The 114646-nt window shown below is 64.4% G+C and carries 105 protein-coding genes, 3 pseudogenes and 1 riboswitch (2 of these 109 cut by a window edge); of the genes and pseudogenes, 68 read left to right on the top strand and 40 right to left on the bottom strand.

Annotated elements, in window-relative coordinates; all coding sequences use genetic code 11:
• Positions 1-433, top strand: the 3' end of a protein-coding gene (ppx, locus tag EN874_RS06110; protein ID WP_127424444.1) for an exopolyphosphatase. It extends 1103 nt beyond the left edge of the window; 433 of the gene's 1536 nt are visible here — the last part of the coding sequence; its start codon lies beyond the left edge, outside the window; it ends in the stop codon at positions 431-433.
• Between the two features lie 4 nt (positions 434-437).
• On the opposite strand, the gene EN874_RS06105 is transcribed toward ppx, so the two are convergent.
• The 4 genes from EN874_RS06105 to EN874_RS06090 form a co-directional block, all read right to left on the bottom strand.
• Positions 438-860, bottom strand: a complete 423-nt coding sequence (locus tag EN874_RS06105) for a DoxX family protein (protein ID WP_127424443.1) — start codon at positions 858-860, stop codon at positions 438-440.
• Between the two features lie 181 nt (positions 861-1041).
• On the bottom strand, positions 1042-1464 hold the full coding sequence (locus tag EN874_RS06100) for a DoxX family protein (protein ID WP_127424442.1): 423 nt from the start codon (positions 1462-1464) through the stop codon (positions 1042-1044).
• Between the two features lie 205 nt (positions 1465-1669).
• Positions 1670-3067 carry a class II fumarate hydratase gene (gene fumC, locus EN874_RS06095; protein ID WP_127424441.1) on the bottom strand — a complete coding sequence of 466 codons (1398 nt, stop codon included), beginning with the start codon at positions 3065-3067 and terminating at the stop codon, positions 1670-1672.
• 309 nt (positions 3068-3376) lie between these two features.
• The gene (locus EN874_RS06090) at positions 3377-3859 is read right to left on the bottom strand and encodes a cupin domain-containing protein (RefSeq protein WP_127424440.1); all 483 of its coding nucleotides are present in this window, start codon (positions 3857-3859) and stop codon (positions 3377-3379) included.
• Between the two features lie 108 nt (positions 3860-3967).
• On the opposite strand from EN874_RS06090, the gene EN874_RS06085 reads away from it, so the two are divergent.
• Positions 3968-4933, top strand: coding sequence for a LysR family transcriptional regulator (locus EN874_RS06085; protein WP_127424439.1), 966 nt, complete (start codon positions 3968-3970; stop codon positions 4931-4933).
• An 8-nt stretch (positions 4934-4941) separates the two neighbouring features.
• On the opposite strand, the gene betI is transcribed toward EN874_RS06085, so the two are convergent.
• Complete coding sequence (gene betI, locus EN874_RS06080; RefSeq protein ID WP_127424438.1) at positions 4942-5592, bottom strand: transcriptional regulator BetI; 651 nt, start codon at positions 5590-5592, stop codon at positions 4942-4944.
• Positions 5593-5674: 82 nt separating this feature from the next.
• On the opposite strand from betI, the gene choX reads away from it, so the two are divergent.
• A complete protein-coding gene (gene choX, locus EN874_RS06075) occupies positions 5675-6613 on the top strand; it encodes a choline ABC transporter substrate-binding protein (protein ID WP_127424437.1) in 939 nt (312 codons plus the stop codon).
• Between the two features lie 11 nt (positions 6614-6624).
• Positions 6625-7452, top strand: coding sequence for an alpha/beta hydrolase (locus EN874_RS06070; protein ID WP_245513468.1), 828 nt, complete (start codon positions 6625-6627; stop codon positions 7450-7452).
• Here EN874_RS06070 and EN874_RS06065 read toward each other — a convergent pair whose 3' ends face one another.
• A complete protein-coding gene (locus EN874_RS06065; protein ID WP_127424435.1) occupies positions 7453-8196 on the bottom strand; it encodes an NIPSNAP family protein in 744 nt (247 codons plus the stop codon). It abuts the gene before it with no gap.
• A gap of 109 nt (positions 8197-8305) precedes the next feature.
• Between EN874_RS06065 and EN874_RS06060 the strand changes: the two genes are divergently transcribed.
• Positions 8306-8971: a TetR/AcrR family transcriptional regulator gene (locus tag EN874_RS06060; protein WP_127424434.1), complete on the top strand. Its 666-nt coding sequence runs from the start codon at positions 8306-8308 to the stop codon at positions 8969-8971.
• Positions 8972-9027: 56 nt separating this feature from the next.
• Here EN874_RS06060 and EN874_RS06055 read toward each other — a convergent pair whose 3' ends face one another.
• Together EN874_RS06055 and EN874_RS34265 are read right to left on the bottom strand one after the other, a co-directional pair.
• Complete coding sequence (locus EN874_RS06055) at positions 9028-9621, bottom strand: hypothetical protein (RefSeq protein ID WP_127424433.1); 594 nt, start codon at positions 9619-9621, stop codon at positions 9028-9030.
• Between the two features lie 76 nt (positions 9622-9697).
• Positions 9698-9931 (bottom strand): hypothetical protein, encoded by a 234-nt coding sequence (locus tag EN874_RS34265; protein WP_245513489.1) that lies wholly within the window; start codon positions 9929-9931, stop codon positions 9698-9700.
• On the opposite strand from EN874_RS34265, the gene EN874_RS06050 reads away from it, so the two are divergent.
• Positions 9815-10903, top strand: coding sequence for a metallophosphoesterase (locus tag EN874_RS06050; RefSeq protein ID WP_245513467.1), 1089 nt, complete (start codon positions 9815-9817; stop codon positions 10901-10903). The two genes, EN874_RS34265 and EN874_RS06050, sit on opposite strands and share 117 nt — an antisense overlap.
• 130 nt (positions 10904-11033) lie before the next feature.
• Here EN874_RS06050 and EN874_RS06045 read toward each other — a convergent pair whose 3' ends face one another.
• Positions 11034-11213: a CsbD family protein gene (locus tag EN874_RS06045; protein WP_126084513.1), complete on the bottom strand. Its 180-nt coding sequence runs from the start codon at positions 11211-11213 to the stop codon at positions 11034-11036.
• Positions 11214-11381: 168 nt separating this feature from the next.
• Here EN874_RS06045 and EN874_RS06040 point away from each other — a divergent pair, with 168 nt between their 5' ends.
• The 6 genes from EN874_RS06040 to EN874_RS06015 all read left to right on the top strand — a co-directional run bounded on the left by EN874_RS06040 (position 11382) and on the right by EN874_RS06015 (position 15354).
• Positions 11382-12041, top strand: a complete 660-nt coding sequence (locus EN874_RS06040; RefSeq protein WP_127424431.1) for a glutathione S-transferase family protein — start codon at positions 11382-11384, stop codon at positions 12039-12041.
• Positions 12042-12156: 115 nt separating this feature from the next.
• Positions 12157-12912, top strand: coding sequence for an SDR family NAD(P)-dependent oxidoreductase (locus EN874_RS06035; RefSeq protein WP_127424430.1), 756 nt, complete (start codon positions 12157-12159; stop codon positions 12910-12912).
• A gap of 87 nt (positions 12913-12999) precedes the next feature.
• A complete protein-coding gene (locus EN874_RS06030; protein ID WP_126084510.1) occupies positions 13000-13320 on the top strand; it encodes a metalloregulator ArsR/SmtB family transcription factor in 321 nt (106 codons plus the stop codon).
• Complete coding sequence (locus EN874_RS06025) at positions 13320-14099, top strand: SRPBCC domain-containing protein (protein WP_127424429.1); 780 nt, start codon at positions 13320-13322, stop codon at positions 14097-14099. Before EN874_RS06030 ends, EN874_RS06025 begins: the two co-directional genes overlap by 1 nt.
• Before the next feature lie 209 nt (positions 14100-14308).
• Positions 14309-14641, top strand: coding sequence for a YkgJ family cysteine cluster protein (locus EN874_RS06020; RefSeq protein WP_245513466.1), 333 nt, complete (start codon positions 14309-14311; stop codon positions 14639-14641).
• Between the two features lie 101 nt (positions 14642-14742).
• Positions 14743-15354, top strand: a complete 612-nt coding sequence (locus tag EN874_RS06015) for a LysE family translocator (RefSeq protein WP_127424428.1) — start codon at positions 14743-14745, stop codon at positions 15352-15354.
• Position 15355: 1 nt separating this feature from the next.
• Here EN874_RS06015 and EN874_RS06010 read toward each other — a convergent pair whose 3' ends face one another.
• Positions 15356-16375, bottom strand: a complete 1020-nt coding sequence (locus tag EN874_RS06010; RefSeq protein ID WP_168247373.1) for an AraC family transcriptional regulator — start codon at positions 16373-16375, stop codon at positions 15356-15358.
• 192 nt (positions 16376-16567) lie between these two features.
• On the opposite strand from EN874_RS06010, the gene EN874_RS06005 reads away from it, so the two are divergent.
• Together EN874_RS06005 and EN874_RS06000 are read left to right on the top strand one after the other, a co-directional pair.
• Positions 16568-16993 (top strand): GFA family protein, encoded by a 426-nt coding sequence (locus EN874_RS06005; protein ID WP_126084505.1) that lies wholly within the window; start codon positions 16568-16570, stop codon positions 16991-16993.
• Between the two features lie 57 nt (positions 16994-17050).
• Positions 17051-17564: pseudogene (locus EN874_RS06000) on the top strand (OsmC family protein).
• 390 nt (positions 17565-17954) lie between these two features.
• Here EN874_RS06000 and groL read toward each other — a convergent pair.
• The 3 genes from groL to EN874_RS05985 form a co-directional block, all read right to left on the bottom strand.
• Complete coding sequence (gene groL, locus EN874_RS05995) at positions 17955-19607, bottom strand: chaperonin GroEL (RefSeq protein ID WP_127424426.1); 1653 nt, start codon at positions 19605-19607, stop codon at positions 17955-17957.
• A gap of 65 nt (positions 19608-19672) precedes the next feature.
• Positions 19673-19969, bottom strand: a complete 297-nt coding sequence (groES, locus tag EN874_RS05990; RefSeq protein WP_040975262.1) for a co-chaperone GroES — start codon at positions 19967-19969, stop codon at positions 19673-19675.
• Between the two features lie 226 nt (positions 19970-20195).
• Positions 20196-20996: a class I SAM-dependent methyltransferase gene (locus tag EN874_RS05985; RefSeq protein WP_127424425.1), complete on the bottom strand. Its 801-nt coding sequence runs from the start codon at positions 20994-20996 to the stop codon at positions 20196-20198.
• 72 nt (positions 20997-21068) lie between these two features.
• Here EN874_RS05985 and EN874_RS05980 point away from each other — a divergent pair, with 72 nt between their 5' ends.
• The gene (locus tag EN874_RS05980) at positions 21069-21920 is read left to right on the top strand and encodes a hypothetical protein (protein WP_127424424.1); all 852 of its coding nucleotides are present in this window, start codon (positions 21069-21071) and stop codon (positions 21918-21920) included.
• Here EN874_RS05980 and EN874_RS05975 read toward each other — a convergent pair.
• Both EN874_RS05975 and EN874_RS05970 read right to left on the bottom strand, forming a co-directional pair.
• Positions 21917-22128 (bottom strand): annotated as a pseudogene (locus tag EN874_RS05975) (SDR family oxidoreductase); the annotation flags it as partial. The gene EN874_RS05980 and the pseudogene EN874_RS05975 sit on opposite strands and share 4 nt — an antisense overlap.
• A 143-nt stretch (positions 22129-22271) precedes the next feature.
• Positions 22272-22898 carry a TetR/AcrR family transcriptional regulator gene (locus EN874_RS05970; RefSeq protein WP_127424423.1) on the bottom strand — a complete coding sequence of 209 codons (627 nt, stop codon included), beginning with the start codon at positions 22896-22898 and terminating at the stop codon, positions 22272-22274.
• 122 nt (positions 22899-23020) lie between these two features.
• Here EN874_RS05970 and EN874_RS05965 point away from each other — a divergent pair, with 122 nt between their 5' ends.
• The 4 genes from EN874_RS05965 to EN874_RS05950 all read left to right on the top strand — a co-directional run bounded on the left by EN874_RS05965 (position 23021) and on the right by EN874_RS05950 (position 27898).
• Positions 23021-24205: an MFS transporter gene (locus EN874_RS05965; RefSeq protein WP_168247372.1), complete on the top strand. Its 1185-nt coding sequence runs from the start codon at positions 23021-23023 to the stop codon at positions 24203-24205.
• Positions 24206-24219: 14 nt separating this feature from the next.
• The gene (locus EN874_RS05960) at positions 24220-25521 is read left to right on the top strand and encodes a D-arabinono-1,4-lactone oxidase (RefSeq protein WP_127424421.1); all 1302 of its coding nucleotides are present in this window, start codon (positions 24220-24222) and stop codon (positions 25519-25521) included.
• A complete protein-coding gene (locus EN874_RS05955) occupies positions 25518-26651 on the top strand; it encodes an alanine racemase (protein WP_127424420.1) in 1134 nt (377 codons plus the stop codon). Before EN874_RS05960 ends, EN874_RS05955 begins: the two co-directional genes overlap by 4 nt.
• Positions 26652-26962: 311 nt before the next feature.
• Positions 26963-27898, top strand: coding sequence for a helix-turn-helix domain-containing GNAT family N-acetyltransferase (locus tag EN874_RS05950; protein WP_127424419.1), 936 nt, complete (start codon positions 26963-26965; stop codon positions 27896-27898).
• Here EN874_RS05950 and EN874_RS05945 read toward each other — a convergent pair.
• A complete protein-coding gene (locus EN874_RS05945; RefSeq protein WP_127424418.1) occupies positions 27895-28728 on the bottom strand; it encodes an AraC family transcriptional regulator in 834 nt (277 codons plus the stop codon). The two genes, EN874_RS05950 and EN874_RS05945, sit on opposite strands and share 4 nt — an antisense overlap.
• Before the next feature lie 152 nt (positions 28729-28880).
• On the opposite strand from EN874_RS05945, the gene EN874_RS05940 reads away from it, so the two are divergent.
• Positions 28881-30374 carry a winged helix-turn-helix domain-containing protein gene (locus tag EN874_RS05940; RefSeq protein WP_127424417.1) on the top strand — a complete coding sequence of 498 codons (1494 nt, stop codon included), beginning with the start codon at positions 28881-28883 and terminating at the stop codon, positions 30372-30374.
• A 122-nt stretch (positions 30375-30496) separates the two neighbouring features.
• On the opposite strand, the gene EN874_RS05935 is transcribed toward EN874_RS05940, so the two are convergent.
• From EN874_RS05935 to EN874_RS05915, 5 genes are all read right to left on the bottom strand, one after another.
• Positions 30497-30829 carry a hypothetical protein gene (locus EN874_RS05935; protein ID WP_127424416.1) on the bottom strand — a complete coding sequence of 111 codons (333 nt, stop codon included), beginning with the start codon at positions 30827-30829 and terminating at the stop codon, positions 30497-30499.
• A 28-nt stretch (positions 30830-30857) separates the two neighbouring features.
• Complete coding sequence (locus EN874_RS05930; protein ID WP_127424415.1) at positions 30858-31268, bottom strand: hypothetical protein; 411 nt, start codon at positions 31266-31268, stop codon at positions 30858-30860.
• Between the two features lie 78 nt (positions 31269-31346).
• Positions 31347-34448 carry an efflux RND transporter permease subunit gene (locus EN874_RS05925; protein ID WP_281061393.1) on the bottom strand — a complete coding sequence of 1034 codons (3102 nt, stop codon included), beginning with the start codon at positions 34446-34448 and terminating at the stop codon, positions 31347-31349.
• 116 nt (positions 34449-34564) lie between these two features.
• The gene (locus tag EN874_RS05920) at positions 34565-36133 is read right to left on the bottom strand and encodes an FAD-dependent monooxygenase (protein ID WP_127424414.1); all 1569 of its coding nucleotides are present in this window, start codon (positions 36131-36133) and stop codon (positions 34565-34567) included.
• Between the two features lie 2 nt (positions 36134-36135).
• Positions 36136-37275 carry an efflux RND transporter periplasmic adaptor subunit gene (locus tag EN874_RS05915; protein ID WP_127424413.1) on the bottom strand — a complete coding sequence of 380 codons (1140 nt, stop codon included), beginning with the start codon at positions 37273-37275 and terminating at the stop codon, positions 36136-36138.
• 309 nt (positions 37276-37584) lie between these two features.
• Positions 37585-37791, top strand: a riboswitch (cobalamin riboswitch).
• Between the two features lie 206 nt (positions 37792-37997).
• Between EN874_RS05915 and EN874_RS05910 the strand changes: the two genes are divergently transcribed.
• From EN874_RS05910 to EN874_RS05900, 3 genes are read left to right on the top strand one after another with little or no spacing between them, the layout of a single operon-like run.
• A complete protein-coding gene (locus EN874_RS05910; RefSeq protein WP_127424412.1) occupies positions 37998-38786 on the top strand; it encodes an ABC transporter ATP-binding protein in 789 nt (262 codons plus the stop codon).
• A gap of 40 nt (positions 38787-38826) precedes the next feature.
• Positions 38827-39774, top strand: coding sequence for an ABC transporter substrate-binding protein (locus tag EN874_RS05905; RefSeq protein ID WP_127424411.1), 948 nt, complete (start codon positions 38827-38829; stop codon positions 39772-39774).
• A 3-nt stretch (positions 39775-39777) separates the two neighbouring features.
• The gene (locus EN874_RS05900) at positions 39778-40791 is read left to right on the top strand and encodes an iron ABC transporter permease (RefSeq protein WP_168247371.1); all 1014 of its coding nucleotides are present in this window, start codon (positions 39778-39780) and stop codon (positions 40789-40791) included.
• A gap of 11 nt (positions 40792-40802) precedes the next feature.
• Here the strand turns inward: EN874_RS05900 and EN874_RS05895 are convergent, their stop codons facing one another.
• From EN874_RS05895 to EN874_RS05870, 6 genes are all read right to left on the bottom strand, one after another.
• Complete coding sequence (locus tag EN874_RS05895; protein WP_126084484.1) at positions 40803-41738, bottom strand: phosphatidate cytidylyltransferase; 936 nt, start codon at positions 41736-41738, stop codon at positions 40803-40805.
• The gene (locus EN874_RS05890) at positions 41738-42397 is read right to left on the bottom strand and encodes a lysophospholipid acyltransferase family protein (protein WP_127424410.1); all 660 of its coding nucleotides are present in this window, start codon (positions 42395-42397) and stop codon (positions 41738-41740) included. The genes EN874_RS05895 and EN874_RS05890 overlap by 1 nt, the downstream gene beginning before the upstream one ends.
• Positions 42394-42837, bottom strand: coding sequence for a hypothetical protein (locus EN874_RS05885; RefSeq protein ID WP_127424409.1), 444 nt, complete (start codon positions 42835-42837; stop codon positions 42394-42396). The genes EN874_RS05890 and EN874_RS05885 overlap by 4 nt, the downstream gene beginning before the upstream one ends.
• Positions 42834-44162, bottom strand: coding sequence for a phosphatase PAP2/dual specificity phosphatase family protein (locus tag EN874_RS05880; RefSeq protein WP_127424408.1), 1329 nt, complete (start codon positions 44160-44162; stop codon positions 42834-42836). The genes EN874_RS05885 and EN874_RS05880 overlap by 4 nt, the downstream gene beginning before the upstream one ends.
• A 122-nt stretch (positions 44163-44284) precedes the next feature.
• Positions 44285-46090: a bifunctional alpha/beta hydrolase/class I SAM-dependent methyltransferase gene (locus EN874_RS05875; protein ID WP_168247370.1), complete on the bottom strand. Its 1806-nt coding sequence runs from the start codon at positions 46088-46090 to the stop codon at positions 44285-44287.
• Between the two features lie 36 nt (positions 46091-46126).
• Entirely contained in the window at positions 46127-46735 is a 609-nt protein-coding gene (locus EN874_RS05870) for a CDP-alcohol phosphatidyltransferase family protein (RefSeq protein WP_127424406.1), read from the bottom strand.
• Positions 46736-47017: 282 nt separating this feature from the next.
• Here EN874_RS05870 and EN874_RS05865 point away from each other — a divergent pair, with 282 nt between their 5' ends.
• The 4 genes from EN874_RS05865 (at position 47018) to EN874_RS05850 (ending at position 53580) form a co-directional block, all read left to right on the top strand.
• Positions 47018-47494 carry a MarR family transcriptional regulator gene (locus tag EN874_RS05865; protein ID WP_126089466.1) on the top strand — a complete coding sequence of 159 codons (477 nt, stop codon included), beginning with the start codon at positions 47018-47020 and terminating at the stop codon, positions 47492-47494.
• A complete protein-coding gene (locus EN874_RS05860; RefSeq protein ID WP_127424405.1) occupies positions 47491-48687 on the top strand; it encodes an HlyD family secretion protein in 1197 nt (398 codons plus the stop codon). The genes EN874_RS05865 and EN874_RS05860 overlap by 4 nt, the downstream gene beginning before the upstream one ends.
• A gap of 406 nt (positions 48688-49093) precedes the next feature.
• Positions 49094-50626, top strand: coding sequence for a DHA2 family efflux MFS transporter permease subunit (locus tag EN874_RS05855; protein WP_127424404.1), 1533 nt, complete (start codon positions 49094-49096; stop codon positions 50624-50626).
• 179 nt (positions 50627-50805) lie between these two features.
• Positions 50806-53580 carry an EAL domain-containing protein gene (locus tag EN874_RS05850; protein ID WP_245513465.1) on the top strand — a complete coding sequence of 925 codons (2775 nt, stop codon included), beginning with the start codon at positions 50806-50808 and terminating at the stop codon, positions 53578-53580.
• 7 nt (positions 53581-53587) lie between these two features.
• Here the strand turns inward: EN874_RS05850 and EN874_RS05845 are convergent, their stop codons facing one another.
• Together EN874_RS05845 and EN874_RS05840 are read right to left on the bottom strand one after the other, a co-directional pair.
• Positions 53588-54103, bottom strand: a complete 516-nt coding sequence (locus EN874_RS05845; RefSeq protein ID WP_127424403.1) for a CAP domain-containing protein — start codon at positions 54101-54103, stop codon at positions 53588-53590.
• Positions 54104-54170: 67 nt separating this feature from the next.
• Positions 54171-54524, bottom strand: coding sequence for a helix-turn-helix domain-containing protein (locus EN874_RS05840; protein ID WP_127424402.1), 354 nt, complete (start codon positions 54522-54524; stop codon positions 54171-54173).
• Between the two features lie 112 nt (positions 54525-54636).
• Between EN874_RS05840 and EN874_RS05835 the strand changes: the two genes are divergently transcribed.
• Entirely contained in the window at positions 54637-55341 is a 705-nt protein-coding gene (locus EN874_RS05835) for a glutathione S-transferase family protein (RefSeq protein WP_127424401.1), read from the top strand.
• Between the two features lie 160 nt (positions 55342-55501).
• Complete coding sequence (locus EN874_RS05830) at positions 55502-56326, top strand: DUF2189 domain-containing protein (RefSeq protein WP_127424400.1); 825 nt, start codon at positions 55502-55504, stop codon at positions 56324-56326.
• A 23-nt stretch (positions 56327-56349) separates the two neighbouring features.
• Here EN874_RS05830 and EN874_RS05825 read toward each other — a convergent pair whose 3' ends face one another.
• Positions 56350-56982 carry a LysE family translocator gene (locus EN874_RS05825; protein WP_127424399.1) on the bottom strand — a complete coding sequence of 211 codons (633 nt, stop codon included), beginning with the start codon at positions 56980-56982 and terminating at the stop codon, positions 56350-56352.
• Positions 56983-57169: 187 nt separating this feature from the next.
• Here EN874_RS05825 and EN874_RS05820 point away from each other — a divergent pair, with 187 nt between their 5' ends.
• The 5 genes and pseudogenes from EN874_RS05820 (at position 57170) to EN874_RS05800 (ending at position 61542) form a co-directional block, all read left to right on the top strand.
• Positions 57170-57958 carry an SDR family oxidoreductase gene (locus EN874_RS05820; RefSeq protein ID WP_127424398.1) on the top strand — a complete coding sequence of 263 codons (789 nt, stop codon included), beginning with the start codon at positions 57170-57172 and terminating at the stop codon, positions 57956-57958.
• A 203-nt stretch (positions 57959-58161) separates the two neighbouring features.
• Positions 58162-58479: a transposase gene (locus EN874_RS05815; protein WP_128261462.1), complete on the top strand. Its 318-nt coding sequence runs from the start codon at positions 58162-58164 to the stop codon at positions 58477-58479.
• Between the two features lie 94 nt (positions 58480-58573).
• Positions 58574-58927, top strand: a complete 354-nt coding sequence (gene tnpB, locus EN874_RS05810; RefSeq protein WP_127424396.1) for an IS66 family insertion sequence element accessory protein TnpB — start codon at positions 58574-58576, stop codon at positions 58925-58927.
• A 76-nt stretch (positions 58928-59003) separates the two neighbouring features.
• Positions 59004-60504: pseudogene (locus tag EN874_RS05805) on the top strand (IS66 family transposase).
• A 234-nt stretch (positions 60505-60738) separates the two neighbouring features.
• The gene (locus EN874_RS05800; RefSeq protein WP_127424395.1) at positions 60739-61542 is read left to right on the top strand and encodes an NAD(P)-dependent oxidoreductase; all 804 of its coding nucleotides are present in this window, start codon (positions 60739-60741) and stop codon (positions 61540-61542) included.
• A 220-nt stretch (positions 61543-61762) separates the two neighbouring features.
• Here the strand turns inward: EN874_RS05800 and EN874_RS05795 are convergent, their stop codons facing one another.
• The 3 genes from EN874_RS05795 to EN874_RS05785 all read right to left on the bottom strand — a co-directional run bounded on the left by EN874_RS05795 (position 61763) and on the right by EN874_RS05785 (position 65479).
• Positions 61763-62191: a nuclear transport factor 2 family protein gene (locus EN874_RS05795; protein ID WP_127424394.1), complete on the bottom strand. Its 429-nt coding sequence runs from the start codon at positions 62189-62191 to the stop codon at positions 61763-61765.
• 101 nt (positions 62192-62292) lie between these two features.
• Entirely contained in the window at positions 62293-64266 is a 1974-nt protein-coding gene (locus EN874_RS05790; protein WP_168247369.1) for a pilus assembly protein, read from the bottom strand.
• A 25-nt stretch (positions 64267-64291) separates the two neighbouring features.
• Positions 64292-65479, bottom strand: coding sequence for a pilus assembly protein TadG-related protein (locus EN874_RS05785; RefSeq protein WP_348631715.1), 1188 nt, complete (start codon positions 65477-65479; stop codon positions 64292-64294).
• Between the two features lie 284 nt (positions 65480-65763).
• Between EN874_RS05785 and EN874_RS05780 the strand changes: the two genes are divergently transcribed.
• Both EN874_RS05780 and EN874_RS05775 read left to right on the top strand, forming a co-directional pair.
• A complete protein-coding gene (locus EN874_RS05780; RefSeq protein ID WP_127424393.1) occupies positions 65764-66624 on the top strand; it encodes a TIGR01459 family HAD-type hydrolase in 861 nt (286 codons plus the stop codon).
• A 34-nt stretch (positions 66625-66658) separates the two neighbouring features.
• Positions 66659-67642 carry a bifunctional riboflavin kinase/FAD synthetase gene (locus EN874_RS05775; RefSeq protein ID WP_127424392.1) on the top strand — a complete coding sequence of 328 codons (984 nt, stop codon included), beginning with the start codon at positions 66659-66661 and terminating at the stop codon, positions 67640-67642.
• Positions 67643-67649: 7 nt separating this feature from the next.
• Here the strand turns inward: EN874_RS05775 and EN874_RS05770 are convergent, their stop codons facing one another.
• Positions 67650-68204: an HdeD family acid-resistance protein gene (locus tag EN874_RS05770; RefSeq protein ID WP_126084466.1), complete on the bottom strand. Its 555-nt coding sequence runs from the start codon at positions 68202-68204 to the stop codon at positions 67650-67652.
• Between the two features lie 242 nt (positions 68205-68446).
• On the opposite strand from EN874_RS05770, the gene EN874_RS05765 reads away from it, so the two are divergent.
• The 3 genes from EN874_RS05765 to EN874_RS05755 all read left to right on the top strand — a co-directional run bounded on the left by EN874_RS05765 (position 68447) and on the right by EN874_RS05755 (position 72378).
• A complete protein-coding gene (locus tag EN874_RS05765; protein ID WP_127424542.1) occupies positions 68447-70372 on the top strand; it encodes an adenylate/guanylate cyclase domain-containing protein in 1926 nt (641 codons plus the stop codon).
• Between the two features lie 225 nt (positions 70373-70597).
• Complete coding sequence (locus EN874_RS05760; RefSeq protein ID WP_245513464.1) at positions 70598-72145, top strand: acid phosphatase; 1548 nt, start codon at positions 70598-70600, stop codon at positions 72143-72145.
• A gap of 8 nt (positions 72146-72153) precedes the next feature.
• Positions 72154-72378: a hypothetical protein gene (locus EN874_RS05755; RefSeq protein ID WP_245513463.1), complete on the top strand. Its 225-nt coding sequence runs from the start codon at positions 72154-72156 to the stop codon at positions 72376-72378.
• Positions 72379-72474: 96 nt separating this feature from the next.
• Here the strand turns inward: EN874_RS05755 and EN874_RS05750 are convergent, their stop codons facing one another.
• The gene (locus EN874_RS05750) at positions 72475-73956 is read right to left on the bottom strand and encodes an inorganic triphosphatase (protein WP_348631714.1); all 1482 of its coding nucleotides are present in this window, start codon (positions 73954-73956) and stop codon (positions 72475-72477) included.
• Between the two features lie 159 nt (positions 73957-74115).
• Here EN874_RS05750 and EN874_RS05745 point away from each other — a divergent pair, with 159 nt between their 5' ends.
• Complete coding sequence (locus tag EN874_RS05745) at positions 74116-74295, top strand: hypothetical protein (protein WP_127424390.1); 180 nt, start codon at positions 74116-74118, stop codon at positions 74293-74295.
• Positions 74296-74502: 207 nt separating this feature from the next.
• A complete protein-coding gene (locus EN874_RS05740; RefSeq protein ID WP_126084463.1) occupies positions 74503-74736 on the top strand; it encodes a hypothetical protein in 234 nt (77 codons plus the stop codon).
• Positions 74737-74928: 192 nt separating this feature from the next.
• Here the strand turns inward: EN874_RS05740 and EN874_RS05735 are convergent, their stop codons facing one another.
• A complete protein-coding gene (locus EN874_RS05735; protein ID WP_127424389.1) occupies positions 74929-75390 on the bottom strand; it encodes a phasin in 462 nt (153 codons plus the stop codon).
• A 322-nt stretch (positions 75391-75712) separates the two neighbouring features.
• Here EN874_RS05735 and EN874_RS05730 point away from each other — a divergent pair, with 322 nt between their 5' ends.
• From EN874_RS05730 to EN874_RS05720, 3 genes are all read left to right on the top strand, one after another.
• Positions 75713-76510, top strand: coding sequence for a MipA/OmpV family protein (locus tag EN874_RS05730; RefSeq protein ID WP_127424388.1), 798 nt, complete (start codon positions 75713-75715; stop codon positions 76508-76510).
• A 307-nt stretch (positions 76511-76817) separates the two neighbouring features.
• A complete protein-coding gene (gene ileS / locus EN874_RS05725; protein WP_127424387.1) occupies positions 76818-79808 on the top strand; it encodes an isoleucine--tRNA ligase in 2991 nt (996 codons plus the stop codon).
• Between the two features lie 206 nt (positions 79809-80014).
• Complete coding sequence (locus EN874_RS05720; protein ID WP_127424386.1) at positions 80015-80692, top strand: hypothetical protein; 678 nt, start codon at positions 80015-80017, stop codon at positions 80690-80692.
• Between the two features lie 86 nt (positions 80693-80778).
• Here EN874_RS05720 and EN874_RS05715 read toward each other — a convergent pair whose 3' ends face one another.
• Positions 80779-81240, bottom strand: coding sequence for a nucleoside deaminase (locus EN874_RS05715; RefSeq protein ID WP_127424385.1), 462 nt, complete (start codon positions 81238-81240; stop codon positions 80779-80781).
• A gap of 182 nt (positions 81241-81422) precedes the next feature.
• On the opposite strand from EN874_RS05715, the gene EN874_RS05710 reads away from it, so the two are divergent.
• The 8 genes from EN874_RS05710 (at position 81423) to EN874_RS05675 (ending at position 94464) form a co-directional block, all read left to right on the top strand.
• Positions 81423-83396, top strand: coding sequence for a pseudouridine synthase (locus tag EN874_RS05710; protein ID WP_127424384.1), 1974 nt, complete (start codon positions 81423-81425; stop codon positions 83394-83396).
• Positions 83377-83931 carry a 16S rRNA (guanine(966)-N(2))-methyltransferase RsmD gene (gene rsmD / locus EN874_RS05705; RefSeq protein WP_127424383.1) on the top strand — a complete coding sequence of 185 codons (555 nt, stop codon included), beginning with the start codon at positions 83377-83379 and terminating at the stop codon, positions 83929-83931. The genes EN874_RS05710 and rsmD overlap by 20 nt, the downstream gene beginning before the upstream one ends.
• 128 nt (positions 83932-84059) lie before the next feature.
• Positions 84060-85421, top strand: a complete 1362-nt coding sequence (locus tag EN874_RS05700; protein ID WP_127424382.1) for a pitrilysin family protein — start codon at positions 84060-84062, stop codon at positions 85419-85421.
• 140 nt (positions 85422-85561) lie between these two features.
• Entirely contained in the window at positions 85562-86839 is a 1278-nt protein-coding gene (locus EN874_RS05695; RefSeq protein WP_245513486.1) for a pitrilysin family protein, read from the top strand.
• Entirely contained in the window at positions 86836-87690 is an 855-nt protein-coding gene (locus EN874_RS05690; protein ID WP_127424381.1) for a patatin-like phospholipase family protein, read from the top strand. Before EN874_RS05695 ends, EN874_RS05690 begins: the two co-directional genes overlap by 4 nt.
• 497 nt (positions 87691-88187) lie before the next feature.
• A complete protein-coding gene (locus EN874_RS05685; protein ID WP_189396740.1) occupies positions 88188-91382 on the top strand; it encodes an immunoglobulin-like domain-containing protein in 3195 nt (1064 codons plus the stop codon).
• Complete coding sequence (locus EN874_RS05680) at positions 91373-93136, top strand: type I secretion system permease/ATPase (RefSeq protein WP_245513462.1); 1764 nt, start codon at positions 91373-91375, stop codon at positions 93134-93136. The genes EN874_RS05685 and EN874_RS05680 overlap by 10 nt, the downstream gene beginning before the upstream one ends.
• Entirely contained in the window at positions 93133-94464 is a 1332-nt protein-coding gene (locus EN874_RS05675; protein ID WP_127424380.1) for an HlyD family type I secretion periplasmic adaptor subunit, read from the top strand. The genes EN874_RS05680 and EN874_RS05675 overlap by 4 nt, the downstream gene beginning before the upstream one ends.
• Before the next feature lie 302 nt (positions 94465-94766).
• Here the strand turns inward: EN874_RS05675 and EN874_RS05670 are convergent, their stop codons facing one another.
• Complete coding sequence (locus EN874_RS05670; protein ID WP_127424379.1) at positions 94767-95306, bottom strand: dihydrofolate reductase family protein; 540 nt, start codon at positions 95304-95306, stop codon at positions 94767-94769.
• Positions 95307-95445: 139 nt separating this feature from the next.
• Here EN874_RS05670 and EN874_RS05665 point away from each other — a divergent pair, with 139 nt between their 5' ends.
• From EN874_RS05665 to EN874_RS05625, 9 genes are all read left to right on the top strand, one after another.
• Positions 95446-95877 (top strand): hypothetical protein, encoded by a 432-nt coding sequence (locus EN874_RS05665; RefSeq protein WP_127424378.1) that lies wholly within the window; start codon positions 95446-95448, stop codon positions 95875-95877.
• Positions 95878-95962: 85 nt separating this feature from the next.
• Complete coding sequence (locus tag EN874_RS33610) at positions 95963-96439, top strand: Lpg1974 family pore-forming outer membrane protein (protein WP_245513461.1); 477 nt, start codon at positions 95963-95965, stop codon at positions 96437-96439.
• A 1-nt stretch (position 96440) separates the two neighbouring features.
• Positions 96441-97298 (top strand): alpha/beta hydrolase, encoded by an 858-nt coding sequence (locus EN874_RS05655; protein ID WP_168247365.1) that lies wholly within the window; start codon positions 96441-96443, stop codon positions 97296-97298.
• A 237-nt stretch (positions 97299-97535) separates the two neighbouring features.
• Positions 97536-99974, top strand: coding sequence for an ATP-binding protein (locus tag EN874_RS05650; RefSeq protein WP_127424375.1), 2439 nt, complete (start codon positions 97536-97538; stop codon positions 99972-99974).
• Positions 99975-99979: 5 nt separating this feature from the next.
• The gene (locus EN874_RS05645; protein WP_127424374.1) at positions 99980-100366 is read left to right on the top strand and encodes a response regulator; all 387 of its coding nucleotides are present in this window, start codon (positions 99980-99982) and stop codon (positions 100364-100366) included.
• Positions 100367-100718: 352 nt separating this feature from the next.
• Positions 100719-101114, top strand: coding sequence for a response regulator (locus EN874_RS05640; protein ID WP_127424373.1), 396 nt, complete (start codon positions 100719-100721; stop codon positions 101112-101114).
• Entirely contained in the window at positions 101114-102862 is a 1749-nt protein-coding gene (locus EN874_RS05635; RefSeq protein WP_127424372.1) for a YaiO family outer membrane beta-barrel protein, read from the top strand. Before EN874_RS05640 ends, EN874_RS05635 begins: the two co-directional genes overlap by 1 nt.
• Positions 102863-102864: 2 nt before the next feature.
• Positions 102865-103902: a HEAT repeat domain-containing protein gene (locus EN874_RS05630; protein WP_127424371.1), complete on the top strand. Its 1038-nt coding sequence runs from the start codon at positions 102865-102867 to the stop codon at positions 103900-103902.
• Positions 103899-105326 carry a glycosyltransferase gene (locus tag EN874_RS05625; protein WP_168247363.1) on the top strand — a complete coding sequence of 476 codons (1428 nt, stop codon included), beginning with the start codon at positions 103899-103901 and terminating at the stop codon, positions 105324-105326. Before EN874_RS05630 ends, EN874_RS05625 begins: the two co-directional genes overlap by 4 nt.
• Before the next feature lie 147 nt (positions 105327-105473).
• On the opposite strand, the gene EN874_RS05620 is transcribed toward EN874_RS05625, so the two are convergent.
• Positions 105474-105731 carry an Hpt domain-containing protein gene (locus EN874_RS05620; protein WP_245513460.1) on the bottom strand — a complete coding sequence of 86 codons (258 nt, stop codon included), beginning with the start codon at positions 105729-105731 and terminating at the stop codon, positions 105474-105476.
• Between the two features lie 206 nt (positions 105732-105937).
• Here EN874_RS05620 and EN874_RS05615 point away from each other — a divergent pair, with 206 nt between their 5' ends.
• Positions 105938-106585 (top strand): class I SAM-dependent methyltransferase, encoded by a 648-nt coding sequence (locus EN874_RS05615; protein WP_127424369.1) that lies wholly within the window; start codon positions 105938-105940, stop codon positions 106583-106585.
• Positions 106586-106756: 171 nt separating this feature from the next.
• On the opposite strand, the gene EN874_RS05610 is transcribed toward EN874_RS05615, so the two are convergent.
• Positions 106757-107410 carry a DUF2971 domain-containing protein gene (locus EN874_RS05610; RefSeq protein ID WP_127424368.1) on the bottom strand — a complete coding sequence of 218 codons (654 nt, stop codon included), beginning with the start codon at positions 107408-107410 and terminating at the stop codon, positions 106757-106759.
• A gap of 386 nt (positions 107411-107796) precedes the next feature.
• On the opposite strand from EN874_RS05610, the gene EN874_RS05605 reads away from it, so the two are divergent.
• The 6 genes from EN874_RS05605 to EN874_RS05580 all read left to right on the top strand — a co-directional run.
• Positions 107797-108795 carry an ABC-three component system protein gene (locus EN874_RS05605; RefSeq protein WP_127424367.1) on the top strand — a complete coding sequence of 333 codons (999 nt, stop codon included), beginning with the start codon at positions 107797-107799 and terminating at the stop codon, positions 108793-108795.
• On the top strand, positions 108795-109295 hold the full coding sequence (locus tag EN874_RS05600) for an ABC-three component system middle component 2 (protein WP_127424366.1): 501 nt from the start codon (positions 108795-108797) through the stop codon (positions 109293-109295). Before EN874_RS05605 ends, EN874_RS05600 begins: the two co-directional genes overlap by 1 nt.
• A complete protein-coding gene (locus EN874_RS05595) occupies positions 109292-111178 on the top strand; it encodes a hypothetical protein (RefSeq protein WP_127424365.1) in 1887 nt (628 codons plus the stop codon). Before EN874_RS05600 ends, EN874_RS05595 begins: the two co-directional genes overlap by 4 nt.
• 253 nt (positions 111179-111431) lie before the next feature.
• On the top strand, positions 111432-112484 hold the full coding sequence (locus tag EN874_RS05590) for a LacI family DNA-binding transcriptional regulator (RefSeq protein ID WP_127424364.1): 1053 nt from the start codon (positions 111432-111434) through the stop codon (positions 112482-112484).
• A 72-nt stretch (positions 112485-112556) separates the two neighbouring features.
• A complete protein-coding gene (locus EN874_RS05585) occupies positions 112557-113804 on the top strand; it encodes a sugar ABC transporter substrate-binding protein (RefSeq protein WP_127424363.1) in 1248 nt (415 codons plus the stop codon).
• A gap of 527 nt (positions 113805-114331) precedes the next feature.
• Positions 114332-114646: the 5' end (the start) of a sugar ABC transporter permease gene (locus EN874_RS05580; RefSeq protein ID WP_127424362.1), read on the top strand. 612 nt of this gene lie beyond the right edge of the window; 315 of the gene's 927 nt are visible here — the first part of the coding sequence; the start codon lies at positions 114332-114334; its stop codon lies off the right edge, out of view.

Raw genomic sequence — 114646 nt, 5'->3', positions numbered from 1 at the left:
CGGCTGGCGCGCGCACCCCGAATATCGCGGCCGGCAGTCGCTCAACATCATCGCGCACGCCTCCTTCATCGGCGTCGATCATCCCGGCCGCGCCTATCTGGCTTTGGCCAGCGCCTACCGCCATGACGGCATCTTCAACGACGGCATCGCGCCCGAGATCAAGGCGCTGGCGCCGCCGCGCATCCTCGAGCGCGCTCGCGTGCTGGCTGCGATGATGCGCGTCGTCTACCTGATGACGGCGGCGATGCCCGGCGTGATGCCGAGGCTGAAATGGGAAAACCGCGGCAACGGCGCGCTGGCGCTGGTGCTGCCGGCTTCGCTTTCCGATCTCTATGGCGAGCGCCCGGCCGGCCGCCTGGCGCAACTGGCGCGCATCACCAACCGCCGCCTGGTGCTGGCGGTCGAGGGCGGGCCAAGCGTTTCGGTAAAATAGCGGATCACGTCACCTCGGCGCCGATTCCGAAGCTGCGGCCATCCGCCGACCAGGCGCCGGCGCCGGCCATCGCGAGCGCCAGGAAGCCGCCGGCAATGGCAATGTCCTTCATCAGCATCTGCTGGTGCATGAAAGCGAGCGTGGCGTCGTCGGCGCCTTGGCCGTAATGGCCGATGAAACCGGCGACGATGGAGAAGGCGGCAAGCAGAAGCGCTGCGATCCGCGTCTGGAAGCCGACCAGGATCAGCAGTCCGGCGATCAACTCGAACAGGCCGGTGCCCCAAGCGGCAAGTGTCGGCAGCGGCAGGCCGAGGCCGGCGAAATAGCTGGTCGTGCCGGCGATGTTGGCGAGCGCCTGAAAGCCCGAGGGCACGAACAGCGCGGCAAACAGCAGCCGCGAGATAAGAAGCAGTGCATTGCGAAACATTGCAGCCTCCCTTGCAGGCATTCCTTTCGGAATTGCGCCCGCCTTTGCAGTTTACGCCAGCCGTCGAGAAAACGAAAAAGCGGCGCGGAAAATTCCGCGCCGCTTTTCATTCAGGCCTGGGAGGAAAGGCCGGGAACAATTCCGGGAAACTATTTTCGCCGGGAATTGCGTCAAGCAAAGATCAGCCGCGCTTGGCGTCGATCGAGTAGGCGCCGGCGCCGGAGGAGGCGAGCAGGATGAAGCCGCCGGTGATGGCCAGGTTCTTCAGGAACTGGATCATCTGCATCTGATCGGCCCAGCCGGTGTGAGCAACCAGCCCGGTGGCGATCGTGAAGATGGCGAGCACCCAGGCGGCGATGCGCGTCTGGAAGCCGACGAGAATGGCGAGGCCGCCGAGCAGCTCAATCAGGCCGACGACAACGGCCGTCGCGGTCGGCGCGGGCAGGCCGAGGGCGCCGAAGTAGCCGGCGGTGCCGGAAATGGCGGTGAGCTTGCCGAACCCGGACAGCAGGAAGATGACCGCAAGCAGGATGCGGCCGAGCAGGATGGTGGTGGAATTGTTCGATGCGGCGCCGGCACCGGCGGCGGAAGTGTTGATGGACATGGCGAGTCTCCGAGTGGGTTGAATGTCCAGTCAGATAGACGATGAAGACTGTTCACCAAAGCTGTCTATGCGGCGACACATTGTTCACAGGTTCTATGTTCCTGTGATCGCCCGGTTGGCGCGAAATTGATGTCGCAATGTTCGATGGCGGGAGCAAATTGTCCCGCCGCCAAATGCTTCACAGCCCAAGGATACGAACCAGCGCTTACCCCGGATGCGTCATATCCTCGGGCCGCACCAGCCGGTCGTAGTCGGCTTCGCTGACCAGCCCGGTGGCCAAAGCTTCCTCGCGCAGCGTGGTGCCGTTCTTATGCGCGGTCTTGGCGATCTTGGCGGCGTTGTCGTAGCCGATGGTGGGGGCGAGCGCCGTCACCAGCATCAGCGAACGCTCTAGCGCCGCCTTGATGTTGTCCTCGCGCGCCTCGATGCCAACGACGCAATTGTCGGTGAAGGAGACGGAGGCGTCGGCGAGCAGCTGCACCGACTGCAGGAAGTTGTAGGCCATCAGCGGGTTGTAGACGTTGAGCTCGAAATGGCCCTGGCTGCCGGCGAAGGTGAGCGCGGCGTTGTTGCCGAACACCTGCACGCAGACCTGCGTCAGCGCCTCGCATTGGGTCGGGTTGACCTTGCCAGGCATGATAGAGGAGCCCGGCTCGTTTTCCGGCAGCGACAGCTCGCCAAGACCGGAGCGCGGGCCGGAGCCCAGCAGGCGGATGTCGTTGGCGACCTTGAACAGCGCAGCCGCCGCCGCGTTGATCGCGCCATGCGAGAACACCATGGAATCATGCGCCGCCAACGCCTCGAATTTGTTCGGCGCCGTCACGAAGGAAATGCCGGTGATGGCAGCGATGCGGTCCGCTACCTTTTCCGCAAAACCCACCGGCGCGTTGAGGCCGGTGCCGACCGCGGTGCCGCCCTGCGCCAGCTCCTGCAGGCCTGGCAGCGTCTGCTCGATGCGCTTGATCGAAGACGCGACCTGGGCGGCATAGCCGGAAAACTCCTGGCCGAGCGTCAGCGGGGTGGCGTCTTGCGTGTGGGTGCGGCCGATCTTGATGATGTGGTTGAAGGCGCGGGCCTTGGCGTCGAGCGCCTTGTGCAGGTGATGGAGCGCTGGGATCAGATGATGCGCGACCCGCTCGGCGCAGGCTATGTGCATGGCCGTCGGATAGGTGTCGTTCGACGACTGGCTCATATTGACGTGGTCGTTGGGATGCACCGGCTTCTTGGAGCCCATCACGCCGCCGAGCATCTCGATCGCCCGGTTCGAAATCACCTCGTTGGCGTTCATGTTGGACTGCGTGCCCGAGCCCGTCTGCCAGACGACCAGCGGGAAATGGTCGTTGAGCTTGCCGTCGATCACTTCCTGCGCGGCGTCCACGATCGCCTTGCCGATGGTGGGATCGAGCCGCTTCATCTCCATGTTCACTTCGGCCGCCGCGCGCTTGACGACACCCAGAGCGCGCACGATCGAGGCCGGCTGCTTTTCCCAACCGATCTTGAAATTGCCCAGCGAACGCTGCGCCTGCGCGCCCCAATAGCGGTCGGCCGCCACCTCTATGGGACCGAACGTATCGGTCTCGGTTCTGGTCTTTGCAGCGCTCACGGCAAGTCTCCGGTCTGTCGATTTGCGCAAGGGCGTATCGCGTTGCACAAATGGCATCAAGCGGAGATTGCGGGCGGGCAGGATGCAAATCGTTTGAAGGGCAGCTGATCTCCCCCCTTGTGAGGGAGATGCCCGGCAGGGCAGAGGGGGGCGCGAAGGATCGCGGCGTCTGGAAGGCGAGGTTACGGATCACGCCGGCTCGGGATTGCGCATCAACAATCCTTTCGGCTGCGTTCGAACAGGAGCGGAAGGCTGGCGGGACAGCGCCCCCCTCTGGCCTGCCGGCCATCTCCCCCACAAGGGGGGAGATCAGCCACCCATCGGCGCTCCAACGATATCGATGCCGTTCTCCGCGCACAGCCTTGTCAGCGTCTCAATCATCTCCGGCGTCGGCGCCGCCGCCGGTGGCAGGTCCGGCCGCTCGGCGGGCCGACTTGCCTTGCGCACCATCGTCTCGAAATCCGAACCGCGCGTGACGGTGAGCGTGCGCGCGCCTTCCGGGGATTCGACTTTGAATGTATGCGGCAGGCCTTTCGGCGCGATGACGGTCTCCCCGGCACCGACGATCCGCTCCTGGCCGTTGATCTGGAAACGCATTTGTCCCTCGAGGATGTGGAACACCTCGTCCTCGTTGCGGTGCACATGCAGCGGCGGGGAATCGCCATGGGGCAGGCGATGCTCGATGACGCAGATGCCGTCCTCGCCGTCAGCCGACGACATCTGGATGGCGACGAGCGTGTTGTTGAACCAAAGGAGTTCCTTGCCTGCGATTGCGGTGTTGATCATTGTCATCACTGCTCTTCCTTTGTTGGGTGCGCCGACGAAGCGGCTTCGACGGCGACTTAATCAAGGACGGGCGGGCGGTGGAAATCGAATGATCGTATGGGCTGAATTGATGCGATGAATTTGAAAGCGCTTGATCTCAATCTGGTGAGAGTCCTCGACTCGCTTTTGCGCGAGAAAAGCGTGACGCGCGCGGGCGAGCAGATCGGCCTCAGTCAGCCCGCCGTGAGTGCGGCGCTCAACCGGCTGCGCCATGCGCTCAACGACCAACTCTTCGTGCGCCGCGGCAATGACATGGTGCCGACGCCGCGCGCCGAAAGCCTGGCCGAGCCGGTGCGCGCGGCGCTGCGCGAGATCGAGCGCGCCTTCCAGCCGGCGACGGACTTCGATCCGGCCAGGCTGGAGCGAACCTTCACCTTCATGGGCGCCGATTTCTTCTCCATGCTCCTGATGCCGCCTTTGGCCGCGCGCATCGCGGCGGTTGCGCCTCGCATATCATTCCGCTTTCTGGACAGCGCTATCGGCGACGTCTCGAGGCTGCTGCAGGAGGATCAGATCGACGCGGCGCTGGAACGCCCGCTGGAGGTTGCCGACTGGGTTTCCAGCGTGCCGCTGTTCGGCTCGCCCTTTGCTATCATCGCGGCGAAAGACAACGCCGCGCTTCGCCAAGCGGGCATCGCACAGGGCAAGCAGGTGCCGCTCGACCTGTTCTGCGAATTGCCGCACGCGCTGCGCTCCATCGACGGCTCGATGTCGGGCTTCACCGACGACGCGCTGGGCAGGATGGGCCGGGTGCGTCGCGTCACGCTCGCCTTGCCGCACTTCCAGGCCGTCGCGCTGGCCGTGGCGGGCGGACCCTATTTGGCCGCCGTTCCAACGCAGTTCGCGGTTGCGGCGGCAAAATCCCTGCCGATCGGCATTTATCGGGCGCCGATCGCGATCCCGTCACCAGCGGTGAGGATGTACTGGCACGCTCGCCACGACGACGAGGCGCCGCATCGCTGGATCCGCGAGCAGATCCTCGCCGAGGTCGAGGCGCTCGGATTCAAGGACTGGGATAGCGCGGACGGTGCCGGCGTGTAGGACCGGGTTTATCCGGCCGAGGCCAGGTCGACAGGTGCCGGCTGGCGCAGGGCGAGGCGCCCCGCGACATAATCCTTCACCTGGCGGACCGCCTGTTCTCGCGTGACGCTGCCCGGCTGCAGGCCGAGCCTCAGCCACAGCCCGTCGATCAGCGCCGTGACGCCGAGCACGATCTCGTTGGCCGCCTCCGGCGATGCGAGCCCGCGCAGGCCGGACAATAGGTTCGAGCGCATGCGCGCGTGGATCACCCTCTGGATGCGCGCCAGCTTCTCGTCGCGCGGCACCTCGGCGCAGAGCGACAGCCAGGCATGGCAGAGCGGCGGCAGGAACAGATGCTCCTCGAAATTGCCCTCGATCACCGCGTCCAGCCGCTCCATCGGCGTCCGCGCCCGCTTGAGCCGTGCCACCACTGCGTTGCACAGCACCGCGTTTGCCTCGCGCATCGCGTGCTCGAACAATTCCTGCTTGTTGCGGAAATAGTGCAGCACGATGCCTTTCGAAGCGCCGGCCTGGGCCGCGACCTTTTCCAGTGTCGCGCCGGCAATGCCTTCGCGCTCCAGCACCGCGAAGGCCGCCTGCCGCAACTCCTTGCGGCGTATGTCGCTGAGACGCGTGAGTTTCACCGGATCGATCCATGCATCGGGAATCCATGTTGACATTTTCGTCCGCTCAGATCAATGATTGACCAATGGGACAATAAATAGACCTATAGGTCAAGACAGGTCGATGAGGAGAACCGGAATGTTGCGCATGCTTGCGAATGGCGTCTGTCTCGCTGCCTTGATGGTGGCCGCTCAAACGGCTTATGCGGCCGAGCCAGAGCAGTGCAGGGTGGTGCGCATGGCGGAGCCTGGCTGGAACGACCTCGCCTTCACCACAGGCGCGGCCAAGGTCTTGCTCCAGGCGCTCGGCTATGAGCCGCAAAGCGAGGTGCTCGGCATCAACGTCATCTACGAAGGCATGAAGAACAAAGACCTCGACCTGTTCCTCGGCTACTGGGATCCGGCCATGGTCACCTACTACGAACCCTACAAGAAGGACCGCTCGATCGAGAATGTGCGCGTCAATCTAGTCGGCGCCAAATACACCTTCGCCGTGCCGACCTATGTCTGGGAAGCCGGCGTCAAGGACCTGTCGGACCTGCACAAATTCGCCGATAAATTCGGGAAGAAGATGTACGGTATCGAGCCCGGCTCCAACCAGCTGATGATGGACGCCATCGCCGACCCTCAATTCCAGCTCGACGGTTGGCAGGTGGTCGAATCCAGCGAAGCCGGCATGCTCTCGGAGGTCGGCTACGAGATCAAGGAGAAGCAGTTCATCGTCTTCCAGGGCTGGGCGCCGCATCCGATGAATACGATGTACGAGTTCAAGTACCTGACCGGCGGTGACAAGTTCTTCGGCCCGAATTTCGGCGCCGCGACGGTGACGACACAGGTGCGCAAAGGTTTTCTGCAGGAGTGCCCGAACGTCGCGCAGTTCCTGAAGAACCTTACGTTCGACATCGATCTGGAGAATGTCGGCATGGGCTACCTCATCAATGACGGCATGAAGCCGGAGGAAGGGGCGCTGAAGTCGATCACCTTGAACAAGGATCGGCTCGATGCCTGGCTTGACGGAGTCACCACCTTCGACGGCAAGCCCGGCCTCGCCGCGGTGAAAGAAAAGCTTGGACTGTGAGGCCGACGGCATTGGATCTGCCGGAGCAGGAGGCAGAGCAGGGCGCCTGGGCCGGCCGCAAGCGGTTCGCCGATGTCGGTGGCCTCGATCTCGCCTATGTCGAGATCGCCGGTTCGGAGCCACCGTTCGTCCTGGTGCACGGCTTCACCGACACCAGCCGCAGCTTCTCGTTGCTGGCGCCGCATCTTTCCGGTCGGCGGCTGGTGATGCCGGACCTGCGCGGCCACGGCGCCTCGCAGGCGGGCAGGGGCTTTGGCATCGCTGACCTCGCCGACGATGTCGCCGGATTGATCCGGCGCCTGCGGCTCGAACGGCCGGTCGTCGTCGGCCATTCGCTGGGCGCCATGGTGTCGATCGCGCTAGCCGCGCAGCATCCGGAATTGATCGGCGGGCTGGTTGTCGTGGCTGGCACGCTCAAGCCCGATTTCCAGCCGGACCATCCGCTGGCGGCCGGTGTGGCGGCGCTACGCGATCCGATCTCGCCGGCCGATCCGTTCTATGACTGGTGGCATCAATGCGGGCCCGGCGTGCCGCGGGCCTTTCTTGCCGGCATGGCAAAGGACGCTTCGGCGATGCCTGCGGCCCGCTGGCGCGCCATCCTGGAAGAAATTCGCCGGACCGATCTGGGGGCCGCGGCGCGTGCCGTGCGGGCCCGGACGCTGATCATAGCGGGCGCCTGCGATCCGCTCTTCGGGCAGGCACACCAGCAGGTTTTGGCTGAGGCGCTCGCCGGCTCACGTGTGGTGTTGGCGGAGCATTGCGGCCACAACCCGCACTGGGAGGACCCGGCTTTTATCGCCGGTGCAATCGCCGGGATGTTTCGGAACGGGGAAGCGTGATTACCTCAACAGCGATCGAGCTGTCGGCGTCAGCCGCAACGTCTCGACCGGCCTTGTGCGATCGACCTGCGTGGTCTCGCGCGAAGCAGCGCTGCAACGGGCATGGGCGGTCTCGTCGTCGAAACCGGTAACGCAGATGAAGACATTTTCGCCGGCTCGCACAGGCAGCCGGGGAAAGGTGTTTTCGGCATGCTCGCTGACGAAGGCGCCGAGCAGGCGTGCGCCATTTGCCGTGAGTTGCGGAACCGCTTCCGCCCGAAAACGCTCGGCAAAGTCAGCTTCTATGCCCGGGCGCAAATGATGAACCTTTATCTCAACAATGCCGTCTAAATGGCCATCCTGGCTCCTGTTTCCGATTTCGCTGGCCGTCCGTTTCAGCCCCGACAGGTTGAACTCCGCGCCCTTCCATGCCGGCTTCAGCAGCAGCACATCGTCGGAATCGATCATCGTCGCATTGGCGGCGTCCCGGTGGTCGGCCCACACCGGTCCGCCATAGAAGGCGGTGAGCGCGTTCCTCCTTGCCTCCATATCCTCGAAGCCGCGCAGCCAGACGAACATGTCGGGGCGGTCGAGATCGCGGAATTGGCCGATGATGGTCATGCCGACCGCTTCCTGCGTTTCGACGAATTCCCGGTCGAATAGCGCGATCAGCGTTTCCCGCCTGCCGGGCTTCAATGTGTATTGCCTGAGTTCCACAACCGGCGATGCCAGACGGAGCGAGGTTTCGTTTCGAGCAAGGTTCATTGTCGGCTCCAAAACAGGATGGTTGTCCTGTTTGTAAAACAGACCGGTTGTCCTGTTTTGTCAATCTGATATCTTTTTCTTCGCTTCTTCCCCTGTGGAGAAGGAGGAGATGGCGATGGGCAAAAAGCGTACCAACGACCCCGAAGGCATGCGCCGCCGCGTGCTCGACGTGGCGGAGGACTCCTTCCAGGCGCGCGGCTATCACGCCTCCAGCCTCGGCGATCTGATGGCGGCGGCCGGCGTTACCGGCGGGGCGCTGCACCACCATTTCCCGACCAAGAAGGCGCTGGCGCTGGCGGTGATCGACGAGCGCGTGGCGGCAGCGGTTCAAGAGACCTGGGTCGAGCCGGTCCGGGCGGCGCCCTCGGCGCGCGAAGGGGTGCGCACAGTGTTTGAAGCGGTTGCGGCGCAGCTCGAGCGACAGGGCTATGTGCGCGGCTGCCCGCTCAACAACCTGGCACATGAGCTGTCGCTCGCTGATGCCGATTTTCGTATTGCGCTGGCCGACATCTTCGCCGGCTGGCGGCGGGCGATCGCCGACAAGGTGCGCACCGACCAAGAGGGCGGCGGGGAGGGCGGGACCGATCCGGGTCGCTTCGCGGCGCTCACCGTCGCCGCCTATTCGGGCGCCATGTCGATGGCCAAGACCGCGCAGGACGCCAGCGTGTTGCGGGATTGCTTGGACGGGCTGCGGCGGGCCGAGCCCCCGCCATCACGGAACGGTGCGGCGGCCAGGCGGCGCCGCAGGGTGTTGCGGCGGCAGACCATCCGCTGATGCCGGCGGGACGAGCCGGCTGTCAAGGATCGTCCCTCGATGCCGTAAAGTCGGCCTCACTCCTTCAGCGGCTGGATCCTCTCAAACCCCACTTCGCTCTGCGCGCTCGTGCCCTCGTCGTATCGCCGCGCCAGCACCGCTTGCAGGTCGGGCGAATAGAGCGCGGTGAAGCTGTCGATCACTGCGCCCGAATCGCCGGTCAGCGTCTCGTTCACCGTCAGCACGTTGTATTTGCAGTCGCCCAGCTTGTAGGTCTCCTTGCCCTTGACGGCTAAAGCCAGCGTTTCGGTGCCCTTCGGCGCCTTCTTTGACGAGAGCCGCACGAACTCGGTCTTGCTCTTGGCGCCCGCCTTCAGCGGGAACAGTTTCTTGAGGTCGCCGAGCGGAATCATCGACAGCCGGCCGGTGTCGCTGTCGCGGAACACCTCGATCAGCCCGCCGTAGAGATATTGCGTCTGCGGCGACTGCGACTGGTAGTTGTTGGCGACCGCGATCATGCCGCCCGACGTCGGCCGGAACTCGCTGCGGATGCCGGGCTTTTCCAACACGAAACCGGCCTTGGCGGATTTGGCGTCGACGCAGTCGGCAGCCTTGGCGGTGCCGGCGAGGGCAAGCATGGCGAGCGCCATGCCGGTCGTCATGGGTTTCATGCCTTCCTCCAGTGGGTGCGTTCTGCAAGGAATGACAGAGCCTCACCGTGCTGTCGACCCAAGCGCCCTTCACGATTCAACCAAGGCTTGAAAAAGTCCAGGGGGCGCCGATCTGGACGATCTGGCGCTGAGAATGTTCAATCGGGCGATGATGAATCGCCTGACCTCGGCATTCTTGTCCCGCCGCGGTTTCTTGGGCCAGGCGGCTGGCCTTGCCGCGACTTGCGTTTTGCCGGGCTGCGCCTTCGCTCAGACCGGCCGCCGCATCCAATCGATCGACGCCACCTTCCTGTTCATCGCCGATGTCCATGCCTGCCGCATGGCGAGCGGCCTGAGCCCGCATTGCGAGCAGGAGGGCAAGACCGACGCTGCTTTGCTGCGCAATGTCGCGGCGCTCAACGCAATCGACGACAAGGAGTGGCCTGCCGAGATCAACGGCGCGGCCACCGGCCTGCGCTCGGCCGGCCGGCGCATCGGCACGCCGCTCGGCCTCGTCACCGGCGGCGACATCACCGACGACGGCGGCGGCCAGATCACCCAGCCGAGCGAAGGCACGCAGCTTCTGCAGTTCAGCCAGCGCTACCAGCAAGGCATCGGCCCCGATCGCGTGCATATCCCGGTCTATGTCGGTCTCGGCAATCACGATCTCGACCAGAATGGACCGAAGCGCCATGTCGACTGGTACCGCCGCGAGATGCGCGATTATGTCGAGGTCAATCATCGCCCCGGGGTCTTCTTCAAGCCGCCGGTGCCGGCGACCAACTACGATGTCGACACCGACTGCTATTCCTGGGACTGGGGCGGCCTGCATCTCGTCCAGACGCATCGCTTCGCCGGCGATGCCGGTCATGGCGCGGTGAACAGCCTGCCCTGGCTGAAGCAGGATCTGGCGACCTATGCCGCCGACGGCCGCCCGGTGATCCTGTTCCAGCACTATGGCTGGGACACCTTCTCGATCGAACGCTGGGACCCGGTGATGCGTACCTATGACGACGACGGCGCCGGCCGGCCGCACTGGTGGGGCGAGGCCGACCGCCAGGCGCTCATCGCCGCGCTGAAGGGCTACAATGTGATCGCGATTTTCCACGGCCATCAGCACGCGTTGCCGATGATCTACCAGCGCGACGGGCTCGATCTCGTCAAGCCGAAAGCCGCCTATATGGGCGGGTTCGCGCTGGCGCGCGTGACCGATGGCCACATGGACGTGGTCCTAGGCGAGGCGGCTGGAGACCACGGCGAGGTCGTCTTCACCAATGCCTTCGCCAAAGGCTGGGCCACCTGAATTCTGGGGAAGGGTCGCGCCTCCAGGCGGTTGCTCGAGCTTACCGGTCCTCTTGGCGCAGTCGGCTGCTTGAAACGACGAAGAGGCCGGCGCACGGACCGCGCGCCGGCCTCGTCAGGGGTGGAACGGATCAGAGCATCTTGCGGGCCTTGTCCTTCACGTCGCCATAGGCCTTGCGCACTTTGCCGGCGATCTTTTCGGATACGCCTTCCACCTGCATCCGCCTGCTGCCGGTGGCCTTGCCGGCCGCCTGCTTGACCGAGCCCTTCACTTGCTTGGCAAGCCCGACGACTTGATCCCTGTTCACCATGTCCGCATCTCCTGGGTCTGGAACAAGAGACGGATGCGAGAACCGCATCCGTCTCTAAAACGGAACGATTGCCCTGCGGGTTCCGTGCGGCCTGCCACGTCGCGGCGGAGACTTTCGGCGGCGAGGCGAAGCGGGTAGCTTGGTGTCGTAGTCCGGATCGGGGTAACCATGGGCGAATTCACCCTCTACATCGGCAACAAATGTTTTTCTTCGTGGTCGCTCAGGCCCTGGGTGGCGATGCGGCACCTGGAAATACCCTTCGAGGAAGGTTTCGTGCGCCTGCGCACGCCCGAGACCGCCGCCAATCTCGCCAAGGTCTCGCCCACCGGGCTGGTGCCGGTGCTGAATCACAATGGCAGGATCGTCTGGGAAACCCTTGCGATCCTTGAATATCTGGCCGATCTCTTTCCGGAAAAGAAGCTCTGGCCGGACGATCTCGGCACCCGCGCACTGGCGCGCTCGGTGGCGACCGAGATGCATTCCGGCTTCCGCGAGGTGCGCTATGGCTGGCCGATGAACCTGCGCCGGCCGAAAGCGCATAAGCCGCTCGATGCCGAGGGCGAGATGCAGCGGGCCCGCATCGAGGCGATCTGGCGGCAGTGCCGCGAGCAGCATGGCCAGGGCGGCCCGTTCCTGTTCGGCCATTTCACCGCCGCCGACGCCATGTACGCGCCCATCGTCACCCGCTTCGACACCTATGGCGGCGAGCTTGCGCCCGTCACCCGCGCCTATGTCGATGCGGTATTGGCGACGCCGGCGATGCGGTATTGGTACGCGCAGGCGGCGAAGGAGCCCTGGCCGGAGCCGGGACCGCACGAGCAGGACTAGGGCAATTTCAGGGTGCGGCGGTTTGGTCGCGATTGCGTCAACTGCTCTGATGGCAGACTTCAAGAACGGGCTGCGTGGCCTATGTGGAGGGGAGGCGGGCACCTGGAGAGATCTCATGACATCCGCAAATTCCTCCCTCTCGGGTAAGGTCGCGCTCGTCACCGGTGCCTCATCCGGCATCGGCGAAGCGACGGCCGCCGCACTTGCAGCCGCCGGCGCCAAGGTGGCCGTGGCCGCCCGCCGCATCGATCGCCTCGCGACGCTGGTCAGCCGTATCGAGAAGGCCGGCGGCTCCGCGCTCGCCATCGAAGCCGACATCGCCAGGGACGGCGACATCACCGCCATGGTCGACAAGACCGTTTCCGAATGGGGCCGGCTCGACATCCTCGTCAACAATGCCGGCGTCATGCTGCTTGCGCCCGCGGCCGAAGCCGATCTCGATGACTGGCGCCGCATGATCGAGCTCAACCTGATCGGTCTGATGGGAACCACCAAGGCAGCGCTGCCCCACCTCAAAGCCTCAAAGGGCCATGTCGTCAACGTGTCGTCGGTGGCCGGCCGCGTCGCCAACCCCGGCGCCAGCGGCTATGCGGCGACCAAGTTCGGCGTCGTCGCCTTCTCGGAGTCGCTGCGACGCGAGGTCTATGCCGACAAGGTGCGCGTCACCGTCATCGAGCCCGGCCTGGTGCGCACCGAACTCGGCGACCACATCACCAACGAGGAGTTCAAGGCCGGGCTCGAGCACCGTCTCGCCACGATGGAAGCGCTGACCGCCGAGGATATCGCGAACGCCATCCTCTATGCCGTGAGCCAGCCGCCGCGCGTGAATGTCAACGAAATCCTGATCCGCCCGACCGATCAGGAGCGCTGAGCCGTCGATCAACGAATAGGGCGCCGTTCGAGGACGATTGACCGCCACCGCAATTCAGCATAATACGTAACCAAATGGATACGCATTATGCCGCAGGCTGAACAGGACCGTTCCGTCTTCCGCGCCATTGCCGATCCGACGCGGCGCGCCATACTCGACCGGCTGCGGCAGGGGCCGGCGCCGGTCAACGAACTGGCCTCCGCCTTCTCGCAGACCCGTCCGGCCATCTCCAAGCATCTGAGGATCCTGCGCGAGCTCAACGTCGTCTCCGAGCAACGGCGCGGCCGCGAGCGCGTCTACCGGCTGGAGCCGGCCGAATTGAAGGACGTCGCCGACTGGATCCTGCCCTACCGCGACTTCTGGCAGCAAAGCCTCGGCAATCTGAAATCCTATCTGGAGGACGAGTGATGGCGAGCAATGACAGGCCGCGCGCGATCGCGGACGTTTCGGCGGGCACAATCCTCGCCACGGTGACTGTAGCGGTTCCACCCGAGCGCGTCTTTCGCGCCATCACCGCCGAGGACCAGATCCCACTCTGGTGGGGCGCAGACGACATGTACCGGACGACGAAGCACACGGCCGATGTCCGGCCGGGCGGCGCCTGGCGCTCGGAGGGGAGGAGCGCCGACGGCCAGGATTTCCATGTCGGCGGCGAATATCTCGAGGTCGAGCCGCCGCGTCGCCTGGTGATGACTTGGATAGCGCCGTGGGACGGCGATCACGTCACCACCGTCACATACACGCTGGAAGCGGTCGAGAACGGCACGCGGCTGACGCTGCGCCATGACGGCTTCGGCGCGCGCCCAGACTCCTGCCGCGACCACGGTTCCGGCTGGGAGCGGGTGCTTGGCTGGCTCGGCGACTTCCTTGCCAAGGAGGCCGGTGCAAAACCGCCTTCGGTCTTTCATTGCCGGTTGATCCCGCCGCGGCCGGATTTCGCCTTCACCCTGACGGAAGAGGAAAGGGCGCTGATGAACGCGCATGCCGATTTTCTGCGCGACCAACTTCGCGCCGGCACGATGATGATCGCCGGCCCGGTCGCCGATCCGGCCGGGCCCTGGGGCCTGTTGATCCTGCGCGTCGGCAGCGTGGCCGAGGCGAGGGCCGTCACCGAGAGCGATCCGGTTGCGCGTTCAGGCCGCGGCTTCCGCTATGAAATCCTGCCGATGATGAGCACCATCATGTAGGCCCGATAGAAAACGCCTCTCGCGCTTTTTACGGCGCGGGAGGCGTCTTTTGCTGTCAACTCTTCCAGATTGCTCGTGAATCGCCGACAGCAGGGATAAAACCTGAAGCCGGCAAAAAGGTTCCCGGCAAAATCAAAAAAATCTTGTCCGGTCGAGACAGGCGGATTCCCCGTCTCTGTGCTAGAGGCACAGGCAGCACGAGGATCGCCTTGCCGTACGACCATTCCTTCCTGACCCTGACCGACGCATCGACCGCCTTCGACTGCCAGAGTTGCGGCGCCTGCTGCGCCTATTCGGCGGATTGGCCGCGCTTCTCGACTGAAGAGGACGCGGAACTCGACCGCATCCCGCAAGAGCTGGTTGCCGCCGATCAGTCCGGCATGCGCTGCGAAGGCGGCCGTTGCTCGGCGCTTCGCGGCGAGGTGGGCAAGGGGACCGCCTGCGCGATCTACGAAATCCGCCCGCATGTCTGCCGCGCCTGCATGCCGGGCGGCGGCGACTGCCTGATGGCAAGGGCGGCGCATGGGCTGGCGGTCAGCTAATTTCTCTCCCCCCATTTCATGGGGGCGAGGAACCGGCGCCCGCTTGCCGAGCTTCACACCTCCCGATACCTTGCCGCGCGGGCTGGACCGTGGAGGAAACCGTGAGCATCGAATTCCTGTTGACGTCGCTGATCATCGTCGCTTCGCCCGGCACCGGCGTTCTCTACACGCTGAGCGCCGGCCTCTCACGCGGCGCGCGCGCCTCGATCATCGCTGCCTTCGCCTGCACGCTGGGCATCATCCCGCACATGGCGGCGGCCGTCACCGGCCTCGCCGCTGTGCTGCACACCAGCGCCGTCGCCTTCGAGACGCTGAAGTATCTCGGCGTCGCCTACCTGCTCTACATGGCCTGGAACACGCTGAAGGAGCGGGGCGGCTTGAGCATCGACGAGAACGTCGCGCCGCGCTCGACCGGCAAGGTCATCACCTCCGGCGTCCTGGTCAACATCCTCAACCCGAAACTGTCGATCTTCTTCTTTGCCTTCCTGCCGCAATTTGTCAGCACCACCGAGCCGCACGCTTTTGCCAAGATGCTGGAGCTCTCCGGCGTCTTCATGCTGATGACGTTCGTCGTCTTCGCCGTCTACGGCGTGTTTGCCGCCTCGGTCCGCGGCCATATCGTGTCGCGGCCAAGGGTGCTGACCTGGATGCGCCGCAGTTTCGCCGCCGCCTTCGTCATGCTCGGCGCCAAGCTGGCGCTGGCGGATCGCTAGCTCAATCCGTGCCTTTGGTTTCGGAAGCCTCGCCGCTTCCGGAACCGGGCGCAGGCCGAACACCCAGACGCCAGGCCGAGGGCGGGACTCCGATCATCTTCTTGAAGGCACGGCTGAATGCCGCCTCGGATTCGTAGCCGATCTCGGCTGCGATGCTGGCGACATTGCTGTTGCCGGCGCTGAGCAATTCCGAGGCGATCTGCATGCGCCATTTGGCGAGATAGTGCATCGGCGGCATGCCGACGAGCCTGGTGAAGCGTTCGGCGAGCACCGTGCGCGACAGCGCGGCCTCCTTCGCCAGCGCCTCCACCGTCCAGTTGTGCGCCGGCCGGTCGTGGATCAGCGCCAGGGCCTTGCTCAGATGCGGATCGCGCAGGCCCGCCAGCCAGCCGGTTTGCTGCGGCGGCAGCGACGCCACATAGCGGCGCAGCACGTCGACGAACATCAGTTCGCTGAGCTTGGTGAGCACCGTCTCGCTGCCCGCGCGCTTTTCCGCGACCTCCGACACCGCCAGCTTGATGAACTGGCCGAGCCAGCCGCCATCGCCCTCTACGTCTCCGGCCTTGATGACCGGCGGCAGCGCTTCGAGCAGCGGATTGAAGGGCAGGGCATCGCAGGCGAGATAGCCGCAGACAAGCCGCGCCGACATCGCTCCGTCCTTGACGTAATTGATCGGGAACGGCGTCTGGCTGGCGGCGGCGATTTCGAGGACATCCGCCGTCGGCGGATCGGCCCCGAGGTCGGGCGTGCTCGACATGATATGCGGGTCGCTGTTGGTGAAGACCACGACCTCGCCGGCTTCCACCGGGATCGCCTCCTTGCCGATGATGCGGGCGAAGCAGCGGCCGGTCGTCAGCACGTGGTAGGAAATCAGATGGTCCGCCCCCGGCAGTATCCTCGGCAGTATCGAGGAAGGCGAGGGCGAGCAGACCGCCCATGGGTCCTGCGCCGCGATGTCGAAGAACGTCGCGCCGGTGAGGCGCACCGTTTTCAACAGGTCAGACAGAGCGTCCCCGGCCATCCCATCCCCGGCCATTCGTAAGTTGCGCGGCCACCCGGCGCGACATCCCATTCGAGTTCCGGACGCGCTGTCAAGTGAGGCGGACGCCGCGTCATTCCGTTCGTTGCCGGAAGCTTTAAACCCGCACTGGTGCTGAGTTGCGTCCTTGGTCGGGCGCTCGAGCGCAGTCGAACTCAAGGAAGGATGCAAGTCATGACGGTACATAAGGGCGGGTGTTTTTGCGGCGCCGTGGAAATCGAAGTTCACGGATCGGCCGAAGCCATGGGCTACTGCCATTGTAGTTCCTGTCGGTCGTGGTCGGCCTCTCCCGTAAACGCCTTCACGCTGTGGAAGCCGGAAAACGTCAAGGTCACCAGGGGCGCGGAATTCCTGTCCGGCTTCGAGAAGTCGGCGATGAGCGATCGCCGGTTCTGCACCAAATGCGGCGGCCATCTGATGACCGATCATCCGCCGCTCGGCCTGGTCGACGTCTACGCGGCCACGATACCGACGCTGGAATTCGCGCCGGGGGTCCACGTCAACTACGCCGAGACGGTCCTGCCGATGAAGGACGGATTGCCAAAGCTGAAGGATTTTCCTGCCGAGCTGGGCGGCTCCGGCGTGAGCGTGCCTGAGTAGTTCCAAGGCGATGACCCACGATTTCCAGGGATCACATTCAACGACAGGAGAACATGCATGGACATCGCGACATTTCGCGCCACGCAGGAGCCGATCAAGGATCTATATCGCAGGGATGCCCGGGCGGCGCTTCTTACGCTGAAGGCCAAGGGCAGCGCCGACGACTCACACGTGACCTGAGGTCGAGACCGGCCGCGGCCTTGCGCTGGCCGGCATCCATCCGAAGGCCGGCGGCAGCGGGCAGGAGCTTTGCTCCGGCGACATGCTGCTGGAGGCGCTGATCGCCTGCGCCGGCGTCTCGATGCGGGCGGCAGCCGCCGTGCTCGAGATTCCGATCAAGTCGGCCGAAATCTCAGCCGAGGGCGATGTCGATCTTCGCGGCACGCTCGGCGTCACCGAGGGCGTCCCGGTCGGCTTCGAGGAGATCCGCTTGCGCTTCGACATCGAGACGGACGCTCCGCAGAACCGGCTGACGCAATTGATGGAGCTCACCGACCGCTACTGCGTGATCTTCCAGACGATCCAGCGCAGCCCCAGGACCTTCGTGAAGCTCAACAGGGTCGCGCGCTAAAGCGACGCGGTAAGGCGAGTTGCCCGGAATCCAAACCTTGGCGGGGGGATGCCGGGCTGGGCCTGAGCGCGGTTCTTCGCGCCAGGCCCTATTCCTTCGCATAACTCGTGGCCTCGACGATGCGGGCGCGTGAGTCGACTGCGTGGCGAAGGTCATCGAGTGCAAAATCAAACGAGCCTAACGAAAAAGGGCGGCATTTCTGCCGCCCTTTCTTATTCGCGATGGGACAGGACTTCTTAGAAGTCCATGCCGCCACTCAAGCCCGCTTGCGGGCTTGAGCAATGTTAGTTGATGGGCGTGCTTTATGGACTTCTTAGAAGTCCATGCCGCCACTCAAGCCCGCTTGCGGGCTTGAGCAATGTTAGTTGATGGGCGTGCTTTATGGACTTCTTAGAAGTCCATGCCGCCCATGCCACCCATGCCGCCGCCAGGCATGCCGCCCGGCATACCGCCGGCGGCTTCCTTCTTCGGAGCCTCGGCGATCATGGCTTCGGTTGTGACGAGCAGGCCGGCGACCGAGGCCGCGTCCTGGAGAGCGGTGCGCACGACCTTGACCGGGTCGACGATGCCCATGGCGATCATGTCGCCATACTCGCCGGTCTGGGCGTTGAAGCCGTAGGTCGCAGCCTTGTTCTCGAGGATCTTGCCAGCGACGATCGAGGCTTCGGCACCTGCGTTGGCCGCGATCTGGCGGGCCGGAGCCTGCAGCGCGCGACGAACGATGTTGATGCCGGCGTCCTGGTCGGCATTGGCGCCGGTGGCCTTGACGTTGGCCGAAGCGCGCAGCAGCGCGACGCCGCCGCCGGCGACGATGCCTTCTTCCACGGCCGCGCGGGTCGCGTTCAGAGCGTCGTCAACGCGGTCCTTCTTTTCCTTGACCTCGACCTCGGTCGCGCCGCCGACGCGGATCACCGCGACGCCGCCCGCGAGCTTGGCCAGACGCTCCTGCAGCTTCTCCTTGTCGTAGTCCGAGGTGGTCTCCTCGATCTGCTGCTTGATCTGGGCGACGCGGCCCTGGATCTCGGCCTTCTTGCCGGCGCCGTCGACGATGGTGGTGTTCTCCTTGGAGATCGACACCTTCTTGGCGCGGCCGAGCATGTTGAGGCCGACATTCTCGAGCTTGATGCCGAGGTCCTCCGAGATGACCTGACCACCGGTGAGGATGGCGATGTCTTCCAGCATGGCCTTGCGGCGGTCACCGAAGCCCGGAGCCTTGACGGCGGCGATCTTCAGGCCGCCGCGCAGCTTGTTGACGACCAGCGTGGCCAGAGCCTCGCCTTCAACGTCTTCCGAGATGATGAGCAGCGGCTTCGAGGTCTGAACGACGGCTTCCAGGACCGGCAGCATGGCCTGCAGGTTGGAGAGCTTCTTCTCGTGCAGCAGGATGTAGGCGTCTTCCAGATCGGCGACCATCTTGTCGGCGTTGGTGACGAAGTAAGGCGACAGGTAGCCGCGGTCGAACTGCATGCCTTCGACGACTTCCAGCTCGGTGTCGGCGGTCTTGGCTTCCTCGACGGTGATGACGCCTTCGTTGCCGACCTTCTGCATCGCTTCCGCGATCATCTTGCCGACCGACTCGTCGCCATTGGCCGAGATCGTGCCGACCTGGGCGACTTCCTCGGAGGTCTTGATCTTCTTGGAGGCCTTGCCGAGGGCGGTGACGACTTCACCGACGGCGAGGTCGATGCCGCGCTTGAGGTCCATCGGGTTCATGCCGGCGGCAACCGCCTTGTTGCCTTCCTGGACGATCGCCTGGGCGAGAACGGTCGCGGTGGTCGTGCCGTCGCCGGCGATGTCGTTGGTCTTCGAGGCGACCTCGCGCACCATCTGCGCGCCCATGTTCTCGAACTTGTCCTCGAGCTCGATCTCCTTGGCGACGGTGACGCCGTCCTTGGTGATGCGCGGCGCGCCGAACGACTTGTCGATGACGACGTTGCGGCCCTTGGGGCCGAGGGTCACCTTCACCGCGTCGGCGAGGATGTTGACACCGCGCAGCATGCGCTCACGGGCGTCGCGGGAGAATTTTACGTCTTTTGCAGCCATGTTTTAGCTCCTGACAGGGGCTCGCGGAGAGCCCGAAAATTCAGTTGATGGAGAGAGGCCGAAATTCAGCCGATGATGCCCATGATGTCGGATTCCTTCATGATCAGAAGGTCCTCGCCATTGAGCTTGACTTCAGTGCCCGACCACTTGCCGAACAGGACGCGGTCGCCGGCCTTGACGTCCAGCGGAACGAGCTTGCCGCTTTCGTCGCGGGCGCCGGAACCGACGGCGATGATCTCGCCTTCCTGCGGCTTCTCCTTCGCCGTATCCGGGATGATGATCCCGCCGGCGGTCTTGGATTCGGATTCGACCCGGCGAACGACCACGCGGTCATGAAGCGGGCGGAACTTGGACTTTGCCATCTTGTCTTCCTCGAATGAGAACGGTGAGAACTGTTCCTCCATCCGGCAATGCCGGATATGAGTTAGCACTCACCTAAGGCGAGTGCTAACGTGGCGCTGAGATAGGCTGCTGGGTTGCGAGAGTCAAGGCGCGCGCGAGGGGGTGATGGCGCGAAATTTTTCTCGCGCGGAACCCCGCAGAGGAATGCGCCGGCTGTTGCGAGGCACGGACGCGCAATCTTGCCCGTCATTCCCGGCGTCTCGGCGACCGCAGCACCAGCAGCGGGCAGCGCTCGGCGAGCCCATATATGCCGGTCGAGGCAATGGCGACATCGCCGAAATACGCCTCGGCCTCCTCGGCAAGCGCGTTCACCGGCGCAAAGCTGTAGATGGCCGGGGAGTTCCGGTAGACATCGATCGTGCCGATGACAGGCAGCTCCCACCCTGTACGTGCCGAAAGCTCCGCGCGGTCGGGAAACAGTGCTTCGAATTGTTCGAGGATTCTGCTCACCGGTATGATGTGGTCGGGCGCGTCGCCGGTTGCGGTCATGGCCACGCGCCATTTGAGCTCGTGGAAGGTCGAGACGCCGCCGCTCAGCGTCAGGGCGCGGACATCCTTCGCGTCGTCCGGTGTTCCGGGAGAGGCGTAAAGCCTGATGCCGGCGCGGCCGTCGGCTTTGAGCACTCGCCCGACCGCCGAAAAAAGCGCTCGTCTCGCTTCGGTGCCGCCGATGACCGAGAGACATCCATCGCCGATCAGCGCATCGATGCTTGCCCCGGGAAACGGCAGCTCGAACCAGTCGCCGCGCACCGCCTGGCGGGTATCGGTGTCGCCCGGCCAGATGCCGGCAATCATGTCGGCGGACTCGTCGACCGCCGTCATTGTGGCGCCAAGCCCGGCGAGTTCCGGTGTCACCCCGAGCATAACGACTTGCGATTGCGAAAGCTCGAGCTCGCGTTCATAGGCCTCGACCACCTGAGCCGGCGGCCGCAGCGGCGAGCCGAGCAACTGCCAGTGTTTGCGAATTGCATTCCAGTGTTCTGTCATGCAAACCCTGGGCTGGTTAGCGCGTTGTATTCGATCGAATAATCGAGGACGCTCGAGAAGCCAAGGGGGCGCATGGCACGCATCGCCGTCATCACGCACGAATATGACCGCTTTCAGAGCCGGCGCGGGCTGCTGCTGCGCCGTGATAGCCCATATATGCTCTTCGACCTGCTGGAGGAGCTGAAGCGCCGCGGCCATTCGGTCCGGATCCTGCGCGGCACGTCAGCGAAGCCCGCCGCCGACATCGCGGTGCTGCATCTCGACGCCACCGTGACGCCGCCCGATTATGTCGACTATGCGCGCCGCTTTCCCTTCTGCCTCAACCTCGGCGCCGCCGACATTTCGAAACGCCGCATCAGTGGCGCCGCAATCGGCCGAAACGATCACTGGCACGGGCCGGTCATCGTCAAGAGCAGCCTCAACCATTGGGGAACGCCGGAACAGCAACTGAACAACCGCGCGCGGCGGGCCGGCAGGCCGGAGCCGTTTCCCGGCGTCGAACCTTTCGACAGCTACGAGATCCATGCCTCGCTCGCCGACGTTCCGATCGAGGTCTTCGGACGCCAGGATCTGGTCGTCGAGAAGTTCATTCCCGAGCCGGAGCCGGACGGCTTCGGTGCCCGCTTCTGGCTGTTCTGCGGCGAGCGCGAGCGCTGCACGCGCCATGTCTCGCCGCAGCCACTCGTCAAGGGCGACGACACAATCCGCCGCGAAGCGGTGTCGGTGCCGGACGAGCTTCGCGCGCTAAGGCGCGAGCTCGGCTTCGACTACGACAAGTTCGATTTCGTCATGCATGAGGGCAGGGCGGTGCTGCTAGATGCCAACAAGACGCCCGGCCGTGCCCGCAACCTGTCCGCCTTCATCGCCGCCGGCAATGCCAACCTCGCCGACGGCTTCGAAGGACTGATCCGTCAGGTCACCTAGATATTCATGCCGCCCGACACCTCGATGCGCTGCGCATTGACCCAGCGGTTGTCGTCGGACAGCAGCGAGGCGATCATCGGCCGATGTCGTCGGCGACGCCGGCGCGGCCGAGCGCCGTCATCCCGGCAACGACGCGGTTGATCTCGGCGTCGTCGCGCACATGGCAGCCGTTGAAGTCGGTGGCGATCGCGCCCGGCCCCACCGTGTTGGCGGTGATGTGGCGCTGGCTAAGCTACTTTGTGGGAGAGCGCCGTTGAAGCAGCCAATCTCCGCTCAAGTGGTGGAGATGTCTGGTAGGACCGAGGGGGGCGCGGAGGAACTCGACGTCTCCGATCGTCACAGATCCGCAAGCTACAAAAACAGCCTCAACTGCGCGTGGATGATCGACCGATAATCCTCGATCGTGCGCCGTCCCTCCGCCTCGTCTTGCGTCAGCGCCAGCCGCACGACGCCGCCGGCAAGCTGGAAGATCAGGAACACGACGCGCTCGAACGCCTCGCGATTCTCGGGCTCGATCAGCGGGCCGACATGGTCGCAGAACATCTTGGCCTGGTACCTGGTCTCGGCGATGTCGAGATGCTGCAGGGCCTTGTCGGCCTGGATCGCGTTCTGCAGATCCTGGATCGCCGGGTCTGCGGCGACGCGGGCATAATAGTCGTCGAGCAGACGGTCGGCGGCCGCGGTCACGTCGTCCAGCCCACGGATGTCGGCCATGATCGCGCCGAAGCGGGCACGGCTTTCCTCGGAAAAGCGCTCGTAGAGCATCGCCAGGATCGCCGACTTCGAGGGAAAGTAGTGATAGACGGTGGCGATCGGGCCGCCGGCCAGCGCGCCGACTTCCTTCATCGTCACCGCGTCGATGCCCTTTTCGCCGATCAGCCGCATGGTCGTGGCGAGAATCGCATCGATACGCTCGCGGCTGCGCTCCTGTTTCGGCCTGCGCCGCGGTTCCGTCGCTGTTCGCCTTGCTTCCGTCATGCGCCAAATCTTTCACACACGTGCGAATTTGCGGTTGACAAAAAACATGATCAAGTATCAGTTTCGTGAAAATGCTGACAACTTGTCAGTTTTTTGATCGGGCTGCAAGGGAGGAGCGTCTCGTGACTGTCACCGATGCCGGACGTGCGGAAGAGGGCGACTGGCTGGTCGGCAACCCGACCGGCCTGCAGCTTGCCTCGGCGCTGTGGATCGGATCGGTTGGCCTGCTCATCCTTGGCCTGCAGCCGGTGCTGCTCGGCGCGCTCTATACCGAGGGCCACGTCACTGGCGACCAGCTGGCGCTGGTCGCCACCGCCGAGATGATCGCGATCGCCATCGGTTCGGCCATCGTGGCGATACTCTTGCCGGCGCGCAACATGCGCTGGAAAAGCGCTGTGCTTTTGGTCGTGCTCGCGCTCGCCAATTTTTGGACGGCTTTTTCCGAAAGCCCCAATGCGCTGATCGGCGCGCGCATCCTCGCAGGCCTTGCCGAGGGCGGGCTTGTCGCCGTCGCCACCGAGCTGATTGCCCGCTCGCGCCGGGCCGAGCGCATCGGCGGCTATTTCGTCACGCTGCAAACCTTGGCGCAATGCGCGCTGGCGCTGCTGCTTGCGCTCTATGCCGTGCCTGTCGCCGGCTCCGCCGGCGGCTTCGTCTTGCTGGGCGTCGTCTGCCTCCTGTCGCTGGCCGTCGCCTGGACGGTGCCGGACGACTATGCCGATCTGCCGAAGGAGGAGCATTTTTCCAATGTGCTGACTGCGCCCGCGATCACCGCGCTGCTCTCGATCTTCTGCTACTCCATCTTCTTCGGCGCGGTCTGGGCGTTTCTCGAACCGCTCGGGGCGCAATTCGGCATCGACGGCAGCACCGTCGGCCTGATGGTATCGGCAAGCCTGGCCGCGCAGGTGGTGGGCGCAATGACCGCGACTGCCTTCGAGGCGCGCATCGACTATCGCCTCGCCATAACCGTCATCGGCACGATCGCGGTCTTGTGTTCGTTATTGCTTGCTTCCGGCCCTGGACTCTCGATCTTCTGGACGGTGGCGCTGGTGATGGGCTTCATCCTGCTCTTCATCGTACCCTACCAGATCCGGCTGGCGATAACCGCCGACGAGACGCGAAACGCGGTATTGCTGGTGCCGGCAGCCCAGCTCTTCGGTCTCGCCATCGGCCCGATCGCGGCCTCCCAGCTGATCGACGGCGAAAACTTCCGTCCGGTGCCGGAATTCGCCGCAGGGAGCGCGCTGGCCAGCGTGGCGCTGCTCGGCGTCTTCATGCTGGTCGCGCGGCGACGCGTAACATCCTGATGGAGGCGAGCGCGATGACGAACTCCTGGAGCAACTGGTCGGGCTTGGTGAAGGCCGCGCCGAAGCTCATCGCGACGCCCGCAGACGCCGGCGATCTGGCCGATCTGGTGCGCTCGGCGCCCGGTCCGCTGCGCGTCGCCGGCGCCGGCCATTCCTTCACGCCGCTGGTGCAGTCGGACGGCACCATCGTCTCGCTGGAGAAGATCGAAGGGCTGGTCTCGCACGACGCCGCAACCAATCGGGCAAAGGTGAGGGCAGGTACGCGGCTCGGCGCCCTGATGCACATCCTGGAAGGCATCGGCCAGGGCCTGCCCAACATGGGTGACATCGACCGCCAGGCGATCGGCGGGGCGCTGGGCACCGCCACGCATGGCTCCGGCCCGGCGCTCGGCGCCTATCACACGCAGCTCGAGACGGTTCAGTTCGTCGACGGGCAAGGAAAACTGCGCGAATATGACAGGGCGCGCGACCAGGACATGATCCGCGCCACCGGCGTTGCGCTCGGCGCATTCGGCGTGCTCACCGAAGTGACGATGAACAACATCGCGACCTATCGGCTGCGCCGTCGCAAATGGGTGCTGCCGATCGGCGACATGCTGCGCGACTTCGAGACGATGATGGCCGCGCACCGTTCGGCCGAGTTCTACTACATTCCGTTTTCCGGCTATGCGCAGTTCATCGCCAGCGACCTGAGCGATGCGCAGCCGACGCCGCGACCGACCGAGGACGACGAGGCGGGCCTGGCGACCTTGCGCAAGCTGCGCACAGCGTTGCGCCGACTGCCGTCGCTGCGCCGTGCGCTGATCAAGGGCGCGGTCAAGAAAGTGCCGGCGGAAGACTATGTGCAGGACTGGCTCAACGTCTATGTCAGCGATCGGCAGACCAGGTTCAACGAGATGGAATACCACCTGCCTTACGAGGAAGGTCCGAAGGCGCTGGCCGAGATCATCGCGCTGACCGAAAAGCACTTTCCGGAAGTCTATTTCCCGATGGAGGTGCGCTCCGTGGCGCCGGACGAGTTCTGGCTCTCGCCCTTCCACAAGAGGCTGACCTGCTCGATCGCCATCCACCACGACGCGGCGAGCGATCCGCTGCCTTTCATGCGCGCGGCCGAGCCGATCTTCCGCAAGTATGGCGGCCGGCCGCATTGGGGGAAGATGCACAGCCTGAAGGCGGCGGATTTCAAGAAGCTTTATCCGCGCTGGGACGATGCGATGGCCGTGCGCCGCGACATCGATCCCGAGAACCGCTTCGTGTCGCCCTACATGGCCGGCCTGTTCGGCATCGAGCCCGGTCCTTTTGGCATCCGCCAATGAGCGCCTATTTCGCCGAGTTGTCGAAGGCGCTGAAGGCGGCGGAGATCTTCCGGCCCTGCCTGGTGCTCGACCGCGACCGGCTGGATGGCAACATCGCGCTGGTGAGGGAAAGGCTGGCGCCCGGCCTTGCCGTGCGGCTGGTCGACAAGTCGCTGCCTTGCCTGCCGCTGCTTTCGCATATCGCGAAAACGCTCGGCGCCAACCGCTTCATGACCTTCCATCCGCCGGTGACGCAAGCCGTGCTCGACGCCTTCCCCAAGGGCGACTTGCTCTATGGAAAACCGATGCCGGCGGGCGCAGCCAAGGCCGCGCTTGCCGGGGGCGGCGCCGGCTGGTCCCGCGTCTGCTGGCTGATCGACACGGCCGAACGGCTGGCCGAATATAGCGCGCTCGCCGCCGAACTCGGCACCGAACTGCGCTTCGCCTTCGAGGTCGATGTCGGCCTGCATCGCGGCGGCTTCGCCAGTCCGGCCGAGATCAAGGCGCTGACGATACCGAAGCGCCTGCGCTGCGAAGGCATCATGGCCTATGAGGCGCATGCCCCGGAGATTCCCGGACTGTTCGGCGGCGCTGAAAAAGCGCTGAAGCAAGCCTCGGCCAAGGCCGCGGAATTCGTCGCTGTCCTTGGTGCGGACCAGCGGCGCATCCTCAACATCGGGGGCTCGAAGACGGCGCTGCTGCACGCAGGCGGGGCGGCGAACGAAATCTCGATCGGCTCGGCCTTCGTGCTGCCCAAGGATTTCGACACGCCTGGCCTCCATGGCTTCCAGCCAGCGGCCTTCATCGCGACGCTGATCCTGAAGGCGATCGATCCGGTGCTGCCTGGCCCGGCCGCGGTTTCCGGGACGCTGCAGGCGCTCGGCCTTTTTCCCCGCAAGGGTTGCTATCTCTATGGCGGCAAGTGGATGGCCGAGCCGGTGTTTCCCGAAGGCATGAAGCCGAACGGCCTGATTGGGCTGTCGTCCAACCAGCAGTTCATGGGCCTTCCTGCCGGAACGGAGGTGAAGCCCGGCGACTACGCCTTCCTGCGGCCGACGCAGAGCGAGGCGGTGCTACAGCATTTTGGCTCGATCGCGGTGTTCTCAGCGGGACGGATCATGGAGTTCTGGCCGGTACTGCCGATGGGGTGAGGACGGCTCCGCGCTAGCCGCTCGCGCATCCGCGACTTCGTCATTCTAGGGCGTAACGAAGCGAAGCGGAGTGCAGACCCTAGAATCCATGCCGTTGCGTCTGCGCAAGAACGATACGGTGCAGAAGAAGGCCCCCAAAGTCTGCACCGTTGCCGCGCGTGTAGGTCACGGCATGGATTCTAGGGTCTGCGCGCGTCGCTTCGCTCCTTGCTTCGCCCTAGAATGACGAAGTTGTGTACTACCCCGCCTCGTCGCCTTTATTGACTCAGTCAACTAAATGATTGATCCTGTCTGGGACAGGAGGAATTCCCATGACCGTCCACGATCACCCCGGCAAGGAGCGCATCGATGCGGTGCGCGCCTTCAACCGCTTCTACACCCGCCAGATCGGCGTGCTCGATGAAGGCTGGCTGAAAAGCACCTTTTCGCTGACCGAAGCGCGGGTGCTTTACGAGCTTGCCCATCGCGACGGGCTCGTCGCCAGCGACCTCGTCCGCGACCTCGGCCTTGACCCCGGCTATGTCAGCCGGCTGTTGAAGAAGTTCGAGGAGCGTGGCCTGGTCGAGCGCGCCGCTTCCGAGGCCGATGCACGGCGCTCGCCGATTGCGCTGACGCCGGCGGGCAGGGACGCCTTCGCCCCACTCAACCAGGATTCGCACGACCAGGTGCGCGCACTGCTCGATCGTCTGGCGCCGGCTGACCAGGAACGGCTGGTCAAGGCCATGCGCACCGTTCAGAATCTGCTCGGCGACAAACCCGAGCCCAAGGTGCCCTACATCCTGCGGCCGCTGCAGGTCGGCGACATCGGTTGGGTCACGCGGCGCCAGGGCATGCTCTATGCCGAGGAATATGGCTGGGACGAAACCTACGAGGCGCTGGTCGCCGAAATCCTCGGTGAGTTCGTCAAGAACTTCGTCCCGCAATGGGAGCGCAGCTGGATCGCCGAAAGGGAAGGCGAAGTGGTCGGCTCGGTCTTCGTCGTGCGCAAGTCGCCCAAGGTGGCGAAGCTGAGGCTGCTCTATGTCGAGCCCTCGGCGCGCGGCCTTGGCATTGGCAAGCGCTTGGTCGATGAGTGCATCGCCTTCGCCCGCGCCAAGGGCTATAAGACGCTGACGCTGTGGACCAACGACATACTGGGTTCGGCACGCCGCATCTACCAGGCCGCGGGCTTCAAACTGGTCGAGGAAGAGCGTCACCATTCCTTCGGCAAGGATCTGGTCGGCCAGACCTGGAATTTGGCGCTCTAACCCTTCACCGGTATCCAGATCTCCAGCCCGCCATTGCCGCTGTGCGGATCGAATTCGGGCCCGTAGCGCTCGAATTCCGGCGCATCGGCGATCACGTGGCCGGAGGCCGGCAGCCATTTGTTCCAGATCGTGTTGACCGTCCGGCGGATGGTCGAGATGTGCTCGCGGTGTGCAAACACGGCATATTTCTGCGCCGGCACGCGCACCCGGAAAAACTCCTTGGGCAGGTCGGAGAAATCCGACACTTCGACACCTGCGATGTAGTCGAAATTGCCGGCATCGTCGCCATTGACGCAGACGCCATAGGCGACGTCGCCGATCTGGCCGGGGATGTTGCCGAAATAGGGGCCGAAGCGCTGCCACTGCATCGGAATACCGGCGCTGGTCTCGCAGCTGTAACGCTCGCCGAGCCCGGCGATCAGGAAAGGCCGGCTGGTCTCGAAGCGCGGCGGCTCGAGCGTGGCGAGAAACGAATTGTCCATGAGGATGGGCTCCACGAGGTCGAGGTTCTGGGTCGAGCCTTGCGCGCGCACCAACTCAGGCGTCGTGCTGAACTGGTCGCGGAAGGCCCGCGTGAATGCCTCATGCGAGCCATAGCCGGCATCGAGCGCAACCGCCAGGATATCGCTCGCGCCGCCGGCAAGCTTGCGCGCCGCCTCGCTGAGCCGGCGCGCCCGCATGTAGCCCATCACCGACCGGCCTGTGGCGGCGCCGAAGGCGCGCGTCACATGGAAGCGCGACACGCCGCTGCTTTGCGCGACATCGTCGAGGGAGATAGCATCCGGCAGGTGGCTTTCGACGAACCACAGCGCCTTCTCGGTCGGGTTCATAGGCTCCTCGCATTTTGGCGGGGCCGAGACTAAGCACCGCACCGACAGCCAGTTTGATCGAAATTGCGCACTGGGCAATAATGACGATGCGCATGCCGGTTTCCGTGGGATCGACTTGGCGTTGCGCGCGATAGACGGGAAGGAGTGTCCTGATGACGACGGCGACGGCCGATCAGGTCTTCCGGTTTGGCGGGTTCACGCTCGACCTCGCCATGGGGACGCTCCGCGGCGTCAACGAGCCTCTGTTCCTGCGCCCGAAAGCCTATGCGCTGCTTTCGCATCTCGCCCGCAACATGGGGCGCGTCGTGCCGAAGTCGGAGCTGATGGATGTCGTCTGGCCGGGCGTCTACGTCACCGAAGATTCGCTCACCCAGTCGGTGCGCGAAATCCGCAAGGTGCTTGGCGAGGACATGGTGCGCACCGTCTCCAAGCGCGGCTATATGCTTGCCGCCGAAGCCGAAGCCGCGCCCGAGATCAGCAGCCAGCCTATAGTGGCGGTGGTGCGCTTCCGCAACGAGAGCGGCGATCCGGCCGACGAGGCGATGGTCGACGGCTTTGCCGAGGACCTTATCAACGGCGTGGCGCGGTTCGGCACGGTCACGGTGCTTGCGCGCAATTCGAGCTTTTCCTTCGCTTCCTTCGGCCGCGCCGAGTGGCCGCAGATCCGCGCCCGCATCGGTGCCGACTATCTGGTCGAGGGGTCGCTGCGCCGGCAAGGCGAGCATGTCGTGGTGGCCGTCAGCCTGGTCGACATCGCCACCGCAAGCCAGCTCTGGGGCGATCGCTACCAGTCGCACGGCGAGGGCCTGTTCGCTATCGAGCGCGAGATCGTCGAGCAGATCGTCAGCCGGCTGGTCACACGGGTCACCAATGCCGGGCTGGAGCATGCCGCGCGCAAGCCGGTGACCAGCCTTGCCGCCTACGAGCTTCTGCTGCGCGGCTTCGCGCTGTTGCGCGATCCGGCCCAGACCGACCAGCGCGGCGCCGAGGCCTTGTTCGAGGCGGCCATCGCCAAGGATCCGAATTACGGGCTGGCCTACACCTACCTCGCTCTGGCGCGGGCGTTGGATGGGGAATTCGGCCGCGCCAGCGATGCAGTGCTGCAAAATGCCCGCGACCTTGCCGACAAGGGCCTGGCATTGTCGCCGGACCAGCCGACCGGCCATCGCGTGCAGTCGCTGATCCGCCTCTATATGCGCGACCACGAGGCGGCCGAGCATCACATGCGCATCGCATTGCAGCTCAACCCTTACGACGCCGACAGCATCGAGCAGATGGGCATGCTGCTAACCATGCGCGGCCGGCCGCTCGACGCGCTGACCTGGCTGGCGCGCGGCATCCGTATCGATCCCCTGCACCCGCATTGGTACCAGTTCGATCGGGCGCTGGCGCTCTACATGATGGGGGAATACCGCCAGGCGGCGGAGGCGCTGGAGCTCGCTACGCGCCCCGCGCCCTGGATCCGGACAAGACTAGCCGCCTGCTATGCCCAGATGGGCGATATGGAGAAGGCGCGGCGGCAGATCGCCCTCATCGAGGACGGCGATCCCTTCTCGCCGCTCGACTATGCGCTGCGTGGGGTGCCGTTCGAGAACCGGGCCGATGCGGAGCATCTCGCCGAGGGCGTCAGACTTGCCCTCGGCTGATGCATGCCACCCAGAAGTGTGCAGCGGTGCTGGGATAAAGACATGCATCAAAGACAAAGAGTTAAGGCGCGTCGCCTGATTCCGTTTCAGCGCGACGCGCGGAAGGCTGCGCCCGAGCCGCCTCAATCGACGACGACCACGATGTAACGGCCCTGATAGGCCCGGTAGTAGGTGCCGCCGCAGCGCCAGACGTCGAAGCCGTTGACCTTGGTGCGGACGCAGCCTGCCGGCAGCGTGGCGACCCAGGCCGTGGTGTGCCTGAGCACCCGCCATGTCGCTGTGCGGCGAGCGACACCGGCGGCGCTGCGCGGCGTCCAGGGCGCGCCGATGCGGGCCTCGGCCGCGCTGACCAGCGACAGGGCCGGAACGGCGACGCCGACGATCTCGACAGCGGCGAGAGCGACTGCCAGCAGGGCCGCCGCCGAGCGCATTTTCCTGAAAGATTTCATAGGCATTTTCGTTTCTCCTGATATTGATCGAAGGTCAGTGGGAGGTCGCGGCTTGCCGGGCAGAACCCGCCAGCGCCGCTAGGTGAGCAACCACGAACACAAAGTGCGCCGCGGTTGTGACGTAGCCGACGACGAACACGTCGGCGGCGATGAAGAACTGCCAGAACAAAAGATTTGCCGTTCCGAGCAGCGCGTGCACGGCGGCCAGGACGCCGTGCCAGTTGCGGGAGTAGGCGATGCGCCAGAGCGTCCCCCCGATGATCAAAGCCAGTCCATGCGCCTCGATGAAGCCGATGCCGGTGCCCGGCGCGTCGCCGAGCAGGACGGCTTCCGCGCCGCGCCCGAAGAACGAGCCTGCGATGTCGGTGGCGAGGCCGCCGGCCGAGGCGAGGATCAGGAAGCCGGCGTTGACGCGAACGAGAAGATTTCCAAAGAAGGGTGTCATGATCGTTCCTTTCGGTTTTGCGTCTTGGAGCAGCCGGCACGGCGGACGCTCCGCCGTGGCGATTGGGGGATGCGCCGTTCAGGCAGCCAGTGGCTGGGGCTCGGCGGTGGGCACTGCCGGCTCGGTCGCCGGTGTGGCCTTGGCAGGTGCCTTGATGCCGAACCAGGCGACATAGAGCGTCGGCAGGAAGACCAGCGTCAGCACGGTCGCCACCAACAGGCCGCCCATCACCGCATAGGCCATCGGCCCCCAGAACACGGTCGGCGCGATCGGGATCATGCCGAGGATGGCGGCCGCCGCCGTCAGCAGGATCGGCCGCAGCCGGTGCGTTGTGGCGCTGATCACCGCGGCCCAGGGTTCCTCGCCTGCAGCGATGTGCTGGTCGATCTGCGCGATCAGGATCACCGAGTTGCGGATCACCATGCCGATCAGCGACATCACGCCGAGGATCGCGACGAACCCCATCGGTGCGCCGGAGATGAGCAGCGCGCCGGCGACGCCGATGATCGCAAGCGGAGCGGTGAGCAGCACCAGCACCAGGCGCTGGAAGCTCATCAGCTGCACCATCAGCACCGTCGCCATGATAAACAGCATCAGCGGGAAGACCACGAAGATGCTGGCTTGCGCCTTGGCGCTGTCCTCGATGACGCCGCCCTGCTCGACGCTGTAGCGCGCCGGCAGCTCCGCCTTGAACGCGGCGATGGCGTTCTCCAGCCGCCGCGACACGATGGTGGCGTTTTCGCAAGGCGCGACGTCGGCCTGCACGGTCACCGTCGGCAGCCGGCCGCGGCGCCAGATCAGCGGCGGCTCGGTCTGGTAGCTGAGCTTCGCCACCTGTTCGAGCGGCACCCGGCGCCCGCCGGACGCGCTGATCGTCAGGCCGCGCAGCGTGTCGATGCTGGCGCGTTCGTTATCCACAGCCCGGGCGACGATGTCGACAAGGTAGGTGTCGTCGCGCATCTGGGTGATCTTGGAGCCCGACAGCACCGCGTTGATAGTCTCCGACAGCTGCTGCGAGGAGATGCCCAGGGCGCGTGCCCGGTCCTGGTCGACATCGACCTTGATCACCTTGGCCGGCTCGTTCCAGTCGTAATTGATGTTGCGCACGGCGGCGTCGCTGCCCAGCACCTGCGCGAACTGCTGCGCCAGGCTGCGCGTCTTGTCCGGGTCCGGACCGCTGACGCGGAACTTCAGCGGCCAGCCGACCGGCGGGCCAAGCTCTAGCGGCGTGACGCGGGCCATCATGTCGTCGAAGCCGGTCGACAGCTCCTTTTCCAGCCGGTCGATGACGGCTTGGCGCACGGCGTGGCCCTTGGTCACCACCACGGCCTGGGCGAAGAAGTCGTTGGCGAGCTGCGCGTCGAGCGGCAGGTAGAAGCGCACCGCGCCCTGGCCGACATAGAAGCTCCAGTGGTCGATGTCGGGATCGGCGGCGAGCAGCTTCTCGACGCGCTCGACCACGGCATCCGTCGACTTGATCGAAGCGGTGCGCGGCAAGGTGAGATCGAGCATGACCTCCGGCCGGTCGGACTTCGGGAAGAACTCCTGGCCGACGAAGCCCATGGCGACGACAGAGAGCGCGAACAGCCCCGCCGTCGCCAACAGCACCAGCCACTTCGCCCGCATCGCCATCTCGAGCAGCGTCTGGAAGCCGCGGGCAATGCGCGACGGCTGATGGCTGCCATGCCCCTTGATGCGATCGGGCAGTAGAAAGACGCCGGTAAGCGGCGTGAACAGTACCGCGACCACCCAGGAGACGACGAGCGCGATGGCCACGACCGCGAACAGCGAGAAGCAGTATTCGCCGGCGCCGCTCTTGGCGAAGCCCACCGGCACGAACCCGGCGATCGTCACCACCGTGCCGGTAAGCATCGGGAAGGCGGTGGAGGTGTAGGCATAGGTGGCAGCCGAGATCTTGTCGTGGCCTTCCTCCATGCGCGCGATCATCATCTCCACCGCGATCATGGCATCGTCGACCAGGAGGCCAAGCGCGATGATCAGCGCGCCGAGCGAGATGCGCTGCAGCGAGATGCCGAAATACTCCATGGTGACGAAGGTGATCGCCAGCACCAGCGGAATGGCGACCGCCACCACGACGCCGGGGCGCCAGCCGAGCGCCAGCAGCGACACGGCGAGCACGATGGCGATCGCTTCGCCGAGGCTCTTGGTGAACTCGCCGACGGATTCTTCCACCACATGCGACTGGTCGGCGACCATACCAAGCTCGGCGCCGAGCGGCAGCTCGGCTTCCATCTCGTGCATCTTCTCCTTGACGTTCTCGCCCAGCGCCAGCGCGTCGCCGCCCGCGGTCATCGAGATGGCGATGCCGACCGCAGGCTTGCCGTTGAAGCGGAACATCGGCTGCGGCGGGTCGGAATAGGCGCGCTTGACCTCGGCGACGTCGCCCAGCCGGAAGTAATGGCCGTTGGCGTAGAAATTGATCGCCTTCACGCTCTCCTCGGAGGTGAAGCTGCCGGAGACGCGGATGGCGATGCGCTCGGGGCCGGCATCGACCGTGCCGCTCGGCGTCAGCGCGTTCTGCGCCTGCAGTGCCTGCGACAGCGTGCCGACATCGAGGCCGAGTGCCGCCACTTGCTGCGTCGAGAACTCGAGATAGATCTTCTCGTCCTGCTGGCCGATGAGATCGACCTTGGCGACATCCTTCACCGTGAGCAGCCCGGCGCGCAGGCCGGTGGCGAGGTCCTTCAGCTCGCGATGGCTGAGGCTGTCGGAGGTGAGCGCGTAGATCAGCGAATAGGTATCGCCGAACTCGTCGTTGTAGAACGGGCCCTGCACGCCTGAGGGCAGCGTCGGCTTGATATCGTCGAGCTTCTTGCGCACCTGGTACCAGAGCGGCTGCACCTGGTCGCCCGCCACCGTGTCCTTCAAGTTGACGAAGACGACGGATTCGCCGGGCTTGGTGTAGCTCTTGACGTAGTCGAGGTCGGGCAGCTCCTCGAGCTTCTTCTCGATGCGGTCGGTGATCTGCTCCACCGTGTCGCTGGTGCCGGCGCCCGGCCACATCGTCTTCACCACCATGGTCTTGATAGTGAAGGGCGGGTCCTCCTCGCGGCCGAGGCCACGATAGGCGTAAAGCCCGGCAAGTGCGGCAGCGATCATCAGATAGACGATGAGGCTGCGGTGGCGCAGCGCCCATTCGGAAAGATTGAAGCTGGTCATGATGCAAATCCCTCTCAGAACGCGCAAAGGCGCGTTCCGCCGGCGGCTGCCGGCTGGCCAAAACAAGTGACGGTCGGGGTTCGGTCAGCACCCGCCGCGTGGCGGGCGCTGGAAAGTCAGGCCAGGCTGTGCATAGTGCCCGGCACTCGGCAGGGCGCGCGCTCCGCAAGCCTCGGCCTGATCGCGAGGCCGGCGAGATAGCGCTGGAAGCTTGCTGCCTCCTGAACCGGCGAGGCAAGCGCGACATGGCCGTCGGGCCTCACCAGATAGGCGGCGTCACGCTGCAGGCCGGCTTTCCCGGCTGCGTCCGTCCAGGCGAAGGCGTGGATCGGGATGCCGCTCGGCGCAAGCATCGCCCGGAAATCGCAATTGGCCTCGCCATAGACATGAACCTGCCAATCGAGCGAGCGCAGCGGCTCGAAATTGTCACCATCTGCATGGGCGACGTAGGGCAGCCGGTCGCCGCCGTTCACCTTGCCCGCCGTGCCCGAGCTGATCGGCCCGGCCCGGTACTGGATCGCCGCCTGCGAGATCAGTCCGAAGAAGGCGCGCGAGCCGAACGATGTATGCAGTGCGACGTTCATGATCTTCGGCATAAGATAGCGCCGGAACAGGCCGATGAGCCGCGAGCGGCTGGTGATGAAGCGGAAAGCGGTGTCGGTGCTCTCGATCAGCTTGCGCGCAAAGGCGATGCGCTCGGGCTCATAGCTGTCGAGCAGGCGCGGGTCGGCCCGGCCCTGTACCACCGCTGCGAGCTTCCAGGCGAGGTTCACTGCGTCGCCCATGCCGGTGTTCATGCCCTGGCCGCCGGCCGGGCTGTGGATATGGCCGGCATCGCCGACGAGGAACACGCGGCCGACGCGGAATCGCTCGGCGACACGATGGTGGACGCGGTAGGTCGAGAACCAGTTGACTTCGTGGACCTTGACGCCGGTGTCGCGCTCGATATCGGCGCGGATCGCCTCGAAGCTAATCGTCTCGTCGGCCTCATGCGCCTTCGGCACGATGCCGATGAGGCGGAGCGACCCCGACTGCCTGACCGGCATGGCGATGGCGAAGCCATAGGCGCTGATGGTGACGTCCATGCCGTTGTGGGTGACTTCGCCGGTGCCCTTGACGTCGGCGACGTAGAAAGCCTGCTCGTAGGTGCCGCCGGGAAAGCCGATATTGAGCCCATGCCGAACGGTGCTGCGGGCGCCGTCGCTACCGGCGAGATAGGCGGCGCTGACGGTTTCGGTGCGGCCATCCTTACTCAGCGTGGCGATGACCGCATCGCCCTTGTCCTGGAAGGCGACGAGCCCGGTGCCGCGCTCGACCTCGACGCCGGCGCGCTGCAGATGCGTGATCAGCACACGCTCGTGGATGTCCTGCGGCAAGGCGAAGGCGAAGGAAAAGGGGCTGATGCCGCGGCCGAAGTCGGACAGCGGCAGCCTGGCAGCGACGCCGGCCGGCGTATGTATGGTAAGCCGCTCCAGCCGGATGCCTGCTGCAAGGACATCGTCGACGATGCCGATCTGGTGGTGGAACTCCAGCGTGCGCGCCTGGACGGCAAGCGCCCGCGAGGTTTCGCCCGGACCGTCAGCCTTGTCGAAGATGCGGACCGGGACACCGAGCCTGGTCAGCCAGAGCGCGAGCGTCAGTCCGGTCGGACCGGCGCCGGCGATGAGGACCTTTGTCTTGGACATGGTCATTTTCCTTCTCCCTCAACGATACGGACTTTTTCGTGTTCCCGCAGCCGGTTTACGCCGGCGGTAACGACCAGATCGCCTTTGCTGAGCCCGTCGCTGACGACGATGCGGTCGGTCTCGTATCGGGCAACCGTGACCGGCTTGAGCTCGACGGCTGACGAGGGCGACACGATCCACACCGCCGGCTTGCCATCCTTGTCGAACAGCGCGCTGCCTGGCAGCACCACGACCGGCGCGCCGGCGACCTCGGCGCGGCCGGAAACGCTGGCGCCGAAGCGCATCTCGTCGGGCGCATTCTCGATCGAGACCTTCACCTGGAAGGTGCGGGTGGCGGCATCGGCCATCGGCGCGATCTCGCGGATGGTGCCGGCCGCCGTGATCGCCGGATTGCTGAGCAGCGAGACGGTCACCTTCGGCGGCCGCTTCGTATCGGGCGTGTTGGCGAAGGCGGCTTCGGCGATCGAGAACACGGCGTCGCGGCTCTGCGGATCGGCGACGCGGACCACCATCTGCCCGACATTGACCGACTGGCCGGCTTCGGCGCCGCTCGCGGTGACGATGCCGTCGAATTCCGCGTGCAGCTCGGTATAGCCGAGCTGGTCCTTGGCCATCTCGAAGGCGATGTTCGCCGACTTGAGCTTGGCCTGCGCCGAGCGCAGATTCTTCAGCGTCGCGTCATAGTTGGCCCGTGTCGTGAAACCTTTGGTGAGCAGCGCGCCGATGCGGGCCTCGGCGGCACTTGCCTCGACAAGCACGGCCTGCGCCGCGGCGACATCGGCCTCGGCGCTGGCGAGCCGGTTGCAATAGTCCTGATCGTCGATGCGGGCGAGCACCTCGCCCTTCCTCACCGTCGCGCCGACCTCGGCGACGCGTTCGAGCAGCTTGCCGGATACGCGGAAGCCTAGGTCGCTTTCAAGCCTCGGGCGTATCTCGCCGACGGCGGTTCGGGTGTCAGCGCCGAGCATCGGAGCGACCGCTATGGCCTTGACGAGCTTCGTCTCCGGGGCGGCCGGGGTGGTGTACGAGGCCTCGCTTCTTGCGCCGTGCCAGACCAGGGACGCGCCGCAGGCGAGGACGGCGACCGAGCCGGCGACAAGGCGACGCCTCAGCGCCTTGTTATCAGAGAGTGCGGCAATCATGCTTGTCTCCACGACCAAGGTTGCGGTCGCGCGGGGAGGATGCGGCGACCGGGAAATATATCGGCTGGAGGGGGATCGGGCGTTTGCGGCCTGTCTTTCGCCAGCCCGATCTTCTTGCGGTTTCCGGCCCGGAAAATCCCGAACGGTTTCTGAAAATTTTCCGATGTTTGGCTGAGGCAGTGCCGGAAACGGATTGACATAGGGCCTTCGAGCGTATGTAACGTTATTACATATCGGAAGCTGCAAATTGGGAATTTCACGGGGTGATCAGGTCGCGCAGAAGTCCGTTGCGACTCGCGCGCGGACAACCTACGATGGCGGTGTCATGGTCCCCGAGCCGCAAGGCGAGGGGTGAAAAGGGAACACGGTGAGATCCGCTTAGGGTCGAGGCCGTGGCTGCCCCCGCAACTGTGAGCGGCGAGCTCCATCCGGAATGCCACTGGCCGGCAAGGCTGGGAAGGCGGATGGCGCGGCGACCCGCGAGCCAGGAGACCTGCCATCGACACGAGTTGACCGGACGGGGTGTGCCGGGAGGAGACGCGGGCACCGGTACTGTCGGCCGGCTCGTCCGGCATCCTTCCGTCGCCATTTTGGGAAAGTGACGGAATGTTGGACGGCTCCATCGATCGCATCGACCGCATTTTCGTGTGCATGCTTTGCTGTGATCCGGCGACGCGAGAAATGCGCAGCGAAGCACTCTCCGATCATCGGGTGGGCCGCCTATGACCACGCAGCTTCTCGAAGCCCGTGGCCTCGGCGCGACGGCCAATGGCCGGACGCTGGTCGACGATGTCAGCCTGTCGCTGACCGGCGGCGAACGTCTCGCCATCATCGGCCCTAACGGCGCCGGCAAGACGACGCTGCTGCACATGCTGTGCGGGGCGCTGCCGCCGAGCCGCGGCGAGGTGCGCCTTGCCGGACGCCGGCTGGACCGGATCACCGCCGCCGAGCGGGCGCTCAGCATCGCCGTCGTCGGTCAGACGGACCAGCCGGATCCGCGGCTCGCGCTCATCGACTATGTCGAGCTTGGCCGCGTCCCACATGCGGGCTTGAGGCGCCGCCACGACGATCGCGACATCGTCGTCGAGACTTTGCGCCGGACCGGATTGCTGCGGCTGCTCGCGCGCACCGTAGGCTCGCTGTCCGGCGGCGAGCGCCAGCGCGCGCAGCTCGCCCGCGCCATCGCGCAGGAGCCGAAAATCCTGTTCCTCGACGAGCCGACCAACCACCTCGATCCGCGCGCCCGCGGCGAGTTGCTCGACCTGGTCGCCGGCTTCGGCATGACCGTTGTTGCCGTGCTGCACGATCTCGCCCTGGTGGCGCCCTTCGCCACCCGCGTCGCGGTGATGAGCAACGCCCAACTGCACGCGCTGGCGCCGCCGCGCGAGGCGCTGGCGCAGCCGCTCATCCGTGAGGTGTTCGGCATCGATGTGCTGCGCCTCCAGCACCCGACCGAGGACCGCGAGCTCACCGTCTTCGAGCTTCCCGCCCGCGCTTCAGCGCCGTCCTGAGCCAACCCAAACAATCCAACCCAATCAGGAGCACCATCCCGTGAAACGCCTCGCTTTGTCGCTTGCCCTCTCTTTTGTCGCCTCGGCCGCCTCCGCCTTCCCGGTGACCGTCGACAGCTGCGGCAAGCCGCTCACCTTCGACGCGCCGCCGAAGCGCGCCGTCATCCAGGACCTCAACATGGCCGAGATGGCGTTCGCGCTGAAGCTGCAGCCGTCGATCGTCGGGCTGACCGGCATCACCGGCTGGTACAAGGTCGGCCCCGAATTCAAGGCCGAGCAGGGCTCGATCCCCGAGCTGGCGCCGAAATACCCGACGCTGGAAAACCTTGTCGCCGCGCAGCCGGACTTCTTTTTCGCCGGCTGGTATTACGGCATGAAGCCGGGCGGCGAGGTCACGCCCGACACGCTTGCCCCGCACGGCATCAAGACGCTGGTACTGACCGAGAGCTGCGTACATCTCGACAAGAACCGGCCCACCGCTTCGATGGACCTGCTCTTTGGCGACGTCGAGAAGCTCGGCAAGATCTTCGGCAAGGACGCGGAGGCGCAAAAGCTGGTCGCCGGCTGGAAGGCCGAGCTGGCCGGCATCACCGCCAAGGTGGGCGAGCATAAGGGCACGCGCGTGTTCCTCTATGACTCTGGCGAGGACAAGCCCCTCACCGCCGGCAAGTTCGCCATCCCCAACGCCATGATCGCCGCCGCGGGCGGGGAAAACATCATGGCCGACATGGACACGAGCTGGGGCAATACCGACTGGGAGACGGTTGCGTCGCGCAATCCGCAATTCCTCATCCTGCTCGACTACCAGGACGGCGGCGGCTACCGGAAGCTGCTCGATTTCCTCGAGGCACATCCGGCGATGAAGGAAACCGACGCGGTGAAGAACAAGCGCTTCGTTGCGCTGCGTTACGCCGAGCTGACGCCCGGACCCGCCAACATCGAGGCGATCGGCAAGATCGCCAGGGCCATGCATCCGGAAGCGTTCTGACCTTTGCGATACGGATCGTTCGTTCTTGCAGTGTCGCTGGGCGCGGCGCTGCTTGCAGCGCTCGTGCTGCTTTCGATCGCCTACGGCTCGACGCTCATCCCGTTGCACGAGGTCGTGCGCGCGCTGGCACATGCGATGGGGCTGGACGGGAATCAGGTATCCGGTCCGGTCGGCAGCATCGTCGTCGACCTCAGGCTGCCGCGCGCATTGCTGGCGATTGCTGTCGGCGCCGGCCTCGGCATCGTCGGCGCGCTGCTGCAGACCGTCCCCCGCAACGATCTCGCCGATCCGTTCCTGTTCGGCCTCTCCTCGGGCGCCGCCGCCGGCGCGGTCTCCGTCATCACCGTCTTCGGCGACAGCTTCGGCATCTGGACCCTTCCCCTTGCCGCCTTCACCGGCGGCATACTGGCGGCGGCAATCGTGCTTCTGCTGGTGTCGCGGGTGAGGGGGCAGGGACCCGAGCGGCTGATCCTTGCCGGCCTCGCCGTCTCCTTCATGTTCACTGCGCTGACCAACTATCTTGTCTTCGCCGGCGACCAGCGCGCCGCCCATTCGGTGCTGTTCTGGACCATGGGCGGGCTGGGTCTCGCCCGCTGGGACAATATCGGCCTGGCGGCGCTCGGCGCCGTCATCATCCTCGCCTATGGGCTCTGGAACCACCGCCGCTTCGATGCCTTCCTCGCCGGCGAAAGCGCCGCCGAAAGCCTCGGCGTGCCGGTGGCGCGGATGCGCCGCACGACATTCCTCATCGCGGCTCTGGCCACCGCGATTCTGGTGGCGGTGGCCGGCGTCATCGGCTTCGTCGGCCTGATGATCCCGCATCTCGGCCGGCCGCTGGCCGGTCCGCTGCATCGGCCCCTGATAGCGATCTGCGCGCTGTTCGGGGCGATCCTTCTGCTGGCCAGCGATCTTCTCGCCCGCACGCTGCTGCCGCCGCAAGAACTGCCGATCGGCATCATCACCAGCTCGCTCGGCGCCTTCTTCGTCGTCACCATGCTGATGCGCAACCGCCTTTAGTTCGCCGGCGATCAAACCGTCCAGAAATAGCGCACGATGTGGAAGAAGATCGGCGCTGCGAAGACCAGGCTATCGGTGCGGTCGAGCATGCCGCCATGGCCCTCGATCAGGTGGCCCCAGTCCTTGACGCCCTGGTCGCGCTTGATCGCCGACGCCACGAGCCCGCCGAGGAACCCCATCGTGCAGGCGACGAAGGCGACCGTCGAGGCCTGCAGCGGCGAAAACGGCGTGATGAAGGAGAGCAACGCGCCGAGCAGGCTGGAGGCGACCAGCCCGCCGATCAGCCCCTCCCAGGTTTTCGACGGTGAGACGGTCGGCGAGAAGCGGTGTTTCCCGAACAGCTTGCCGAAGATGTACTGCAGCACGTCGCTGCCCTGCACGACGATGATCAGGAAGGCGATGAGCAGAAGATTGCGGCCTTCGAAACCCGGCACGTTGAGCGTCAGCAGGGCAGGGACATGGCTGACGCAATAGACCGAGATCATGATCGCCCATTGCTGCGCGGCGATCCGCTCGAGGAAGCGCTCGGTGTCGCCATGCAACGCCGTGATCGCCGGCATCAGCAGGAAGCAGTAGACCGGGATGAAGATCACGAACAGTCCGTACCATGCCGTCCACACCAGCCAGTACTGGACCGGGATGACGATGCCGAACATGCCGAGCAGCACCCAGTGGTCGCTGCGGCGGCTGTGCGTCAGCGTCACGAACTCGCGCAGCGCCGCGAACGAGATCAGCGCGAACAGGATGGTCATGCCGTAGCGGCCGAAGAAGAAGGCGACCGTCATCAGCGCCACCATCACCCACCAGGCGTTGATGCGCTGCGTGAGGTTGACCAGCGTTGCGCTCAGCGGCTTCGGCGCGCGCATCGAAAGGATGCCGGCGGTGACGCTGGCGGTGCTCAGCACCACGAAAAGGCCGATGATCAGGATGCTGATTTCGTGGCGCATCAATCGTCTCGATCAGGGCGCGGATTCAGCGCCAGCAGCGCCGCGCGGGCGCGCTCGAGGAAGGCGCGGCGTTCCTCGCCAGGCTCCACCGCCACCGGCGCGCCGAAGACGACGCGGCAAAGCAGCGGCACCGGCAGGAACTGGCCCTTCGGCAGCACGCGCGACATGTTCTCGATCCAGCAGGGGATGAGTTCCACATCGGGCCGCGCCATCGACAGGTTGTAGAGCCCGGAGCGGAACGGCAGCAGCTCGTCGCTCATGTTGCGCGTGCCTTCCGGGAAGATGATCAGCGAGTGGCCCTGGTCGAGCACCGAGAGCATGACCGAAATCGGGTTCTCCTCCGGACTCGTCCATTGCCGGCTGATCAGCACGGAGGAGAGCATGTCCTCGGCGATGAAGCGGCGCAGCCGCGACTTCCCCCAATATTCGGAAGCGGCGATCGCATGCGTGATGGCGCGTTCCTTCTCGCTGAGGCAGGCCGACAAAAGGATGAAATCGCCATGGCTGGTGTGGTTGGCGAAATAGATGCGCTGCCGCTCCGACGGCTGGCTGCCGCTCCAGATCGGGCGCACGCCGGTCACCGCCCAGGCCAGCGCCGACAGGCCGACCGAGGTCACCGTCTGCAGCAGGGTGAAGGTCCGGAGCGCAAGCTTGCTCATCGCGGCATCCAGAATCCGGCGGTCAGGAACGCGGCGACGAAGACTGCCAAGGCGATGCGCTGGCGGGCAAGCAGGCGGCGCGTTCCGGCGATACGGTCGTCGAGCGAGCGGAGAAAGGAGGGAGCCGGCTTCAGCCGCATGCGCGCCAGCAGATCGTCGACCGCAGCACCTCCGGAAGCCTCGTCGTCATGGCTCGTCATCAGCCGGAACAGCAGCGCATCGAAGAGGAGAAGCGCCGAAAGCCCAAGCACCGCGATGGCGCTCGCCGCCGCGACCAGCAGCGCCAGCACCGCGATCGGCGCATGGAGGGCGCCGCGCGCCGAGGCGACCAGAGGCGCGACGCTGTCGCCGGCGATAACGATGGCGGCCGGCCACGCCGCCTGCTTGATGAGCATGGCGGCGAAGATGGCCGTCCGCTGCCGATAGGCTTCGTCCGTCATGCCGGCTCGTCCTGGAAATGCACCGGCCGGCCTGATGCGGCGAGCTGCTTTTGCGCCTGCGCCGGCGTGTGCGATCGGCCGGTCGAGACCAGCCATCCGGCGATGACCGTGGCGCTGCGCTGGAAGCCTAGCGCGCAGCAGACCAGCACCGTGCCCTGCCGGCGCGCGGGCTCGATGGCTGCCACCGCCCGATCAAGCACGTCCGCCGGCGGCGGCAGGAGATCGAGCATCCCGAAGCTTTCCCAGCGGCCAGGCGCGTCGCGCGGCCGCTCCAGCTCGGCGGCGAGATCGATCACCGTGCCGAAGCGATCGGCTTCGGCAGCGTCGGGAAAACGTCCGAGGAAAACGCCGTCGGCGATCGCCACCGCTGGCGGTAGCTTGCGCGTCCATGCCCAGACATTGGCCCTGGCGCTCAGCCGGTAGGGCCAGAGCAGGATGCGGCTTGCCAGCGGCGCATAACCGTCAGCCGTCTTCTGGAACACTTTTGCGCCGGCCCCGGCATAGGCGAAGGCGACGATGGCCAGCGCCAGCGCCGGCCACAAAAGCACCAGCGCGATAGCGGAGAAGTGGACTCCGACGGATGCTCCGGCCAGAGCAAGGGCACCGCCCAACGCGTAGCCGAGCGCAAGCCGCCGTGCCTTGGCATCGGCGTTCAGGCGGAAGCCGGAGAAAGGCAGCTCGCCCTTGGCCGGAAACAGCCAGAGCGCGAAGGCCCCGAGCACTGCGCCGGTGGGGATATCGATGAAATGGTGCTGCCAGGTTGTCAGCACCGAGGCGCCGATCAGGAAGCACCAGCCGTGCCAGATGGGCAGCAGAACGCCGCCGAGGCGCTGGCGCCAGTGATCCCAGATGATCACCAAAAGCGCGATATGCAGCGACGGCGCCTGGTTGAACGGCTTGTCGAAGCCGCCGAGCACGGCAAACAGGAAGCCCGGCAGGCCGCTTGTCGCCGGCCGCACGAAGGTGGCGGTCAGCGGAAACAGGATGAAGCAGGTGACGGCGACGACCTGTGCCGTGAGATAGCGGCTTGCCAGCCGGTCGACACCGCGTCTGCTGTCGTTGAGCAGCAGCGACAGGCCGTAGAACAGGTTGATCGACCAGTAGGGCACGATCGTCCATGCGAGGAACGGTATCGCGTGCTCCCAGGAAAACACTATGCTGCCGACATGCGAGCGCGTCGAGGCCAGCCAGTTGGCGAAGCCGTAGGTCGAATAGAAGAAGGGCGCCAGAACAGCGAGCCAAAGGGCTGCACGGACCACGATCCGGCCATAGGCTTCGGCTGCTGGGCTGGTTGAAAGGGGCGGGGGCTCGACGCTGGCGGGCATGCCTGGGTGTTCCTAAAGCCCGATGATTTCAGGTCGATCCGACCTGAAATCATCCGGCTCTAAATCAAAGAAATAGAGCATGATGTCGTCCGAAAACCGCTTCACACTTTTCGGCATCATGCCTAAAGCCGCCTTGCCAGCGAGACGGTGAAGATGCCCCATTGGTCGATGCGCTGGTCGAGCTTCTCGAAACCGGCTGCCTCGACCAGCTGGTCCATCTCGCCCTGCGTGCGGCGCCGCATCACCCAGGCCTGGCCGCCGCGATGCGACGTCAGGCTGCGCGCGATCATCTCGAGCTGCGGGTGCCAGGGCTGGTTGGTGTAGAGGAGCAGGCTGCCGGGCTGCATGGCGCGGGCAAGGCCGCCGAGCGAGCGGGCAATCAGCGCGTTGTCGGCGAAAAGCTCGTAGAGGCCGGAAACGATGGCGAGGTCCGGCGCCGGATCGAGCCTGGCCAGCCCATCGCCGTCAAAGGCGTCGACGCGCCGGAACGACACGCTCGCCGGCAGTCCGCGCTTTGCAATCAGCTTGCGGCCGAGCTCGACGTTGAGATCGGAGTAGTCCTGCAAGCGCACGCTGGCTGGTTGTTCAGGGCTCTTGGCGATGGCGTCGAGCACGTAGCGGCCGTGGCCGGCGGCGATATCGAGGATATGACCGGGCCGTCCGGTGGCCTTCAGCGTTGCCAGCGCCGAGCCGATCAGCTCTTCGAGGTTGAGCTTGCGCTGGCGGATGCCACGCCAGCCGATGGCGTCGAGGAAGGTCCGGTCGACCAAGCGGCCGATCGGCCCGAGACCGCGCGGCTCGTCCTCATAAACATAGTCCAGCGTCGACCCGGAATCGAAGCCGGTGGCAACGCCGGTCTTCATGCCTTGCGAGAACCAGCTGCCGAGGCGGATGAAGGCGCGGCTCAAGGCCCAATAGAGGCCCCTCAGTGACAGGAGATCGAGCGGCGAGGCAAGCCTGTCGGCCTCGTCGCGCGTGTAGCCGGCGATATCCGCCTGCTTCAGGTCGACGGCTTCGGCCGGCGAGGCGAACTGCCCTTCGAGGAACGGCCGGATCAGGTCGAGCGCCTTGGCGCGGTCGCGTTCGCCCAGCGTGTCGTGGAAGAAGCCCGGCAGCACATGGCGTTCTTTCACGCTGCTACCGAGGTTGACGAAGAACTCGTGCTGCGGCGCATGGCGCACCACCCAGTCGCTGCCCGACAGGAGAAGCTGCGTCGGCACGGTGATGGCGCGGGCATCGGAAACGATGCGCGCCGCATGCTGGTAGAGCTCGACGAGGATGTTCGAGGCGATCGGCCTTGTGATCAGCTTGTCGTTTTCAAACGAAGCGATGCGCACCGGGTCATGGGTGAGCAGGCTCGCCTTGACGTAGGAATTGACGAAGAAGCGCCCCTTGATCTTCTGCCACAACGCAATGCCTTCTTTGGCGAAAGGGACATAGAGCTTGACCGAGAAGGCGGGCGAGGCGAGCACCATGGCGCGCAGTTTCGGCGCGTAGTCATGCACCCACGCCGCGGCAAGCACGGCGCCGAAGGACTGCGCGATGAGCGCGATATCCGGCGCGGCAAAACCGTCCCTGGCGGCGATCTCGCGCGTGAAGCAATCGATGTCGCGCACCAGCGCCGCGAAGGAAGGAGCATAGCCGCGCTCGCCTTCGGAGCGGCCGTTGCCGCGGGCGTCCCAGGCATAGAAGGCATGGTCGGGCATGCCGAGTTCGTCCACGAGATGCGCCATGCGGCCCCCATGCTCGTGGCCGCGATGGAAAAGTACGACCGCACCCTTGGCCTTGGCCGAGACTTTTGTCTTGGCGGAAACGGGCGGCCAAAAGCGGTAGAAGATCTGCGTGCCGTCATGGCTGCGGAAGGTGCGTTCCTGCGCTTGCCGCGCGAGGCTTTCCGCCGGCGCGCTGGCGACCTGTTCGTGAAGCATGGTGTTTCCCCCGGGCGGCATGGCGAGCCTCGATGCTCAGCCGCCGCTGCCAATAAGACCGGCGCGTATCCGGTTTATGGCGGTCAGCAGCGAAAGCGTAGCCATGGCCGGAAACACAAACGGCGCGATTGCCGGCGGCCACAGCCCGGCGGCGGCGAGCACGGCGACCACGCCCAGCGCCAGCGCCCTGTCGCTCTTGCCGAACGGACCGCCATAATTTCGTCCGATGCCGGCGGCGATGCCGAGCACGCCGGCGAACTCGGTAAGCACAGCGGCGATGGCAAAGGCGACGACGCCCCGGCCGCCGAATTGCGGAAAGGCCGCGAAGGGCAGGATCAGCGCGAGGTCCGAGGCGACGTCGCAGGTCTCGTTGAGATACATGCCGAGCGTCGAGGCCTGCCCATGCTCCCGCGCCAGCATGCCGTCGATGGCGTTGAGCACCATGCGAACGAATAGCACGATGGGGATGAGAAGAAGAACGATGCGCCAGCCCGGCAAAAGCGCGATCGCCGTTCCGGCGGTAATGGACAGCAAGGCAGCAAGTATCGTTATGCCGTTGGCCGTGATGCCCATTGCGGCCAGCTTCCCGACCAGCGGCCGCAGCCTGTCCTGGAAAGCCGGCTTGAGCGCATAGAGCGTCGGCATTGCGTTGATCCCCCGATCCACGCTTCCACCTGTATCACGAAGAGGCCGAACGACACCAGCATGCGGCAAAAAACACAGTGAATTTTCAGACGGTTGACGCCTGGTTATGAACGCAGAGCCTCAAGCCGCCGCAGTCGCCGTCTTGATCAGGCGCCGGCCAGGGTGTCCTCTCCGCGACTAGCCGGCGGTCGATCCGCCCTTCTTCCAGGGGCTGCGCTTTCCCGGCTTCTGGACCAACGCATTCCGCTTGAATAGTAAGCACGCTTATTATATATGTCGCTCATGGTTTCAGACGGCATCGACAGATTGGGATTTTTGATCCACGACGTGCAGCGCCTGATGCGTAAGCGCTTCGAGGCGCGCGCCAGCGGGCTCGGCCTGTCGTCGGCGCAATGGCGCCTGATGGTTCGCGTGGCCAAGGAGGCCGGCATCACCCAGGCGCGGCTCGCCGACATGCTGGAAATCGAGCCGATCAGCGTCTCGCGTCTTGTCGACAGGATGGAGGAGGGCGGCTGGATCGAGCGCCGCACCGACCCGACCGACCGGCGGGTGCGCCTGATATTTCCCACCGCCAAGGCAAGCGCTGCCTATGCCGACGTCAAGAGCCTCGCCGGCGAGGTCTATGAGGAATCGCTCACCGGCGTGTCGCCGGAGGATCGCCACGTCCTGATCCGGACGCTGGACACGATCGTGCGGAATTTGACGGACGGCGAAGCGTCGTCCCTGGAAAAAATGAAGGCAGAAGGCGCAGCAACATGAACGCGGCAGCCAAGATCGAAGACAACGTCACCGAGCTGGAGATGGAGACGCCTGCGGAGCCGATCGCCGAAGCCCCGGCGCAGCCGGCACCCGCTCCCGTTTCCGTGGCGCCGGCGCCGCAGCCCGCGCCGAAGAAGAAGCGCCGCCTGGGCCGCTTCCTTTTGATGATCGCCCTGCCGCTGGCGCTGCTCGCCGGCGGCGCCTATGTCTGGGTGACGGGCGGGCGCTACCAGGAGACCGAGAACGCCAATCTGCAACAGGCCAGGATTTCGATCGCTTCCGATACGGCCGGCCGCATCGTCCAGGTCGGCATCGCCGACAACCAGACGGTCAAGGCCGGCGACCTCCTCTTCGTCATCGACCCGGAGCCTTACAGGATCGCTCTTGCCCAGGCCGACGCGGCTGTGGCCGCCGCGCGCCTCAATGTCGAGCAGCTGCGCGCCGCCTACAGCCAGGCGATGGCGCAGGAAAAGTCGGCGAGCAGCGAGGTCGACTATGCGCAGTCGCAATATGATCGCGCCGCCGATCTCGCCCAGAAGGGCATCAACGCCAAGTCTTCGCTGGACGAGGCCCGTAACGACCTCGACAAGGCCAAGCAGCAGCTGGCGGTCGCCGAGCAGGGCATCGTCAGCGCCAAGGCGGCGCTTGGCGGCAACCCGGACATCGAGACCGACAGGCACCCGACGGTGATGTCGGCGATCGCCGCGCGCGACAAGGCCGCTTACGATCTCGCGCAGACCACGGTGAAGGCGCCGGCCGACGGCGTGGTCTACCAGGCCTCGTCCTTCAAGGTCGGCCAATACGTCGCCGTCGGCACGCCGCTGTTCGCGCTGGTCGAGACCGGCGACACCTGGATCGACGCCAATTTCAAGGAGACCCAGCTCACACATATGAAGCCGGGCCAGAAGGCCGAGATCGTCGTCGACACCTATCCGGGCCGGACCTTCGATGCGGCCGTCAAGGCGATCGGCGCCGGCACGGGCGCCGAGTTCTCGCTGCTGCCCGCCCAGAACGCCACCGGCAACTGGGTCAAGGTCACCCAGCGCATCCCAGTGCGCCTGGAACTGGCCGACCCCGACGCCAAAATGGCGCTGCGCACCGGCATGAGCGCGACGGTCACCGTCGACACCGGCGTGGCACGTGGCCTGCCGTCGATCTTCGGCCACGCCACGGCCGGCGAGAACGCGCAATAATCACGCACAAGCAAGGAGTTGGAGCAGGGGATTGATCCGATGGGAGGAGTGTGAAAGCTCAAGCGTTGAGGCGAGCCGCTTCGCGGCTTTGATCGATGCTGAAGCTTTCGACACGGACCCGTCTAACCTCAGGTTTCCGGGCGGCAGGCATCCGCTCGAATAGAGACTTTCGGTCGATGTAATCCCCACATCGATAGTCGCGTCCCACCGCGATGAGGGTCTCTCAACGGAAGGCCTTGCCGTCCGGAAACCTAGAGCCGGATGATTTCAGGTCTGTTCGACCTGAAATCTGAATCCGCCTCTAAATCAAAGAGATAGAGCATGATGTCGTCCGAAAACCGCTCCACACTTTTCGGCATCATGCTCTAGCGTACCCGTTTTTGTTGTCTGCCGGAAGTTCAGCGCCATGAGCACGCCCGAACCCTTCAAGGAAGTCCCGCACCGCGGCCTGATCACGGTCGCGCTGATGCTGGCGACGATCATGCAGGCGCTCGACACCACGATTGCCAATGTCGCGCTGCCGACCATGACCGGCGATCTCGGCGCCTCGCCCGACAACATCAACTGGGTGCTGACCTCCTACATCGTGGCGGCGGCTATCATGACACCGGTCACCGGCTGGCTTGCCGACCGCCTTGGCCGCAAGGAACTGTTCCTCGCCTCGGTCGTCGGCTTCACCATCTTCTCGATGCTCTGCGGACTCGCCTGGAGCCTCGAGACCATGGTGCTCTTCCGCTTGCTGCAGGGCGTGTTCGGCGCGGCCATCGTGCCGCTGTCGCAGACCTTCCTGCTCGACATCAATCCCAGGGAGCGCCATGGCCAGGCGATGGCCATCTGGGGCGCCGGCATCATGCTGGGGCCGATCCTCGGGCCGACGCTCGGCGGCTGGCTGACCGAGAATTTCAACTGGCGCTGGGTGTTCTTCATCAACCTGCCGGTCGGCATCCTCGCCTTCATCGGCATGGCCGCCTATCTGCCGGTCGTCGCCAAGCGCGTGCGCAGCTTCGATTTCTTCGGCTTCGCCATGATCTCGCTCGGCGTCGGCGCGTTGCAGCTGATGCTCGACCGCGGCGGCGAGGTCGACTGGTTCTGCTCGACCGAGATCTGGATCGAGCTCGCGCTGTCGATCACCGGTTTCTGGGTGTTCATCATCCATACGGTGACGTCCGAACGTCCCTTCATCGATCCAAAAATCTTCCTCGACCGCAATTTCGTGACCGGGCTGGGCTTCATCTTCGTCATGGGCGTGCTGATCCTTGCCTCGATGTCGCTGCTGCCGCCAATGCTTGCCAACATCTTCGGCTACCCGACGGTGACCATCGGCGTTGTGCTGGGACCGCGCGGCATCGGCACGATGATCTCGATGCTGTTCGTTGGCCGCATCATGCACAGGATCGATGCCAGGATCCTCGTCGCCATTGGCTTCCTGCTTACCGCGCAGTCGCTCTACACGATGGCGAGCTTCACGCCGCAGATGGACAACTGGCTGATTATCTCCTCGGGCGTCGTCCAGGGCCTCGGCATGGGCATGGTGTTCGTGCCGCTGTCGGCGGTTGCCTTCGCCACGCTCGACGCGCGCTACCGCACCGACGCCACCTCGCTGTTCAGCCTGGTGCGCAATCTGGGTTCCTCCATCGGCGTATCGGTTGTCGCGGCGCTCATGGTGCAGAACACGCAGATCAACCATGGCGAGTTGTCCGTCTTCATCAACCCGTACAATCCCAATCTGTGGGCGGCCTCGCCGGCCGCGGCCGCCGGCGACCCCGCCGCGCTTTCGCAGGTCGACAGGCTGGTGAACGTCCAGGCGATGATGATCTCCTATATCAACGACTTCAAAATCCTGATGGTGATGACGCTGCTTGCCGTCCCGTTCGTGGTCCTGCTGCGCAAGCCAAAAGCGGCGCCGGCCGGTGGCGCGCCGGCAGCGCATATGGATTGACGTTTTGCGGGCTGGCGCGACGTAGCGGCTGCGCCTGCATCCGGGCTCAAAATCGTGTCCGGGGAACAGCCCGGAACTTTCAGATTTCCACAGCTGCCCCCTGACCCGGGAGCTGGTTCACCTACCATTAGTATATCTCGATCACGATGCGGTCGCTTTTGGGTTGAAAGCGAGCCGCGTTGCTTTGCGCCGGCACCAAACCGGAGGAACTCTGTTTGGGCACAAAATCATCCAGGAAAGCCGCTGCAACACCGGAGTCGGCCAGTCTTGCCGCGCTGGCAAAGCTGACGATCGCTTCCTATGAAACGCTCGAGCGCGACCTTCGAGCCAGGATCGCAACGCTCGAAGGGCAGGCGCTGCGATTTGAGACGGCGATCGAAAACGTTTCGCAGGGCATCTGCTTTTTCGATGCCGGTGAGCGGCTTATCCTGTGCAACCGCCGCTATGCGGAAATCTACCGCATTGCGCCTGAGCAATTGCAGCCGGGACTGACGCTACGGGAAATCGTCGAACGTCGCGTCGCGGTCGGGACATCCGCGACAGATGCCGACGCTTATCTCGCATTGGCCCGTTCCATCAATTCGGGCATGGCTCCAAGAGTCTGGACCGCCAACCTCGCCGACGGCCGGGCAATTCAGGTCTGCCACCAGCCCATGCCTGACGGCAGCTGGGTGGCCACGCATGAGGACATTACGGCGCTCGCTGCCAATCAACAGATCGTCGACGAGCGCATCTCGCTGCAAACGCTGATCGACTGGGTGCCCGATTATCTCTGGGTCAAGGACACGGAAAGCCGGTTCGTCGTGGCGAACAGAGCGCTTGCGGTCGACAGCGGGCGGGAGAAGACCAGCGACATGATCGGCTTGACCGATTTTGATCTCCATGCCCCGGAACTTGCGCGGAAATTTCGCGCGATCGAGGAGAACGTGCTCCGCAGCGGACAACCGATGATCGACAAGGAGGAGTTTATTGTCGATGCGTCGGGCGTAGGAAAGTGGGTTTCATCGACAAAGGTGCCTCTGCGCAATGCGCAGGATGAGATCATCGGTCTGGTTGGGATCGCTCACGATGTCACCGCGCGCAAGCAAGCGGACATCCTTCGGGATGGACAGGCGCATATTCTGGAAATGATCGCGATGAGCGCCCTGCTCGAAGACGTGCTCGATCGCCTGATGCGCCTCGTCGAGTCGCAATTGACGGGAATATTCGGTTCCGTCCTGCTGCTGGACAAGGATGGTAGCCATTTGCGGCACGGCGGCGCGCCGAGCCTGGCGAAAGACTATACCACCGCCGTCGACGGGATCGCCATCGGCCCCAAGGTTGGATCGTGTGGCACCGCCGTCTATCGGCGCGAGCCGGTCATCGTCTCGGACATCATGCAGGATCCGCTTTGGGAAGATTACCGTCACGTGGTGGCGCCCTTCGGCTATCGTTCCTGCTGGTCGACACCGATCCTGTCGCATCAAGGCGCCGTTCTGGGTGTCTTTGCGATGTATTCGATGACGGTGCGTGAACCGACCGAGGCCGAAACACGGCTGATCGACTTCACGACGCGCATTGCGGGGATCGCCATCGAGCGCAAATTGGCTGAAGACCAGATTCATTTCATGGCCAACCATGACGTGCTGACAGGGCTTCCAAACCGCGCTCTGCTCGAGGACCGGCTCTCGCAGGCTCTGCTTTATGCGCAGCGCTATGAGCGCTGGGTGACGGTGGTGTTCATCGACCTCGACAACTTCAAGCTCGTCAATGACACGCTCGGCCATAACGCCGGTGACGTGCTGCTGAAGACCGTCGCCAACCGTATGGTCGAATGCGTCCGGTCAACCGACACCGTCGTGCGGCTTGGCGGCGACGAGTTCGTTATCGTTCTGTTCGATCAGCCGACCGACGTCGATCTGATCTCCGAGACCCTGCAAAAGATCCGGTCGGCGATCGCGGAGCCGGTTCATCTGGGAAGGCACCGGCTGCGGGCGACGGCCAGCATCGGCATCGCCAACTATCCCAAGGATGGGACGGGTCCGGATCAGCTGCTGGCCAATGCCGATGCCGCCATGTACCGCGCGAAGGAATTCGGCCGCGACAATTTCCAGTTCTACGCTCCCGAGTTCAACACCAGGGCGCATGAGAAATTCCTGCTTCAGGAAGAGCTGCGAAATGCGCTGGCTCGCTCGGAGTTCGTCCTGCTCTATCAGCCGCAGGTCGATCTTCGCTCAGGGGACGTCTTTGCAGTCGAAGCCTTGCTGCGCTGGAAGCATCCGACACGAGGCATGGTGGCGCCGGACACATTCATTCCGACCGCCGAGGAGACCGGCCTGATCGTGCCGATCGGCGACTGGGTCCTGCATGAAGCCTGTCGGCAGAACAAGGCCTGGCAGGATGCCGGTCTGCCACCCCTGACCGTATGCGTAAACGTCTCGGCGCGGCAATTCAGGGAACCGAACCTGATTGGCCGGGTCGTGAACGCACTGAAGGACAGCGGCCTGGATGCCAGACATCTCGAGCTTGAGGTAACCGAGAGCCTTATCATGCAGGACGTCGAATTGGCGGTTGCGACGATGAACGCGTTGCAGGGCCTGGGCGTTCAGATATCGATCGACGATTTCGGAACCGGCTATTCCAGCCTCAGCGCGCTTAAGACCTTTCCCGTGGCGCGGCTGAAGATCGACAAGTCATTCATCAGGGATCTCGCCGCCGACGAGAGCGATCAGGCTGTCGCCAGCGCCGTGATCTCATTGGGTCAAAATCTGCATTTGAGGGTCATTGCCGAGGGCGTCGAGACAGACGATCAGGTGGCCTTCTTGCGCAAGAACAATTGTGATGAAATGCAGGGCTATCATTTCAGCAAACCGGTATCGGCCCTGGGCATCGCGAAACTGCTCCACACGGCGAGCCTGGCGGATGACGGCCGAGGCGTTCCGGCGTCGAAACCGCTGACGGCAAAACAGGGATAGGCGAGGCCTATCTCCCGAGCACGAGGCTCCAGTAGCGCAGGCTCGGATCGCGGCCGTCGCGCACATAGGCGAGGCCGAAGCGGGAGAAGTCCGGGTCGAGCATGTTGCGGCGGTGGCCGTCCGAATGCATCCAGATGTCGAACAGCTTCTGCAGGTCGAAGCGGCCCTCGGCGATGTTCTCGCCCGCGGCGCCGTGCACCCCGTTGCCCTTCATGCGCGAGGCGAAATCCTTGCCCCAGCCGGTGGTGTGGCTCATCCGGGCGCGTGACGCCATGTAGCCGGCCTGCTGCAGCGCCGCCTGCTCGAGCTGCGTGTCCGGAACCAGCGCCGGCAGCCCGGCGGATGTCCGGATCGTGCTCAAGGTGGTGGTGGCGGAGGACGAAACGCCTGCGCCTTCGCCGGTCGGCAGCACGGTGGTGGAGCAGGCTGCAAGGCCCGCCAGCGCGGCAAGAGCCGCACCCTTCAGCAGCCGGCGCCTGTTCGGGTTCGGGATCGGGTGGTTTTCGAGTCGCGCAACGGTCATGCCCGCCTGAAATAATGGCGATCATGGCTTTTGCCGGGCAGGGCGGCGAAAATCTCGGTAGACGGCCCTAGGCTGCGGTTTCGAGATTTGCTTCCGAGCCGCCGGTCCGATCGTCGGCCGTATGCACCCACCAGGCCCCCAGCGCATCGATCAGCGGGACGAGCTTGCGGCCGGACGTCGTAAGGTCGTAGTCGACGCGCAGCGGATAGCCTTGATGCGCGGTCCGCCGCACGATCCCGGCGTCCTCCAGCTTGCGCAGTTCCAGCGCCAGGATGCGGTGCGAAACGGTCGGATTGTCGCGCCTGAGTTCGCTGAAGCGTTTGGTGCCGTCCTTCAGATAGTAGAGCAGCAAGGTCGGCCAGCGGCCGCTGAGCACGCGCATGGTCTCTTCGATCGGGCAGCGCGAGACGACATCTTTCATGGGGAGGGACCTGGACGCGTGGTTACAGAATAGTGCGTAATTTACATGGGAAGACAGTTGTTTAGGGTCAAGTTTCGCTGCGCAGCGTGATCCCTGAACATGGAAGAGAAACATGGAACCTATTCTCCTTTACGGCTTCCCGGCGGGAAGCTCGATGGGGCTCGTCGCTGCCTTCGAGCTCGCAGGGCAACCCTACCGTCTGTGCCGGGTGGACATGCTTGCCGACATGAAGAACGACGCCTACGCCAGTCTCAATGGCAGGCAGGAAACGCCGGTCCTGATCACGGACGAAGGTAAGGTGCTCACCGAGACCATGGCGATTGCCGCATGGCTCGAAGCCCGCGATGTCGAGCGTCGTATCAGTTTCGATCCGCGCAGGCCGGAAGCCGATCGGATGCATCAACTGATGGCCTTCGTGAACACCGGCTTCACCGCCGCATTCAGCCCGCTTTGGGCGGTGTTGGAAATGGCGTCGCCCGAGCCGCTGCTGCAAGCCACCTTGCGCGATTTCGGCCGCAAGGCCGTTGCCGACCGTCACGACCGGCTCGAGGCGATGATCGCCGATACAGACTTTCTCGTCGGTGACAAGCTGACGCTGGCCGATACCACGCTGATCGGCGTAGCGCGCTGGGCCGAGTTCCATCAGGCAATCGACGGCGGCCACTACCCGAAGCTTGCCGCCTTGCGCCGCCGCATCGAAGCCGACCCGGCCGTGCGATATGCACTCGCCGTCGAGGATGGCGAAAGGCCGGCCGGTTCGGGCGCATGCCTGGGGCACGTGCCGCTGGCGGACGTGATCGAACGTTTCGCCGCCTGAATAGCGCCTGGCCTCCGGGTCAGCCGGCGGCGCTAGCGCGGCTGGCGCCGCCGGTGACGACAAACCCTGGCGGATGCGCTATGTTGCCACAGGTACTTAAGTGGCAGCCAGGGGCGGCCACCCAGGTGGTGACCGCCCCCGCGAGAAACGGAGGAAGGTTATGGCCGGCTTTCATGTCATGGCGGACGCGCACGGGATGCATGTGCAGCCTACGGTGCGCCACATCACCACGTCGGATCTGTGGGATGCGTTGCGGCGCGGCGCCGACGATTTCTGGGCCAAGCCTTCGCACTATGTGTTCCTCTGCCTGATCTATCCGATTGTCGGCCTGATCCTGACGCGGTGGAGCTCCGGCTCCAATGCGATTCAGCTCGTCTATCCGCTGATGTCCGGCTTCGCGCTGATCGGCCCTTTCGCGGCGATCGGCCTCTATGAGATCAGTCGCCGGCGCGAGCTCGGCATGAGCACCCGCTGGCACCATGCGTTCGACGTGCGCCATTCGCCGGCGCTGCCTTCGATCGCGGTGATCGGCATCCTGCTCTTTGCGCTCTTCCTTCTGTGGCTGTTCGCCGCGCAGACGATCTACACCAGCCTCTTCGGCGCCGAGCCGCCCGCTTCGGTCGGTACCTTCCTGCGCGATGTGCTGACGACCGGCAAGGGCTGGACGCTGATCCTGCTCGGCAACGCCGCCGGCTTCGTCTTTGCCGTGGTCGTGCTTGCCACCACCGTGATTGCCTTCCCGCTGCTGCTCGACCGCGATGTCGGCGCCGTCTCCGCGATCGAGACCTCGGCGCGCGCGGTGATGGCCAACCCGTTGCAGATGGCGCTCTGGGGCCTGTCGGTCGCCGTGCTTCTGGTGGTCGGATCGATCCCGCTGTTTGCCGGTCTCGCCGTCGTCGTGCCGGTCCTCGGCCATGCGACCTGGCATCTCTACCGCAAGGTTGTGGAGCCGGAGCAGATCCGGCCGGCCCGCCGCCCGATGTAGGGACCCCCTGCGAAGGGCACCGGCTATCTTTGGGCTTCAGTCGCCATCCGGAGCGCCAGTGCGGTCAGCACCGTGCCCATCATCCAGCGCTGGACGACCAGCCAGAACGGCCGTCCGGCGAGGAAGGTGGCGATCGAGCCCGCCGTCACCGCGATGATGGCGTTGACGGTGAGGCTGATCGAGATCTGCGTCACGCCCAGCACCAGAAGCTGCGACAGCACGTGGCCCTTGGCCGGGTTGATGAACTGCGGCAGCAGCGACAGGTAGAGCACCGCCACCTTCGGATTGAGCAGGTTGGTCATCAGCCCCATGATGAACAGCTTGCGCGGCCTGTCCCTCGGCAGCTCGCGGACCTGAAACGGTGAGCGTCCACCGGGCCTCAGCGCCTGCCAGGCGAGCCACAGCAGGTAGAGCGCGCCGGCAAAGCGCAATACGTCATAGGCATACGGCACGGCAAACAGCAGCGCCGTGATGCCGAGCGCCGCCGACAGCACATAAAACAGGAAGCCCAGCGCCACGCCGCCGAGCGAGATCAGCCCGGCCCTCGGCCCTTGCGACAGCGAGCGCGAGATCAGGTAGATCATGTTCGGCCCTGGAGTGAGCACCATGCCGAGGCAGATCAGCGCGAAAGTCAGGTGGTTGGCGGCGTCGGGCACAGGTGTCTCCTGGAAAGCGCGCCTGAGATGTGCCCTGCTTCGCGGAACGGCACAAGGGCTTCAAGGCGCCGGCCGTTGCGCCAGCGTCGATGCCGCCAAATCCGGCCATTCTCGACCGGGAGCTGACAATCCAATACACTTCCATTCACCTGGAAATTCGAGTGTCAGCTTTGCACGGGTCTGCGCAATGCAAATCTCCTTCAGGGGCAAAAAGGTTGTCGTAACAGGTGCCAGTCGCGGCATCGGCTGGTCAATCGCTCTGGCATTTGCGACGGAAGGCGCCGATGTCGCCATCTGCGCCCGCGGCGCGCAGGGCCTCGAGGCCGCTGAGGTCGAGCTGAGGCGGTATGGAGGGGCTGTTTTCGCCATGCCATGCGATCTTGCAGAGGCATCAGCGCCCGCGAGCTTTGTGGCAGGAGCCGTTAAGGCTCTCGACGGTATCGACATCCTGGTCAACAACGCGTCGGGCATCGGCATGAGGGATGACGAGAGCGGCTGGCGAGCCGGCATTGATGTCGACCTGATGGCGACGGTGCGCGCCACCCAGACAGCCATCCCGTTCATGGAAAAGGCGGGGGGTGGCGCCATCATCAATATCTCGTCGATTTCCGGTTTCAGAGCGGTGCCGCGTACTTTGCCTTACGCCGCGGTCAAGGCGGCGCTCGTCAACTACACGATGGGCCAGGGACTGGCGCTTGCGCCAAAACGCATCCGGGTAAACGCCATCGCGCCCGGTTCAATCGAGTTTCCAGGCGGCGTGTGGGATAACCGCAAGGCGTCCGACCCGCAGCTGTATCAGCGCACGCTCGACGGCATACCCTGGGGGCGGTTTGGCACGCCGGAGGAGATCGCAAAAGTTGCTCTGTTCCTGGCGAGCGAAATGGGAAGTTGGGTGACGGGGCAAACGATCGTGGTCGACGGCGGTCAATTGCTGGCCTCGAGGACGGGCCCTTCAGCGACGTTGCCTGCATCGTGAAGCATGCTTTCAGTGCCGGTGAGCACCAACATGCGCCTTGTGCCGCGAACGCGCACAAGGGCTTGCCAGCGCTCGTCGTTGCGCCAGTGCGTTTCACCGTTTCACGGAAACGGCGAAACGTAAGCGCTGTGTCGGCACCACCTTCCGGGAATGCCAATGATCTGTGAGCCCGCCGATTGTGCGTCGGAATCGGAGATCGGCTTGTGTCTGGACTTGAGCTTACGCTTGACCCTGAGCGGCAGCCTCGTCGCTTCGAGGTGATCAACAGCACCGGTGGTCGGCGGCGCTGGTCGATGGATGACAAGGCGCGGATCATTTCCGAGACCCTGGAACCGAACGTGGTCATCTCGGAGGTCGCCCGCCGCCCCCATGGGCTGCGACCGCAGCAAGTCTTCACCTGGCGACGGGAGGCTCGCAAGCTTGCGTCCTCGGCAACGCAGGATACTCCCGTCTTCGTTCCGGCAGTCGTTGCAGCGCCGCCGGAGCCGGCGGCGAAGCGTCCGTCCGCGACGTCGGTGTGATCGAGCTCGAGATCGACGGCATCGCCATGCGGGTGGGCCGTGGCGCCGACGCCAAAACGGTGGAGGCGGTGATCCGCGCATTGAAGGCGACGTCGTGATCGGGCCGACCGGCGCGGTCAAGGTTCTGGTGGCGACTAAGCCCGTGGACTTCCACAAGGGAGCGGAGGGGCTGGCGGCGCTGGCGCGCGAACAGATGGGCGCCGATCCGTTAGGTGGCACGGTCTTCGTCTTTCGCGCCAACCGCGACCGCATCAAGCTGATCTTCTGGGACGGCGCCGGCATGTGCCTGTTCGCCAAGCGGCTGGAGGACGGCGAGTTCCGCTGGCCCAAGGTTGAGGACCGCGTGATGCGGCTGACGGCCGCGCAGCTCTCGGCGCTGCTCGAAGGGCTCGACTGGCGGCGTGTCCATGAGATGCGTCGGACACGCGTTCCGACGGCGGCCGGCTGAGGCGCGACGAAGTGAATCAGCCTTGATTCCGCTGTCGCGGGCTGTCGGCGAATATGGTCTGGTCCGGTTATGGGCGATGACCGCGGAGCAACTTTCCGATGATCCCGACGCGCTGAAGGCGATGGTGCTGGCGCGTGAGGTCGAGAACGCCCGGCTGCGGCAGATCATCAAGGAGCTGCAGCGCCACCGCTTCGGCCGGAGAGCCGAGACGCTGCCGCAGGATCAGCTGCTGCTCGGCCTGGAAGAAGCCGAACAAGTCGAGGCGGCCGGTGAGGAACAGAAGGAGCAGACTGCTCCGGCCGAACGCCAGGCACGCGCGGCCAAGCGCCGCGCCAATCGGGACTGCCGGCGCACCTTCCCCGCGTCGAGATGGTCGTCGACATCGAGGACTGCACCTGCCCCTGCTGCCACAACGACCTGCACAAGATCGGCGAGGATGTCAGTGAACGCTGGACATCGTGCCGGCGCAGCTGCGGGTGATTGTCGTGCGCCGGCCAAGGTACGCTTGCCGTGCCTGCGAGGACGTTGTCGTGCAGGCTGCCGCCCCGGCGCGGCTGATCGAGGGCGGCTTGCCGACCGAGGCAACGGTCGCCCAGGTTCTGGTGTCCAAATATGCCGACCACCTGCCGCTCTATCGCCAGGCCCAGGTCTGGGCCAGGCAGGGCATCAATCTCGATCGCTCCACGCTCGCCGACTGGGTCGGTCGTGCTGCCTGGCACCTGCGTCCGGTGCACGAGCGGCTGCTGGCGAAGCTGAAGACCTCGGCGAAGCTCTTCGCCGACAAGACGACTGCGCCGGTGCTCGATCCTGGTCGCGGCGAGACGAAGACCGGTCAGCTATGGGCCTATGCCCGCGACGACCGGCCGTGGGACGGAGACGATCCGCCGGGTGTGGCCTATATCTATGCACCCGACCGCAAGGCCGAGCGGCCGATCGCCCATCTCGTCGGCTTCAAAGGCATCCTGCAGGTCGATGGTTATGGCGCCTACCGCACGCTCGCCGAGAAGCGTTGCCTCACGCTCGCTTTCTGCTGGGCGCACGTTCGCCGGCCCTTCTATGAGCTGGCGGCGGCCGGTCCCGCGCCGATCGCCGGCGAGATGCCGACAAGGATCGCCGAGCTCTACAGGATCGAGGACGACATCCGTGGCCGATCGGCCGACGAACGCCGCGCCGCGCGCCAGGAGAGGAGCCGTCCGACCGTCGTCGAGCTCGAGCCTTGGCTGCGCGAGAAGCTCGGCCTCGTCAGCCAGAAGACCAAGCTCGCCGAGGCGATCCGCTACGCGCTCTGGCGCTGGGAACGCCTGACCCGCTTCCTCGACGACGGCCGCATCGAGATCGACAGCAACGTCGTCGAACGCTCGATCCGCCCAATCGCGCTCAACCGCAAGAATGCCCTCTTCGCAGGCTCGGACGGCGGCGCCGAGCACTGGGCCGTCATCGCCTCGCTCATCGAGACCTGCAAGCTCAACGGCGTCGAGCCGCTCGCCTATCTCGCCGACGTGCTCACCAGGATCGTCAATGGCCACCCCCACAGCCAGATCGACGAGCTCCTGCCTTGGGCCTACATTCCGCGGTAAGCGCTCACCTGATCGCCTGCTGCACGGCCTGAGCTGGGCGGTGGATCAACGGTCCGCCGGTGGCTAGGCACATCGCCTTACTGTAAAGTGCACCCACACTCTGAAGTCTGACTCAAACTGGTCGTGAGCGGTCGAAACTTGACGCGCGCTTGCGAGCTGAAAGACGGCAAGCCGAGCTAACACCCATCCCAGCTTGCAGCGCCCGGCCGCATCAGATTTTGAGAAGAGGTTAGCATGAATCGCATTCTCATCACCGGCGCGGCCGGGAAAATCGGAAGCATCTTGCGTGAAGGCTTGCGCGGACGATACGCGGTGCTGCGCCTTTCCGACATCGCGCCACTCGATCCGGCACGCGCCGGCGAAGAGATCGTGCGCGCCGATCTCGCCGATCTCGCCGAGGTAGAAGGCGCCATGCGCGACGTCGATTGTGTTGTCCACCTCGGCGCGATCGTGGGCGAAGAAACCTGGGAGAAGGTCCTGCCCAACAACGTGGTCGGAACCTGGAATGTGTTCGAGGCGGCGCGGCGACAAGGCGTGCGTCGCGTCATCTATGCAAGCTCGCACCACGCGGTCGGGTTCTATCGACGCGCCCGCTTCATCGACCAGACGGTCGTTCCGCGGCCGGACGGCCTCTATGGGGTGAGCAAGGTGTTCGGCGAGGCCGTCGGACGCCTGTTTGCCGATAAGCACGGCCTGTCGGTCTCCTGCCTGCGCATCGGCGCCGTTCGCGACAAGCCTGCTGATCGGCGTCTGCTCCATGTCTGGCTCAGCCCGCGCGACGCAGTGCAGTTGGTCGGATGTTGCATCGATGCGCCCGACTATCACTTCATTGTCGTCTACGGCGTCTCCAACAACAGGCGCAACCGCTACCGCAATGCAGGCATCGAGTTCCTCGGCTATCGGCCGCAGGACGACTCGGAGGACCACGCGGCCGACATCTTATGCACTCCGGACTCTGAGGATCCGATCTCGCGGCAATTCCACGGCGGCCCCTACACGCAGATGGGGTTCGACGGTGACCTTGCGCGGATTGAGTAGCGCGTTCCCGCGTCGCTCGAATTGGTAAAAGAGCCACTGCCCGCGCCACCGAGCTCAAGGCCGTGGCCTGAGAACACCGCTTACGGCGAAACGCCCTATCTCCTTTTACGCAATTCCGGACGGAAAACCGGTCACACTTTTCCTGGAATTGCTCTAGGGCGGCAGATGCCGCAGATGGTGGCCTCAAACGAAGGCACTCATCTCCAGGCGTTGGCAGCTTTCACTCACCGACGACCGAAGCCGCCGGTCGAGGCGAGGTTATCGGATCGGCATGACGAAGGACGATCTTCCAGGCGCCTTCCTCCCGCCGAAATATAGTGGTCGTTCGAAGTGCAATCTGCACCAGCTTGTCGCTGCCGCCGACCTTGGATCGGACCCGCTCGATCTCAATGATGTAACCCAAATCCGTCGTTGAGTATTCCGAAATGCGCTCAAAGCCGACGACCTCTCCGTCCCGGTAGTTGGCGGCGGCACGGTCCATCGTTTCGGCAGCATTCTTCCATCCTTTGGCAGGCGGGCCGAACGGATTGGCGATGACGACGTCATCCCGTTGTGAGTAGAGTCTCTTCAAAGGCTCGGGATCGCCTTTGACGAAGGCATCCACGGCTAAATGATCTTGCTGGATGACTTTCGCGAGGTCGGACGGCATCTCAGCAATCCTCCGATGAAGGGAAAAGAGGATACTATCTGAAAACCAGACCCTAATCCTGCCTTTTCGCTTCTTGGCGCGTCGGCATCCGTTTATTTGCCTTACCCCACCACCCGCAGGTTCGACAGCTCGTTGGCGATTTCCTTGAAATTGTCGGACAGCGTCGCGCCGGTCGCGTTCCAGAACAGCTTGGCGGGCTTGCTCGGGTCGGTCGGATCCTTGCGGAAGCGGGAGTCGGACGAGCAGGTCTTGAGCGCGTCCATCGCCTTCTTGTCGTTGGCGTCGCTCGAGGACATGTCGAGCGCAACCGTCATCACCATGATGTTGGCCGCCTTGGCGTTGTCGCAGAGCTTGGCCATTTGCTCGTTGAGCGCATTGGTGTAGTTGCTCGAGGAATAGTTGAACTGGCCGATATCGCTTGACGTGCCGCCGAACAGGCGGGTGACCGAGGTGCCGTTATAGCCGACGCCGGTATAGCCGTAGGCGGCATAGGTCGACTTGTTGCCGACCGGATCGGAGCTCACCGTCGAATAGGTGTTCTCGCCGTCGGTGAGCACGATGACGACCTTGTCGTTGCCGCGTTCGGTCTCCGGCCGCCCCTCGGTGAAGGGCGGGGCGCTCGACACGGTACGCCAGCCCCAGGCCATGCCTTCTGGCACGTTGGTGTTGCCGTTGGGCTGCATCAGGTCGATCGCGGCTTTGACGGCAGCGAGCCCGTCGGCATTGGTGACGTCGGTGAGCGGCGTGATCGGCGTCGTGGTGCAGCTGTAGTTCGGGCCGGCGCCGGCGCCCAGAACCGGCGCATTCATAGGCCGCGGCATGAAGTACTTGGCCATGTTCGACTGCCTGGTCTTGCCGGTGCTGCTCGACGGATCGTCGTTCCACCAGCTGTTGGCGGCGCCGTATGTTTTCGGCGGCAGTTCGTCGGGGTCCTGCGTGACGTACCAATGGTTGCCGGGCTCGTCCGGCGCGAACATCGGCACGAACATGGTTGCGGGGTCGCCGACGCCGACACCGGTATTGTTCGGTCCACCGGATGCCGGCGTGTCGTCGACATTGTAGGGATAAGGCCGCACCTCGACGCAACCTTGCCAACTGGCGAACGGGCCGTAGGTGTCGTTGTAGTCGTATTCGTTGTGGCTGCGTTCGCAGGTATGGTTCTCGCGGTATTGGTCACAGACGACCCGCTTGCTGCCGACGATGCGCTCGTGGCTGGTCACCACCTTGATGTCGCGATAGAGCTCGAAGCGGGTCAGGATCTGACCTTCCTCCGTGCTCCAACCGATCCCCTTCTTGTACCAGATGCCGTTGATCTTCTGGGCGTATTTGTTGGGCGCGTTGAGCGTCGACCAGTCGAAATTCTCGTTGGCGATCGGCGACAGGCCATAGGTGTCCATCCACGACGCGTTGTCGTTCTGCGCCCCGACATTGACCGAGGCGGCGAAGGGCACGAGGCTGAACTGCACCGGCCTGTCGATCTGCTTGATCTGTGCCGCCTGCTGCGCCAGCGTATCGACGAGCTGCTTGGCGGCCTGTTTGAGCAGGTCGATGCGCTTCTGGCCCGTGCCGGATCCCTTCGTCGACATCGAGCCCGAATTGTCGAGCACCATAGCCACTTCCAGCGTGTTCTTCAGCCGCACCTGGGAAGTCATGCCAAACTCGATGGGCTTGTTCGCGTCGCCTTCGGACACACCGACGAGCAGCGCCGCGGCCGGATAGAAATAGGGGTGATAGCTGAGCGTGGCGTTCATGGTCATCAGACCCCCGCCCGCCTGGTTGCCGGGCAGCGTGATATCGAGCGTCACATTGGCCGGGTCGATGTTGTTCAGATTGGCGTTGAAGAAGCCGGTTGCGTAAGTCTTGATCTGGTCGTCCGTAGCGCCTTCCGAGAGCCGCCGCGCGCCAGCGAAGTTCGCCGCGTCGAGCGCGTTCAGCACCATCTGCCTCTGGCGGTTGAGCTCGGTGAAATCGACGGCGATTGCCAGGGCCCCCATCAGCGGCACCATGGCGATCGCCGTCACAAGCGCATAGTTGCCGCGCCGGTCGCGACCAAATCGAAGCCAGAATTCGCGCATCTTTGGTAAGCGGCCCTGCATGCTGTTACTGTGTCATCACCGTTTCGGATGGCCGCTGGTTGAAGGCGCACTTGCCCTGCACGGTGTAGAAGAAATCTGCATTCGAAACCGGCGCCGGCACCGCGTTGCCGCCGTCTTCCCAGGCCTGGTAGCTGGTCTGGCCGCAGGGCACGGCGCTGAAGATGTCGACCTGCTGTCCGGTCGCGATCTCCGGCATGTCGGTGTCGCTGGTACCGATATAGAGCCGGTTCGAGGTTGTGGCATCGTTCGACTGCAGCGTCTGCGGGTTGCCCGAAGGCACCTTCATCTGCAGGTAGAGCTGGTTCATCTGGCTGACATCGATCACCGCGCCGGCGCCGTTGGCGGGATAGAACGCATTGGCGCAGGTAGTGTTGAAGTAGATTGTCTTGCCGGTTCTGCTGTCGTAGGTGCTGCCAGGGATCGACCCTGACGGCGGATTGCTGAAGGCGCTGGTCGAGCCCGTCGTCGTGCAGACCTGCTGCTGGACCTTCGTCTCCGTGCTTCCGTTCACCGTGTAGACGGTGGTCGTTCCATAGCCCTTCGGCTCGCCCACGCTGTAGTTCGTGTTGCCCACTTTGTAGGTGTATTTGTAGTTGCTGTAGCTGTAGTCGATCTTCATCAGGCTCTGCGCGTTCGCCTGGGCGAACTGCGTGCCGTAGAGATACATGGTCTTGCTCCAGTAGCCCGACACCTTCGACACCTTGAACGTCGTCTGCGTCAGCGCCGGCGTCTTGCGCACCGAGGAGCCGACGCCGATCGGCACGGAGTTGATCTTTGCAATTTCCATGAAAGTGGTCGGCATCGGATAGCTTGCCGTTGCGGCAAAGCTGGCGGAGCCGTCGGCGGCGACGTCGACAGTGTTGAGCGCCACGGTGCCCAGCCCGCTGTTGGCCGCATAGGACTGCTGCAGCGCGATCTGCCGGTCGGCCTTCGTCGTGGTGGTCGGCATCGTGGTGATCGACAGGATCGCGGCGTCCAGCGCGCTCTGCATGTTGCTCCTGGTCGTCACCGCCGAGGTGTAGTCGACCGAAAAGCCGACCGCGAGCAGCAGCGACATCATCATCATGACGACGATAGGCATAAGCGAGCCGTCGCCGGAGCGAAGGAATTGCCTGATCGTTCCGCCCATCGCGGCAGTGGCGGCCGCCGGGGCGCGATCGCCCCGCCTGTCGCCGAAAAATTCGCGGATCATTGCGACTAGCCCCCGCCAAGGATCCCTATTGAGATACGACCAAGGTCGTAATTGATCTGCTACCATGGTCATAGATCGATAAATTTCAGCTTGCGCGAAACAATCAAGAACGCAGCGCCATTTTGACGGCGCATTAACCTTCCGGTTGCGGGCGGAGGCCCGCTGGCAGTGGCGAAAGCTGGTGACAGGATGGTGCGCTTCGGTTATGCGGGACCGGCCGCGGCGGCCTCCGAACCAGAGGATTGCTGTCGCGGCTTACCAAAGATCAGCTTCAGGGAAACGGCATGGCGGATTCGCCGGACATCATCGCTTCGCTCGCCGATCTGGCAGGAAACTACGCGGCCATTCTGTGCGACGTGTGGGGCGTGGTGCACAATGGCGAATGGCACTTTCCCGTCGCCGCGACCGCGCTCGCCCAAGCGCGCGCGGCAAAAGTGCCGGTGGTGCTGATCACCAATTCGCCGCGCCGGAGTGCCGACGTCGTTGCGCAGATGAATGCGATCGGCGTTCCGGCTGATGCCTATGACCGTGTCGTCACCTCGGGGGATGTCACGCGGGACCTCATCGCCGAGGGTCCGAGGAAGATCTTCCACATCGGACCCGAGCGGGACTTCACCCTCTATGACGGCCTGGACGTCGAGCTGGTGGAGGAGTTCGAAGCCTCCGGCATCGTCTGCACCGGGCTCTATGACGACGAGGTGGAGAAGCCGGCCGACTACGCTGATCTGCTGCAGCGCCTGCGTGCCCGCAACCTGCCTTTCATCTGCGCCAATCCCGATATCCTGGTGGAGCGCGGCGAGCGCACCATCTGGTGCGCCGGCGCGCTTGCCCGCGACTACGCGCAGCTCGGCGGCCGCACGCTGATCGCCGGCAAGCCTTTCGCGCCGATCTACAATGTCGCCATGAAGGAAGTCGCCGGCCTGCTCGGCCACGCGGTCGAGCGCAGCGAGGTTCTGGCCATCGGCGATGGCATGATGACCGACGTCAAGGGCGCCGCCGACAACGGCTTCGACGTGCTCTATGTCTCGGGCGGCATTCACGCGCGCGACTATGGCGACCCGCTGCGGCCCGATCCCGAAAGGCTGGCGGGATTCCTCGCAAAGCACGGCTATCGGCCGGTCGCCGTCATCCCGCGGCTGCAATAGGCCGGTAAGCGTGGCCATGACGGGCGCCTCTGACATGACGCAAGCTCTCGAACGCATTTCGGCGGTAGCGCCGCTGCCCACGCATCTGCGCGGCGGCGTCGTGGCGATCGGCAATTTCGACGGCGTCCACCGCGGCCATCTTTCGGTGCTGGAGCGGGCGCTGGCCGAGGCCGGCCGGCGCGGCGTGCCGGCCCTGGTGCTCACCTTCGAGCCGCATCCGCGCAAGGTGTTCAGGCCCCAGGTGCCGCTCTTCGTGCTCACGCCGCCGCCGATGAAGGCGCGGCTCCTGGCCAAGCTCGGCTTTGCCGCCCTGGTCGAGCAGCCGTTCACGCGCGAATTCGCTGCGCTCTCGGCCGAGTCTTTCGTCACCGACGTGCTGGAAAAGAGGCTCGGCATCAGCCATGCCGTCACCGGCTTCGACTTCCACTTCGGCAAGGACCGCCAGGGCGGTCCGGCCTTCCTGATGGCGGCCGGCGAGCGCCACGGCTTCGGCGTCACGCTGGTCGATGCCTTCCGCGACGAGGGCGCCGAGGTCGTCTCGTCGAGCCGCATCCGCGCTCTGCTTTCCGAAGGCGAGGTAGCGGAGGCCGCCGGCCTGCTCGGCTACCGCTTCACGGTCGAGAGCGAGGTGATCGGGGGCCAGCAGCTCGGCCGCACGCTTGGCTTCCCGACCGCCAACATGAGGCTTTCGCCGGAAGCCACTCTGAAGGAAGGCATTTACGCCGTCCGTTTCCGCCGCGCCGACGGCACGCTTCACGATGGCGTCGCCAGCTTCGGCCGCCGCCCGACCGTCGACGACAATGGCGCGCCGCTGCTCGAAACCTATGTCTTCGACTTCTCCGGCGAACTCTACGGTGAGACCTGTGCGGTATCGTTCTTCGGCTATCTGCGCCCCGAACTGAAGTTCGACGGGCTCGAAGCGCTGGTGGTGCAGATGAAACGCGACGAGGCCGAGGCGAGGGCGCTGCTGGCAGGTGTGCGCCCGCTGTCGGATCTGGACGCCGCGATCTGTTTCTGACGGGAAGCTAGCGCTTCAACGCCAGCCCGATGGCAATGAAGCTCCAGCCCTGGAAGATCAGGTCGATGGCCAGAAACATGCCGAGCACCCACAGGCTGTTGACCGGCCAGCCCATGGCGATGATGAGGCCAAGCAGGACTGTGATGATGGCGGCCGTGAGCAGCCATCCCCAGCCTTGCTCCGGCCGGTGATTGAAGGCGACCCACGCCCTCAGCAGCCCGGAGGCGATGAGGGCTATTGCAAGCAGCAACGTCAGCACCGCTGAGGCAAGCAGCGGGTTGTCGAAGGCGAAGAAGCCGGCGACGGCATAGAGCAGGCCGCTAAGCAACCAGTAGAAGAAGCGCCCCCAGGTCTTGACGCCGAAGGCGTGGATGATCTCGATGGCACCGGCCATCAGCATCAGCCAGCCGACGACATAGACCGAGGCGACCGTGGCGATGAACAGGTTGCCGAAGGCGATGCCGCCGAAGATCAGCAGCAGCACGCCGAGCGCCACGAACCATCCCCATTTGTCCCGTGTCCGGCCGATTGCGTCTTTCAGGGCATCGCCTTGCAGGGTCATGGCTGCATCTCCTCCAGAATTCGCCGCGCGTCATGTCGCAGTGAGGGTAATCCCGATGGCATTGCGCGTCCAGCGAGCAGGACAAAGCGCGCTTGGCAGCCGCAGGCTCGTCCAGCGCAGTGTGGAAGCGGCCTTTCCGATCGCCGGCCAATGGACGACATCCTGGCCTGGCGGGGCGGGCCTCTCGTCAGCGTGCTGGGTTAGGTGTACCATTTTGGCCAGTTTGGGTCCGGGGCAGGATGATGATCGTCCCTCCATTGAACCGGAAACTTCTGGCGATCCTTGCGTTGGATATGGTCGGCTATTCAAAGGCGACCGAGATTGACGAAGCTGGCACCATCGGGCGCCTGAGAGCTATCCGGGCCGACGTAACCGATACGGCGATCGCTCTGCATCAGGGTCGAATTGTCAAGCTGTTGGGAGATGGCGCACTTGTCGTCTTCGACAGCGTGGTCGATGCAGTGATCTGCGCAGCCGAAATTCAAGAAGCTGTGGCCGTTCGCAATGGTGGACTGCCGGAGCAAGAGCGGATTGTGTTCCGCATCGGGATAAATCTTGGCGATGTGGCGCTGGTGGATGGCGATGTGTATGGCGACGGCGTCAATATCGCCGCTCGCATAGAGCAGCTTGCCGAGCCGGGCGGGGTGATGGTGTCAGGTACGGCCTACGACCATTTGCAGGGCAAGCTTGATTGGCCACTCGATTTCGTCGGCGAGCAGCACGTCAAGAATATCAACCGCCCCGTGCGGATGTACCGGGTAAGGCTCGATGGCAAGCGGCTGCGCCGGACCTTACGCCAGGCGATGCCGCACTGGACCAGGACGGCTGCGGCGGCGATCGTGGTGCTGGCTTTGGCGGGTGGGGGGACCTGGTGGTTCTTTCAGCCCGCGTCACTGGGGGCCAAGCCGTCGGTCGCGGTGCTGCCTTTCAATAATTATGGCGACGGGGCCAGCGGGCGTCTGGCCGATGGCCTGACTGAGGATATCATCACCGACCTCGCGCGGTTTCCCGAACTTGACGTCGTGGCCAGGAATTCGACGGAAGTTTACAAGGGCAAGCCGGTGGATGCCCGCCAGGTCGCGAGTGCGCTCCATGTCGGCTTCGTACTGGAAGGCTCCATCCAGCGGCAAGATGGGCGGGTGCGGGTCACCGCACAGTTGATCGATGCACTAACCGGCAACCACCTTTGGTCGGATCGTTGGGACCGGCCCGCTGAGGACGTTTTCGCCGTCCAGACCGAGATCGCAGAGCAAGTCTCCAACCGGCTGGGCGGCGGCGTAGGGTTGATTCAGACGGCCGGGCGGGCCGCGGCCAAACGCAAACGACCTGAAAACCTAAATGCTTACGACTATTATCTGCTCGGGACCGAGAAGATTGAAGAGATCACCATAGCGGATGAGGAGGAGGCAATCGCGCTTCTCAACCGTGCCGTTGAGCTGGACCCCGGACTGGCTCGCGCCTGGGTAGAACTTTACCATGCTCATGGCATATTGGCTGGCTTCGGCATCAATCCCGAGAGCGAGATCAAGGCGGCTGCCGATGTGGCCGAACGCGCGGTGCGGCTCGATCCAAGTGACGCTGAGGCACACGCCGTGTTTGGGATGAGCCTCAGCCACAAGGGCGACAACGCCCGCGCCAAGGTTGAACTGGATACGGCGCTTCGTCTTGCTCCCGGTTCGTCCGAAATCCTGACATTCTATACCGGCTATGCGGCACGCTTCGGTGAACCCGAACGCGGCGCTCAGATGGTCGACCAGGTGATGCGGCTCGACCCGAACTATCCGATGTGGACGTCCAACTTCTTCGGCCCTGCCTATTTTATGGCCGGCCGGTATGAGGACGCGTTGAAGATGCTGGTGCGCATGACACCTAACAACTACGACCAGTGGAGGTGGGTGGTGTTTGGCAGCACCCTTGCGGCTCTGGGTCGAATGGATGAGGCGAATGCTGCGGTTAGGGACACTCTCACGCAGTACCCCGACCTGACCGTCGAGAGCATGATTAATCAAGTCGGCTTGAGCGCTAAAGAGCGCAGTCGGTTTATTGAAACAATGCCGCTCGCCGGCTTTCCGGCTTGCGCCAAGCCCGAGGCGCTGGCGAAACTCGCCAAACCTGTGCGACTGCCGGAATGCGAGGCGGGCGAGGCGCAGCCTCTCGGCCAGCCATAGAACAGCCCCGCAATTGGCGGGCCGCCGTGGAAGCCGGCTCGGCAAGTGATGCAACCGTCTGTCACTTTATGCGGGGATAGACACGATTGCGTGCCAACTCCCGCGATCGTGGCGCCCCCTGATTGGCGAAAGCCACCGCCGATGGCGTTGCCCGTCCAACGCGGCAGCTATTGCCAATATGCCGCGAAGCTGGTGTCATCCCATTTGCACCAGGGAGGTATGGCGATGAAGCGATCCTGTGGGCTCGCCCTGTTTTCCTCGGCTCTCGCTCTGTGCGCCGCCTCGGCTTGCGCTTTCGCGGCTCAGCCCGGCGATCCGCCGGACGGCATCGCCAAGATCGAAACGGTGGTCGTCATCTTCGCGGAGAACCGCGCCTTCGATAATCTCTATGGTCATTTTCCCGGTGCCGAGGGCATCGACAAGGCGAGCAAGGAAAGCCTTGAGCAGCGTGACCGTGACGGATCGGTGCTGTCCGAGCTGCCGCCAGTCTGGGACGGACTGACCGCCAAGGGCGTCACGCCGCCGGTGACGCAGGCGATGACCGAGCACCTTCCGAACGAGCCGTTCACCGTCAATGACGAGAAAGGTTTCAACGTTCCGTTGAGCGTCGTCACCCACGATCTCTGGCACCGCTACTACCAGAACCAGATGCAGATCAACGGCGGCAGGAACGACATGTTCGTCGCCTGGGCCGATTCAGGCGCCATGCCGATGAGCAACTGGGACGCCTCCAAGACCGACATGTGGGCGGTCGCGCAGAAATACGTGCTGGCCGACCATTTCTTCATGGGCGGCTTCGGCGGCTCGTTTTTCAACCACCAATGGCTGATCTGCGCCTGCGCGCCTTACTACGCGGATGCCGACAAGAATCCGGCCAAACCGTCGATTTCGGTGACGGACGACAGTGGCAGGGCGCTGAAGATAGCGGACAATTCACCGAAATCGGCGCGCGACGGCATCCCGAAATTCGTCTCCGACGGCAATCTGACGCCGGATTTCTACGCCGTGAACACGATGCAGCCGCCTTACCAGCCGAGCGGCAACGATCCGACGCCCGGCGGCGATCCGCACCTGGCGGATCCGGCCAAGCCGACGACATTGCCGCCGCAGACGGAGCCGACCATCGGCGACATGCTCAGTCTCAAGCATGTCACCTGGGCGTGGTATTCGGGCGCCTGGCAATACACGCTCGACCACGGCAATCACACGCCGACCCCGAATTTCCAGTATCATCACCAGCCGTTCAACTACTACGCCAACTATGCTCCGGGCAGCGAGGCCAGGCGCGAGCATCTGCGCGACGCCGGTCTGGGCGGCGTGAGCTTCATCCAGGCCATCGACGATGGCGCCCTGCCGCAGGTCTCCTTCTACAAGCCGCAGGGCAATCTCAACGAGCATTCCGGCTATGCCGACATCCAGGCCGGCGACCGCCATATAGCCGATGTCGTCGCCCATCTGGAGAAAAGCCCGCAATGGCCGCATATGCTGGTGGTCGTCACCTATGACGAGAACGGCGGCATCTGGGATCATGTCGCTCCGCCCAAGGGCGACCGCTGGGGACCGGGCACGCGCATTCCGGCGATCATTGTTTCGCCTTTCGCAAAGCACGGCTATGTCGATCAGACGCCCTATGACACGACGTCGATCCTGCGCTTCATCACCGAGCGCTTCGAGCTGCCGGTGCTGCATGGCATCGTGGTGCGCGACAAGGCCGTCGCCGCGCATGGCGAGCCGCCGCTCGGCGATCTTACCGGCGGGCTCGACCTGAATTGAGGGCGCGTATGCGGAAGACGAAGATGGACGTCGACAGGATCGTCGCCCTGGTCACCGCCGCCGGCATCGAACTCACCGACCGCCGCCGCAGCGCCACGGGCGACGGCTGGTCCCTCAGCTTCTCCAACGGTGCCATGATGGAGGTGGGTGACGACGGATCGGTCCGTGTTACGGGCAAGGGCGCCAAGGCTGTGGCGAAGCTTCTGGACCCGCCGGCGCCGCGCGGCACATGATCCGCGCGAGCGATCCGCCTACGAGACGACCGCTCTTGATCCGGAACGGACGTCTGTCTTCCGATGCCGGACCGTCGTCGCCCCTCAGCATGCCGCTCAACGCCAGAAGCGCCTGGTATTGACAAAGGCGTCGTGTGCTTCGGCGGCGTCCTTGAGAAGCTGGGACTTGTCCTCGGCGCTGAAAAGATCCTTCGCACCCGCCACGTCCGAAAGCTCCAGCGCTGCCAACATATCGGGCGCGGTGGCGATATCGTTGAGGTTGCCCAGATTATCCTGCAGGTCCTTCATCGCCTTGATGAACCGTTGGTGCCGTTTGGCTTCCGCCTTGCCCTCATAAAGCGGCTCGAAGAACTCCGCCGCGTAGCGCAGTTTCTTTGCGGCGATGCGCACTTTATGGCGGGTCTCGTCATCGGCATCGATGAGATCTTTGCCGCCCTTCGCCACCTTTTTCCAGAATTTGTCAAATACACCCGAGGCCAAATTCCTCGACGACTGCTCGTGCAACTTTTTGTCCGATTGGGTTCGCCAGTCCCCGATGGAAATCCACTCGGTGGCATCGATCATCAAGGAGCGAGCGCGCACCGAGGAGAGCGATGCTTCGACCGCCGCGTAGGCGTCGTCGCGCGCGTTTTGAAGACGGCTCGAAAGAGCCTCGCTCGAAGCGCGACCGATCATCACGTCGATATTGCGTGCCTCGCCAAGCTCCGAGGCGAGCCATTTCAATTCTTCTCGCAAGTGGTCGAAACGGCTGTCGTCGAATAGCGACTTGCAGATCGAGCATAGCGAGCGCAGCCGTCGCAGCGACACGCGAGCCTGGTGCAGGGCGTCGGCATCGCGAGACCAGCCGAGCGCCGTTTCATTGAGCCGAAACTGTTTGAGACAGGCCGCCGCGATGCGCGCGAAAGCTGTTGCCGCGCTCATCTCGGAAGTGAGCGGGGTCGCGGCGGATTTCACAGCACCGGGCGCCGAACCAAGCAGACGATAGCCCCGTTCCGCTTTGCTCAGCACGCCGAGATGAGCCGGCGTGATCAGGTCGACTTTGCGGGCGAGCGTAAACAGCGCTCTCGGTGAACCCGCCTTCTTTTCCAACTCGATCTCGCACAGCGGAGCCTCGCGGTCGGCTGCAACCACCTTGCCAGTGTCCAGAGCGACTTCGACCGTCGCGTCGCCATCGATCACATTCCAACGATGCCGTTTGACATGAACCTCGAACAAGGGCGTGAGCTTTGGGCCATCCCCCGCAAGCAGGTCTCGGATCCGTGGATCGTCAAGTATCGGTGTGTCGCCGGCGACCGGTCGCTCCCATTCCTCGCGTGTGAAGGATCCGGCCGCGGCGCCATCGCCCGCTTTGACGGTTTGTACCCTTTCATTTCCCGATTGCCGAATGCGAAGCGATAGGCCGCGTTTGGACAGATCCCATCCGGCAGTATCGAAATAGATGGATCTCTGCGGAAGAATGGTGGGCGCGGATCCGAACGGATTTTTCTTTAGGAGCGACCGCGCACCCGATTGCGAAAGCTCGAGCTTCAGTTCCGTTTCCTGCATGATGTCCTCGGAGCCGCCTCGCTCCACGGCCATCGGAGGGACCCCACCCGCATGGTGCGTCATAAAGCTGTCACAAACAACCGCCCGCGTCGACCGGCTGTGCCCGGACCTCAAGCCGGCGCACGACAATGCGCGGGCGGAACCACGCTTCTCGGTTCTCGTTCATCCGATGATGCAAGAGGAGGACACATAATGGCTATCAAAGAAAAAAAGAAGAAGGCGAGCCGCGTTGTGAAGGGGCAAGAGCTGGAGGTAGAGCACCTGACGGAAATTGCCGACGTCACGCCGAAACAGGCGCGCGCCTTGTTACGGAAGCATGGTGCCGACTGGACCAAGCTCAAAGACGAAGCCGAAGATTTGAAGAAGGAGTGAACTGTCGGCACGGCTTCGCCATCTTCCCAGCGGCACCGGCCGGCGAGCTGGTTGATGCTATGGCGGCAAAGCGCTTTTCGCCCTTATGAGACAGCTGACCCAGCCTCGGAACGCGCCGGCTGGTCTCCGATTGTAACGTGAATTCGGTTTCAGCTGACAGAGGCGCTCTGCTAAACTTGCCAGCGGGGCCAGGGACGGAGTTTCCCAATGGATGCAACCGAATTGCAGGCGATCAGCGACACTCTGATGCGGATTGTGACGCCAGATATGACGCCGAAAAAACTACTGAAGGCGGCAAGGAAGGAACACCCGGACGCGTCAAAGAAAGACATCGCCCGTGCGGCGTTCTTTTCGATTATCGCCAATGCCGACCAGGACCACGGAAAGGTCAAAAACCTACAGGCATTCGCCATCGCGGGCCGAGTGAGCGGTGACGCTTAGTGAGATGAGCCTTGCGTCCAGGGATTGCCGAGCACTCTGCAACCTGTTGCGCACGGGCTGAGAAACCTCGAAACCGACGATATCGCTCCGATCCGGTCGGGCGGACAAAAGCCGCCCGACCAAATGCAAGAAGACCGGGGCAACGCGCCCAGGGACCAGGCACGACCCTTCGGTCTGGGATGCCTTAGGCAATCAGGCAGCCTTGCGTTCCTTCAAAGCCTTCTCAAAGACATCCTTGATCGGCTTGGACATGTCCTCGCCAGCTCTCATCATCGCAGCCTGGAGACTTCTGGCCTGCTCGGCGGATTTTTCGATCTGCTTGCGAAGGAAAGCGGCCTGAAGTTCGATGCACTCGGACAGCGACTTCGCGGCAACCAGTGCCTCAAGGTGCGTGAAGCCGGCTTCGGCATTGTCTCTCAGAGCCGCAATCATCTTCAGGGACACCTCGTTGCCGGTGGTCTTGGCCATTTCAAAGGTCGACTCAAGAGCCTTTTGTGTCGTTTCGGCGTCCGAACTCAATTTGGAAAACGCCTGCGTCGACTGCTCAACGCCCTGGTCGACAACAGCGCGAACTTGCTCGGTAGCCTTGGACGGGTCGAAGATAGGGGATTCGACGGTTTCAATCGTTTCGGTCTTGTCCGGGATCTTGGCCATTCTTCCATCCTTTTTTGCAGAGGCGGTCACAAAACAAAGCCGCCACCTTAATGTACGAAATCGTCGCAACGGATTTATGTAACCGACATGAATTTGCGCACGACGTCGAAGCCCCGGGCGGAGCCGAACGTCCGTGCGCTGGTGGTGCATTCCCAATGTCTCGAGTTTTGCGATGATGGCGAGAGATTGAATTAGCTGGGACTCAAACAGTCCAACCGCCGTCACCGATGTTACGGATTTTAAGTCAAATTTTACCGAACTGGCGCCATGCCTTTTCTACTGCCGGGTGTTCCTGCCGGCCTGTTTCGCGTAAGGGGTGACGATGCGTATTGTCCGGACGATTCCGCTGGTTCTCACCTCTGGCCTGATGGCCGTGTCCGCCGCCCAGGCGGGCGAGGGGAGCTGGATTTCGGGCGACTGGTACCTGACGCTCGGCGCCACCGGCCTGGTCGCCCCCAATTTCGAGGGCGGCAAGAAATATATGCTGAGCGCCCAGCCGATCATCTCGCTCGGCAAGGCCGGTCCCGAGGCGCGCTTCACCTCGCGCAACGACAACATCTCGCTGGCGCTGATCGACGACGGCAGCGTGCGCGCCGGCCTCACCGGCAAGTTCCTGTTCCATCGCACCAGCAAGGACGAGCTCGAGGGCCTCGACCCGGTGCGCTTCGGCGGTGAGGTGGGCGGCTTCTTCGAGTTCTATCCCCTGGACTGGCTGCGAGCCCGCGCGGAGCTCAGGCACGGCATCCGCGCCCATAACGGTTTCGTCGCCGACATCGCGGCGGACGCCTTCTACGACATCACGCCGACGGTCCGCATCTCCGGCGGTCCGCGCGTCTCCTTCGCTTCGTCGGACTATTTCGACGCCTATTACGGCGTCAACGCCACGGAAGCGGCGGCCTCGGGCTTGAGCGAATACCATCCGGGCGGCGGGCTGAAGTCGACCGGCCTCGGCGGCGCGATCACGTGGAAAGTGACCGAGCCGATGACGGCCAGCGTCTTCACCGAATATTCGCGCCTGATGGGACCGGCGGCCGATTCCAGCATGGTCAGGGAGCGCGGCGACCGCAACCAGTGGACCGTCGGCGTATCGACCACCTATCGCTTCAATTTCTCGATGTAGGCCAGCAAACCAGCGCTTTGCCTTGAAATCCGGGCTTTATTCCTGCCGCGCCATCCGCTAAAAGCCACGCCATGACGAGCTTTTCGCGCCTTTTGTCGATCGCGATACGAATTACGGGCCCGGTGTTCCGGGTGGCCTGAGCGCCGCCGGAGCCGCCGGGACTTTTGCGCGCGGCCCCTCGCGCTTTTTCAGAACATCAACGCACATCGCCCAAAAGTGGGTTCCGGTTTTGGGAAAACGATATGCGTCAAGACAAAGACTTCAACGCCGGGCTGTTCCGCCGCCGGGCAATTGAGATGATAGATCGATGACCGATACCCCTACGACCGATGCGTCCGAGACGATCGACTATTCCCGCACGCTTTATCTACCGCAGACGGATTTCCCGATGCGTGCCGGTCTCCCCGAGAAGGAGCCCGGCATGGTCAAGCGCTGGCAGGACATGGACCTTTACCGCAAGCTGCGTGAGACATCCGCCGGCCGCGAGAAATTCGTGCTGCATGACGGCCCGCCCTACGCCAACGGCAACATCCATATCGGCCATGCGCTGAACAAGATCCTCAAGGACGTCATCAACCGCTCCTTCCAGATGCGCGGCTACGACGCCAACTACGTGCCGGGCTGGGATTGCCACGGCCTGCCGATCGAATGGAAGATCGAGGAGCAGTATCGCGCCAAGGGCAAGAACAAGGACGAGGTGCCGGTCAACGAATTCCGCAAGGAATGCCGCGACTTCGCCACGCACTGGATCAAGGTGCAGGGCGACGAATTCCAGCGCCTCGGCGTCATCGGCGACTTCCACAATCCCTACACGACCATGGCCTACCACGCCGAGGCGCGCATCGCCGGCGAGCTGTTGAAATTCGCCATGTCGGGCCAGCTTTATCGCGGTTCCAAGCCGGTCATGTGGAGCGTGGTCGAGCGCACTGCGCTTGCCGAGGCCGAGGTCGAATACCAGGACTATGAGAGCGACACGATCTGGGTGAAATTCCCGGTCGCGAGCCTTGCGCGTCCGGTGGACGGCGGCGATGGCGGGCAGCCGGCGGCGTTGTCCGAGGCCTCGCTGGACCTGCTCGAAGCCCATGTCGTCATCTGGACGACGACGCCGTGGACGCTGCCCGGCAACCGCGCCGTCAGCTATTCGCCGCGCGTCGCCTATGGCCTCTATCAGGTGACGGCGGCCGAGAATGCATTCGGCCCGCAGTCCGGCGAGAAGCTGATCTTCGCCGATGCGCTGGCCGAGGACGCCGCGGCCAAGGCCAAGGTCACCTTGAACCGCCTTCACGACGTTTCGGCCGAACAGCTTGCAAGCCTGACACTTTCGCATCCGTTCAGGGGGCTTGCCGGCGGCTATCAGTTCCCCGTGCCGATGATCGCCGGCGAGCATGTCACCGACGATGCCGGCACCGGCTTCGTGCATACCGCGCCGAGCCACGGCCGCGAGGACTTCGACGCCTGGACGGACGCGGTCGCCGAATTGCTCAAGCGCGGCGTCGACACCGCGATCCCGTTCCCGGTCGACGACGCCGGCTTCTTCACCAAGGACGCGCCGGGCTTCGGCCCGGACCGCGAGGGCGGGGCCGCACGCGTCATCGACGACAACGGCAAGAAGGGCAACGCCAACCAGGTGGTCATCGAGGAACTCATCAAGCGCAACGCGCTCTTCGCGCGCGGCCGGCTGAAGCACAGCTATCCGCATTCGTGGCGCTCGAAGAAGCCGATCATCTTCCGCAACACACCGCAATGGTTCGTCTACATGGACAAGGACCTCGGCGACGGCACGACGCTGCGCAGCCGCGCGCTGAAGGCGATCGACGACACCCGCTTCGTGCCGGCGGCCGGCCAGAACCGCATCCGCGCCATGATCGAGGAGCGCCCCGACTGGGTGCTGTCGCGCCAGCGCGCCTGGGGCGTGCCGATCGCCGTCTTCGCCGACGCGGACGGCAACGTGCTGAAGGACGAGGCGGTCAACCAGCGCATCATGGAGGCCTTCGAGAAGGAAGGCGCCGACGCCTGGTTCGCCGAGGGTGCCAAGGAGCGCTTCCTCGGCAACAACGATGCGGCCAAATGGCACCAGGTGATGGACATCCTCGACGTCTGGTTCGATTCCGGCTCGACCCATGTCTTCACGCTTGAGGATCGTCCCGACCTCAAATGGCCGGCCGACGTCTATCTCGAAGGCTCCGACCAGCATCGCGGCTGGTTCCATTCCTCGCTGCTCGAAAGCTGCGGCACCAGGGGCAGGGCACCCTATGACACGGTCATCACCCATGGCTTCACCATGGATGAGGAAGGCCGCAAGATGTCGAAGTCGCTCGGCAACACCGTGGTGCCGCAGGACGTCATCAAGCAGTCCGGCGCCGATATCCTGAGGCTCTGGGTGGTGACCACCGACTATTGGGAAGACCAGCGGCTCGGCAAGAACGTGCTGCAGACCAATATCGACGCCTACCGCAAGCTCAGGAACACCATCCGCTGGATGCTGGGCACGCTTGCCCACGACGACGGCGAGGATGTTCCGCTGGAGACGATGCCGGAACTGGAGCGGCTGATGCTGCACCGGCTGTCCGAGTTGGACGAGGTGGTGCGCCAGGGCTACGACGCCTTCGAGTTCAAGCGCATCACCCGCGCGCTGCTCGACTTCACGGTAGTCGAGCTCTCGGCCTTCTACTTCGACATCCGCAAGGACGCGCTCTATTGCGATGGCCCCTCCAGCCTGCGCCGCAAGGCGGCGGTCAAGGTCGTTCGCCACCTCTTCGAATGCCTGGTGAAGTGGCTGTCGCCGATGCTGCCCTTCACCATGGAGGAGGCCTGGCTCGACCGTCACCCGGAGGCTGTCTCGGTGCATCTCGATCAGTTCCCGGCCATCCCCGACCACTGGCGGAACGAGGCGCTGGCCGAGAAATGGCGCAAGGTCCGCCAGGTGCGCCGCGTCGTCACCGGCGCGCTCGAGATCGCGCGTGCCGAGAAGCTGATCGGGTCCTCGCTGGAAGCCGTGCCGGTCGTCACCATCGACGATGCAGCGCTCGAAGCGGCGATCGCCGATGTCGACATGGCCGAGATGGCGATCACCAGCGACCTGGCCATCAGCCACGGCAAGGCGCCGCAGGGCGCTTTCACCCTCGACGACGTCAAGGGCGTGGCGGTCGTGGTCGAGAAGGCCGAGGATCGCGGTCTGGTCAAATGCGCGCGCTCCTGGCGCTACACCGCCGATGTCGGGCAGGACCCGGAATTCCCGGATGTCTCGGCCCGCGACGCGGCCGTGCTGCATGAGCTGAAGGCGCTCGGGCGTTTGTAGGCACCTGTTTATAAGCCGGTGCAGAAATGCCACGCCGGGCGGTGCAAATCCGACCGTGCGTTGCCCTTAATAAGTGGTTGAGGTAAACACGCGACACTCCGGCAGACAAATTGTCGCCGGATTTCCATCGCAAGGGCGGGGAAGAAGGGGACCGCGCCCCTGTGGCCGGTGGCGACCGAAAGGCTGTTAGAGTGGGACGTTTTGGCATGACCGGAAGAATGTTCGCGCGCGCCGCGCTGCTGGCGTCGCTTGTGGCATCGGCCTTTGCCATGGCGGGCTGCGTCGGCTCTCCGACCTATGGAACGGACAAGACCGCCGCCGAACAGCTCGCCGATGACGTTTCCGGCGCAATCGCCATCACGCCGAAGCATCGCGACCCGATCGACTACAAGCCGCGTCCAGATCTGGTGAAGCCGGCTCCCGGCCAGAAGGAAAACCTGCCGCCGCCGCAGGAAAGCATCCAGACGGCGAGCGCCGACTGGCCCGAATCGCCGGAAGCGCGCCGCGCCCGCATCCGCGCCGACGCGACCGCGCACCAGAACGATCCGAACTACCAGCCGGAAGCCGTCGAGGACGTGCAGACCGATCCTGTGGCGGTGAAGAAGGCGATGGCCGATTCGGCCTCGAGCCACCCGCCGCGCTGGTCGCCGGACGATTCCAGCGCTACCCGTACCGCCGAAATCCAGCGCCGCCTCGCCGAGCAGAAGCAGGGCGATCCCAATGTCCGCAAATATCTGAGCGAGCCGCCGCTTGCCTATCGTCAGGCTGCCGGCACCGCGCCGCAGAACGAGCTCGGCGAGGACGAGTACAAGAAGGAGCGCCGGCTCAAGGCGCAGGCGGAAGGCAAGAAGGGCGGCGGCTGGTTCGACTGGCTGGGGCTGTGAGTGGTTAAATAGTGAGTAGTGAATAGATCTCTGTTACTCACTACTCACAACCTGCTTCGCTGCTACTCACTACTTGCTTCAACCATTCACCATTCACCGCCATTCCGTCTCTCGCGGAAAAAATCCTTTAGGATGAGAGCGGCTTCGCTTTCGCCCAACCCCGAATAGACGTCCGGCGCGTGGTGGCAGGTAGGCAAGGCGAAGAAGCGCGCGCCGTTGACCACCGCGCCCCCCTTCTCGTCGGCGGCGCCGAAATAAAGCCGCCGCAGCCTAGCAAAGGAGATGGCGCCGGCGCACATGGCGCAGGGCTCCAACGTCACATAGAGGTCGTGACCGGTAAGCCGCTCGCTGGCGAGTCTCTGGCAGGCCTCTCGGATCGCCAGCATCTCGGCATGGGCGGTCGGGTCGGCGAGTTCGCGCGTGCGGTTGCCGGCCTTCGCCACCACAACGTTGCCGTTGGCGATCACCGCGCCGACCGGCACTTCGCCGCGGCTTGCGGCCGCCTCGGCTTCCTTGAGCGCCAAAGCCATGAAATCCGGCCGCTTCACGCGCTTTCCATTCCGATTACTCCTCGCCACCCGACGGTGATCCTGTTATCTAGCGCGTAACCCTGAAAACCGGAATCGGTTTTTGCCGCGCTGCTGCATGCGCAAAATCAAGATGACACTGCCTGCGTTGCGCGTCCCGACGGGCGCGTGCGCTGTAGCAGTCCAAGACGAGCAAGATCCATATGGACGACGACAAGAAGCAACCACGACAAAAGGGACCGCGCAAAGGCGGGCCGGCGCCGCGCGGCGACAAGCCGCTCCGCAAGGGGCCGCGCTCCGAAGGCAAGCCCTTCGAGAAACGCGACGGCGCGCGCAAGCCCTACGCGCAGCGCAGCGACAGGCCGATGGCCGCCGAAGCCGACAGGCCGCAGTTCAAGCGGACCTACAAGCCGCGCGAGGCGGGCGAGGGCGCCGAGCGCGGCGAAAGGCCGTTCCGCAAAGGACCGCGCCCCGAGGGTAAGCCCTTCGAGAAGCGCGACGGCGCGCGCAAACCTTATACGCCGCGTGGCGACCGGCCGATGGCCGCTGAGGGCGAGCGTCGGGATTTCAAGCGCAGCTACAAGCCGCGCGAGGCGGGCGAGGGCGCCGAACGCGGAAGGCCGTTCCGCAAGGGACCGCGCCCCGAAGGCAAGCCCTTCGAGAAGCGCGACGGCGCGCGCAAACCTTATACGCCGCGTGGCGACCGGCCGATGGCCGCTGAGGGCGAGCGCGCCGAACGGCGCTTCGACCGTCCCAAGCGCGACTTCGCCGACCGCCCCAAACGCGATTTCGCGGAGCGGCCAAAGCGCGATTTCAGCGATCGTCCGCAGCGCGACGCCGCGCCCGGGCAGGGCGGCTTCAAGCCGCGCCCGCGGCCGTCGGAAGCAGCCCCGGAGGCTGGCGAGCGCATCGCCAAGCGGCTGGCGCGCGCCGGCATTGCCTCGCGCCGCGACGCCGAGGAACTGATCGCTGCCGGCCGCGTCAAGGTCAACGGCAAGGTGCTGTCGTCGCCGGCCTTCAACGTCATGCCGGACGATGTCATCCATCTCGACGGCACGGAGATCCCGCCGATCGAGCGCACGCGGCTGTTCCTGTTCCACAAGCCGGCGGGCGTGGTTACCACCAACCGCGACCCCGAAGGCCGCAAGACCGTGTTCGACGTGCTGCCGGCCGATCTGCCGCGGCTGATGACCATCGGCCGCCTCGACATCAACACCGAAGGGTTGCTGCTTCTCACCAATGACGGCGGGCTGTCGCGCGTGCTTGAACTGCCCGCCACCGGCTGGCTGCGGCGCTACCGCGTCCGCGTCCACGGCAAGGTCGAGGAGAGCGCGCTTGCCGGCCTGCGTGAAGGCATCGCCGTCGACGGCGTCTTCTATGGTTCGATCGAGGCCTCGCTCGACCGCGAGCAGGGCACCAATGCCTGGCTGACGATCGGCCTGCGCGAAGGCAAGAACCGCGAGGTGAAGAACATTCTTGGCGCGCTTGGGCTCGACGTGACGCGGCTGATCCGCATCTCTTACGGCCCGTTCCAGCTCAACGATCTGCCGGAAGGCCATGTGCTGGAGATCAAGGGCCGCATGCTGCGCGAGCAGCTCGGCGAGCGGCTGATCGAGGAAGCCGGCGCCAATTTCGACGCCGAGATCACGAAACCCTTCTCCAACAAGCCTGTGCGGCGCAGCGAGCCGCGCCGTGACGAGGCTGAGCGGCCGAAATTCACGCGCGAGGGCGATCGCCGGCCGATCGGCGAAGGGGGACTGATCAAGGCCCGCAAGCGCCGCGAAGCCAGCCGCGACGAGGCGCTGGGCAAGCTTTCAACGAAGCCGGAAAGAGCCTTCGGCGAGCGCGGCCCCAAGTCCGGCTTCGGCAAACCCGAGCGCGGAGGTTTCGGCGGCAAGCCGGGCGGCAGCAAGCGCGAGCCTCGGCCGATCGAGCCGCCGGGCCAGCGCAAGGCCAATGTCTGGATGGCGCCGGGCGCGCGCCCCATCGGCAAGGGCAGGGCGGAAGCCGATGCCGCCAAGGCCGCGGAGGCGAAGGCGCGCAAGGCATCGTTCAAGCCCGGCGGCAAGGGCAAGCCGTTCGGCAAACCAGGAGGCGATCGACCCGAGGCAGGCGGCGGCGACAAGCCGCGCGGTCCGAAGGGTCCGAGGGGTGGCAATGCGGATCGTCGGCGGTGAGCTTCGCGGGCGTCCGCTGGCGACGCCCCGTTCGAACGCCATCCGGCCGACGACCGATCGCACCCGCGAGGCGGTGTTCAACGTGCTGGCGCATCGCTACGCCGAAAAGCTCGAGGGCGGCCGCGTGCTTGATCTCTTCGCCGGCACCGGCGCGCTCGGGCTGGAAGCGCTGTCGCGCGGCGCTTGTTACTGTGTCTTCATCGAAGAATCGGCGGAAGGCCGCGGCCTGATCCGCGACAATGTCGAGGCCTTCGGGCTTACCGGCCGGACAAAAATCTTCCGCCGCGACGCGACTCATTTGGGCGAAGCCGGCACGCTTTCGCCCTTCGGCCTGATCTTCGCCGACCCGCCCTATGGCAAGGGTCTCGGCGAGCGCGCGCTGCGCTCGGCGAAGGCCGGCGGCTGGCTTTCGCCCGGCGCGCTCTGCGTGGTCGAGGAGGCAGCCTCGGCGTCCTTCGACCCGGGCTTGGGATTCGATGTAGTGGATGAGCGCAACTACGGCGAGACGGTCATTCGGTTCATCGAGGTGGGGTGAGGGCAGGCTGCCCCTTCTCCCGCAAGCAAGGGAAGAAGATGGTGCAACGCCTCGAAAATGACGAACAATTAACTTTGCCTCGCCAGCGAAGCTTTTCTATCGTCGCGCGATCGAGACCGGAGCATTTGATGACATTGAACACCAGAGGGCTGCGCGCAGCATTCCTTGCCGGCACGCTGGCGCTCGCAGCGCAGGCTCCGGCGCGAGCCACCGACGAAGCCGAGGTCAAGGACTTGCTCCTCGACAACGGCATGGAGGTGGTCGTCATTCCGGACCATCGCGCCCCGATCGTCACGCATATGGTCTGGTACAACATCGGCAGCGCCGACGAGCCGCCCGGCAAATCCGGCATCGCGCATTTCTTCGAGCATCTGATGTTCAAGGCGACCGCCAACCACGCCGCCGGCGAGTTCGACCGCGCCGTGGCCGACATCGGCGGCTCGAACAACGCCTTCACATCCTACGATTACACCGCCTTCCATGAAACGGTGCCTCCTTCGGCACTCGAGCAGATGATGGGGTTCGAGGCCGACCGTATGCGCAACCTCGTCCTCACCGACGACGTCATCAAGACCGAGCGCGACGTGATCCTGGAGGAGCGCCGCTCACGCATCGACAGCAATCCGCAGGCGGTGCTCGACGAGGAGGTGGACGCGACGCTCTGGCAGAACCAGCCCTACCGCATTCCGGTGATCGGCTGGATGCAGGAGATGGAGCAGCTGAACCGCGAGGACGCCAAGGTTTTTTACGACACCTTCTACCGGCCGAACAACGCCGTGGTGATCGTCGCCGGCGATGTCGATCCGGACGCGGTGAAGGCGATGGCCGAAAGGACTTACGGAAAGGTCGCGCGCGGGCCGGATCTGCGGCCGCGTATCCGCCCGGTCGAGCCGGAGCAGAACACGCGGCGCAGGGTGACGCTCACCGACGCGCGCGTCTCGGTGCCGAGCTTTTCCACGCAATGGGTGGTGCCGTCCTATCATACCGCCAAGCCCGGTGAGGCCGAGGCGCTCGATCTTCTGGCCGCGATCCTGGGCGGCGACAACCGCAGCCGGCTATATCAGCAGCTGGTGGTCAAGCAGGGCATCGCCTCCGAGGCCGGCGCGTTCTTCCAGGGCACCATGCTCGACGCCACCAACTTCAGCGTCTACGGCTCGCCGCGCGGCGACGCCAAGCTTGCCGACGTCGAAGCTGCCGTCGACGCCGAGATCGCGCGCATCGTCAAAGACGGGGTGACCGATGACGAACTGGAGCGGGCCAAGGCGCGCTACGTCCGCTCGATGATCTTTGCCCGCGACAAGCAGGACGACATGGCCAATATGTACGGCTCGACGCTCGCCACCGGCGGCAATGTGAAGGATGTTGAGGAATGGCCGGACCGCATCCGCAAGGTGACAGCCGCAGAGGTCAAGGCGGCGGCCGCCCGCTACCTGGTGCTAGACCGTTCGACGACCGGCTACCTCCTGCCGCAGCAACAGGCGGGGAACTGATGATGAGCGTGGTTTCCGGACGGACGAGCGCGTTTCCTTCTCCCACAAGGGGAGAAGGGGGAGCCTGGCGGGAAGAAGGCACGGTCTACCGCATCTTCGCCACCTTCTGCTTTGCCCTCTTCTTCCTGCTCTTGCCGGCGATGGCCGCCCACGCGGAGATGAATATCCAGGAGGTGAAGTCGAAGAAGGGCATCACCGCCTGGCTGGTGGAAGACCATTCGATCCCGCTGGTTGCCATCCGTTTCGTCTTCGATGGCGGCACCGCGCAGGACCCCGCCGGCAAGGAAGGCCTCGACAATTTGATGACCGGCCTGTTCGACGAAGGCGCCGGCGACCTCGACAGCGAGGCCTTCCAGCTGAAGCTCGACGATGCTGGCGCGGAGATGAGTTTTCAGGCGGGGCGCGACGGCACCTATGGCTCGATGCGCATGCTGTCCGAAGAGGAGGATGAGGCTTTTGGCCTGCTGAAGCTGGCGGTGAACAGCCCGCGCTTCGATAAGGCACCGGTCGACCGCGTCCGCGCCCAGATACTCTCCGGCATCCTCGCCAATGAGCGCGATCCCGACACGATCGCCCAGCAGCGCTGGCTGCGCGCGATCTATGGCGAGCATCCCTATGCGCGGCCGGATCAGGGCACCAAGGAGAGCCTCGCCACCATCACCGCCGAAGACCTCAGGGCTTTCCACAAAGCGAATTTCGCGCGCGCCGGCCTGCATGTGGCGGTGGTGGGCGATATCGACGCCGCCACGCTGGGCGGCAAGCTGGACGAGGTGTTCGGCGAACTGCCGGACAAGCAGACGCTGGCCCCGGTCGCCGACGTCGCGCCCAAGCTTGGCCAGCAGCTGGAAGTGAACTACGACCTGCCGCAGACCTCGCTGCAGCTTGCCTGGCCAGGCGTGAAACGGAGCGATCCCGATTTCTACGCGGCGGTGCTGACGAACGAGATCCTTGGCGGCTCGACATTTACGTCGCGGCTTTACGAGGAGGTGCGCGAGAAGCGCGGCCTGGCTTATGGCGTCAGCTCCGACCTCGTCGACCACGAGCATTCCAACGCGCTGCTGGTGACCACAGCGACGCGCTCCGACCGCGCCGCGGAGACGCTCTCGATCGTGCGCCAGGTGGTGAAGGAGATGGCTGAGAAGGGGCCGACCGAGGAGGAGCTTGCCGCAACCAAGAAATACATGATCGGCGCCTACGCGATCAACAACCTGGACTCCTCCGGCTCCATTGCCGCGGCGCTGGTCGAGCTGCAGCTCGACCATCTCGGCATCGACTATATCAAGCGCCGCGCCGCGCTGATCGACGCGGTGACGCTTGCAGACGTCAAGGCTGCGGCGAAGAGGTTGCTGTCGGCCGAGCCCGCGGTGATGGTGATCGGACCGCCGCTGGTGCAGGTGGCGGGGAGCGGCAAGGGATGAGCCCGACCTTCGCGGTAGCCTTCGGCGGCGGCGGCGCGCGGGGGCTGGCGCATATCCATGCCATCGAGGCGCTGGACGAACTCGGCATCAGGCCGGTGGCGATCGCCGGCTCTTCGATCGGCGCCATAATGGGCGCCGGCATGGCCGCCGGCATGACGGGCGCCGAAATCCACGCCTACAGCCGCTCGATCCTCGGCAGCCGCGCCGAGGTGGCCGCGCGCATGTGGCGCTCGCGGCCGGGCACGATCGCCGAGGCCATGCAGGGCGGCATCCGCGTCGGCCAGTTCAATGTCGAGCGCATCCTGAAGGCATTCCTGCCCGACGCCATTCCCGCCACCTTCGAAGAGCTGAAGATCCCGCTGAAAGTCACCGCGACCGACTATTTTGGCCACAAGCTCGCGGTCTTCGCCGAAGGCGATCTGCAATCGGCGCTGGCGGCCTCGGCCGCCATTCCGGCAGTGTTCCGCCCGGTGACGCGAGACGGCCGGGTGCTGATCGACGGCGGCATCTACAACCCAGTGCCCTTCGATCTCGTCGAGAAGGATGCCGACATCATCATCGCCATCGACGTGGTCGGCGCGCCGAGCGATGTCGAGCGCAAGCATCCGACCACGGTCGACCTGATGTATGGCGCCACGCAGCTGATGATGCAGTCGATCATCGCCAACAAGCTCAGGCAGCACCCGCCTGACATCCTCATCCGCCCGGCCGTCTCGAAATACCGCGTGCTCGATTTCTTGAGGATCGAGACGCTGCTGGCCGACACCGTCGAGATCAAGGACGAACTGAAGCGCGCCGTCGAGAAGGCGGTCGCGGAGCATGGCGGCAAGCGCGGCAAGAAGGTGGTGTGAGGGGTTAGGTCGGGTCGATTCGCCCACCCAGCGCGGGCGCCTCCTGATTCGCGGTTGCATTCCAATCAGCGAAGTTTATCCACAAAAGCGTACAAGTACGCGCTTTGTCATTAACTCTTCTCCGAATTGGCTGTTGACGCTTCGGGGGTAGAGTTAATAATATCCTAATATAAAGGGGTAGCGTGAACATCTCCCGACCGGCAACAACGAGTCACGGCGCTACTGGGGTAGGGGAAACGCAGCGCGGTATTGATCGCCGTCGCAGCCATCACCATTGAGCAGCCGCTGGTCTGTGAACCGCCATAATGGGCAGGTCGTTCACTGCCGGGCCGTCGGGTTGCGCCTGGTTGCATGGCACTCTGATCATTTCTTCTCCCCGAAGACTGGGCGCCGATTCTTTCGGCATGGGTAGTTAGCCGTCTCGCACGGCCAACGGGCGGAGATTGTTTATGTCTATCGGCGATATCAAAGTATTCACCATCAGCCAGAACGGCTTCGTGCTGTCGGTCCAGGCCGTCGATCTGGGCGGTGGTCAAACGGAGTTCAGCATTACTTCGGTTCAGGGCACGGGAGACCTGAACGCGATTTGGTGGTCCGATGGCGATTCCACCGTCGATGGCAATATCACCCTTACGAAGTCGGACAGTTCGCTCAACATGAACGGCACCGGAATCGTGTGGGATGGCTATGACTACCTTTCCAGCGCGGGCCTCGGAAAGCTCGGGGAGGGCAAGTCCACTTTCATCAGCCAAGGCGAGACGCTGACCTATACGGCCAGCGTGAATTTGACCGACATCAGCACCCTTGGCATCCGCGCGACGAGCGTGAACGGCGGCGACAGCATCAAGGGCGTCGACACCAGCGCGGACCACGCCTACACGCTGCCCACCGTCGCGATCGGCGACACTTCCGTCACGGAAGGCGGCAATGCCCAGTTCACTGTCAGCCTGAGCAATACCTATGCTTATGACATCAAGGTCTACTATGGCACCGGCAACGGCACGGCGACGAGCGGTTCCGACTACACCGCGACCAGCGGCTATGTGATCATTCCGGCCGGCCAGACCACGGCCACGGTGACCGTGCAGACGATCGATGACTACTACAAGGAGGCAAACGAGACTTTCAACGTCACGCTCAGCGGAGCGACGACAAATGTTCTCGGGTCCAACATCAACGTAGGCATCGCCGACGGCAACGGTGTCGGCACAATCGTCGACGACAAGGACACCACTACCGTCACGCTCAGTGCTCCGGCGGCCGTGGACGAGGGCGGGTCGATCACGGTCATGGCCAGCGTCGACCACGCGCCGCACGGCGACCTCACCATCACGCTGTCGAACGGTGCCACCATCACCATCCTCGACGGCCAGACCCAGGGCCAGGTGACGTTCGCCGCGCCGGGTGATGACCCTTACAATGACGCCAGCACGCTGAACCTCGGCATCAGCGGCACGACCGGCGGCAACTACGAGGCGCTCAACACTTCCGACACCGCGACGGTAACGGTCCACGACACCATCGACACCACCACCGTCGACCTCAGCGCCTCGACGGTCGCCGAGGGGGCGGTCGCCGACTACGTGTTCACGGCGACGCTGAGCAATGCCTCGCAGGGCGTCACCACGGTCCACACCGACCACGGCGACATCACCATTGCCGACGGCCAGACCACCGGCACGCTGACGATCGCGTCGGGCAATGGCGAGGACGTCTACAACGACGCCTCCAGCCTGACAGCCACCATCACCGGCACCGCGGGCGGCAACTTCGAGCACCTCGTGGTCGGCACCGGCACGGCGACGGCCAACGTCACCGACACCGCGACCGACGCGACGGTCGACCTCAGCGCCTCGACGGTCGCCGAGGGCGCGGTCGCCGACTACGTGTTCACGGCGACGCTGAGCAATGCCTCGCAGGGCGTCACCACGGTCCACACCGACCACGGCGACATCACCATTGCCGACGGCCAGACCACCGGCACGCTGACGATCGCGTCGGGCAATGGCGAGGACGTCTACAACGACGCCTCCAGCCTGACGGCCACCATCACCGGCACCGCGGGCGGCAACTTCGAGCACCTCGTGGTCGGCACCGGCACGGCGACGGCCAACGTCACCGACACCATCGACACCACCGCCGTCACGCTCGACGACGTCAACGTCAGCGAAGGCGCGGGGACGGCGACGATCACCGCGCATGTCGCCAACGCCGTTACCGACGCGCCTCTGGTGATCAGCCTCACCAGCGGCGCCAGCGTCACCATCGCGGTCGGCCAGACCAGCGGCGTCTCGACGGCCTTTGCGGTCGCAGACAACAATGTCTATGGCGACGGCACCAGCTATCAGGTCGGAATCAGCGGCACGAGCGGCGGCAACTACGAGCAGCTCAACACCAGCGACACCGCGACGGTGACCATCACCGACAATGATTTACCGCCGAGCTTCTCCATCAACGACGTTACGGTCAGCGAGGCGGCCGGAACCATCACCTTCACGGTCACCAAGACGGGCGCGACGGCGCTTCCGGCCACGGTGGATTACCAGGTGGCGCCTGGCACCGCCTCGGCCGGCGGCGACTACACTGCCGGACCCGACGCGCTGAACGCCACGCTCAGCTTCGCTGCCGGCGAAACGAGCAAGACCATCACCCTGACGATCGTCGACAATGCGGTGTTCGAACAGACGGAGCAGTTCTACGTCAACCTCAGCAACCCGACCAACGCGACGATTTCCGACACGCAAGGGGTGGGCACGATCACCGACAACGACCTCAGCGACCTCGGCGGGCCGACTGGCATCGACTTCGTGCCGACGCAGAGCGGAAACGCTTCCCTGCTGGGTCATTTCATCGAGCTGGGCGACCCGGATGCCACGGACACCTTCGCGTTCAGCTACTCCGTGACCTCCAACAACGCTCTTCCGGCGACGAACGTCTCCGTCGACTCGGCCGGCAATCTGACGGCGTCTCAATCGAACGCGGGCATCGGAGACTATACTGTCCACCTGACTGTCACGGATCAGGCTAACAACCAGACCAGCGCGGATTTTCATGTGCTTGTCGGGATCAACGGAAACACCAGCGATACTCTCTCCGGCGGAAGCGGCAGCGACATCGTTGCTGGCTACAACGGCGGCGATACGCTGACCGGCGGCGCCGGGCGCGACTATCTGCTCGGGGGCCAGCAAAACGACATCTTGAGCGGCGGCGGCGGCAACGACGTGCTCCTGGGCGGCAGCGGAAATGACCAATTCCGGATGATTGCTCCGAGCCAGAACGGCACCGACACCATTCTGGACTTCCTTGTTGGAGGCCACACGATTGGCCTCCAGCAGGGGGCTGACGGCTGGAACGCGGCCAGCACCAATGTGACCGTCGCAGGCACCGCGCTCACGCTCAGTGCCTCCGATTATCAGAACAGGAATGCCATCGCCAACATCGCGGCCGGCGACACCAACAAGGTGGTGGAAATCCAGACGGCCCAGACCAGTTCGCAGATCATCAACGGCACAGGAGGCGCCGCCAATGCCTATGTCGCCGTTTTCAACAGCGACACTGGCAAGGGCGAAATTTGGTTCGACGCAAATTGGAGCGATACGGGAGGCCGCGTCCACGTGGCCACGCTGGATGACGTGACGACGCTGACGCAGTTGCTTGGGCTCGACAACACCAAGTTCGTCGAGTGGACCTGAGCGGAACCCTCTATGCAATCGCGCCGGTGCTTGCGATGACCAACCCGCTGCATATCGCCCTCTCTCGCTGCCGCGGCGGTTTCGCCGCGGTGGCGGGGTTCAGCTTCGTCATCAACCTGCTGGTATTGTCGACCTCGGTCTACATGCTGCAGGTCTATGATCGCGTGCTGCCCGGCCGCAGCGTTGAGACGCTCGTCTACTTGACGCTTATCGCGGCGGCGGCGCTCGCTGCGATGGGCGCGCTCGAATTCTTCCGCTCGCGCCTCTTGGTGCAACTCGGCACCTGGATCGACCGCGTGCTGTCGCCGCAGGTGCTGGGCCGTGGGCTCGAGAACGCGTTGCGCGGCTCGCCCTACCGCACCGACGCGCTGCGCGACCTCGCCACGCTGCGCGGCTATCTCGGCGGCGGCGGCATCATGGCGCTTTTCGACGCGCCGTGGATGCCGCTCTACCTCGCTTTCATCTTCCTGCTGCATCCGCTGCTCGGGCTTCTGGCACTGGGCGGCGCGGTCATCCTCTTTGGTCTCGCGCTCGCCAACAACGCGCTGACCGCCGGCATGCTCAAGCAGGCCAATGCGGTTTCGGCGCGCGCCTACCAGGCCGCGGATGCCGGCTTCCGCAATGCCGAGGTGATCGACGGCATGGGCATGGGCGGCGTGCTCGCCAGGCGCTGGGACGCCGCCAATGCCTCCGTGCTGGCGCTGCAGACGATCGCCAGCGACCGCGCGGGGCTGATCAACGCCTTCGCCAAGCCGTTCCGGATGTTCCTGCAGGTCGCCGTGCTGGGGCTCGGCGCCTGGCTGTCGCTCCGCCACGAGGTCTCGCCCGGCGCCATGATCGCGGCCTCGATCATCATGTCGCGCGCGCTCGCCCCGGTCGAGCAGGCCATCGCCACCTGGAAGCAGACGGCCGGCGCGCGCGAGGCGTGGGGCCGGCTCGACCGACTGTTCGAGGCCCCGCCGCTCCGTCCGGCCGGGATGGAACTGCCGAGGCCCCGGGGACAGCTTTCGGTCGAATCCGTGACCTTTGCGCCGGCCGGAGCCAGGGCGCCGGTTTTGAAGAACGTCACCTTTTCGCTCTCGTCCGGCCAGGTGCTGGCCATTATCGGCCCATCGGCGGCGGGTAAGTCGACGCTCGCCCGGCTGATCGTCGGGATGGCTTCGCCACAGCATGGCCAGGTGCGGCTCGACGGCGCCGACGTTTTTGCCTGGAACCGGGCCGATTTCGGCCGCCATGTGGGCTACCTGCCGCAGGATGTTGAGCTCTTTCCGGGTACCGTCCGCGAGAACATCGCCCGGATGGAAGCAGGCGACCCGACGATGGTCGTCGCCGCGGCGAAGATGGCTGGCGTGCACGAGATGATCCTCAGGCTCGCCAAAGGATACGATACCGAGATCGCCGAGCAGGGCTCGGTGCTCTCCGGCGGGCAGCGCCAGCGCATAGGGCTTGCCCGCGCGCTCTACGGACGTCCGCCATTGGTGGTGCTGGACGAGCCGAACTCCAATCTTGACGCGATCGGGGAGGAAGCGCTGAACCAGGCGATCGCCTCGATGAAGGAGGCAGGCTCGACCGTGGTCATCGTCGCCCACCGGCCGACGCTGATGGCGCATGTGGACTGCGTGCTGGTGCTCAACGAAGGCCAGCCGCAGATGTTCGGTCCGCGCGACGGCGTGCTCGCGCAACTGCGCCGTCCCGAGCAGCAGTCCGCCGCGCCGCAGGTGCGGGTCGTGAGCTCCGAAAGGACCGGATCGTGACGGAAGCTGCCCTGCCATTGGAAATGCCGCCTCCGCCGCACGCCTGGCCAGCGATTAGCGCCCATGTGTTCGGCGGTCTGACCGTCATCGGCTTATTGTTCGGCTGCTTCGGCCTCTGGGCGGCGACAGCGCCGCTGACCAGCGCGGCGGTCGCGCCGGGCGTGGTGAAGGTCGACAGCAACCGCAAGACCGTACAGCACCTGGAAGGCGGCATCATCCGGGAAATCCTGGTCCGCGAGGGTGATGCGGTCAAACAGGGCCAGACATTGGTGCGCCTTGACGGGCTCGACGCGGCGTCCGATCGCGATGCCGTGCGCGGCGAGCTCGACTCCGCGCTCGCCAGCGAAGCCCGCCTGACGGCGCAGCGCGACGGCCTGAGCACAATTCCCTTCCCGGCGGACTTGTCGTCCAGGCGAAGCGAGCAGGTTGTCGCCGAGGCCATGGCCGGACAGGAGCGCATCTTCCAGGATCAGGCCAAGGTGCAGGCGTCGGAGGTCGAGGTCTGGCAGCAGCGGATCGCCCAGTACCAGGCGCAAATGTCGGCGCTCGCCGCGAGAGTAGGGGCCTTCGAGATCCAGTTACCGTCTCTGCGGGAAGAGCTGGCGGACGCCCGTACGCTTCTCAAGAAAGGCTACGGGGTGAAATCTCGCGTGCTCCAGCTCGAGCGGCAGATCATCGTTGCCCAAGGCGAGGCTGACGCGAACCGGGCGAGCATAGGAAGCCTGCGACAGCAGGTCGCCGAGGCAGACGCACAGATCGATAATGGCCGGCTCTCGTATATCAAGAAGGCCGCCGAGGATCTTCGCGATGTTCAGACCAAACGCTCTGAGCTCGAAAAGGCCCTTCTGAAGACTGATGCGCGCGCAGCGCGCCGGGATGTCGTCGCGCCGGAAGACGGGGTGGTGATGAACCTTCGGTACTTCACACAGGGCGGGGTCGTGCCTCCCGGCGGCATCATTCTTGATCTCGTTCCCGACCAGGACAAGATGGTGCTGGACGTCAAGATTCAGCCCTTGGATATCGATGTCGTTCGCCCCGGTCTGCCGGCGACGGTACGCCTCGTTGCCTACAAGCAGAGGATCACGCCCACGCTGGAAGGCGCCCTTACCCGTGTCTCGGCCGACGCGGAGGTCGACGAGCGCAGCGGAGCGACGTTTTTCAGAGCCACCGTCGAAGTGGACGCCGATGAGGTCAAGAAGCTTCCGCGCGTGAAGCTGTATCCGGGGATGCCCGTCGATGTGTCCATCGTGACGGGACGACGCACCATGCTCGAATATCTCTTCCAGCCTTTTGCCGACAGCTTTGCTCACGCCTTCAGGGAGGAGTGAGACTGAGCCGAATGCAGACGTGGCACGTCCGTCAGCATCGTCGTTGCCTGGACGCAATCAGCTGACAGAGTGAATGACGACCGGGCGCAGCCTCGAAGCTTGCCGCCTCCTTTGTTGACGAGCTGTGCGCACATCTCATCCAAGCACCGATCGGGGCGATCCCATCTCGCCCTCGATCGTTCGAGCCACGCGGCGCAACCAACACCGGTTGCGCGCGATCAAGCATCAAGACCGTCCGTTGATGCCTATCTGGCGAAGCCCCTGCGGAACCAGCTCAGCCGGGCGTTCAGACAGTGGCGTCCTCACGGTTTCGCCACCGTTGCATACTCCAGCGCCACCACGCCGTTGCTGAACGGCACGGCCGAGACCAGCTCCAGCGCAAGCGGCTTGTCGGACGGGAACAGCGGCTTGCCCTGGCCGACAGCGCCGGGATAGGCAAGCAGCCTCAGGCGGTCGACAAGGCCGTGGCCGAGCAACTGCCGGGCGATGCTCAAGCTGCCGTGCACATAGATGTTGCCGCCGCTTTCTTGCTTCAGCCTGGCGACCGCTTGGGGCAGGGGACCTTCGAGCAGCTCGGCCGGCTGCCAGTCGAGCGCCGTCAGCCTCGTCGAGGCGACATATTTAGGCAGCGCGTTGAAGCGCTCGGCGAAGTCTCCCGTTTCCTTTGGCCATGAGCCGGCGAAGATCTCGTAGGTCGTGCGCCCGAGAAGCATTGCGCCGCTGTCGGCAAGCTCGTCCTCCTTGAACGCGTTCATCTCGTCGTTCCAGGTCACGCTCGGCAGCTTCTCGACCTCGGCGATGCCGTCGACGCTGATGAATTCGGTGACGATAAGCTTGCGCATGATGTTCTCCTACCAGAAGCAAGCTGCTGCTGCAGTCAAGATCGCGACGACAAGCGTATTCGCGTCGCTCTTTTCCCTCTAGCCCCGCCTTGGTTCCTCATCATATTCTCGCGCCCGTTTGAAACGCCATGTTGTCCGTATGAGCAAGCTTCTTTTCACCCGCGTTCCTTTCAATCCGTTCTCGCTTGGTCTGGTCTGCAACTTCATTGCGCACCATCCGCCCTTCGACGGCTACGAATTTAGCCAGATGGTGAAGTCGTTGCGCTACCAGATCGAGCAGCAATCGCACCTTATCGGTGCCATTGACGACGCGATCGTCGCTTACGTCGGCTGGGTCGTGACCAGCCGCGAGATCGCCGAAACATGGGTCGCGAACAATGGCCCGCTCAATCCCGATCCTGGCGGCAGCGCAATTGCCGCGACCGTTATGGCTACGCGCTCGTCCTCGCACATCCTGCCGCTGATCAAGGCGGCGAAGCTGCTCAATCTCGACAAATCCGTCTACTGGAAGCGCGACTTCATCGATACGCGCGGCGCCATGAAGCGCGCCGTGCGCAAGCGTGGCGCGTGATGGACCGGGCTGCATTCGGCGAGGGGCTCACCCAGGAGATTCTGATCCGCCTCGGCGACCGCTATGCGTCGATGTTCGTGCGGATATGGCAGCCGGCCGGCCAGGCTCGTGGGACAGTCTATTGCCTCCACGGTTTTACCGGAAACGGCGCCGATTTCGACTATCTTGCGGCCATCGGTACGGGGCGGAATACTGGGGCATCGGCCCCCGGGTCGGTGCTGACGGCTACTATCCGGTCGGCGAGAACTGGGGCCTCACGGGCTCCGTCTCAGGCGCGGTCATGTGGGGCCGGCGTATCGACCGAGTTGGTGTCAATGTCACGCAGGCAAATCCCAATGAGCACGCTTCCGAGACGCTGTTCAACGAAGGCTCGGGCGAGACGGTGTCCAACGTCGATGCATCGCTCGGTGTGAGCTGGACGCCGATGGTGAACACCACGTTCACCGCAGGCTACAAGATCGAAGCGTGGCACAAACTGCTGGTAAACGCAGACCACGAATCAGGTGTTCCAGGGGCCGTTCCTGCGCCTCGAAGTGAAGATGTGATCGCAGCAATTGACTAAGGTGACTTCGAAGACAGATTTCGAGTCAAAGTTCGCGTCCAACGGCAATATAAAGCTACATTACATAGCGGCGGGCTCCGGCCCGCCGATCGTCTTTCTGCACGGGTTTCCAGACCATGGTCTCGGTTGGCGCCGGCAGCTGGACGCTTTGAGCGACAACTTCAGGGTGTTGGCGCCGGACTTGCGCGGCTTTGGGCGGAGCGACGCGCCACGGGGACATGCCAACTACGCCTTGCTGCCCAGTCTTGTGGGGGACGTCCTGTCCGTGCTCGTGGCGGAGCAACTTTCGCAGGCCTCTATCGTCGGCCACGACTGGGGTGGAACCATAGCCTGGTGGCTGGCAATGCGTGTGCCGCAAGCGGTGCGCCATCTTGTCGTTCTGTCTGCGCCGCATCCGCGCAACTACCTCCGCGCCATCGCCGATCCTGCCAATGCTGGGTACTTCGGCTACATGCGCCGTTTCCAGGAAGCCGGCATGGCTGCCATGCCGGGGCGGGAGGAGCTTGCCGCCTGGGTTGCGGACGCGGACGACAGGCACTCGCTCATGGTTTCGCTCGAGCGCTCCGATCCGGAGGCTATACTGGGCTACTACGGGGCCAATATTCCGCTCGGCAGGGTGCCAGATATTGGTCAATTGCCGCTGGTCAAGGCGCCCACGCTGGTCCTGTTCGGCACCGATGATCCATATGTCCCCTCGGCCGCTTTCGATGGCACGTTCCGCGAGGTCGACAACGTCACGTCTCTGGTGGCGCTGCCAGGCGCAGGTCATTTCATCCATCATCATGCCGCGGCTGTCGTGAACCGCGAGATCGAGGCCTGGGTGGCGCGGCCGCCATCCAGCTACCGCAGGCTGGAATAGGTCATGCGCCCCTGAGCCCCGGTCGGCGGGAGGCCAGGTCATTCTCTCGGATCGTCGACCATGCCGGTCGGCGGAGATCCGTGCCACGGCTACGACAGTCCTTGTGCTGGGCGACATGGCTCGGCGATCCGCTCTCCGTGGGCCGCCATCCGGCCCGCCGTTCAGCCAGGCGCGCAGGTTCTTTAGACATCGGATAGGTTTTGCCGATATCTACCCGGAAAAAAGGAGCCCGAAGTCATGTCCGAGATATGGCACTCACTCCTCGCCAATCTTGCGCTGGTCTCGATCCTGGTCGTCGCCTGGGACCTGGTGGCGGATTTCACCGGGCGTCTTCCGCGGTTGATCCAGTCGCTGCTTTTGGGCGCGGTCATGTGCGCGGGCGCGATCATCTCCATTGCGACGGCCTTGCCCGTCTCCGGCTTCTTCGTCGACCTGCGCGCCGCCTTCATCGCCGCCGCCGCGTTCTTCGGCGGATGGCCGGCAATGGTCGTCGCCGCCGCCGGCTCGATTGCCTATCGCATCCATCTCGGCGGGCAGTTGAGCGTCGGGATCATGGGCATCCTCATTACCGCTGTTGTTGGCATCGCGTGGCACCACATCGTCGCGGCCCGGTCGCGCACCATGTTCGACATTGTCGGCCTCAGCGTTTCGGTCGCGCTCGCCGGGCTGATCACGCTTGTCGTCATGCCGCCGCAGGTCGTGGCCGGCTTCGTTCAGCAGAGCACCCTCCCGTCCCTCGTGTTCCGCTTTCTCGGCACCTTCGTCATCGGCGTGCTGCTCGATCGGCAGCAGCGGCGGCGCGAGCTTGCCATGTCCAACATGATCTACCGCGCCATGGTTCGCGAGCTGCCGGATTGCCTCAACGTGAAGGATGTCGACGGCCGCTTCGTCGTCGCAAATCCAGCCACCGCCGAAATGATGCGTGCCGCCTCGGTCGAGGATCTGATCGGCAAGACGGATTTCGATTTCTATCCCAAGGACGTGGCAGAACGCTTCAGGCAGGATGAGACGGGCGCGCTGGAGGCCGGCCAAACGTTGCGCATCGATCAGCCCGCGCTTTTCCCGGACGGCAGGCAGGGCTGGCTCTATACGCTGAAGGCGCCCTTCCGCGACGAGGCCGGCAGGATCACCGGCGTCATCACCTACAATCGCGACATCACCGAGCAGAAGCAAAACGCGCAGCTCAAGAACGATTTCATCTCCACGGTCAGCCACGAATTGCGCACGCCACTGACATCCATCCGCGGCTCGCTCGGCCTGATCGCGGCCGGCGTGGCGGGCGAGTTGCCGCCCAAGGCTGCCAATCTCGTCAACATCGCCCACAACAACAGCGAGAGGCTGGTTCTTCTCATCAACGACATCCTCGACATGGAGAAGATCGAATCGGGCGTGATCACCTTCAAGATCAAGCAGATGGCTGTCCGCGCGGTGCTGGAGCAGGCCATTGCCGCAAGCTCCAACTACATGGCCGAGAACAGGATCCGCATCGTCCTGGTCGACGATGCCGCGCGCGCCGAGGCCAATATCGACCCCGACCGCATGCATCAGGTGATGGCGAACCTCTTGTCGAATGCGATCAAGTTCTCCGATCCCGGCGGCACCGTGACGGTGACGCTCCAGCGTCGCGACCGCGACATGCTGCGCATCTCCGTGATCGATCAGGGCTCAGGCATCCCGGAAGCGTTCCGCAGCCGCATCTTCGGCAAGTTCGAGCAGGCCGACGCATCCAGCACCCGCAAGAAGGGCGGCACCGGCCTGGGCTTGAGCATCGTCAAGACCATCGTCGAAAAGCTCGGCGGCGCCGTTTCCTTCGAAACGGTGGAAGGCAAGGGGACTTCGTTCCACATCGACCTCGCTGAAGCGCAAAGGCAGGACGCGAAGCCGGTTTTTGTCGAGCGCCGGTCGCGCAAGCGCGATGGCCGCCTGCGTGTCCTCATTTGCGAGGACGAGCCAGACGTCGCGGCGGTGATCGCGGCACTTCTCGACGCGGAAGGCTTTTCCAGCGACGTCGCCCCCGACATCGACACCGCCAAGGCGCTCCTGCGCTCCCGCGACTATGTGGCGTTGACGCTCGACATCAGGCTGGCGGGGGAATCCGGCATCAAGCTCTTCCACGACATAAGGGCATCGCAGGTCAATTCCGACATTTCGGTCATCGTCATCTCCGCCGTCGCCGACGAGGCCAGGCGCTCGCTGAACGGTACCGCGGTCGGCATCGTCGACTGGCTGGAGAAGCCGGTGGATTCGGCGCGGCTTCACGCCGCCCTCGCCAAGATCGTCGGCCGCCGGGTCGAGCCGAAGCCGCGGATCCTGCATGTCGAGGACGATGAGGGCGTGCTTGCCGTGATGTCGGCGGGGCTCGGTCCGGGTGTCTCGATCACCTCGGCGAAAACCCTGCAGGACGCCCGGCGGGCGGTCGCGAAACATCGTTTCGACCTGGTCATCCTGGACATCGCGCTTCCCGATGGATCGGGCCTGGACCTGCTCATCGACCTGCCGCCGGAGACCCGGGTGATCGTGTTCTCGGCGGCGGAATTGGACGAGAAGCTGGGCGATCGGGTACAGGCGATCATGACCAAGACCAGGGCGTCGGAGATCGATGTCGCCAGGCTGGTCAGAAGCATGTTGATTGCGTCCCGCGACGCGGCGGGATCCACCGAGCGAGCAGGGGAGTGACGTCGATGCCGGCACGGATCCTCTATGTGGATGACGAGGACGACATCCGCGAGATCGCCCAGATGTCGCTGGAGCTCGATCCGCAATTCGAGGTGCGGTCCAGCGCCTCGGGCATCGAGGCGCTGACCGATGCCGCCGACTGGCGGCCGGACCTCATCCTGCTCGATGTGATGATACCGGACATGGACGGGCCGGAAACACTGAGGCGCCTGGGCGAATCGCCGCTGACGGCCTCGATTCCCGTGGTGTTCATCACGGCGCGGACCCAGACGCATGAGGTGGAGCGCTATCTCGCCATGGGAGCGGTGGGCGTGATCGCCAAACCCTTCGATCCGATGGCGCTCGCCGGGGAGGTCAGGAAACTGCTCCGGCCGCGCGACGGCCGGCCCTGACGGCCTCGGGGGAGGTGCCGCCTAAAGCAATTCCAGGAAAAGTGCACACCGGTTTTCCGTCCGGAATTGCATAAAACAGAGAGATAGGGCGGTTCGCCGTTTCCACGAAACGGTGAACCGCTCTAGGAGGTTGTCGGCAACTCCGCCTGGTGTTTAAGCCTCCTGTACCAGGCCCCAATATTCATCTACTGATTGCATCGAAATGCGGCTGTCGCGAATCGGCTTTGTCTATGATTGCGCGGCATCGGCCGGCGCGGGTGATTCGCGCGGGCTTTGTTTGCATGGACCGCATTGGCGGATGTCGGTTCATGGGTTGATCACTCCGGGGGGCGATGGAACCGGAGTAGGACTGGTGATTGGAGCGAAGGCAAGAGTTCTGATCTGCGATGACGACCCCTTGTTGCTCGAGCTGATGGAATTCAGGCTGAGGGCGAAGGGTTACGAGGTCATCAAGGCGGTGGACGGCGCCGAGGCGCTGGCGAAGGCGGAGCAGGACGGCCCCGATATCATCGTGCTCGACGCGATGATGCCCAAGGCCGACGGTGTCGAGGTGCTGGCGCGCATCAAGGGCGACCCGGCCCTGTCCGAGACGCCGGTGGTCATGCTGACCGCCCGCAAGGCCGAGAGGGATATCGTCTCGGCCCTCGAGAAGGGGGCCGACGACTATCTGGTGAAGCCGTTCATCCCCGAGGAGCTTCTGGCCCGGCTTGCGCGTCTGATCGCGCGCAGCAGGAGCGGGAAGCGCTGATGCGGCGCGGCCGGCGCGCAGCCCTTGCCGCGAGTCTGATCCTGGCGATCGCCGCTGCTCCGGCCGCGGCGATGGCGCAGACCGTCGACGAGCTCTACGCGTCCGGCGTCAAGGCCAGGCAGGCGCAGCATTTCGACGAGGCGGCCGATCTTTTCCGGCGCGCGCTGGCGCTCAAGCCCGACAATGCCGACGCCCTGGTGCAGCTCGGCTTCGCCGAGCTCGGACGCAGCGATCTGACGGCCGCGCGCGACGCTTTTTCCAGGGCGCTTTCCCTTGCGCCGGCCTATCGCGACGCCAGCTTCGGCATGGCCGAGGTCGAGTTCCGCTCCGGCAATCTGGACGCCGCGCTGCCGCTCGCCGAGAAGGTCGCTGAGGCCGATCCCGGCAACGCCGATGCCGCGGCACTTGTCGAAAACATCCGCAAGGCCAGGCAGGCCGGCCAAGCGAAGCCGGTTCCGGCTGCCGCGGCGCCGGCGAAGCAGTCGCTCCGCCGGCGACCCGATCCCGTCGCCATGCAGTTGGAGGAGGGCAGGCGCCTGCGGGCGGCAGGGAACCTGCCGGGGGCGGAGCAGGCCTATCGCCGGGCGCTGAAGCTGGCGCCGAAGAACACCGACATCCTGGTCGCGCTTGGCCTTGTCGCCGGCTCCGGCCAGCGCTTCGACGAGGCGGGACAATTCTTCGACCGGGCGCTGGCCATCAGGCCCGGCCTTCTCGATGCCGGGCTGGGCAAGGTCCGCCTGGCGATCTGGCAGGGCGACGCGCCGCGCGCCCGCGCGGCTGTCGACGGCGTGCTGGCAACGGCGCCGGACAATGTCGAGGCGCTCGCCCTCGACGGCAGGATAGCCCTGCTCGAGGCCGACTACGCGCGGGCCGGGCAGTCGTTCCAGCGCGCGCTTGCGCTCGATCCGCGCAATGCCGAGGCGCTGGTCGGGCTCGGCGATGTGCTCCGCGCCGAGGGTGACGACGAGGCCGCGCGGCAGGCCTATCGTCGGGCGCTCGCCATCGAGCCCGGCTCCGCCGATATCGAGCAAAGGCTGGCCGTGCCGCCGCCGCATAAATGGCGGCTCGACCTCGGCAGCGAGGTGAGCGATCTCACCAACGGTCTCGGCGGCTGGACCGACAGTTCGGCCGGCCTTGCCTATCGGTTGTCGCCGGGCACGACGATTTCCGGCCGCACCCGCGTGGCCACCCGCTTCGACCACACAGACGTCCAGATCGAGGGCCGCATCGACCAGGCCTTCTCGCCGGCGTTCTCGGCCTATGCGCTGGCCGCGGCGACGCCGGACGCCGATTTCCTGGCGCGCTATTCGATCGGCGCCGGCGCCTCGTGGCAGGTCGTGGCGCCGGCAAAGGTGTTCGGCCCGCTGTCGCTCAACATCGACGCCCGCTACGACAATTTCACCGACACCAACGTCACCAGTATCCAGCCTTGGCTGCAGGCCTATGTGCTGGACGGCCGCCTGGGGCTTGCCGCCCGCTGGGTGCATGCCGAGGACGATATCGGCACGCGCGCGGACGGCTATGTGCTGCGCGCCGACCTTGCGGTGACACAGCGCGTCAACCTGTTCGGCGGTTACGCCGACGCCCCCGAAATCTCCGACGGCACGCTGGTGCCGACCCGCACCGTCTTCGGCGGCATTTCCTTCGACGTCAGCGATCCGCTGACGCTGCGCGCCAGCATCGCGCATGAACAACGCCCGACATTCGACCGAAGCATATTCGGGGTCGGGCTGACCGCGCGGTTCTGACCATGTGGCTGATCTGGGATCTCTCCATACTGCTCAGCGCCCTTTCACTGGCGATCATGCTGTTCCTGACGGCGCGCCGAGTGCTGCAGGAGCGCCGCGCCAGGGTGGCGGCCGACCAGCGGCGCCAGCTTCTGACAGCGCTGATCGCCTTCACCGAAAATCGCGACCGCGAGGCCCTGAAGGCGGCGATCCTTGCGGTGCCGGCGGGCGTCGCGATCAATGCCGGCTTCGAATTCATTTCGCTGTTGCGCGGCGAGGAATATGACGACGTCCTTGCCGCCTTCAACGAATGCGGCCTGCCGGCGCTCGTCGGCAGGCAGCTGGAAAAAGGCAACGGCGCCGAGCGCATCCATGCGGCCGAAATGCTTGCGGCGCTGCGTTCGGAAGGGGCTGTGGCCGGCCTGCTCTCGGCGCTCGAACGCGACCGTTCGCGCGAGGTCAGGATCGCCGCGGCAATCGCGCTTTGCGATCTGGACAGCCTGCCGCCGCTCGGCATCGCGCTGCGCAAGATCGGCGACGAGGGGCAGCGCTCGCGCCGCCTCATCGAGCTGTTCAGGCGCTTTCCGGCGGCGCGCCTCGACGAGCTCGCCACCCATGCCGCCCGCACCGACGCCGTGCCCTTCATCCGCGCGGCCGCGATCGACGCGCTCGCCCGCGCCGGCGGCTTCCGCTTCGCCGATCTTTTCGCCCGCCTGGCCGGCGATGCCTCGCCCGAGGTCGCCGCCGCGGCGCTGCGCGCGCTTGGCCTGACCGGACACGCCGGGGCGACGGCGATCCTGGCGAGCGCAATGGCGAACAGCGACTGGGACGTGCGCGCAGCCGCTGCCGATGCCGCGGGGCGCCTCGGTCTCGCCGAGCTTGCCGCGCCGCTGTCCGGGCTGATGGACGACGAAGTGTGGACCGTGCGCTATGCCGCCGCCAACGCGCTGCGCTCCTTCGGCCAGCCGGGCGAGCGGCTGCTGCGCCAGATCGCCGACAGTGAGGTCTCGCGCAGCCAGCGCACCGCCTCGCTCATTCTTGCCGAGGGGCCGGCCGCATGATCGCCGACTGGAGCCACGAGATCGTTCTTGCCGCCACCATCCTGTCCTGGTTCATTATCGGGGCGGGGTTGGCGCAGACGACGATCTACCTGCTGCAGCTCATCGTCGCCGGCTACGCGCTTTCCAGGCGCCCGCCCGTCGCGCGCTCGGCGCTGCTGTGGCACCGCTACGGCGAGGTGGCGCCGCCGATCGCGCTGCTGGTGCCCGCCTACAATGAGGCCTTGAACGTGGTCGAGAGCGTTCATTCGATGCTGGCGCTCGAATACCCGAATTTCGAGGTTGTCGTCATCAATGACGGCTCGAAGGACGACACGCTTCAGCGCCTGATCGATGCCTTCAGGCTGGTGAAGTTCCATCGGCCCTATGAGGAGGCGCTGGCGCACATGCCGATCCGCGGCCTCTATTCCTCGCCGATGACCGAGCGGCTGTTCGTCGTCGACAAGGAGAATGGCGGCAAGGCCGACGCCCAGAACGCCGGCATCAATGTCTGCCGCGCGCCGCTGTTCTGCGTCATCGATGGCGACTCCATCCTCGAGCCCGATGCGCTGATGCGCGCCGCCCAGCCCTTCATCGACGACCCCGAGCGCACCATCGCCGTCGGCGGCACGATCCGCATCGCCAACGGCTCCAAGATCGAGGCGGGCAGGGTGCGCGAGGTCCGTCTGCCGCGCCGCCTGCTGCCGCTGCTGCAGGTGGTCGAATATCTGCGCGCCTTCCTGATGGCCAGGCTCGCCTGGAGCCGCATCAACACGCTGATGCTGGTCTCCGGCGCCTTCGGCATGTTCCGCCGCGCCGAAGTGGTGGCGGCGGGCGGCTTCACCAAGGGTTCGATGGGCGAGGACCTCGACCTCGTCATCAAGCTGCACCGCCACATGCGCGACAGGAAGCGCAAATACAGCATCCAGTTCATCCCCGAGCCGGTGTGCTGGACCGAGGCGCCGGAAACGCTGAGCGTGCTGGCAAGGCAGCGCTCGCGCTGGCAGCGCGGCGCGCTCGAATGCTTCTTCCGCTACCGCGCCATGCTCTTCAACCCGCGCTACGGCCGCATCGGCTTTCTCGGCTTCGGCCACATCTTCATCGTTGACGTGCTGGGGCCGGTGGCGGAGGTGCTGGGCTACATCCTGATCCCGCTCTTCTGGCTGCTCGGCATCCTTTCGGCCGAATATCTTCTGGCCTTCACCTCGCTCATCTTCACCTACGGCGTCTGCGTCAGCGTCTGCTCGCTCATCCTCGAAGAGGCCGAGCTGCAGCGTTTTCCCCGCGCCAGGGACCTTGCCGTGCTGACGGCGGTCGCCGTGGTCGAGAATTTCGGCTACCGCCAGCTCAACAATTTCTGGCGCGTGAAGGGCTGGTGGCAATTCCTGCGCGGCAATCAGGGCTGGGGCGAGATGCCGAGGACCGGCCTCGGCGCCGCCAAGAAGTAGGTCCGGCCGGAACCCAAAGCTTGCCAGGGTCGCGACCTTGGCGATTGGCGTTTCCTCGCCCCCATGAAATGGGGAGAGGTGGCCGCGCAGCGGCCGGAGAGGGGCTGGCGCCGCCATATGCGATTGCCCTACTTCACGCCAGGGCAATCAGGACAGCGTCCGCTCGATCTCCGCGATCAAGGCATCGAGCGCCGCGCGAACGCTCCCGCCATCCGCCTGCTCGATGAGCAGCGTCTCCAGTTCGGACGCCCGAACGCTGATTTCCGCAAAGCCGAACGTCCCCGCCGCACCGGCGAGCGAATGGGCGAGGCGGACCAGAGTGTCGTCGGAGCCGGGCAGGGCCTCACGCACGGCCTTCAGTTCGCCAAGCTGATCGGCGCAGCGGGCGAGGAAACGTTGGCGCAACGGGGCGAAGGGATCGGTTGAGATGGGATGCTCCGTGGCTGGATGTAGGCGGTATTCAAGCAGAAAGCGGGTCGGGGTGGAATGGTGGGGCGCTCGTTGCCCGTATGTCGCGACTTACACGGTGCCATCGGCGGGCTGGCCCCGCCGGGTTACGCTGCGTTTAGCTCCGCCATATAACAATCCTGTCTCCGGAGGGCGGCAGGGCAATGTTGGACAATTACGAGGTGGACCGGTTTGGCGTGATCCACCAGATCGACTTCACGCCGATCAAGTACGACAAGCAGTATATTTCCTATTACGAGGACCTGAGCGACCGAACCATCAAGCTCGGCTATCAGCGGCTTGGCTGGGTGCTGGGAGTAACCGGCGAGATTCCTCGCTCCGTGCTGGAAATCGGATACGGCACCGGCACATTCATCGAAGCCGCCAAGATTACCGGGGTCGCCGACTGCGCCGGCTATGACATCGCCGAGTTTCCGCTGCCCCAGGGCGTCCGCTTTGTCGGTTGGGACGAGGCGCTTGCGAGTTCGTGGGATCTCGTCGCCATGTTCGACGTGCTCGAACACATCCCGGATCTGAGTTTCCTCGCCCGCCTGCAGACCCGGCACCTGGCCGTCGCCGTCCCCTATTGCCGCTGGCGTGAGCTCGGCGCCGACGGCGACGCCTGGTTCCGAACCTGGCGCATGCGCCTCCCCAACGAGCACCTGCACCACTTCGACCGCGACTCGCTGGTGGCGCTGCTCGCGCATAACGGCTTCGAATGCGTGACGCTGAACGGATTCGAGGACGGCATCAGGCTGCGGCCAGGGGAGGCGGGGCCGAATATTTTGTCGGGGTTTTTTAGGAGGGGGTAGGCCGGTTTCCGCCTGCCACGCGTGATGGTCCTCACTCCATGAATTGTCGGGCGCAGCGGGCGCAGGCGCGATCGGCAGCCGTGCGCCGCATTTCGGAGTTGAGGTCAGTGCCGCTGCTCACCAAAAGCTGACATCGATACAGCGATAAAATATAGAGGACAGCGATCTGCTTTAACTCCCGGACGGCATGACCGGTATCGTCACACGCCCAGTCAGTTTTTTCCATTGGTCGTTGTCTATGAGTGTCGAACGATAGACCTGTAGCCCCGAGCATCCGGGCAGAGACTTCAAGGTTTCCTTCACGACCGGGACCAAGGCTGGAGCGAGCCAAGGACTGAGTGTGATGCGAGTTATTGCATTCAGCCCAATCGGCACAGCATAGGCGGGGAGTTCCTCGTCATTGTCGATGTAGACCGCGCGATACTCACTCTCGTCGCCATACGGCCAGCGCTTCATGAATGGCAATCGCTCTAAATCCACGTCCGTCATCTTGTTGACTTGGGTGATCAGTCGGTAGTCCACCATCTGGTGGCACACGCCCTCCGCCCGACTGAAGGCTGAACGCAGTTTTTCGCTATCAAACTCTAAGCAGACTCCGTCGGCCCCACGGGAGAATACCTGCCAATGGTGATACGTCTCCTCTCGGACTGCGAGACAAATCGCTAGGATGGTCTTTGCTTGTTTCAGCCGTTTGTATTCTGCCATGAAGAAGGCGTCATTCCTGTCGTCCCATGTATCAGGGCTCAACAGCGTCAGGCACTTGTTGCGCAGGATGTGCAACGCCGATGCGAGATTGGTGTAGCGACGATAAGTTCGCTCGGTCATCGTTCGCCTTCCCTCGCTCCTCTCGGTCAAAGGCATTCTCTATAGGAGAAGCCCTTAATCATGCTCATCAGTTGCGCCGGAACGATTGATCCGGCTGGGAACCAGCACCCGCACCGACGGTCTGCCGGAATGATTGTTCCCTATGAGAACGCTGCGGACAGGCACATCCAGCTTTGCGCTTGCGCCCCCCGGGGGGATTCGTAATGGATAAGTGGGCGATTTGCATGGCTCCCCCAACACATTTTTTGGCGAATGCTAGCTATGGATGGCTCGTCTGCATAGCGGCAAGATACGTTGTCGAGATTAATTAGCGGTTGTAGTTGTAAAGTTGCTTCGGGCAGCGTAGGCACAACGATGTGTTGTCACCACTCTGTTGATTCTTGCGCATGGTCAAAGTTCCAATAGATCGCCAAATCCTCGCGCTTACCGATGAGCAACTCGAAAGCTTTGTGCGAGAATGGATCGGCCACAAGACAGGATATGTGAAAGCACAACGATTCACCGGCCCTGGCGACATGGGCCGCGATGTGGTCGGCTACCTGACGCTTCAACAGCTCGAAGGCGAATGGCACAACTATCAGTGTAAGCAGTATGGAAGGTCTCTCGCAACCGAGGTAGGAATCGCCGAGCTGGGTAAGATTTTGTACTACAGCTACAAAGGGGAATTCACCGCGCCAACCAAGTACTACTTTGTTGCGCCACGCGGTGTGAACCGAAATCTAAAGCGTCTCATTGCCAAACCCTCAGAATTCAGGGCTGCAATTCTGGAAAAGTGGGATGCCTACTGTGGAACTACCATTGTGGACGGGCTTACCATTCCGCTGACAGCCGAATTGCGTGCGTTCATCGAGGCTTGGGATTTTTCACGGGTGGAGCTGGTGATGGTCGATGAAATCCTGACGGATTCTGCGGCCAAGCCGGTACTACAATCGTGGTTCGGAATCGACCCCGGACCGGCGCCGGTGGGTACTGTGCCCGACGAGATCGAACTACATGAGCTGCCATACGTTGGACAATTGCTGGACGCATACGGGGAGCGTGAGGGATGTGCAATCGACAAAGAAGCGGCGCGAACGCACGCCATTCACGGCCCGCATCTGAAAATGCAGCGTGAGCGATTTTTCGACGCTGACTCGTTCACACGCTTTTATCGGGACAATACGATGCAGGAGGAGATCGATATCTTACGTCGCGATCTCCACCACGGCGTCGCGGAGACGCACAAGGCGGACTATTCCGATACTCTGCGCCGGGTTGACGCTGTCATGACGCAAGCAGCAAACATTCAGCCGTCCGGCGCACTGGCCAAGTATGCCCGCGTTCCGGTGAAGCAGGGGATTTGTCACCATTTCGCGAACGAAGGCGTGCTCAAATGGCGCAAGTGATGACCAGCTATGAAGCAGATCGGACTCCGCTGTTCAACAGCGCCCTCGAGACGGGAACGCGTGCGGTGGTAATGTTGGATGCAACGTTTCCGCGCGCGTTTGATCTTTCGCATTTGGTTTGGCTCGACCATCTGGTGGTTCATACGGCGGACATAGGAGGGCCAGAAAGCCTCCATCCCGATATTCCGCAGCGCACTGGTGAACTTCTAGTGAGGCGTCGACTTGTCGAGAATGGTCTTACACTTATGCGTCAACTCCATTTGGTCGATGCCCAGACCGGGAACGACGGGATTATGTATGTCGCGCGAGAGGAGGCTGCTGCCTTCGTCGATTCTCTTCGCACGAGCTACGGCAAAGGCTTAAAATCCCGCGCCGAATGGCTCGCCAATTATGTCGGCCAACGATCCGACAATGATCTCGCGGAGATGATCTCAAGACGCATCGGTAGGTGGGCAGTCGAATTCCAAGGTGAAGGCGGTGAGCTAGGAGACGGCGCTTGAAACGACCGTGGCTCACCCTCAATCGCCTCACGTTTACAGGCCCCAATGCCGACGCGGCCACGCTGGATTTCTCGCCGGGCCTTTACGTGCTCTATGGAGCGTCGAATACCGGCAAGTCGTTCTCGGTCAAGTCTTTGGACTTTCTCCTCGGTGCAGCCCGAGAGCTGCCAGGCATAGCAGAGCGCGCGCCCTATGACCGTGGTTGGCTCGGTCTTGAGCTCCCAATCTCAGGACCATCGACGTTTATGCGCGCATTGGCGGGTGGCTCCCTTGAGTACCATCCCGGCCTCGTCACATCTTCTCCCACAAACGGATCGAACATAATCCGAGCGCTGTCAGGACGGCACGACAGCGCGAACACGGATAATGTCTCTCAGTTCCTGTTGAACGAAATAGGTCTTACAGGCCGCGAGATCGCGACGGATGCCAACGGCAAGAAACGTCCACTTAGTTTTCGCGACCTCTCCAAGTTTTGCATTGTCGATGAAACCTCGATCCAAAGCGAAACGTCACCGGCTCTCTCAGGACAATATACATCCGTGACTGCCGAGCGAAGCGTGTTCAAGCTCATGCTTACCGGTGATGACGACAGCGCCATCGTACCGGTGGTAGATAGGAAAACCTTCAAAGCATCAACGACAGGCAAGCTTGAAGTCCTCGATGATATGATTTCTGCCCTTGACGAGAAGCTGACGGCAGATTTTCCCAATGCGGATCAACTGGCCGATCAAAATGCATCACTGGAGCAGACGTATCAGAATGCTCGGCGTGAGTTTGATCAGGCTCAAGAGTCTATTCGAGCCAGACTAGGGGCAAAGCGGAACTATGCTGATGCGATTTCGCGACTGGAGGCTAGGCGAGCGGAAATTCATATCAATATCGGAAGATTTGAACAGCTCCAGGAAGTGTACCAGTCCGACGTTCGGCGGCTGGAGTCTATCGAAGAAGCAGGCTTTCTGCTGGGCCTTGGCGGAGACCGCGATTGTCCGCTATGCGGGGCGACTCCAGAGAACCAAAAGCATGCGCATAGTCTTGATGAGATCGAGAAGACTCGGGCTGCCGCTGGTGCGGAAATTGCGAAGATCAAACACCAAAGTGTTGAGCTGGAGACCGCATTGGCAGACCTGCATGCCGAAGGGCTGCAACGCGAAAAAGAACTTATCGAAGCATACGATGGCCTTGCCTACGTTGAACGCGGTCTCGCCGAGCTAGCGCCCACCGCCGATGATGCACGAAGGCGATTGCATGAGGCGTTGTCGGTACGAGACAAAGTTCGCGAGGGCCTCGCGTTGATCGAACAGCGAGCATCACTCCTCGACCGAAGAACTGCACTTGCTGCTCTTAGGCCTGCCGCAAAGAATGAGAGGCCGAACCTCAGTCTACCGACCAACGTCGCTTATGATTTTGCACAGATGGTGAGTTCTGTGCTCCAAGAATGGCAATTTCCCGGACAGCGCAACGTCTCCTTCGACGAAACGAGTTTTGACCTAATCATTGACGGCAAGCATCGCCGCGACAACGGCAAAGGCGTTCGCGCGATCACTCATGCAGCTTTCAAAGTGGCACTGTTCTTATTTTGCCGAGAGCGGCAGCTTCCACATCCTGGCTTCGTGTTGCTCGATACGCCCTTGCTTACCTACCGAGACCCTATTCATTCCAAAGCAGGGCCGCTGACGCCGGACGAGGCGGCTCTCAGCAACACGTCGCTCAAAGATTTCTTTTTCGAGCATCTTTCCAAGAATGGCGACACCTGCCAGTTTTTGGTCATCGAGAATGTGGAACTGCCTTCCAACATAGAATCCCTTGGCAAGGTTGAGACGCTGACCGGCAACCCGGCTACAGGACGCTCTGGGCTGTTTCTCCCGGCAAAAAGGACAGCATAGCGTGCCCGACGGGGACGCTCATCCCTCATTCAGTGATCTTTCGACGTAGGCGGGGCCTACGGAGCGCGGGGCGCGTCAGCATATAACACCCAGGGCACTCACATTACTATTGCTAACCCCGCCACCTTCCCCTAATCTCTCTCTCTGAGAAAACCTTTTCCCAAATCGCTCCGCGCCCGCTGACCTCATCCGTCATCACCGCGCACAGCGGTAAGAGAAAACCTTTTCCCAACTAAGGGAATCCGCCGCGCCCATGTCCGCCGATGCCGAGCCAGCGCCAGTTTCCGCCAAGCCGCCGGTCACGCTGCGCGAGGTGGCGGCGGCGGCTGGCGTCAGCGTGGCGACGGCGTCCAAGGCGCTGAATGGGCAGGGGCGGATGACCGCCGAGACGCGCGAGCGCATTCGCGAGACGGCGCGGCTGCTCGGCTTCCGGCCGAACAGCCTGGCGCAGAGCCTTTTGCGCAAGCGCAGCTTCACCGTCGGCCTGCTCACCAACGATACCTATGGCCGCTTCTCGTTGCCGCTGATGGCGGGCGTTTCGGATGCGCTGGTCGACAATGGCGTGTCGGTGTTCCTGTGCAATGTCGAGGACGACACGCGGCTCGGCCAGCTGCATGTCGAGGCCATGCTCGACAAGCGCGTCGACGGCATCATCGCCACCGGAAAACGCATCGACCGCCATCTGCCGGTCGACCTCTCCAACCTGCGCGTGCCCGTAGTCTATGCCTTCACGCAGCCAGATCCCGGCGCGGTCGGCCTCGTCTCCGACGATGCCGGCGGCGCGCGGCTGGCGGTCGAGCATTTTGTGCGGCTCGGGCGCCGGCGCATCGCCCATGTCAGCGGCCCGGCGAGCTTCGCGGTGGTGCACGCGAGGGCTGAGGCCTATCGGGACGTGCTGGAGGAGCACGGCCTGCCCATAGCCGAGCCGCTGCTTGGCGCCTGGTCGGAAGGCTGGGGCCACGATGCAGTGGCAAAGCTGTTCGGCAAGGCGGGCAGGGAAGGCTGGCCGGACGCCGTCTTCTGCGGCAACGACCAGATCGCCCGCGGCGTCATCGATGCGCTGCGCGAACGCGGCATCAGCGTGCCCGACGATGTCGGCGTCATCGGCTTCGACAATTGGGAGATCGTGGCCGAGGCGACGCGCCCGCCGCTCACCTCGGTCGACATGAACCTTTCGACGCTCGGCCGCGAGGCCGGGCTCGCGCTGCTTTCGCTCGTGGGCGGCCAGCCGGCCGCGCCGGGCATCAGGAAACTGCCGTGCCGGCTGGTGGTGCGTCAGTCATGCGGCCGTCCGCCGGGCGGTTGAGACGGGCCGCGGCGGAGCCGATGGATCGGAACGCGCGGCCGAACAGGGAGGAGAACCATGAGGAGGAGAACCATGAAGACCATGATCGCGAAACTGGCGCTCGCCGCGGCCGTGATCGGCGGCGGCCTGCAGGCCGCTGCCGCCGAGACGGCCAACATATGGGTGCGCGCCGACGGCTCGAACTTCATGCCGCGCATCGTCGACGCCTTCAACAAGGCGCATAAGGACCAGATCAAGCTCGACATCATCCCCAATGCCGAGATCATCCCGAAATATGGCGCGGCGGCCGCCGGCGGCACCGCGCCCGACGCGCTCTCGCTCGACCTGATCTACACGCCGTCCTTCGCCGCAGCCGGCCAGCTCGAGGACATCACCGACTGGGCGAAATCCTTGCCCTATTTTTCCAGCCTCTCGCCGGCGCATGTGAAGACCGGCACCTACAAGGGCCGCGTCTACGGCCTGCCGTTCTCGGCCGATTCTTCGGTGCTGATCTGGAACAAGAAGCTGTTCAAGCAGGCCGGCCTGGACCCCGAGAAGGGGCCGACCAACTGGGCCGAGATCGAGGCCGACGCCGAGAAGGTCAACGCGCTCGGCGGCGACATCAAGGGATTCTATTTCTCCGGCAATTGCGGCGGCTGCAACATCTTCACCTTCACGCCGCTGATCTGGGCCTCGGGCGGCGACATCCTCTCCGAGGACGGCTCCAAGGCGACGCTGGACAGCCCACAGCTGCGCGGCGCGATCGACCTCTACCGCTCGATGGTGAAGAAGGGCCTGGTGCCCGAAGGCGCCGAGACAGATGTCGGCCACGATTTCTTTGCCGCCTTTGCCACGGGCAAGATCGGCATCTCGCCGTCCGGCGCTTTCGCCATCGGCGCGCTCAACACACAATACCCTGATATCGACTACGGCATCACCTTCCTGCCCGGCAAGGACGGCGGCTGGTCGTCCTTTGCCGGCGGCGACAATTTCGTCGTCACCAAGGGCACCAAGAAGATCGCCGTGGTGAAGGAGTTTTTGGACTTCGCCTACTCGCTGGAAGGTCAGACCATCCTGGCGAAGTATGGTAGCCTTCCCGTGCGCGGCGACATCGCCAAGGACGCGCTGAAGGACCTCGATCCGCGCTACCAGGTGGCGGCCGAGGCGATGGCCAAGGGCCGCACGCCCTACACGGTGGTGTTCAACGACCTGATCAACTCCGCCAACGGCCCGTGGACGCAGATGGTCAACGAGGTCTTCTTCGGCGACGATGTCGACGGCGCGATTTCGAACGCGCAGGAGACGATGCAGTCGATCATCGACCAGGCGCCGAACAAGTAGCGCCGGACCTAACCTCCCCCTCGAGGGGAGGTCGGACCGCAGGTCCGGGTGGGGTCGCCCCGCGAAGTGCTCGACGCTATCTCCCCGTCGGCGCACTTCACCGGGGACTCCACCCCCGGCCTGCGGCCGGACCCTCCCCTCGAGGGGGAGGGGGACGCCGCGCATATCTAGAGGCCAAGCATGAGTTCGACCGCAATAGCGCCAGCGCCCTACCTCCCCCTCGTGGGGAGGTCGGACCGCAGGTCCGGGTGGGGGGGCGGCGCCACAACCCCCACCCCGCTGCTTCGCAGCGACCCTCCCCACAAGGGCAGGGCTATCGCATATGGCACTGGGAGTTCGGATAACCTGCAGGCCTCGATGCCGTCATTCTCGGGCTTGTCCCGAGGATCTACCGGCCTCCCCGAACTGGTCGCGCTCTATCTTCGTGCGACGGCAGATCCTCGGGACAAGCCCGAGGATGACGGCGTTGTGTTGGCATTCGCCGATAAACCCATATGCGATTGCCCTCCCCACAAGGAGGAGGGTAGATGACCACCATCGCCGCAACCTCCGTTCCCGCCCGCGCCCGGACACGCCTCGGCGTCAGCCGCCGGCAATGGGTGGGGCTGCTCTATGTCCTGCCGGCCGTCGCTCTAGTCACCGTCTTCTTCGTCATCCCGCTCGGCATGACGGCATGGATGTCGCTCAACAACTGGCCGCTGATGGGCGAGCACGCCTTTGTCGGCCTCGACAACTACTTCGCCATCCTGCGCGACTCCCGCTTCTGGAACGCGCTCAAATTCACCTTCTATTACACGGTCATCGTCACCATCGCGATCTTCGCCGTCGCCTTCCCGCTGGCG

This window comes from Mesorhizobium sp. M1D.F.Ca.ET.231.01.1.1 (assembly GCF_003999155.2).
In the GTDB taxonomy this organism is placed as follows: Bacteria; Pseudomonadota; Alphaproteobacteria; order Rhizobiales; family Rhizobiaceae; genus Mesorhizobium.
Note: the sequence above shows the minus strand (reverse complement) of the source record. Positions and strands in the feature narration are given on the sequence as shown.

Coding starts and splice junctions, on each gene's coding strand:
- EN874_RS05985 (WP_127424425.1), bottom strand. CDS start 20,996: ATGACAGAACACTGGAATGCAATTCGCAAACACTGGCAGTTGCTCGGC.
- EN874_RS05895 (WP_126084484.1), bottom strand. CDS start 41,738: ATGCGCCACGAAATCAGCATCCTGATCATCGGCCTTTTCGTGGTGCTG.
- EN874_RS06040 (WP_127424431.1), top strand. CDS start 11,382: ATGGGCGAATTCACCCTCTACATCGGCAACAAATGTTTTTCTTCGTGG.
- EN874_RS05605 (WP_127424367.1), top strand. CDS start 107,797: ATGGTCAAAGTTCCAATAGATCGCCAAATCCTCGCGCTTACCGATGAG.
- EN874_RS05910 (WP_127424412.1), top strand. CDS start 37,998: ATGACCACGCAGCTTCTCGAAGCCCGTGGCCTCGGCGCGACGGCCAAT.
- EN874_RS05745 (WP_127424390.1), top strand. CDS start 74,116: ATGGCTATCAAAGAAAAAAAGAAGAAGGCGAGCCGCGTTGTGAAGGGG.
- EN874_RS06090 (WP_127424440.1), bottom strand. CDS start 3,859: ATGACAATGATCAACACCGCAATCGCAGGCAAGGAACTCCTTTGGTTC.
- EN874_RS05970 (WP_127424423.1), bottom strand. CDS start 22,898: ATGACGGAAGCAAGGCGAACAGCGACGGAACCGCGGCGCAGGCCGAAA.
- EN874_RS06025 (WP_127424429.1), top strand. CDS start 13,320: ATGGCGAGCAATGACAGGCCGCGCGCGATCGCGGACGTTTCGGCGGGC.
- EN874_RS05670 (WP_127424379.1), bottom strand. CDS start 95,306: ATGCGCAAGCTTATCGTCACCGAATTCATCAGCGTCGACGGCATCGCC.
- EN874_RS05880 (WP_127424408.1), bottom strand. CDS start 44,162: ATGCCCGCCAGCGTCGAGCCCCCGCCCCTTTCAACCAGCCCAGCAGCC.
- EN874_RS05750 (WP_348631714.1), bottom strand. CDS start 73,956: ATGGCCGTGGAGCGAGGCGGCTCCGAGGACATCATGCAGGAAACGGAA.
- EN874_RS05820 (WP_127424398.1), top strand. CDS start 57,170: ATGCAAATCTCCTTCAGGGGCAAAAAGGTTGTCGTAACAGGTGCCAGT.
- EN874_RS05865 (WP_126089466.1), top strand. CDS start 47,018: ATGGTTTCAGACGGCATCGACAGATTGGGATTTTTGATCCACGACGTG.
- EN874_RS05645 (WP_127424374.1), top strand. CDS start 99,980: ATGCCGGCACGGATCCTCTATGTGGATGACGAGGACGACATCCGCGAG.
- groES (WP_040975262.1), bottom strand. CDS start 19,969: ATGGCAAAGTCCAAGTTCCGCCCGCTTCATGACCGCGTGGTCGTTCGC.
- EN874_RS05700 (WP_127424382.1), top strand. CDS start 84,060: ATGACATTGAACACCAGAGGGCTGCGCGCAGCATTCCTTGCCGGCACG.
- EN874_RS05860 (WP_127424405.1), top strand. CDS start 47,491: ATGAACGCGGCAGCCAAGATCGAAGACAACGTCACCGAGCTGGAGATG.
- EN874_RS05845 (WP_127424403.1), bottom strand. CDS start 54,103: ATGACCGTTGCGCGACTCGAAAACCACCCGATCCCGAACCCGAACAGG.
- EN874_RS05690 (WP_127424381.1), top strand. CDS start 86,836: ATGAGCCCGACCTTCGCGGTAGCCTTCGGCGGCGGCGGCGCGCGGGGG.
- EN874_RS05960 (WP_127424421.1), top strand. CDS start 24,220: ATGACGAACTCCTGGAGCAACTGGTCGGGCTTGGTGAAGGCCGCGCCG.
- EN874_RS05955 (WP_127424420.1), top strand. CDS start 25,518: ATGAGCGCCTATTTCGCCGAGTTGTCGAAGGCGCTGAAGGCGGCGGAG.
- rsmD (WP_127424383.1), top strand. CDS start 83,377: ATGCGGATCGTCGGCGGTGAGCTTCGCGGGCGTCCGCTGGCGACGCCC.
- EN874_RS05630 (WP_127424371.1), top strand. CDS start 102,865: ATGTGGCTGATCTGGGATCTCTCCATACTGCTCAGCGCCCTTTCACTG.
- EN874_RS05940 (WP_127424417.1), top strand. CDS start 28,881: ATGACGACGGCGACGGCCGATCAGGTCTTCCGGTTTGGCGGGTTCACG.
- EN874_RS05625 (WP_168247363.1), top strand. CDS start 103,899: ATGATCGCCGACTGGAGCCACGAGATCGTTCTTGCCGCCACCATCCTG.
- betI (WP_127424438.1), bottom strand. CDS start 5,592: ATGTCAACATGGATTCCCGATGCATGGATCGATCCGGTGAAACTCACG.
- EN874_RS05600 (WP_127424366.1), top strand. CDS start 108,795: ATGACCAGCTATGAAGCAGATCGGACTCCGCTGTTCAACAGCGCCCTC.
- EN874_RS05800 (WP_127424395.1), top strand. CDS start 60,739: ATGAATCGCATTCTCATCACCGGCGCGGCCGGGAAAATCGGAAGCATC.
- EN874_RS05615 (WP_127424369.1), top strand. CDS start 105,938: ATGTTGGACAATTACGAGGTGGACCGGTTTGGCGTGATCCACCAGATC.
- EN874_RS05585 (WP_127424363.1), top strand. CDS start 112,557: ATGAAGACCATGATCGCGAAACTGGCGCTCGCCGCGGCCGTGATCGGC.
- EN874_RS05775 (WP_127424392.1), top strand. CDS start 66,659: ATGACGCAAGCTCTCGAACGCATTTCGGCGGTAGCGCCGCTGCCCACG.
- EN874_RS05730 (WP_127424388.1), top strand. CDS start 75,713: ATGCGTATTGTCCGGACGATTCCGCTGGTTCTCACCTCTGGCCTGATG.
- EN874_RS05945 (WP_127424418.1), bottom strand. CDS start 28,728: ATGAACCCGACCGAGAAGGCGCTGTGGTTCGTCGAAAGCCACCTGCCG.
- EN874_RS05770 (WP_126084466.1), bottom strand. CDS start 68,204: ATGACCCTGCAAGGCGATGCCCTGAAAGACGCAATCGGCCGGACACGG.
- EN874_RS06010 (WP_168247373.1), bottom strand. CDS start 16,375: ATGGCCGGGGACGCTCTGTCTGACCTGTTGAAAACGGTGCGCCTCACC.
- EN874_RS05735 (WP_127424389.1), bottom strand. CDS start 75,390: ATGGCCAAGATCCCGGACAAGACCGAAACGATTGAAACCGTCGAATCC.
- EN874_RS05950 (WP_127424419.1), top strand. CDS start 26,963: ATGACCGTCCACGATCACCCCGGCAAGGAGCGCATCGATGCGGTGCGC.
- EN874_RS05780 (WP_127424393.1), top strand. CDS start 65,764: ATGGCGGATTCGCCGGACATCATCGCTTCGCTCGCCGATCTGGCAGGA.
- choX (WP_127424437.1), top strand. CDS start 5,675: ATGTTGCGCATGCTTGCGAATGGCGTCTGTCTCGCTGCCTTGATGGTG.
- EN874_RS05885 (WP_127424409.1), bottom strand. CDS start 42,837: ATGACGGACGAAGCCTATCGGCAGCGGACGGCCATCTTCGCCGCCATG.
- EN874_RS05610 (WP_127424368.1), bottom strand. CDS start 107,410: ATGACCGAGCGAACTTATCGTCGCTACACCAATCTCGCATCGGCGTTG.
- EN874_RS05855 (WP_127424404.1), top strand. CDS start 49,094: ATGAGCACGCCCGAACCCTTCAAGGAAGTCCCGCACCGCGGCCTGATC.
- EN874_RS05650 (WP_127424375.1), top strand. CDS start 97,536: ATGTCCGAGATATGGCACTCACTCCTCGCCAATCTTGCGCTGGTCTCG.
- EN874_RS05980 (WP_127424424.1), top strand. CDS start 21,069: ATGGCACGCATCGCCGTCATCACGCACGAATATGACCGCTTTCAGAGC.
- EN874_RS05830 (WP_127424400.1), top strand. CDS start 55,502: ATGGCCGGCTTTCATGTCATGGCGGACGCGCACGGGATGCATGTGCAG.
- EN874_RS05785 (WP_348631715.1), bottom strand. CDS start 65,479: ATGATCCGCGAATTTTTCGGCGACAGGCGGGGCGATCGCGCCCCGGCG.
- EN874_RS05665 (WP_127424378.1), top strand. CDS start 95,446: ATGAGCAAGCTTCTTTTCACCCGCGTTCCTTTCAATCCGTTCTCGCTT.
- EN874_RS34265 (WP_245513489.1), bottom strand. CDS start 9,931: ATGGACATCGGCGATGAACAGGAAGGTGGCGTCGATCGATTGGATGCG.
- EN874_RS05875 (WP_168247370.1), bottom strand. CDS start 46,090: ATGCTTCACGAACAGGTCGCCAGCGCGCCGGCGGAAAGCCTCGCGCGG.
- EN874_RS06105 (WP_127424443.1), bottom strand. CDS start 860: ATGTTTCGCAATGCACTGCTTCTTATCTCGCGGCTGCTGTTTGCCGCG.
- EN874_RS06030 (WP_126084510.1), top strand. CDS start 13,000: ATGCCGCAGGCTGAACAGGACCGTTCCGTCTTCCGCGCCATTGCCGAT.
- EN874_RS05930 (WP_127424415.1), bottom strand. CDS start 31,268: ATGACACCCTTCTTTGGAAATCTTCTCGTTCGCGTCAACGCCGGCTTC.
- EN874_RS06005 (WP_126084505.1), top strand. CDS start 16,568: ATGACGGTACATAAGGGCGGGTGTTTTTGCGGCGCCGTGGAAATCGAA.
- EN874_RS05765 (WP_127424542.1), top strand. CDS start 68,447: ATGATCGTCCCTCCATTGAACCGGAAACTTCTGGCGATCCTTGCGTTG.
- EN874_RS05935 (WP_127424416.1), bottom strand. CDS start 30,829: ATGCCTATGAAATCTTTCAGGAAAATGCGCTCGGCGGCGGCCCTGCTG.
- EN874_RS05790 (WP_168247369.1), bottom strand. CDS start 64,266: ATGCGCGAATTCTGGCTTCGATTTGGTCGCGACCGGCGCGGCAACTAT.
- EN874_RS06055 (WP_127424433.1), bottom strand. CDS start 9,621: ATGAAACCCATGACGACCGGCATGGCGCTCGCCATGCTTGCCCTCGCC.
- EN874_RS05755 (WP_245513463.1), top strand. CDS start 72,154: ATGCGGAAGACGAAGATGGACGTCGACAGGATCGTCGCCCTGGTCACC.
- EN874_RS05795 (WP_127424394.1), bottom strand. CDS start 62,191: ATGCCGTCCGACCTCGCGAAAGTCATCCAGCAAGATCATTTAGCCGTG.
- EN874_RS06100 (WP_127424442.1), bottom strand. CDS start 1,464: ATGTCCATCAACACTTCCGCCGCCGGTGCCGGCGCCGCATCGAACAAT.
- EN874_RS05760 (WP_245513464.1), top strand. CDS start 70,598: ATGAAGCGATCCTGTGGGCTCGCCCTGTTTTCCTCGGCTCTCGCTCTG.
- EN874_RS05710 (WP_127424384.1), top strand. CDS start 81,423: ATGGACGACGACAAGAAGCAACCACGACAAAAGGGACCGCGCAAAGGC.
- EN874_RS05890 (WP_127424410.1), bottom strand. CDS start 42,397: ATGAGCAAGCTTGCGCTCCGGACCTTCACCCTGCTGCAGACGGTGACC.
- EN874_RS05840 (WP_127424402.1), bottom strand. CDS start 54,524: ATGAAAGATGTCGTCTCGCGCTGCCCGATCGAAGAGACCATGCGCGTG.
- EN874_RS05695 (WP_245513486.1), top strand. CDS start 85,562: ATGGCCGCCCACGCGGAGATGAATATCCAGGAGGTGAAGTCGAAGAAG.
- EN874_RS06060 (WP_127424434.1), top strand. CDS start 8,306: ATGGCGATGGGCAAAAAGCGTACCAACGACCCCGAAGGCATGCGCCGC.
- EN874_RS05915 (WP_127424413.1), bottom strand. CDS start 37,275: ATGATTGCCGCACTCTCTGATAACAAGGCGCTGAGGCGTCGCCTTGTC.
- ileS (WP_127424387.1), top strand. CDS start 76,818: ATGACCGATACCCCTACGACCGATGCGTCCGAGACGATCGACTATTCC.
- EN874_RS05720 (WP_127424386.1), top strand. CDS start 80,015: ATGACCGGAAGAATGTTCGCGCGCGCCGCGCTGCTGGCGTCGCTTGTG.
- EN874_RS05920 (WP_127424414.1), bottom strand. CDS start 36,133: ATGTCCAAGACAAAGGTCCTCATCGCCGGCGCCGGTCCGACCGGACTG.
- EN874_RS05925 (WP_281061393.1), bottom strand. CDS start 34,448: ATGACCAGCTTCAATCTTTCCGAATGGGCGCTGCGCCACCGCAGCCTC.
- groL (WP_127424426.1), bottom strand. CDS start 19,607: ATGGCTGCAAAAGACGTAAAATTCTCCCGCGACGCCCGTGAGCGCATG.
- EN874_RS33610 (WP_245513461.1), top strand. CDS start 95,963: ATGGCAGCCGGCCGGCCAGGCTCGTGGGACAGTCTATTGCCTCCACGG.
- EN874_RS06065 (WP_127424435.1), bottom strand. CDS start 8,196: ATGAACCTTGCTCGAAACGAAACCTCGCTCCGTCTGGCATCGCCGGTT.
- EN874_RS06085 (WP_127424439.1), top strand. CDS start 3,968: ATGAATTTGAAAGCGCTTGATCTCAATCTGGTGAGAGTCCTCGACTCG.
- EN874_RS05870 (WP_127424406.1), bottom strand. CDS start 46,735: ATGCCGACGCTCTATGCGCTCAAGCCGGCTTTCCAGGACAGGCTGCGG.
- EN874_RS05635 (WP_127424372.1), top strand. CDS start 101,114: ATGCGGCGCGGCCGGCGCGCAGCCCTTGCCGCGAGTCTGATCCTGGCG.
- EN874_RS05590 (WP_127424364.1), top strand. CDS start 111,432: ATGTCCGCCGATGCCGAGCCAGCGCCAGTTTCCGCCAAGCCGCCGGTC.
- EN874_RS05740 (WP_126084463.1), top strand. CDS start 74,503: ATGGATGCAACCGAATTGCAGGCGATCAGCGACACTCTGATGCGGATT.
- EN874_RS06035 (WP_127424430.1), top strand. CDS start 12,157: ATGACATCCGCAAATTCCTCCCTCTCGGGTAAGGTCGCGCTCGTCACC.
- EN874_RS06045 (WP_126084513.1), bottom strand. CDS start 11,213: ATGGTGAACAGGGATCAAGTCGTCGGGCTTGCCAAGCAAGTGAAGGGC.
- EN874_RS05835 (WP_127424401.1), top strand. CDS start 54,637: ATGGAACCTATTCTCCTTTACGGCTTCCCGGCGGGAAGCTCGATGGGG.